This is a genomic window from Alteromonas sp. 1_MG-2023, from assembly GCF_030547075.1.
In the GTDB taxonomy this organism is placed as follows: Bacteria; Pseudomonadota; Gammaproteobacteria; order Enterobacterales; family Alteromonadaceae; genus Alteromonas.
Genome location: NZ_JAUOQH010000011.1, coordinates 1 through 115,343, shown reverse-complemented (window position 1 = coordinate 115,343; position 115,343 = coordinate 1). Strand labels below are relative to the sequence as shown.

The 115,343-nt window shown below is 42.0% G+C and carries 102 protein-coding genes (1 of these 102 running past the window's edge); 74 read left to right on the top strand and 28 right to left on the bottom strand.

Annotated features, from left to right (window positions below; translation table 11 throughout):
• The 4 genes from priA to hslU form a co-directional block, all read left to right on the top strand.
• A protein-coding gene (priA, locus tag Q4561_RS12990) for a primosomal protein N' (protein ID WP_303461008.1) crosses the window boundary here: on the top strand, positions 1-2,016 show its 3' portion. Its footprint begins 189 nt before the window's first position; only the last 2,016 of its 2,205 coding nucleotides appear in the window; its start codon lies off the left edge, out of view; it ends in the stop codon at positions 2,014-2,016.
• A gap of 145 nt (positions 2,017-2,161) precedes the next feature.
• The gene (locus tag Q4561_RS12985; RefSeq protein WP_303461006.1) at positions 2,162-2,731 is read left to right on the top strand and encodes an SPOR domain-containing protein; all 570 of its coding nucleotides are present in this window, start codon (positions 2,162-2,164) and stop codon (positions 2,729-2,731) included.
• A gap of 204 nt (positions 2,732-2,935) precedes the next feature.
• Positions 2,936-3,460: an ATP-dependent protease subunit HslV gene (gene hslV / locus Q4561_RS12980; protein WP_013786271.1), complete on the top strand. Its 525-nt coding sequence runs from the start codon at positions 2,936-2,938 to the stop codon at positions 3,458-3,460.
• A 79-nt stretch (positions 3,461-3,539) separates the two neighbouring features.
• Complete coding sequence (gene hslU, locus Q4561_RS12975; RefSeq protein WP_057795753.1) at positions 3,540-4,868, top strand: HslU--HslV peptidase ATPase subunit; 1,329 nt, start codon at positions 3,540-3,542, stop codon at positions 4,866-4,868.
• A gap of 90 nt (positions 4,869-4,958) precedes the next feature.
• On the opposite strand, the gene Q4561_RS12970 is transcribed toward hslU, so the two are convergent.
• The 6 genes from Q4561_RS12970 to Q4561_RS12945 all read right to left on the bottom strand — a co-directional run bounded on the left by Q4561_RS12970 (position 4,959) and on the right by Q4561_RS12945 (position 10,981).
• Positions 4,959-5,777 (bottom strand): CPBP family intramembrane glutamic endopeptidase, encoded by an 819-nt coding sequence (locus tag Q4561_RS12970; RefSeq protein ID WP_303461003.1) that lies wholly within the window; start codon positions 5,775-5,777, stop codon positions 4,959-4,961.
• A gap of 217 nt (positions 5,778-5,994) precedes the next feature.
• Positions 5,995-6,912 (bottom strand): RimK family alpha-L-glutamate ligase, encoded by a 918-nt coding sequence (locus tag Q4561_RS12965; RefSeq protein ID WP_303461001.1) that lies wholly within the window; start codon positions 6,910-6,912, stop codon positions 5,995-5,997.
• A 52-nt stretch (positions 6,913-6,964) separates the two neighbouring features.
• On the bottom strand, positions 6,965-7,168 hold the full coding sequence (locus Q4561_RS12960; RefSeq protein ID WP_303460999.1) for a hypothetical protein: 204 nt from the start codon (positions 7,166-7,168) through the stop codon (positions 6,965-6,967).
• A 47-nt stretch (positions 7,169-7,215) separates the two neighbouring features.
• Entirely contained in the window at positions 7,216-7,527 is a 312-nt protein-coding gene (locus Q4561_RS12955; RefSeq protein WP_303460997.1) for a helix-turn-helix transcriptional regulator, read from the bottom strand.
• Positions 7,524-9,728, bottom strand: a complete 2,205-nt coding sequence (locus Q4561_RS12950; RefSeq protein ID WP_303460995.1) for a peptidase domain-containing ABC transporter — start codon at positions 9,726-9,728, stop codon at positions 7,524-7,526. The genes Q4561_RS12955 and Q4561_RS12950 overlap by 4 nt, the downstream gene beginning before the upstream one ends.
• A gap of 2 nt (positions 9,729-9,730) precedes the next feature.
• Positions 9,731-10,981 (bottom strand): HlyD family secretion protein, encoded by a 1,251-nt coding sequence (locus tag Q4561_RS12945; RefSeq protein WP_303460993.1) that lies wholly within the window; start codon positions 10,979-10,981, stop codon positions 9,731-9,733.
• Positions 10,982-11,754: 773 nt separating this feature from the next.
• On the opposite strand from Q4561_RS12945, the gene Q4561_RS12940 reads away from it, so the two are divergent.
• A complete protein-coding gene (locus Q4561_RS12940; RefSeq protein ID WP_303461086.1) occupies positions 11,755-12,909 on the top strand; it encodes a hydroxymethylglutaryl-CoA reductase in 1,155 nt (384 codons plus the stop codon).
• 240 nt (positions 12,910-13,149) lie between these two features.
• On the opposite strand, the gene Q4561_RS12935 is transcribed toward Q4561_RS12940, so the two are convergent.
• Positions 13,150-16,485, bottom strand: coding sequence for an amidohydrolase family protein (locus Q4561_RS12935; RefSeq protein ID WP_303460992.1), 3,336 nt, complete (start codon positions 16,483-16,485; stop codon positions 13,150-13,152).
• A 272-nt stretch (positions 16,486-16,757) separates the two neighbouring features.
• Between Q4561_RS12935 and Q4561_RS12930 the strand changes: the two genes are divergently transcribed.
• Positions 16,758-18,992 (top strand): molybdopterin oxidoreductase family protein, encoded by a 2,235-nt coding sequence (locus Q4561_RS12930; protein ID WP_303460991.1) that lies wholly within the window; start codon positions 16,758-16,760, stop codon positions 18,990-18,992.
• 107 nt (positions 18,993-19,099) lie between these two features.
• Here the strand turns inward: Q4561_RS12930 and gorA are convergent, their stop codons facing one another.
• The 5 genes from gorA to Q4561_RS12905 form a co-directional block, all read right to left on the bottom strand.
• Entirely contained in the window at positions 19,100-20,449 is a 1,350-nt protein-coding gene (gene gorA / locus Q4561_RS12925; protein WP_303460989.1) for a glutathione-disulfide reductase, read from the bottom strand.
• 226 nt (positions 20,450-20,675) lie between these two features.
• Positions 20,676-21,989 carry an HD domain-containing phosphohydrolase gene (locus Q4561_RS12920; protein ID WP_303460988.1) on the bottom strand — a complete coding sequence of 438 codons (1,314 nt, stop codon included), beginning with the start codon at positions 21,987-21,989 and terminating at the stop codon, positions 20,676-20,678.
• Entirely contained in the window at positions 21,986-23,686 is a 1,701-nt protein-coding gene (locus Q4561_RS12915) for a sensor histidine kinase (protein ID WP_303460986.1), read from the bottom strand. The genes Q4561_RS12920 and Q4561_RS12915 overlap by 4 nt, the downstream gene beginning before the upstream one ends.
• Positions 23,683-24,522: a phosphate/phosphite/phosphonate ABC transporter substrate-binding protein gene (locus tag Q4561_RS12910; protein ID WP_303460984.1), complete on the bottom strand. Its 840-nt coding sequence runs from the start codon at positions 24,520-24,522 to the stop codon at positions 23,683-23,685. The genes Q4561_RS12915 and Q4561_RS12910 overlap by 4 nt, the downstream gene beginning before the upstream one ends.
• Before the next feature lie 89 nt (positions 24,523-24,611).
• On the bottom strand, positions 24,612-25,172 hold the full coding sequence (locus Q4561_RS12905) for a response regulator (protein ID WP_303460982.1): 561 nt from the start codon (positions 25,170-25,172) through the stop codon (positions 24,612-24,614).
• Positions 25,173-25,521: 349 nt separating this feature from the next.
• Here Q4561_RS12905 and prlC point away from each other — a divergent pair, with 349 nt between their 5' ends.
• The 7 genes from prlC (at position 25,522) to Q4561_RS12870 (ending at position 32,786) form a co-directional block, all read left to right on the top strand.
• On the top strand, positions 25,522-27,558 hold the full coding sequence (prlC, locus tag Q4561_RS12900; protein ID WP_303460981.1) for an oligopeptidase A: 2,037 nt from the start codon (positions 25,522-25,524) through the stop codon (positions 27,556-27,558).
• Between the two features lie 17 nt (positions 27,559-27,575).
• Positions 27,576-28,268, top strand: a complete 693-nt coding sequence (locus tag Q4561_RS12895; RefSeq protein ID WP_303460979.1) for a DNA-3-methyladenine glycosylase I — start codon at positions 27,576-27,578, stop codon at positions 28,266-28,268.
• A 74-nt stretch (positions 28,269-28,342) separates the two neighbouring features.
• Positions 28,343-29,128, top strand: a complete 786-nt coding sequence (gene ubiE / locus Q4561_RS12890; protein WP_303460977.1) for a bifunctional demethylmenaquinone methyltransferase/2-methoxy-6-polyprenyl-1,4-benzoquinol methylase UbiE — start codon at positions 28,343-28,345, stop codon at positions 29,126-29,128.
• On the top strand, positions 29,128-29,763 hold the full coding sequence (locus Q4561_RS12885; RefSeq protein WP_303460976.1) for an SCP2 domain-containing protein: 636 nt from the start codon (positions 29,128-29,130) through the stop codon (positions 29,761-29,763). The genes ubiE and Q4561_RS12885 overlap by 1 nt, the downstream gene beginning before the upstream one ends.
• Before the next feature lie 9 nt (positions 29,764-29,772).
• Positions 29,773-31,401, top strand: coding sequence for a ubiquinone biosynthesis regulatory protein kinase UbiB (gene ubiB / locus Q4561_RS12880; protein WP_303460974.1), 1,629 nt, complete (start codon positions 29,773-29,775; stop codon positions 31,399-31,401).
• A 281-nt stretch (positions 31,402-31,682) separates the two neighbouring features.
• Positions 31,683-31,892: a cold-shock protein gene (locus Q4561_RS12875; RefSeq protein ID WP_013786252.1), complete on the top strand. Its 210-nt coding sequence runs from the start codon at positions 31,683-31,685 to the stop codon at positions 31,890-31,892.
• A 135-nt stretch (positions 31,893-32,027) separates the two neighbouring features.
• Positions 32,028-32,786, top strand: a complete 759-nt coding sequence (locus Q4561_RS12870) for a hypothetical protein (protein WP_303460972.1) — start codon at positions 32,028-32,030, stop codon at positions 32,784-32,786.
• Positions 32,787-32,845: 59 nt separating this feature from the next.
• Here the strand turns inward: Q4561_RS12870 and cysK are convergent, their stop codons facing one another.
• On the bottom strand, positions 32,846-33,802 hold the full coding sequence (cysK, locus tag Q4561_RS12865) for a cysteine synthase A (RefSeq protein ID WP_303460970.1): 957 nt from the start codon (positions 33,800-33,802) through the stop codon (positions 32,846-32,848).
• A 120-nt stretch (positions 33,803-33,922) separates the two neighbouring features.
• Here cysK and Q4561_RS12860 point away from each other — a divergent pair, with 120 nt between their 5' ends.
• The gene (locus Q4561_RS12860) at positions 33,923-34,396 is read left to right on the top strand and encodes an Lrp/AsnC family transcriptional regulator (protein ID WP_303460969.1); all 474 of its coding nucleotides are present in this window, start codon (positions 33,923-33,925) and stop codon (positions 34,394-34,396) included.
• Between the two features lie 172 nt (positions 34,397-34,568).
• Complete coding sequence (locus Q4561_RS12855; RefSeq protein WP_303460967.1) at positions 34,569-36,164, top strand: methyl-accepting chemotaxis protein; 1,596 nt, start codon at positions 34,569-34,571, stop codon at positions 36,162-36,164.
• Positions 36,165-36,197: 33 nt separating this feature from the next.
• On the opposite strand, the gene Q4561_RS12850 is transcribed toward Q4561_RS12855, so the two are convergent.
• The 4 genes from Q4561_RS12850 to Q4561_RS12835 form a co-directional block, all read right to left on the bottom strand.
• Complete coding sequence (locus Q4561_RS12850; RefSeq protein ID WP_303460965.1) at positions 36,198-36,362, bottom strand: hypothetical protein; 165 nt, start codon at positions 36,360-36,362, stop codon at positions 36,198-36,200.
• Between the two features lie 259 nt (positions 36,363-36,621).
• Positions 36,622-37,632, bottom strand: coding sequence for a cytochrome d ubiquinol oxidase subunit II (locus tag Q4561_RS12845; RefSeq protein ID WP_303460964.1), 1,011 nt, complete (start codon positions 37,630-37,632; stop codon positions 36,622-36,624).
• Between the two features lie 9 nt (positions 37,633-37,641).
• Positions 37,642-39,003, bottom strand: a complete 1,362-nt coding sequence (locus tag Q4561_RS12840) for a cytochrome ubiquinol oxidase subunit I (protein ID WP_303460962.1) — start codon at positions 39,001-39,003, stop codon at positions 37,642-37,644.
• A gap of 11 nt (positions 39,004-39,014) precedes the next feature.
• Positions 39,015-39,572: a GbsR/MarR family transcriptional regulator gene (locus tag Q4561_RS12835; protein WP_303460961.1), complete on the bottom strand. Its 558-nt coding sequence runs from the start codon at positions 39,570-39,572 to the stop codon at positions 39,015-39,017.
• Between the two features lie 369 nt (positions 39,573-39,941).
• On the opposite strand from Q4561_RS12835, the gene Q4561_RS12830 reads away from it, so the two are divergent.
• On the top strand, positions 39,942-40,970 hold the full coding sequence (locus Q4561_RS12830; protein WP_303460959.1) for an energy transducer TonB: 1,029 nt from the start codon (positions 39,942-39,944) through the stop codon (positions 40,968-40,970).
• A 138-nt stretch (positions 40,971-41,108) separates the two neighbouring features.
• On the opposite strand, the gene Q4561_RS12825 is transcribed toward Q4561_RS12830, so the two are convergent.
• The 4 genes from Q4561_RS12825 to ubiD form a co-directional block, all read right to left on the bottom strand.
• Positions 41,109-42,092 (bottom strand): ABC transporter substrate-binding protein, encoded by a 984-nt coding sequence (locus Q4561_RS12825; protein WP_303460957.1) that lies wholly within the window; start codon positions 42,090-42,092, stop codon positions 41,109-41,111.
• A gap of 67 nt (positions 42,093-42,159) precedes the next feature.
• Positions 42,160-43,542 carry a M28 family metallopeptidase gene (locus tag Q4561_RS12820; RefSeq protein WP_303460956.1) on the bottom strand — a complete coding sequence of 461 codons (1,383 nt, stop codon included), beginning with the start codon at positions 43,540-43,542 and terminating at the stop codon, positions 42,160-42,162.
• Positions 43,543-43,742: 200 nt separating this feature from the next.
• The gene (gene fre, locus Q4561_RS12815) at positions 43,743-44,438 is read right to left on the bottom strand and encodes an NAD(P)H-flavin reductase (RefSeq protein ID WP_303460955.1); all 696 of its coding nucleotides are present in this window, start codon (positions 44,436-44,438) and stop codon (positions 43,743-43,745) included.
• Positions 44,439-44,461: 23 nt separating this feature from the next.
• Positions 44,462-45,949 carry a 4-hydroxy-3-polyprenylbenzoate decarboxylase gene (gene ubiD, locus Q4561_RS12810; protein ID WP_303460954.1) on the bottom strand — a complete coding sequence of 496 codons (1,488 nt, stop codon included), beginning with the start codon at positions 45,947-45,949 and terminating at the stop codon, positions 44,462-44,464.
• 247 nt (positions 45,950-46,196) lie between these two features.
• On the opposite strand from ubiD, the gene Q4561_RS12805 reads away from it, so the two are divergent.
• The 37 genes from Q4561_RS12805 to gmd all read left to right on the top strand — a co-directional run bounded on the left by Q4561_RS12805 (position 46,197) and on the right by gmd (position 82,960).
• Positions 46,197-46,448: a TIGR02647 family protein gene (locus Q4561_RS12805; protein WP_126871752.1), complete on the top strand. Its 252-nt coding sequence runs from the start codon at positions 46,197-46,199 to the stop codon at positions 46,446-46,448.
• A gap of 232 nt (positions 46,449-46,680) precedes the next feature.
• Positions 46,681-47,325, top strand: coding sequence for a tetratricopeptide repeat protein (locus tag Q4561_RS12800; protein WP_303460952.1), 645 nt, complete (start codon positions 46,681-46,683; stop codon positions 47,323-47,325).
• 322 nt (positions 47,326-47,647) lie between these two features.
• Positions 47,648-49,981 (top strand): TonB-dependent receptor, encoded by a 2,334-nt coding sequence (locus tag Q4561_RS12795; RefSeq protein WP_303460950.1) that lies wholly within the window; start codon positions 47,648-47,650, stop codon positions 49,979-49,981.
• 314 nt (positions 49,982-50,295) lie between these two features.
• Positions 50,296-52,608 carry a ribonuclease R gene (gene rnr, locus Q4561_RS12790; protein ID WP_303460949.1) on the top strand — a complete coding sequence of 771 codons (2,313 nt, stop codon included), beginning with the start codon at positions 50,296-50,298 and terminating at the stop codon, positions 52,606-52,608.
• On the top strand, positions 52,608-53,345 hold the full coding sequence (gene rlmB, locus Q4561_RS12785) for a 23S rRNA (guanosine(2251)-2'-O)-methyltransferase RlmB (RefSeq protein ID WP_303460948.1): 738 nt from the start codon (positions 52,608-52,610) through the stop codon (positions 53,343-53,345). The genes rnr and rlmB overlap by 1 nt, the downstream gene beginning before the upstream one ends.
• Positions 53,346-53,878: 533 nt before the next feature.
• On the top strand, positions 53,879-55,567 hold the full coding sequence (locus Q4561_RS12780) for a S8 family serine peptidase (protein WP_303461085.1): 1,689 nt from the start codon (positions 53,879-53,881) through the stop codon (positions 55,565-55,567).
• Between the two features lie 229 nt (positions 55,568-55,796).
• Complete coding sequence (locus Q4561_RS12775) at positions 55,797-57,173, top strand: DUF4397 domain-containing protein (RefSeq protein ID WP_303460946.1); 1,377 nt, start codon at positions 55,797-55,799, stop codon at positions 57,171-57,173.
• Positions 57,174-57,316: 143 nt separating this feature from the next.
• Positions 57,317-59,410: a GAF domain-containing hybrid sensor histidine kinase/response regulator gene (locus Q4561_RS12770; RefSeq protein WP_303460944.1), complete on the top strand. Its 2,094-nt coding sequence runs from the start codon at positions 57,317-57,319 to the stop codon at positions 59,408-59,410.
• A 381-nt stretch (positions 59,411-59,791) separates the two neighbouring features.
• Complete coding sequence (gene rplN / locus Q4561_RS12765; RefSeq protein WP_013786228.1) at positions 59,792-60,160, top strand: 50S ribosomal protein L14; 369 nt, start codon at positions 59,792-59,794, stop codon at positions 60,158-60,160.
• 12 nt (positions 60,161-60,172) lie between these two features.
• Positions 60,173-60,487 (top strand): 50S ribosomal protein L24, encoded by a 315-nt coding sequence (gene rplX / locus Q4561_RS12760; RefSeq protein ID WP_013786227.1) that lies wholly within the window; start codon positions 60,173-60,175, stop codon positions 60,485-60,487.
• A gap of 17 nt (positions 60,488-60,504) precedes the next feature.
• Positions 60,505-61,044: a 50S ribosomal protein L5 gene (gene rplE, locus Q4561_RS12755; protein WP_013786226.1), complete on the top strand. Its 540-nt coding sequence runs from the start codon at positions 60,505-60,507 to the stop codon at positions 61,042-61,044.
• A gap of 11 nt (positions 61,045-61,055) precedes the next feature.
• On the top strand, positions 61,056-61,361 hold the full coding sequence (gene rpsN / locus Q4561_RS12750; protein WP_013786225.1) for a 30S ribosomal protein S14: 306 nt from the start codon (positions 61,056-61,058) through the stop codon (positions 61,359-61,361).
• 13 nt (positions 61,362-61,374) lie between these two features.
• Entirely contained in the window at positions 61,375-61,767 is a 393-nt protein-coding gene (rpsH, locus tag Q4561_RS12745; RefSeq protein ID WP_303460941.1) for a 30S ribosomal protein S8, read from the top strand.
• A gap of 13 nt (positions 61,768-61,780) precedes the next feature.
• Positions 61,781-62,314: a 50S ribosomal protein L6 gene (gene rplF, locus Q4561_RS12740; protein WP_057795824.1), complete on the top strand. Its 534-nt coding sequence runs from the start codon at positions 61,781-61,783 to the stop codon at positions 62,312-62,314.
• Between the two features lie 12 nt (positions 62,315-62,326).
• Entirely contained in the window at positions 62,327-62,680 is a 354-nt protein-coding gene (rplR, locus tag Q4561_RS12735) for a 50S ribosomal protein L18 (RefSeq protein WP_041453128.1), read from the top strand.
• Between the two features lie 9 nt (positions 62,681-62,689).
• Complete coding sequence (gene rpsE, locus Q4561_RS12730) at positions 62,690-63,190, top strand: 30S ribosomal protein S5 (protein ID WP_063456745.1); 501 nt, start codon at positions 62,690-62,692, stop codon at positions 63,188-63,190.
• Between the two features lie 6 nt (positions 63,191-63,196).
• Entirely contained in the window at positions 63,197-63,376 is a 180-nt protein-coding gene (gene rpmD / locus Q4561_RS12725; RefSeq protein WP_013786220.1) for a 50S ribosomal protein L30, read from the top strand.
• 3 nt (positions 63,377-63,379) lie between these two features.
• On the top strand, positions 63,380-63,814 hold the full coding sequence (gene rplO, locus Q4561_RS12720) for a 50S ribosomal protein L15 (RefSeq protein ID WP_013786219.1): 435 nt from the start codon (positions 63,380-63,382) through the stop codon (positions 63,812-63,814).
• Positions 63,815-63,819: 5 nt separating this feature from the next.
• Positions 63,820-65,139 carry a preprotein translocase subunit SecY gene (gene secY, locus Q4561_RS12715; RefSeq protein ID WP_013786218.1) on the top strand — a complete coding sequence of 440 codons (1,320 nt, stop codon included), beginning with the start codon at positions 63,820-63,822 and terminating at the stop codon, positions 65,137-65,139.
• Between the two features lie 37 nt (positions 65,140-65,176).
• Positions 65,177-65,290 carry a 50S ribosomal protein L36 gene (gene rpmJ, locus Q4561_RS12710; RefSeq protein ID WP_013786217.1) on the top strand — a complete coding sequence of 38 codons (114 nt, stop codon included), beginning with the start codon at positions 65,177-65,179 and terminating at the stop codon, positions 65,288-65,290.
• A gap of 174 nt (positions 65,291-65,464) precedes the next feature.
• Positions 65,465-65,821 carry a 30S ribosomal protein S13 gene (rpsM, locus tag Q4561_RS12705; protein WP_013786216.1) on the top strand — a complete coding sequence of 119 codons (357 nt, stop codon included), beginning with the start codon at positions 65,465-65,467 and terminating at the stop codon, positions 65,819-65,821.
• A gap of 14 nt (positions 65,822-65,835) precedes the next feature.
• Positions 65,836-66,228 (top strand): 30S ribosomal protein S11, encoded by a 393-nt coding sequence (rpsK, locus tag Q4561_RS12700; RefSeq protein WP_013786215.1) that lies wholly within the window; start codon positions 65,836-65,838, stop codon positions 66,226-66,228.
• Between the two features lie 24 nt (positions 66,229-66,252).
• Positions 66,253-66,873 carry a 30S ribosomal protein S4 gene (gene rpsD, locus Q4561_RS12695; protein WP_013786214.1) on the top strand — a complete coding sequence of 207 codons (621 nt, stop codon included), beginning with the start codon at positions 66,253-66,255 and terminating at the stop codon, positions 66,871-66,873.
• A gap of 19 nt (positions 66,874-66,892) precedes the next feature.
• A complete protein-coding gene (gene rpoA, locus Q4561_RS12690; RefSeq protein WP_041452624.1) occupies positions 66,893-67,882 on the top strand; it encodes a DNA-directed RNA polymerase subunit alpha in 990 nt (329 codons plus the stop codon).
• Between the two features lie 41 nt (positions 67,883-67,923).
• Positions 67,924-68,325 carry a 50S ribosomal protein L17 gene (gene rplQ, locus Q4561_RS12685; RefSeq protein ID WP_013786212.1) on the top strand — a complete coding sequence of 134 codons (402 nt, stop codon included), beginning with the start codon at positions 67,924-67,926 and terminating at the stop codon, positions 68,323-68,325.
• A 210-nt stretch (positions 68,326-68,535) separates the two neighbouring features.
• Positions 68,536-69,942: a mannose-1-phosphate guanylyltransferase/mannose-6-phosphate isomerase gene (locus Q4561_RS12680; protein ID WP_303460934.1), complete on the top strand. Its 1,407-nt coding sequence runs from the start codon at positions 68,536-68,538 to the stop codon at positions 69,940-69,942.
• A gap of 314 nt (positions 69,943-70,256) precedes the next feature.
• Positions 70,257-73,328: a hypothetical protein gene (locus Q4561_RS12675; protein WP_303460933.1), complete on the top strand. Its 3,072-nt coding sequence runs from the start codon at positions 70,257-70,259 to the stop codon at positions 73,326-73,328.
• A 69-nt stretch (positions 73,329-73,397) separates the two neighbouring features.
• On the top strand, positions 73,398-74,633 hold the full coding sequence (locus Q4561_RS12670) for a hypothetical protein (RefSeq protein ID WP_303460932.1): 1,236 nt from the start codon (positions 73,398-73,400) through the stop codon (positions 74,631-74,633).
• Positions 74,630-75,574 carry a hypothetical protein gene (locus Q4561_RS12665; protein ID WP_303460930.1) on the top strand — a complete coding sequence of 315 codons (945 nt, stop codon included), beginning with the start codon at positions 74,630-74,632 and terminating at the stop codon, positions 75,572-75,574. Before Q4561_RS12670 ends, Q4561_RS12665 begins: the two co-directional genes overlap by 4 nt.
• Before the next feature lie 2 nt (positions 75,575-75,576).
• On the top strand, positions 75,577-76,407 hold the full coding sequence (locus Q4561_RS12660) for a hypothetical protein (RefSeq protein WP_303460928.1): 831 nt from the start codon (positions 75,577-75,579) through the stop codon (positions 76,405-76,407).
• A gap of 6 nt (positions 76,408-76,413) precedes the next feature.
• On the top strand, positions 76,414-77,367 hold the full coding sequence (locus tag Q4561_RS12655; protein WP_303460927.1) for a hypothetical protein: 954 nt from the start codon (positions 76,414-76,416) through the stop codon (positions 77,365-77,367).
• A 5-nt stretch (positions 77,368-77,372) separates the two neighbouring features.
• A complete protein-coding gene (locus tag Q4561_RS12650; RefSeq protein WP_303460926.1) occupies positions 77,373-78,398 on the top strand; it encodes a hypothetical protein in 1,026 nt (341 codons plus the stop codon).
• Between the two features lie 60 nt (positions 78,399-78,458).
• Positions 78,459-79,283, top strand: coding sequence for a hypothetical protein (locus Q4561_RS12645; protein WP_368411531.1), 825 nt, complete (start codon positions 78,459-78,461; stop codon positions 79,281-79,283).
• 9 nt (positions 79,284-79,292) lie between these two features.
• Positions 79,293-79,877, top strand: coding sequence for a DUF1796 family putative cysteine peptidase (locus Q4561_RS12640; protein ID WP_303460924.1), 585 nt, complete (start codon positions 79,293-79,295; stop codon positions 79,875-79,877).
• Positions 79,874-80,608: a sulfotransferase domain-containing protein gene (locus Q4561_RS12635; RefSeq protein ID WP_303460923.1), complete on the top strand. Its 735-nt coding sequence runs from the start codon at positions 79,874-79,876 to the stop codon at positions 80,606-80,608. Before Q4561_RS12640 ends, Q4561_RS12635 begins: the two co-directional genes overlap by 4 nt.
• A 5-nt stretch (positions 80,609-80,613) precedes the next feature.
• Positions 80,614-81,834, top strand: a complete 1,221-nt coding sequence (locus Q4561_RS12630; RefSeq protein ID WP_303460921.1) for a DUF563 domain-containing protein — start codon at positions 80,614-80,616, stop codon at positions 81,832-81,834.
• 10 nt (positions 81,835-81,844) lie between these two features.
• Positions 81,845-82,960 carry a GDP-mannose 4,6-dehydratase gene (gene gmd / locus Q4561_RS12625; RefSeq protein ID WP_303460920.1) on the top strand — a complete coding sequence of 372 codons (1,116 nt, stop codon included), beginning with the start codon at positions 81,845-81,847 and terminating at the stop codon, positions 82,958-82,960.
• A gap of 138 nt (positions 82,961-83,098) precedes the next feature.
• On the opposite strand, the gene Q4561_RS12620 is transcribed toward gmd, so the two are convergent.
• Genes Q4561_RS12620 through Q4561_RS12605 form a run of 4 tightly spaced genes read right to left on the bottom strand, consistent with a single transcriptional unit; the run spans position 83,099 to position 87,781 of the window.
• A complete protein-coding gene (locus Q4561_RS12620) occupies positions 83,099-83,857 on the bottom strand; it encodes a putative nucleotide-diphospho-sugar transferase (RefSeq protein WP_303460919.1) in 759 nt (252 codons plus the stop codon).
• Positions 83,854-85,791 (bottom strand): TylF/MycF/NovP-related O-methyltransferase, encoded by a 1,938-nt coding sequence (locus tag Q4561_RS12615; RefSeq protein ID WP_303460918.1) that lies wholly within the window; start codon positions 85,789-85,791, stop codon positions 83,854-83,856. Before Q4561_RS12615 ends, Q4561_RS12620 begins: the two co-directional genes overlap by 4 nt.
• The gene (locus Q4561_RS12610) at positions 85,791-87,152 is read right to left on the bottom strand and encodes a sulfatase (protein WP_303460916.1); all 1,362 of its coding nucleotides are present in this window, start codon (positions 87,150-87,152) and stop codon (positions 85,791-85,793) included. The genes Q4561_RS12615 and Q4561_RS12610 overlap by 1 nt, the downstream gene beginning before the upstream one ends.
• Before the next feature lie 20 nt (positions 87,153-87,172).
• Positions 87,173-87,781, bottom strand: a complete 609-nt coding sequence (locus Q4561_RS12605) for a sulfotransferase family 2 domain-containing protein (RefSeq protein WP_303460914.1) — start codon at positions 87,779-87,781, stop codon at positions 87,173-87,175.
• 482 nt (positions 87,782-88,263) lie between these two features.
• On the opposite strand from Q4561_RS12605, the gene Q4561_RS12600 reads away from it, so the two are divergent.
• The 18 genes from Q4561_RS12600 to Q4561_RS12515 all read left to right on the top strand — a co-directional run bounded on the left by Q4561_RS12600 (position 88,264) and on the right by Q4561_RS12515 (position 108,058).
• Positions 88,264-89,223, top strand: a complete 960-nt coding sequence (locus Q4561_RS12600; protein WP_303460913.1) for a GDP-L-fucose synthase — start codon at positions 88,264-88,266, stop codon at positions 89,221-89,223.
• Positions 89,224-89,281: 58 nt separating this feature from the next.
• Positions 89,282-89,734: a GDP-mannose mannosyl hydrolase gene (locus Q4561_RS12595; protein WP_303460911.1), complete on the top strand. Its 453-nt coding sequence runs from the start codon at positions 89,282-89,284 to the stop codon at positions 89,732-89,734.
• Between the two features lie 91 nt (positions 89,735-89,825).
• A complete protein-coding gene (locus tag Q4561_RS12590) occupies positions 89,826-90,296 on the top strand; it encodes a hypothetical protein (protein WP_303460909.1) in 471 nt (156 codons plus the stop codon).
• Positions 90,296-92,182 (top strand): glycosyltransferase, encoded by a 1,887-nt coding sequence (locus tag Q4561_RS12585; RefSeq protein ID WP_303460907.1) that lies wholly within the window; start codon positions 90,296-90,298, stop codon positions 92,180-92,182. Before Q4561_RS12590 ends, Q4561_RS12585 begins: the two co-directional genes overlap by 1 nt.
• Positions 92,175-93,341: a hypothetical protein gene (locus tag Q4561_RS12580; protein ID WP_303460905.1), complete on the top strand. Its 1,167-nt coding sequence runs from the start codon at positions 92,175-92,177 to the stop codon at positions 93,339-93,341. Before Q4561_RS12585 ends, Q4561_RS12580 begins: the two co-directional genes overlap by 8 nt.
• Entirely contained in the window at positions 93,338-94,441 is a 1,104-nt protein-coding gene (locus tag Q4561_RS12575) for a glycosyltransferase (protein WP_303460903.1), read from the top strand. Before Q4561_RS12580 ends, Q4561_RS12575 begins: the two co-directional genes overlap by 4 nt.
• A gap of 4 nt (positions 94,442-94,445) precedes the next feature.
• Positions 94,446-95,384: a sulfotransferase gene (locus Q4561_RS12570; RefSeq protein WP_303460901.1), complete on the top strand. Its 939-nt coding sequence runs from the start codon at positions 94,446-94,448 to the stop codon at positions 95,382-95,384.
• Positions 95,329-97,056, top strand: a complete 1,728-nt coding sequence (locus Q4561_RS12565; protein ID WP_303460899.1) for a hypothetical protein — start codon at positions 95,329-95,331, stop codon at positions 97,054-97,056. The genes Q4561_RS12570 and Q4561_RS12565 overlap by 56 nt, the downstream gene beginning before the upstream one ends.
• Positions 97,046-98,056, top strand: a complete 1,011-nt coding sequence (locus Q4561_RS12560; protein ID WP_303460897.1) for a polysaccharide pyruvyl transferase family protein — start codon at positions 97,046-97,048, stop codon at positions 98,054-98,056. Before Q4561_RS12565 ends, Q4561_RS12560 begins: the two co-directional genes overlap by 11 nt.
• A 63-nt stretch (positions 98,057-98,119) precedes the next feature.
• The gene (locus tag Q4561_RS12555) at positions 98,120-99,220 is read left to right on the top strand and encodes a hypothetical protein (RefSeq protein WP_303460895.1); all 1,101 of its coding nucleotides are present in this window, start codon (positions 98,120-98,122) and stop codon (positions 99,218-99,220) included.
• Between the two features lie 173 nt (positions 99,221-99,393).
• Positions 99,394-100,113 (top strand): CatB-related O-acetyltransferase, encoded by a 720-nt coding sequence (locus Q4561_RS12550; RefSeq protein WP_303460893.1) that lies wholly within the window; start codon positions 99,394-99,396, stop codon positions 100,111-100,113.
• A 91-nt stretch (positions 100,114-100,204) separates the two neighbouring features.
• Positions 100,205-101,581 carry a glycosyltransferase gene (locus tag Q4561_RS12545; RefSeq protein WP_303460891.1) on the top strand — a complete coding sequence of 459 codons (1,377 nt, stop codon included), beginning with the start codon at positions 100,205-100,207 and terminating at the stop codon, positions 101,579-101,581.
• Positions 101,566-102,447, top strand: a complete 882-nt coding sequence (rfbA, locus tag Q4561_RS12540; protein ID WP_303460889.1) for a glucose-1-phosphate thymidylyltransferase RfbA — start codon at positions 101,566-101,568, stop codon at positions 102,445-102,447. The genes Q4561_RS12545 and rfbA overlap by 16 nt, the downstream gene beginning before the upstream one ends.
• A 43-nt stretch (positions 102,448-102,490) precedes the next feature.
• Positions 102,491-103,036 carry a dTDP-4-dehydrorhamnose 3,5-epimerase gene (gene rfbC, locus Q4561_RS12535; RefSeq protein ID WP_303460888.1) on the top strand — a complete coding sequence of 182 codons (546 nt, stop codon included), beginning with the start codon at positions 102,491-102,493 and terminating at the stop codon, positions 103,034-103,036.
• A gap of 9 nt (positions 103,037-103,045) precedes the next feature.
• Positions 103,046-103,906, top strand: coding sequence for a dTDP-4-dehydrorhamnose reductase (gene rfbD / locus Q4561_RS12530; protein ID WP_303460886.1), 861 nt, complete (start codon positions 103,046-103,048; stop codon positions 103,904-103,906).
• A gap of 18 nt (positions 103,907-103,924) precedes the next feature.
• Complete coding sequence (gene rfbB, locus Q4561_RS12525) at positions 103,925-105,004, top strand: dTDP-glucose 4,6-dehydratase (RefSeq protein WP_303460884.1); 1,080 nt, start codon at positions 103,925-103,927, stop codon at positions 105,002-105,004.
• Between the two features lie 81 nt (positions 105,005-105,085).
• Entirely contained in the window at positions 105,086-106,828 is a 1,743-nt protein-coding gene (locus Q4561_RS12520; RefSeq protein WP_303460883.1) for a glycosyltransferase family 2 protein, read from the top strand.
• 42 nt (positions 106,829-106,870) lie between these two features.
• Positions 106,871-108,058: a nucleotide sugar dehydrogenase gene (locus Q4561_RS12515; RefSeq protein WP_303460882.1), complete on the top strand. Its 1,188-nt coding sequence runs from the start codon at positions 106,871-106,873 to the stop codon at positions 108,056-108,058.
• Between the two features lie 83 nt (positions 108,059-108,141).
• Here the strand turns inward: Q4561_RS12515 and Q4561_RS12510 are convergent, their stop codons facing one another.
• Positions 108,142-109,056, bottom strand: a complete 915-nt coding sequence (locus Q4561_RS12510; protein ID WP_303460880.1) for a LysR family transcriptional regulator — start codon at positions 109,054-109,056, stop codon at positions 108,142-108,144.
• Positions 109,057-109,165: 109 nt separating this feature from the next.
• Between Q4561_RS12510 and Q4561_RS12505 the strand changes: the two genes are divergently transcribed.
• The 3 genes from Q4561_RS12505 to Q4561_RS12495 are packed head-to-tail and all read left to right on the top strand — an operon-like array spanning position 109,166 to position 113,323.
• Positions 109,166-110,872 carry an ABC transporter ATP-binding protein gene (locus Q4561_RS12505; RefSeq protein WP_303460878.1) on the top strand — a complete coding sequence of 569 codons (1,707 nt, stop codon included), beginning with the start codon at positions 109,166-109,168 and terminating at the stop codon, positions 110,870-110,872.
• The gene (locus Q4561_RS12500; RefSeq protein WP_303460876.1) at positions 110,865-111,908 is read left to right on the top strand and encodes an efflux RND transporter periplasmic adaptor subunit; all 1,044 of its coding nucleotides are present in this window, start codon (positions 110,865-110,867) and stop codon (positions 111,906-111,908) included. The genes Q4561_RS12505 and Q4561_RS12500 overlap by 8 nt, the downstream gene beginning before the upstream one ends.
• Positions 111,909-111,916: 8 nt before the next feature.
• Positions 111,917-113,323 (top strand): TolC family protein, encoded by a 1,407-nt coding sequence (locus tag Q4561_RS12495; RefSeq protein ID WP_303460874.1) that lies wholly within the window; start codon positions 111,917-111,919, stop codon positions 113,321-113,323.
• A 21-nt stretch (positions 113,324-113,344) separates the two neighbouring features.
• On the opposite strand, the gene Q4561_RS12490 is transcribed toward Q4561_RS12495, so the two are convergent.
• Positions 113,345-114,205: a sulfotransferase gene (locus Q4561_RS12490; RefSeq protein ID WP_303460872.1), complete on the bottom strand. Its 861-nt coding sequence runs from the start codon at positions 114,203-114,205 to the stop codon at positions 113,345-113,347.
• A gap of 99 nt (positions 114,206-114,304) precedes the next feature.
• Positions 114,305-115,105, bottom strand: coding sequence for a hypothetical protein (locus tag Q4561_RS12485; protein WP_303460871.1), 801 nt, complete (start codon positions 115,103-115,105; stop codon positions 114,305-114,307).
• Between the last annotated feature and the right edge of the window lie 238 nt (positions 115,106-115,343).

The following is a 115,343-nucleotide window of genomic DNA, read 5'->3' as shown; positions in this document are numbered from 1 at the left end:
GATAGCACGCCGGTTATTGACGAATCGCTAAGGAAAATGGCGCATTGGTTATGGCAGTACTACCACCATGCGCCTGGGGAAGTGATACATGCCATGCTTCCTGTGCCTCTTCGAAAAGGTGAGTCTGCCACGCCATCGCCTGCGCAATATATTCAAGTCACACCAGAAGGTGCTGATACGGATATTAAGAGCTTAAGCCGAGCACCCAAGCAGATGGCCTGTTTGGAAGCAGTTCAAACCACATCACTAATGGCTAGCGAAGCGCGCAAAACCTTTTCACCTGCAGTAGTGAAAGCGCTATTAGATAAAGCGCTTATTGAGTTAGTGGAAATTACACCTGAACTCACCGCGCAAGCTTGGTTAGATACCTTCGACATTGGCGAAAAGCCCGTACCTGATAAAGAACAAGGGGTAGCGATAGCGGCGTTAAACCAGCAACATGGCACCTTTGCGATTAGCTTGCTTGAAGGGGTTACAGGTAGCGGTAAAACCGAAGTGTATCTTCAATCTATCGAACCTTTGCTTAAAGCCGGTAAACAAGTACTTATTTTAGTACCTGAAATAGGTTTAACGCCGCAAACCGTTTCACGGTTCGAAAAGCGTTTTAATATTCCTGTAGGGGTATTGCATTCTCAATTGACGGACGCGGCGCGATTATCAGTATGGCAGCGGGCAAGGGCAGGCGAACTAGGTATTATTATTGGTACTCGCTCAGCTATTTTTACGCCGCTGAAAAACCCCGGAATGATCATCGTAGATGAAGAGCATGATGAATCATTCAAACAACAGGATGGGCTTAGGTATCATGCGCGAGATTTAGCAGCCATGAGAGCTAAAGAGCATAGTATTCCTTTGTTACTTGGCAGTGCCACGCCAGCGCTTGAAACGCTAAATAATGCATTAAACGGTCGCTTTGCGCATTTACAGCTAACTCGCCGCGCCGCAGGGGCGCAAAGCACTAAGCAGTATTTATTAGATGCCCGAGACCAGCCTATTCATTACGGCATTTCAGAAGGCTTGCTGACAATCATGCGCCAGCATGTGAATGCTGGGAATCAGATTCTGGTTTTTGTAAATAGACGGGGTTATGCCCCAGCCCTTTTATGTCATCACTGCGGCACTACGGCAATGTGCAAACGTTGCGACAGACCTTATACCGTGCATAAAGGGCAAAACAGACTGCAATGCCACCACTGTGGTGCAACCCGGTCAATGCCTAAAGAGTGTGAAGCTTGCCACAGCCATGAAATGGTAACAGCGGGGACGGGCACCGAGCAGGTAGAGGAAGGTTTGATGAAGCTCTTCCCCGATGCCAAACACGTGCGAATAGATAGCGATACGGTAAGAGGAAAAGACAAGCTACATCAAACCTTAGACGCCATTAACCGCCAAGAACATCAAATACTGGTGGGCACACAAATTTTGTCAAAGGGGCATCATTTCCCCCACGTTACACTGGTGGTTGTTTTAGATTGTGATGGAGCGTTATTTAGTGCTGACTTTCGGGCCCCAGAAAAGTTAGCGCAGTTAGTTACGCAGCTTGCTGGGCGAGCAGGGCGTGCCAGTAAACCAGGAGAAATGTGGCTGCAAACCCATAATCCTCACCATCCTTTATTACAAGATTTAGTGAACAACGGCTATGCCCACTTTGCGCGCCATGCGTTGATGGAGCGAAAAGCGTCTGCCTTGCCTCCGTATATTAGCCAATTTGTGATTAGAGCCGAGGCAACCGAGAGTTCATCTGCCTATGCTTTCCTGCAACAGGCTAGAGGTGTGCTTTTAAACTCAAATACTGCAAACGCAAATTCTACGGGTTTAGTACCACAAATGAGTGGGCCTTTTCCCTGCTTAATCGAAAAGCGCCAAGGGCGTTTTCGCTTTATGCTGGTGTGCAGCCATGAAAAACGTGCGCCGTTACATAACGCGTTGCGCTTAGCATTGCCTTATTTACAAGGGCTGCCACAGGCCGCAAAGGTACGTTGGTCGGTAGATATCGACCCCACCGATTTCAGTTAGCACACAGGTGGGGAATACGGTAAAATCTTAACACTGATGTATACAAGTGTTTCAGGGTTGGGCACTATGTCTTCGATTTATTATGTCCTCCTTAGCTGGTACCACCCATTTAAAATAACAATAAGTAGTAGGAAAACTGCCTAATATGGCCCAACGCGATTATGTATCTCGTGGTAAAGCACCACAAAAAAAGAAGCCCGATAACAAAAAACGCGGTAAATCTCAGGTGAAGAATGCGCCCACGGCTTCATTCCCTATAGTCCGCTTGGTTATTGTGGTGATATTACTTATCGGTTTCGCACTTTTTTTATGGTCAATTAAAGATAACGCCAGTTCTGAAGTAGATACAGAAGTAGTACGCCCTGTGGCGCCTACACAAGAAGCCTTGCCTGAATTACCGAAAGAAGAGTGGGAATATATTCGTACTCTGCCTGGGTATGAAGTAGAAGTAGACGTGGCTGAGCAGGAAAAATCTGATAAGCGTTATCTTATGCAGTGCGCGTCGTTTAGAACCCGTGCTCAAGCAGAAGAGATGAAAGCCAAAATCGCTTTCCAAGGTTTAGAAGCCCTTATTCGCCAGAGTTCTGGCAGCAACGGCGAGTGGTTCCGCGTAATATTAGGCCCTTATGAAAGTAAGCGTGATGCGGAAAAGGCTAAACATAGCCTACGCAAAGTAAATATCGCTACCTGCCAAATTTGGTACTGGAATTTATAAGCCTTATAAGTACTCAAATCGAGAAATAGGATTTAGAAGCCTGCTATCTGATGGTAGGCTTCAATATCTTTCTGTTCCTCTTTTGCTGCTCCCCTTTTAACTGTTCCCCTTGAAATCTAAAACCCTTCCCCCATTTCATTACAAAGTCTTTTTTCAGTTATCGCCCGAGTCTGCGATAGCGCCCACCTTAAACGGGGATTAAACGTGACAACGATTGTATCTGTAAGACGTGGAAATCAAGTTGTGATGGCTGGCGATGGTCAGGTGTCACTCGGCAATACCGTAATGAAAGGTAATGCACGTAAAGTGCGCCGCTTGTACCACGATAAAGTATTAGCTGGCTTTGCAGGCGGCACCGCCGATGCCTTCACCCTTTTTGAACGCTTTGAAGCAAAACTTGAAGCCCACCAAGGTCATTTGACCAAGGCGGCGGTTGAACTTGCCAAAGATTGGCGAACCGATCGTATGCTGCGCAAGCTAGAAGCTCTATTAGCCGTAGCCGATGAAACGGCGTCTTTCATCATTACTGGTAACGGCGACGTAGTTCAGCCTGAAAATGACCTGATTGCTATTGGTTCAGGCGGCAACTATGCCCAAGCTTCTGCCATTGCTTTGCTGGAAAACACTGAACTAACTGCAAAAGAAATTGCGGAGAAAAGTTTGACCATAGCCGGTGATATCTGCGTATTCACTAACCATAGTCAAACGGTAGACGTACTCGATTACTAAGTGGCTGTTTAATTAAAAATAAACAGCGACTTGTGCCTGCTATCGATGCAGTAGCACCAAAACAGAAAAGGGTTTATGCATGTCTGAAATGACACCTAGAGAAATTGTTCATGAGCTAGACCGACACATTATCGGTCAGCAAGATGCTAAACGAGCGGTATCGATTGCACTTCGAAACCGCTGGCGCCGTATGCAGCTTGAACCAGAGTTGCGCCAAGAAGTAACGCCTAAAAATATTCTTATGATTGGCCCTACAGGTGTGGGTAAAACTGAAATTGCGCGCCGCTTGGCAAAATTAGCCCATGCGCCGTTCATTAAAGTTGAAGCGACAAAGTTCACCGAAGTGGGCTATGTGGGTAAAGAAGTAGAAACCATCATTCGCGACCTTGCCGATATTGCCGTGAAGATGACCAAAGAAACGGAAATGAAAAAAGTGAAATTCCGCGCTGAAGAAGCAGCGGAAGAACGCATTCTTGACGTACTTATTCCACCCCCTGAAGATGCATGGGGCAAAAAAGAAGACGTTGAAGATAGAGGTACACGACAAGCGTTTCGTAAAAAGCTTCGTCAAGGCGACTTAGACGACAAAGAAATTGAAATTGATGTGGCACTTCCACAAGTAGGCGTAGAAATTATGGCGCCTCCTGGAATGGAAGAAATGACCAATCAGCTTCAAGGTATGTTTCAAAACTTGTCGGGTTCGCAAAAGAAAAAGAAGAAGCTAAAAATTAAAGATGCACTGAAAATGCTGGTGGAAGAAGAAGCCGCACGTTTGGTGAATCAAGAAGACTTAAAAGAAAAAGCGATTGAGTCGGTTGAGCAACACGGCATTGTGTTCGTGGATGAAATTGACAAGATCTGTAAGCGTGAAGGCAATACGTCAGGCGATGTATCGCGTGAAGGCGTACAGCGTGACTTGCTACCTTTGGTAGAAGGTTCAACGGTATCGACTAAACACGGTATGGTAAAAACAGACCATATTTTGTTTATCGCCTCTGGTGCTTTCCAAATGAGTAAGCCGTCAGACCTTATTCCTGAGCTTCAAGGCCGTTTGCCAATTCGCGTTGAGTTGTCAGCATTAGAAGTGGGTGATTTCAAGCGTATTCTTACCGAGCCTAACGCATCGCTTACCGCTCAGTATAAAGCGCTAATGCTTACTGAGGGTGTGAACATCGATTTCGTGGAATCGGGCATTCAGCGTATTGCTGAAGCGGCGTGGCGCGTTAACGAACGTACTGAGAACATTGGTGCGCGCCGTTTACACACAGTGCTTGAGCGTTTAATGGAAGATATTTCATTTGATGCGTCTGAAAAAAGCGGTGAGTCTTTCGTGATTGACGAAGACTACGTAAACAGCCACTTAGAGTCGCTAGTAGAAAACGAAGATCTGTCTCGCTTCATTCTATAAAGCCCTAAGGCTAGTAACACACAAAAGAGCGCATTTATTTAAATGCGCTCTTTTTTTGTGCTAATTTTTTACTGCTCTTTGAAGCTGCTTTTACACGAAGAAAAACAGGTTTATGGTAGCGGCAATATTCATCTGCATGTGCAGCGCTATACAATACAACACATTGCCTGTTTTATAGCGTACGTACCCTAATAGAAACGCAAGTACACCTATAAAAACCAACACTAGAAATTCGTACTGCGTGTGTACAACGGTAAAAAACACGCTGGTAATAATGATTGCACCAGTTACGCCAAGACGGCTATTTTTAAACCTAGCATAGGCTAACCCTCTAAAAACAATTTCTTCCACTATCGGAGCAATAATGCAAACCCCGAGGATAAGCATTAAAACGTCGAGAGGGGAGTGAGTAAGTGATTTAACCGTTAATAATAGCGCTTGCGTTTCTATTGATAGTAAGGAATCGGCTAAATATTCAAACGCTAGAAACACAGCGCCGACCAGTAATACCTTCAAAAGAATAGGCATGCTAATTGGCTGAATCGCTAAAAATTTATAGGGGAATTCTGCCCCCCCAACATGACACGCTTTCTTTATGAGTGAAATAGAAAGTAGTGCTGCCACCAGTCCCGAAAGCCCCATGAAAATAGGCTGATAAAAAACGTTTTCTAGAGCATCGCCTTCTAAACCGTAAAGAACGAATGCAGTGTAGGCTATTACGCCAATTAACCCTTTAACGCCTAAAGCAAGAAAAGCCATCCACAATAACGTAGAGAGGATTGAGTAACTTTTATCATTATTGAGCTCTGTGTTTTTATTTTCAATGCTACTTTCAATATTACTTTCAAGGCTACTTTCTTCGGTACCCACTATTTCGATACTGCCAGCTTCCATGTTTTCACTTTTCATATATTCACCTTTCATGTTTTTACCTTTCATCTTCCCATCTTCCCTGTTTTTTGCCCGGCTGTTTTATTTTTGTTTTAAATGTTGTGTTCATTATTCTTAGCATTGATAAAGAGCAATTTACCCACGCTAACAACGTTAAAATTTAAATCTAAATAAAGTTATACCTGCTTGAAAAGCGTTAATGGCAGGCCGTTTCTCAATGGGCACGATGCCACTATTAAGTTGTGAGTAATTTCACCAAACGCCCAGTAATATCAACGCCAGTTTCACTTTCAACAAACAGAAAGAAAGGGCAAGGGTTTGCTTCCAAAAAGTAATATTCACCCTTTGTATTTTTACGCCAATCGATAGCGCACCAATGCATACCTAAACCTGTGCATATTTTTCGCGATAACTTCTGCATTGCTTTAGGCAATGACACCAATACAGGGCGGGCATCTTCATCTTCTCTGAAATCCACATTATGAGAGTCTATTTGAACGCTCACGACTTCTTTACCAATCACGAAGGTTCGAATGTTGGTGCCTTCAATATAGGCTTGAAAGGTGACAGGGCGCTCTTTCAATAAGTTATAGGCAAGGTCGATGGAGCTTTGGCCTTTTCTAAACAGCTTAGCCGTTTCGCCGCCCTTGACCGGCTTGTATACCAACTCTTGCATATTTGCACAAAACTGTAAGGCGATATCAGCGGCGTTACCTACATAGGTGTAAGGCACATTGGCACCTAGCCTTTTAGCCATCCGTAGTTGAATCGGTTTGCAGTGATGAGCGCGTATGGCTTCTATACCATTCACCCACTTGGTTCCATTGTATAAAAACCAACATAACAAGGTACTGGCATATTCTTGATCTAGCCACTGAGTCGAGGCAGTGTCAGAAGCATTCACCGTGGGTGGGATGTATTGGTGCCAATAGGCCGACTTTATGTCTGACAGTGGAACATGATACAAGCCATTAGAAGTAGGTTGATTAAAATGTAACAGGCCATCATTAAAATCTGGATCGTAGCTAAGTTGCCATCGCTCCCCAAAGTAGCTGGTATTGATAATATGAGGCTCATGATTACTTGCATGTAAGACGGCTGCTATATGTGATATTTGCGGGTCAGTCTCGCTCCCCACTAATGCAATTTGCATCGATTTATCCTCAGTTAAGGTGTGAAGGAGGACTGCTTAACCTCCTTGTTTATTAAGACAGTAAGTCGGGTAGTTGTCCGCCGTCTTCACCAATCGCTAAGGTGATATACATAGGTGGTTTTACCGCTCTAATCGGGCCCTCGCCTGCACCTATAGAGACCAAAGATTTGCCACCATTTACCTGCACAAGATCTACCGGGTTAATGTGCTGTAGGGTGTCGTTTTTTTGCATGTTGCTATGTGTGTTATGTTGCATTTTTCGCTCCTTATAAAAGCGTTTACGGTTGTAGAAAAGGCCAGCGGTTAAGCTAACCTTAGGGGGTGATAAATCGATCGGAAACAGCTAGCAATTAGTGCGGTGCGACTGCTAATTTTTAGCTTCCTGTAAATGTTGGCGCAGTGAAACTTAACGGTTCGCTCACTAATAAATAGTTCTGCTGCTATCGCTTTGTTCGATAGGCCTTCCATGATCTTTCGTGCAACTTGTAACTCGCGTTTAGACAGGGTATCGATGGGTAGGGCGGCGCTATTTAATTTATCTACATGCACACTGATTTGTTGACGCTCAATATCGGTGAGCAATGGTGTAGATTCTCTAACTTCGGACGTTATCATTGTGAATCTCCTTGTGGGGTATTATCGTTTTCTTCTACTACTTCAGAAGTTGGGATGAGTTGCAGCTTGCCGTCAACCAAATGGTAAACAGTGTCAGCAAGGGCAATAGTTTGAGGCCGGTGGGCCACCATAATTCGGGTTATATTTAGCGCTTTTAAATGGGTATTGATGAGGTGTTCATTTTGAATGTCTAAATGGCTACTCGCCTCATCGAGAAAGAGAATGTCGGGGGCACGGTATAGCGCTCGCGCCAGCAATAATCTCTGTTTTTGGCCTCCACTTAGGCTGCTTCCCATATCACCCACTAACGTGTGGTACTGCATGGGCATGGCACTAATTTCATCGTGAATACAGGCCAACTGTGCGGCTCGCATAACCTCTTCTTGGCGCGGGGCATCATCGAAACAACTTATGTTTTCTGCCATAGAGCCAGACAAACAGATATCTTCTTGTAACACTGCCGCTATAGTGGGGGGGCGATGGGCTGAAATCGCATTATGAGTAACATTGCCTTCCGATGGCGCGTATAGCCCCATCAGGCACTTGAGCAAGGTGCTTTTGCCGCTACCGCTAGCTCCCACGATGGCAATAATCTCTCCCGCTTTTACCGACAAATTAAGGTTTTCAAAAATAAAGCTACATCCCTCGCCATACCTGTAACCTAAGTTTTCTGCTTCTAGTTGAATAGCGGGTAACGCTGTACTTATGGGCAAAGAGTGGGCAGAGGAGGGGATTGGCGCATACGGCTGGGCTTGTCGAGTGATTAATGTAGTCTCTGCAGGCTTTGTTAAGACTATGTCGCTAAGACGAGAGAAATGTACCCCTAACATACGTAATTCAATAAATTTGGTCACCAAACTGTCTAGCGCCGCGGTAAATTTAGTTTTGTAAGCAATGAAGGCCAACATCATTCCTACCGTGAGCAAGTTGTCCATAACCAACGAGGCTGCAATAAATATAACTATGATGTTTTCAATGCCGAATAACGTTTGGTTTACTGCTTCGCTACCTATATTTAATTTTCCTAAGCTAATGTCTTTATTTAAGGTGGCAACTAACTTGTTTTGCCACTGACTGTGGCGCTGAGTTTCTTGCTGATAAACCCGTATAGGCTGCATGCCTCGAACGCTTTCCATAAAATGGCTCTGTTCATTAGCGGCTAGCGCAATTTTCTCTGTTGTGAGGCGTTTGGTCATTGGAATTAACGCAAAGCGAATTAGCAGGTAAACAGCCATAATAAGCACGACAAATAGGGTCAACTTTATTGAATAAATCGCCATCACGACGAGGGTGACAATAGCCATCACACCATCAAGCAATGCAGTGACTAGTCCCGTGGTTAGAAACTCACGAATATGGGCAAGTGAACCAAAACGAGATACCACATCGCCTACATGCCTTTTTGCAAAAAAGTCGAGAGGAAGCGATAGCAAATGATGAAAAACCGATGCAGACATTTGAAGTTGAAGTCGGCTAGAGACACTGAGAATAAGCAAGCGCCGTAAAACACTCGTGAAGGTTTCTATCATTAATAAAAATGAAAAACCGATAGCCAGGGCGATTAGCAGCGCTTGGTTACCTTGCAATAACACATCATCAACCACGGTTTGCATGTAATAAGGCGTGGCTAACGCAAACAATTGCAGTAGTGCCGATAGCGCCAGTAAAGTTGCTAAGTTGCGTTTAAAACCGATTGTACGAGTAAAAAAATCTCGTAATTTTAATAAGGGCTTGGCAGGGGGCGGCGCAAAATTGTCTTTTGGAGTTATCTCCAGCGCGATGCCAGTTAAGTGTTTGCTTGCATCATTAAAGCTAAGCGTACGCTTGCCTAGGCTGGGATCATGTATGGTTAGCGTGTTGCCTTTTACTTTGGTTAACACCACAAAATGGCGCATGTCCCAGTGCAAAATAGCTGGGCAAGTAAGCTTAGATAAATCTTGTGTCTCAACTTTAAGGGCGCGACTTCCAAAACCTAGTTGGTGAGCAATGCCCATAATGTCTTTAAGCGTAATACCCCGTAGCGATACCGGAATTTGTTGGCGTAAATGGGTTATGCCCTGCTTATCACCATAGTATTGCGCTACCATGCTGATACAGGCTAATCCGCATTCCGCTGCTTCAGATTGAAGCACCACAGGCACCTTGCTTTTGGAAGATAACGCACTTAATGCAGGTGAGATAAAACTATTAGAAAAGTGCATCCTCATAGCCTCTTGGTAATACTTAACAGGGGCTCTAGTAGCCACTCTAATAAGCTACGCTGACTGAGTGCTACATCAGCAGAGAACGTCATGCCGGCCTTAAGTGCTATGGGGTTACCGTAAGCCATAATGGCGTCGTTACTTACCTTAGCGGTAACTAAGTATGCGGGCTCATCAACCGAAAGTGGGCTGTTCGCCCATTCTCCAGGCAGTAAAATAGTGTCTGAAACGCTAACAATTTGACCTGCTTGTAAACCAAATTTTTGATAAGGAAATGCGTCGTAACGAATATCGAGCTGTTGACCATAAGAGATAAAGCCAGCTGCGTGGACCGGCACGAGCAACCGTGCTTCTATTGATGAATTCGCCGGAATTAAATTTAGTAGGGGTTTATTCTGATCTACCATCAAACCCGCTCTAACTTGCAAACTCGAAACTGTTCCTTTTGTTGAAGCATATAGAATTCGCTGACTATCCCGCGCTAACGTTAATAACTGCTGGTTAATATCAGTGAGTTGATTTTCGAGCGTAGTGCGCTCGTTAGCGTGTAATTCAGGAAGACTGTTAATGTCATGAGTGAGCCGGCTAATTTCAGCTTCACTTTGTACATGGTTTCGCTCTGCTTGTTTCCATTGCTGCTGGGCAATTAACAGCTCAAGCTCATATGTATCATAATCTGCCTTACTCACATGACCTGCACTGTGTAGCACGTTAAGTGAGTTAAATTGATTGAGCGCCAATTGCCATTGTTTATGTGAAATATCTAGAATGTGACGTAGTGAATCTGCATCAGCTTGGGCATGAATTCGTTGTCGTAAAAGTTGGGTTTTGTTTTGGTTTTGAATGCGTTCAGTGCGTGCCAAGGTGTCCACCACGCGCTGCTTTTTTAACGTTAGCTCTTGTTGCAGTTTTAATTCTACCGTTTCTCCTGTGGAATGCTGAACGCCATACTCTATAGCTAAAAGCGGCTCACCTTTTTCAACGTTTTGGCCTTCGCTCACGAACACTTTTGATATGCGCCCTTTGCGTGAGTCGGCGTACAGTCTTAGCACACCTTGAGATGGTTCCAACCAGCCTTCAACGGTTGCTTTTCGAGCATAACTTCCGTTAGTGAGGTATATTCCCAGCCCCACTATCCACAAAATAAGTACTGCGGTTATTACCATGTGAGAAAGCCGAGGCGTCATCAACAATTCACCTTGCAAAGGTGATGCTGGCTGCATAGCTTGATGACGAAATAGTCCTTTTCTCATAACAGTTCAACTCATTCAAAAGTGAAAAAATGGTATTCAGTTGCCATTTCCATATGGACATAGCGCTTAATCAGCAATCGATGCTTTTCAAACAGCGAATACCTGAATACCGAAAGTGGTCTTGGGTAGTGCCTTGACGCTTTTAACGTTAGAAGAAATGATTGAGGAATATCGAATAGACAGAAGTCATGCAGTCTAGGGCCCTTTATTCATAGGGGCTTGGCGCAGAATTTAATGAATTTTTGATGAAATGGCTCAAATTTAAATGTGCGTAAAAGTGGATGGAAATGCTAAAGGTTAGTGATACTGTACAAAGGATGTACTATAAAAAGTAGTGTACTTAATTCACGCAGTGGCTTTACCCAAACGGAATAGGAACTCACATGTTTGTACCAAGTATTTTGCTTAAACAGCTATATACCCATGGAAGCTTAACCAAAACCGATAATGGCGTTTCTTTCGCCCTTAAAAACCGTTTAAAAGATGCCACACTAAAAGAGCTTAAATGGATTTCATTTGATGGTGAGAAAGTCCCAAGCCATAAAATTTCTATTCAAAGCAGCAATGACAATGACATTAGTTTTGATGCGCTTAATGATACGGGTGGTATGCCGTTTTCATTACGGCAAGTCATCACGGTACACCTAGAACTCAATGAAGAAGTTAGTCCTGAAAAGCGCAAAATAGGCATTTGTTTTTCAGCGTCGCCTTTTGGAAAGCTTAAATTCGAAGTTGAAGATAACGTTACCTCTCCTACCAATCGCAAGCTTCACATTCCCCGTGACGATCACGACGATTACGGCGATGACATTATTAAAAAACGTCAGTCGTATTTTGAAAGTTTCACCAACGCCAAACTCGACCATGTAGGTAAGTACTCGGTAGACCCAGATAAATTGAAAGGTAACATTGAGCATTTCATTGGGGTAGCTCAAGTGCCCATTGGTATTGCAGGTCCATTAACTATTGACGGCGAACATGCAAAGGGCGAGTTTGTTGTGCCTATGGCCACAACAGAAGGTACCTTAGTGGCGTCGTACAATCGGGGTATGAAGCTGCTAAATATGAGTGGTGGAGTAAAGGCTACCGTTGTTGATGATGCTATGCAACGTGCGCCTGTTTTTATATTTAGTGATGCTCGCGGTGCAAGGGATTTTGTGACTTGGGTAAACCAAAACATCAGCAAAATTCGCGAAGAGGCAGAGTCGACCTCTAGCATTGCCAAACTCACTTATATCGACCACTTCTTATCAAACAAATTTGCCTTTTTACGTTTCAATTATTTAACCGGTGATGCGGCTGGGCAGAACATGGTAGGGCGGGCCACTTTCGCTGCGTGCGGGTGGATTTTAGATAACTATGAAGGTGTAGAGAACTTTTACTTAGAGTCTAACTTTGCCACCGATAAGAAAGCCTCACAAATAAATATAATGCGTACGCGGGGTAAACGAGTAACCGCAGAGGCGACGATTAAGCGTGAGCATTTACTGCAAATTATGCGTGTAGAGCCGAAGCAAATTGACTATCACGGCAGGGTAGCGGGTGTCGGGTCATTCCTATCTGGTGTGAACAATACGGGCTTGCATTCGCCAAATGGTATTACCGCCATGTTCATTGCCACCGGGCAAGATGTGGCAAACGTAGCGGAATCATCGGCTGCCATTATGTATTCTGAGCTTACCGATGAAGGCGATTTATATGTGTCTATTACTATTCCTTCGTTAATAGTAGCGACCTATGGTGGTGGCACAGGAATGGGTACTCAACGCGAGTGTTTAGAGCTCATCGATTGTTATGGCAAAAACAAAGTGTACAAATTTGCCGAAATTGTTGCTGCAGTAGCCTTAGCCGGTGAAATCTCATTAGCCTCAGCCATTAGCTCATCTGATTGGGTGTCGTCTCACGAACAATATGGACGCAACCGTTGAGGATGTTTTCCGCTCAAAGGGCAGAAAGCACCATGATAGACTCGCCGTAAACCCATCCATGGGGGCTCTGCCACCGCATCCATGCAGTGGAAGGTCTATCCTGGTGCTTCCACCCTTTAATCTAAATCTGCTGTTGGCTTGGGGGGAAGATGGGGAATATTGGACATAACGGGGATCTGTAGGCATAAAAAAGCCGGCAGTTTTCACCGGCTTGATAAGTACTAATAGCTTAATAGGTAATTAGTGTTTCCAATGGAAGTGATGGGCTTTAGCGTCAATGGCTTCAGCGGTGGTTCTTGGCATAAAGGTGGCGTTGTTTTCTTCGAAGAAGAAAGGAGAACGCTTGGTTTTACTGCCTACTTCATTCATGGTGGCGGCTTCATACACACGGCCGTTAAGTACGGTGTACTCTACATACTCACTGCGACTTAGGTCTGCTAATACGTCGCCGTCAATGACGACCAAGTCAGCCAGTTTACCTTTTTCAATACTGCCGATGTCTTTACCCATACCTAGGTGTTTTGCGCCATCGATAGTACCGCCTCGTAATGCTTCCCATGCGGTGAAACCGCCTTGTTGCATTATCCACAGCTCCCAGTGAGCAGCTAAGCCTTCACGTTGCCCGTGAGCGCCAATATGTACACTGACCCCATTATCTCGCAGCTCTTTGGCGTAGCTGGCTACGTTTTGGTGGTTGTACTGGTTGTCGGGCGCGGTTGGGCGTCTAATAGAGCGGCCATGTAACATGGTAGCTGGGGTGTAGCGAAGCAAGCGTGGGTTTTTCCATACTTCAGTACGGTCATACCAATACTCTTCGCCCATCATACCGCCGTAAGAAACCACAAATGTGGGTGTGTAACCGAACTCGGTGGCTTTCCATAGCTGGGTGACATCGCTATAACCGCGCTCAATAGGCAGGCTGTGTTCTAACCCTGTATGGCCATCTACTAACATGGTCAGGTTTTGTTGAAGCTTACCACCGCCTTCTGGCACTACCATCATGTCTTGATTTTTCGACGCCCATAACACTTGTTGGCGTTGGTCGCGACGTGGCTGGTTGTAACTTTTCACCGAAATCGCGCCACTTTCTTTCAAACGTTCTACGTGAAAGTACGCATCTTCGTAATTATTGATAATGGCTTTATAGCCTAGGCCTTCTGCGCCGTACAAAATAGTACCGGTAGAGTAAATACGCGGTGCAACTATGTCGCCTTTACGCTGAAGTTCAGAGGCGGCAAATATTTCCGTAGTATCATTCGATGGGTCGTGAATGGTGGTAACCCCAAAGGCGACATTTGAGTATTGGCTCCAGTTTTTATCTGGAATAATCTCGTTTCTGCCTTGTGCACCATGAGCATGGGTATCAACTAACCCTGGAATAATGGTTTTTCCACTGGCGTCTATTTGCATAGCACCTTCAGGAATAGCAATGTCACCGCGCTTACCTACAGCTTCAATGCGGTTATCTTTAATGATAATAACGCCATCTTCAATCACTTCTTGGGTGTTATCGGCATCACGCATAGTCACGACTTTCCCGCCAATTAACGCTTTGTAACCACTTGGTTTATCGGCTTCAGTAGTGAACGATAAATTAATACCGTCGGCCACAGGATCGGGCAGGGTTTCTGGCGAACCATCTACAAAAGCGAACGCTTCTTTTAATGAGCGACTATAGAAAGTTGGACCGTTAAACCAGCTCACGGTACTGTTATCCGGCGACCATGTTAGGTACTCACCGGCTTTTGACGAAAGCTGAGTAACCGGCAGTGATGTCATTTTAGGGCCAATGGTTACTTTCTTGCCATTTTCAACAAATGGGGTAACGAAGGTTTTGAATTGATAAACAAAAGCTACCCATTTTTTATCATGTGAAAGTTTGTACTCACTTACATCATCAGCGCCGTATAAATGGGTTCGCTTATCGTTTCCTTGCAAGTTAACACTAGAAAGTTGAGTTTCACGGTAAGGAGTTCCGCCTACAGACTCGGTGAAAAATACCCGTGAATTATCACCAGCAAAGTGTGGGTTGATGCCCCCATCAGATACTTTCTTTTCGGTTTTTCTATCAAGGTCTGCTACATAAATACCAGGGTCTACCGAGTATTTAGGGTCTAGTAAGTAGCCGCCGGTGAACTTACGAAACACAATTTTCTCACCATCACTTGAGAACGAAGGCTCAATGTAATGTCCAGGTTGCTTGGTGATAACTTTACCTTTACCGCCACGGGCAGAAACAAGGCGAACTGAACCTAGTTCATCGTCGTTCCATGTGGTGTAAACAATAGCTTTACCGTCATTAGAAAAACGGGGGTAGTATTCTGAATGTTCGTTTTGCTTAGTAAGGCGTTTCATCTTGCCAGTCTTTACGTCTTTTACATAAAGCTTGCCTAAAGCTTGAAACAAGAGTGTTTTGCCGTCAGGCGACATTTGCGACCAGCGAATCATGTTTACATCAAATTCATCCGGTGCCACATCCACATCAAAACGAAGCGCATCAGCATAGTGAAGGGTAGCTTCTACGCTAATGTTAATATCTGAAATGGTCTTGTCGTCAACATTGATGCTATGAAACTTCCCGCCTGTCCAATACACAATGGCTGATGAATCTGGCATCCAATCAAAATAAGCAAAGTAACCTTCAGAGCCGAAACCTTCTTGCATGTCACGTTCAAGTTCTGTGGTAAGCGGCGTTTCAACACCGGTTTTAATATCTTTAAGAAACAGCGCGGTTTTTTCTTTAACGCGGCGCACAAACGCGACGTATTTACCATCGGGTGAAGGGGTGGCTACAACCGCACCGCCAGTGCCGCTGATGTAACGGCTTTCATCACCGTTTTCACGGTCAAATCGGGTAATGGCAAAGATACCCTGCATAGGATCGCGGTTATAATCGAACCGGCTTCCAGGCACTGTGTTCTCTGTGAAGTAAATATATTTACCGTCGTGAGAAAAAACGGGGTCGGCTATATTTTGTTGATCTTTCTTACCATGATTACGGGCTTTAATTTGCAAGCCGTCACCGCCTGTTTTGTGGTACATCCAAATTTCACCTGCAGGAATACTGCGGCTAGACATAATACCTTTCGATACCAACAAGTATTCACCATCTGGGCTCCACTTAGGCGCATGAATAAGGTTGTTCTTTTCTTTGGTTACTTGGCGCAGGTTTTCGCCATTGCTATCCATTATCCAAAGATTATTAATGCCATCTCGGTCTGAAATAAACGCAATCTGTGAACCATCAGGTGAAATACTAGGATGTATATTCCACGCGAAATCTTGCGTGATAGGTGTGGCATCGCCGCCATCAATATTCATTTTATAAATATCACCAAGCATATCGAATACCATGTACTTGCCGTTAGGCGCGATATCTAAGCTAGACCACGTAGTTTCGGTGGTGTTGATAGTGACTTCATTAAGTGCAAAGGGTGGGTTAGTCACATCCCATTTTTCTTCATTGATGCTTGTTTCTTTTTTTATGTCGTCAGCTGCATACGCAGAGTACGCCGTACTTAAGCCTAGCGCGCTCACAAGTGTAACGGCTAATAAGCTTTTTGTTGTTTTTATCATATGTATTTCCAATTGCTTGAAATGCGTTTTCTGTCTATTGATGAGTATGCCCATGAGCGTCTCACCTAATTGTAAATTTATCGTTAACTTTAACCTGAAACGGTGGGGCGCCACCTTAATTATGAGATTCCACGTATAAATCTAACGACCAAACTACAGTTTTACCACCCACCCGCCTATTTATCCATCACTCACGATGATGCTTGTCTATTAGATGGATAAACGCTAATTTTGCAACAAGCTGTTAACAAAATTTGATGTAGGTGCTGCACATGGTTAATTCAGAGCAAAACGTGATTAATTCAGAGCGAAGCGGGGTCAGCCCAGAACAAAAACTCCATTACTCAACCTGTACGCTGTGCGAGGCCATGTGCGGCATTGAAGTGGCAACACAGGGCAATCGTATACTCTCCATCAAGGGAGACAAACATAACCCCTTTAGTGAAGGTCACATATGCCCCAAAGCCAGTGCATTGAAAGATTTGTATGACGACCCTGATAGATTAAAACGGCCGGTAAAAAAGGTGGGTGATGAATGGCAAGAAATACCGTGGAGTGAAGCCTTTGACTATGTTGCTGAAAAACTCCACCATATTCAATCCACACATGGCAAAGATGCCGTGGGCGTGTATTTAGGTAACCCGAATGCCCACAACATGGGAGCTATCTTGTTCGGCCCTTATTTTTATCGCGCCCTTGAGTCACACAATAGATATTCTGCCACTTCGGTGGATCAGCTCCCTCATCATATCGTGAGTCGCAGACTGTTCGGGCATATGTCGCAAATTCCTATTCCAGATATCGATCATACCCAACACTTTGTAATTATTGGTGGAAACCCGCTGGCTTCAAACGGCAGCATCATGACAATACCCAACGTTAAAAAGCGCTTAAAAGGGGTGCAGAAACGCGGTGGTAAAGTCGTGGTTATCGACCCTAAACGCACAGATACTGCTGATTTAAGCTGCGAGCACCACTTTATTCGCCCAGGTAGCGACGTATTGCTATTACTTGCTATGTTACATGTAGTATTTGAAAAGCAATTGCATAATGCAGAAGCGCTTTTACCTTACGCCGAAGATTTACTTGATGTTGAAGGTTATGTAAAAGACTTTTCGCCCGAAACCGTTAGCGAACTCACCGGTATTGAAGCTACGCAAATAACCCAATTGGTTACCGATTTTTGCGAAGCTGAATCCGCAGTCTGCTACGGGCGTATGGGCGCGAGTGTGCAAGCATTTGGCACACTCACTCAATATCTCATTATGTTGTTTAACATGTTGACTGGAAACTTAGACAGGCAAGGGGGGATGATGTTTACCCAACCTGCCGCCGATATTCTTCCCGTATCCAGCAGGGGCAGCATGGGAGGCTATAGTTCACGGGTAAGAGGATTACCGGCTTTTGCTGGTGAGTATCCCGTAGCGTGTTTAGCTGAAGAAATATTAACGCCCGGTGAAGGTCAAATTAAGGCCATGGTCATTGGTGCTGGAAATCCATTGGTTACTACACCTAATACAGAACAACTAGAGAGGGCTTTTTCCCAACTTGATTTTGTCGTGTCTGTGGACTTCTATATTACTGAAACCTCAAGGCATGCTGATATTATATTGCCTCCTGTTACTGCCTTAGAACGTGATCACTATGATGTGGTTTTTCACAATTTTGCAGTAAGAAATTTCGCTACTTACTCTGAAGCCGTGATGAAGGTGGATGATGATCAATTAACCGATTGGCAGATATATTTATCATTGGCAGAGCGTTTAGATAAATTGAATGGCAAGAGCACCGGGCACTATCAAACACTATGGCAAAAGCAGCCTAAAGGTGTGATAGATGATTTATTGAAAAGTGGCCAATACGGGGCTAGTGCAAGCGCTAACGGCACTAAAGACGCTAACGCTAGGGGCCAAACTAGCGGGAATGGCAATGCAGGTTACAACTTGTCCCTAGACAAGCTTAAAGCGCATCCTCATGGCATAGACCTTGGGCCGTTGCAAAGTGCATTACCTAACGCTATTTTCCACGAGAACAAAAAAATCGATTTAGATTTCGATTACTTTATGCCAGATATTGCCCGAGTAAAGACGCACTTCTTCGAACAGAAGCGTAACCAAAATCAAATAGTATTAATTGGCAGGCGTCATATTAAAACGAACAACTCTTGGTTACACAATAGCCCTAGAATGGTAAAGGGAAACAATCGCTGTACGTTGCAATTACACCCTGTAGATGCCGACAAATATGGTGTGGATGAAGGCGATATGGTCAAGGTCACCTCTAGAGTGGGTGAGTTACTTATAGAAGCTGAAATTACCGATTCGATTATGCCAGGCGTAGTCTCTATTCCGCATGGTTGGGGCCATAATAAAAAGGGGATAAAACTGGGTGTCGCTAGCCAATACCCTGGCGTTAATACCAATATTCTGACAGACGAAATGCAGGTGGATACTTTGTCAGGAAATGGTGTATTAAACGGTGTGCCCGTTTCGTTAAAGAGGATATAAAAGAAAGGCGATAATCAACAAATTGATTATCGCCTTGCATTTTATAAGTACACCAGAGTTTTACTAATCTTAGCTAATATTTCCTAATTTTAGCTATGTAAAACCACCTAGGTCATCGTAACGTATTCTTCAGCACTAGTAGGGTGAATGGCCACACAGGCATCAAAATCGGCTTTAGTCGCACCCATCTTAATGGCTACAGCAAAGCCTTGTAAAATTTCATCCATTCCATGGCCTATACCGTGAAGACCAACCACTTTTTCATCATCACCTGCACACACCAGTTTCATTTTAGTCATTTGACGATGACGGGTAACTGCGGTGTACATAGACGCGAAACTCGATGAGTACACTTTAACTTTGTCCTCACCATATTCTGCAATGGCTTCTGGTTCAGTTAAGCCCATGGTGCCAATAGGTGGATGGCTAAATACCACGGTAGGTATCATAGAGTAATCCATATGGGCGTCTTTTTGCCCATTGAATAAACGTTCGCTAAGCAAGCGCCCCGCTTTTACTGCCACAGGCGTCAATTCGGCTTCACCGGTAATATCACCCACAGCATAAATATTCTTTGCCGTGGTGTTTTGATATTTGTCCACCTTCACCGTGCCATTTTCAGAAAGCTCAACATCGGTGTTTTCAATCGCTATTACATCGGTAGACGGTTCACGGCCAATAGCCCAAATTAAGCAGTCTGCTTCAAGTACTTCACCATTGGTAAGATGAATTGAAAGGTTCTTACCTTCACCTTGTTCTACTTTTTCAACACTGGTGTGATTGTGCAATGTGCAACCTTCAGCATGAATCATATCAACCAAGGTTTCGTGAATAATAGGGTCGAAGTTACGTAACGGGGCATGTTTACGCACCACTAAGTGGGTTTCTGTACCCAAGCTATGCAATACGCCAGCAAGTTCAACGCCGATGTAACCAGCACCTACAACAACCGCTTTTTTAGGTTGTTCTTTTAGTGCAAAGAAGCCATCAGAGTTAATACCGTGCTGTGCTCCTGGAATATCAGGAATGACAGGGCGGCCACCAGTGGCAATGGTAATATGATCAGCGGTATAAGTTTCACCATTAACTTCAACAGTGTTGTTATCAATAAACTTAGCAAAACCACGAATAAGGGTTACGTCGTTAGCCGTAAGTGCACGATCATACGATGCATGAATACGTTCGATATAAGCTTGGCGGCTAGCAATTAGGCTATCCCAACTGAATTTATTTACGGTTATATCAAAGCCGTATTCTGGTGCGTAGCGATGAATAGCTTCAGCAACTTGTGCTCCGTACCACATGGCTTTTTTAGGCACGCAGCCTACGTTAACGCATGTGCCACCAATATCTTTTGCTTCAATAATGGCTGCTTTTTTACCATGCTTGGCGGCGCGGTTTGCAGACGCAATGCCGCCACTACCGCCGCCTATGCAGATATAATCAAAATGTTTCATGTTAACCGCCTTATTATCCGTTAAGCCTAAAATTGTCATTTATTGTGACACGAAATGGTAGGAATACACACTGTACACGCGTTTAAGAGACCGCGGCACAAGGTAGAAGATTTCACTATAGTTGGTGTCATTCATAAAAAAGGCAAGTAAGCACTAATTGCCTTAGTGCTTCTTTGTTCAAGTTTTATGGGTACTACAGATACACTTAAGATCACGGCTATAGAGACTAAGCATCTTCTTCGCTCTCATCTAGCGGTGTCTCTGGTTCAATTAAAATGCTGAATTCACGACGACGTTCTTGTTCGAACTGCGATAGCTTTTGAATAGTGGTATCGGTAAAAACATGCCCTTCTGGCAGTATCAGAATGTGACTGTCGTTGTATAAATTCTTAGCTAGCACCATGCCCGCCTTTAACTGGGAGGCTGTCATCGTGTTGTATATATATTTGGATGTACTCACATCGTCATCTTCAAGTAAAAACGACAATATTTCTCCGTCGTAACGGGTGTTAGTGTGTTTCTTCATTTCAGCTTTCGCATCACGAGGTGTCATTTCGTCACCGCTCATGCGACCGGTAACCAAACGCCAGTAGTCTCTTGCTATCGATACTATGCGAGCACCAATAGGAATCTCTTTTGCCACAATATTGCGGGGGCCAGCACCGTTGTAATGCTCAAATTGAAATTCAATCATGTCTGATACTGGCTGTAACTCTGTTGCAGGTGCCAGCATGAGGGCTGCTTGTTTGGTTTGCTCTAAGTAACTCTGTTGCTGCTGATAATTTAATTTTGAAAAGGGTGCTAGAAAATCATCTGTGCTTAACCCTAATAAGCCGAGCTCACAAATAAGCCCAGCATAACGAACTCGCTTTACTTCTTCGGGGTTAAGTTGAAGGTGTTTTGCTAGTTTAGTCGCAAGCTCACTAACTTCAATGGCAAACTTACCGTCGATATCAGGGTTAATACTAATAACATTGAACAGTACTTGTTCCATCGCGAGGTTATGTTTTTCAATTTTGTTCAGCGCCGCTTTTATCTGACGAGTACGCTTTTGTACCATTTGTTCAAGTGACGTATTCACTTCTTTTAACTTGCGATTTTGTAGTCGGGTTAATTTCTGCAGGCGGGCATTTTCGTTTTTTAACTTTACTCGTTCTAGCCCATCTTCAATGGCCGTTATCAGTTCTTTGTTATCCCAAGGCTTTTGCAAATAGCGATGTATTTTACCTTGGTTGACCGCTTTAATAGTGGAATCTATATCGGCATAACCTGTAAGAACTAGTCGATAACTATCAGGGTATAGTTCTGCAACTTGTTGTAGTAATTCAGCACCAGACATTTGGGGCATCTTCATATCAGAAATAATGATATGAACTTCATGCTCCTTCATAATTTCTAATGCTTGTGCACCACATTCAGCAAGCAGTAAGTTTACATTTAATGAAAAAAGCGCCCGTTTAATGGCGCGAAGAATATTAGGTTCATCGTCGACAAATAAAACGGTGTACACGTCTGCGGGTTGTTCAGTCGAATTATTCATAATATATCTTCCTGAAAGGCATCTTCGGCGTTGGTATCTAGTGGGTTATTTATAGGTAGGCTTAAGGTAAAGCAGCTTCCTTCCCCCTCCTTGCTTGAAGCATGAAGAGTGCCGCCGTGCTCTTGAGCAATACCGAAAGAGATAGAAAGCCCAAGCCCAGTGCCCTGACCTTCCGGTTTTGTAGTGAAAAAAGGGTTAAATAACTTATCTAAATGACTGGTTTGAATGCCACACCCAGTGTCTTTGATTTGTAGTTCAATATTGCCATCTATTACGCATGTTGTAATAGTAATGGTGCCGTGTTTACCGGTGCTTTCGATAGCTTGGCCAGCGTTAATCAGAAGATTAGTTATCACCTGAGATATTTTTCCCATATTCATTAAGGTATGCGGTATTGAGCCTAAATGGGTTTCTACACTGCATATATATTTCAGCTGATTGTTCACCATGGCTAGGGTAGTTCGAACGCAATCGTTCAAGTTGTAAGATTGCATTTCGTCACTGTCTACACGAGAAAATAACTTTAGGCCTTTTACTATTTCAGCAACCCGCATTAATCCTTCTTTAGATTCAGTAATAAGCTCGGTAATATCAGTATTAACAAACTCTATATCCTGCTGCTGCATAAGGTCACGCAGTTGTTTGATTGCGTTATCTTGATTAGCGCCGGTGTCATTTGAAAGCATATCGTTAAGCTGCGAAAATATTATCTGGTAGGTTAAAATATATTCGTTGAGCGTATGCATATTGCTATTAACGAACCCGATAGGGTTGTTTATTTCGTGAGCCACACCCGCCGCCAATTGACCAACCGAGGCCATTTTTTCTGCTTGTAGCAACTGAACTTGGGCTTCTTTCAAGTCTCTATTCGCCTTTTCTAGCTGCGAATTTTTCTGATTCAATAACGAGGTACGTTCTTCTACCTTCACTTCCAGCAAGCTATTCAACTCTTTGAGTTCATTTTCAACTCGACCGCGTTGAACGTTCTCGTCTTTTAATAGCTCTACCAGTTGATTGAATGCTTCGGCTAATTCACTGAGTTCATCTTTCCCCCGAACCCTTACCGAAATGTTACGGTAATTTTTGTCTTTTACCGCCACGCCTAAATGTCTAGCTCCCGCTCTAAGTTGCTTTAATTGAGACATTAAATACGTACCAAGCAAAAAGGAGCACAAAGCAATTAGGGCTAACTCAATGGCGGCAAGGGTTAATGTCCATGTACGAACTCGAGTTACTGATTGATTTATCGAATCCACATCAAGACCAATCTCTACATGGCCAAATAGCGTGTCACCTACGGTAATGTCGGCTGCGGTATCGTAAATGCCATCCACGGCGCTCATGACATTTCTGTCTTGTTTAAAGGGACGGTTTAATACGTCGGGCGCTCCTCTTTCGACATACACATTTTTATTGTTATCGAGAACACGCACATAGCTGATATTAGGGTTTGAAAGCATCTCTGTTGCGTCTGCTTCCAGTGAGGCAAGGTCGTAACTTAAAAATGCATTTTTTGCTGTAGATACAAATAGACTTGTGGTGGTTTGAGCTGACCTTTCAACACTTGTGTTTACTAAGTCGTTTAATAACTTAAATACAGTAGTGATAAGTATTAAAAAAAGAATGGCAGCAATAAGCGCCACACCAATAATGGTCTTGGTTCTAAGGGATAGCCTTAATAAGGTGTCCTTTTTCACAATTGCGGCCTAGCCAGCGAGGTAATGCCTAGCGCTCGTACGTCATCCCAGTCTTCATTCTTAGACGGAATGAGCCCCTTAAATCCGATATTTTTAAGTAGCTGACTACTCTCTTTATCATCTGATAGTTTGAGTAGTGCATGTAAAAGGGCGTCTCTTTGTGTATCTGTTACTCGCGGGTGAGTTGCTATCGCGTGAGGAGTATAACCCTCACTTTCCCATAAAATACGAAGGGCGCTTCGTGTGTTTTCATCAACACTATTTAAGGTTCTAATTATGCCCCCACCCGCAGTGAAAAAACCTCGTTGTACGTTTAGGTACACCGAATCGTGAGAGTGCACATACCGAGGCGTAAAACTGATTTCTTGCTGCTTTAAAAAGGCGCTAGGTATTATTGTGGCCGCGAATGCCGCAGGAGAAGGGAAGGCTATATCTTTTTCATTAAGATCGTTAATAGACATGATGTCACTGGTGGCATTCACCACGATAATGCCTTTTATGCGCTTATCTTTCTGACGAGCCAGTGCGCGGTAGCCAACAGAGTCGTGAAAAACGACAAAGTGGTAAGGGTTCATATAAGCGATATCGTATTCGCCTTTAGCCAACCTTTGCTCGAATGTGGGAATATCTTTTGCGGTTTTAAACACCACGTTAAGATCGGAATGCAAAGAAATATAGTTAATAAGCGGTTGCCAGGTTTCAGCAAGTTTTTTGGCAGACTGCTGAGGTACGATACCTAATGTTAACGTATCGCATATACCGTTAGCGGAGAACAGCGTGAGGGATAAACAAACAACAATACGGCGTACTGTTTGAAATATTGACTTCTTCACCATGATGCACCTCAAATTTATCCACTCAAACCAATTTATTAACGCTATTTGCTACTCACTATCTACTATGCTGTACCCATAGACCTCGACACCTAATCCAGCATGAACTGCTTGATGGTTTCAAGCAGTTCATCATTTGAAAACGGTTTCGATAGCGCAGCGTTTGCGCCAATTTTTATCGCGCGTTCAAGACTAATATCGTCAAGCGCAGAAATGACTAAGATCTTTAGGTTCTTATATTTTGGTTGTTCTCGAACGAATTGAATAACGCTATAACCATCCATCCCAGGCATACTTAAATCCAGCGTCATAAGTTTAGAGTTGTGTTGGCTTAGCATAACCCCAGCTTGAAATCCTCCTGTTGCGATATGACTTTCAAATCCGCCCCGGCGAGCGACACGCTGAATAGACTTAGCCATCGGCATCATATCGTCGACAATGAGAATGGAAGGTGTAATTTCACTTTTAAGATCGTCAGGAATAGGGATGTTGTGTTGTTCCAAAAATGAAACAAATTCTTCAATCAAAACACGGTTGTTGCCACGACCGGGCAATTTGAAACCCTTTAGCTTGCCGCTTTCTATCCAGCGAATAACCGTGCGAAGATTAACATCGCAATATGCCGCTATTTCGCCTGATGTGAGTGTCTTCATGGTTGAATTCCTAATGCTAACTGTTAAGAGTTATAGCACTGTAATCCACTGTTCACAATTTAGACAAAAGTAGCGTGTGTGACATTTGTGACACCCTGTAAGCCTAGTTTTAGCTGTTAAAATAAGGGGTTAAAAGAGTTGGTTTACATAACTTCAAAGAAAGAATTTATTAAAAATTGATCTTTGGTCGTAGAGATAGGAATAAACCAAGTGTAAACGTAAAACAATCTAGACCTAGGAAAAGTATAGACGTAACAAAGCAATAGTTGATTGCATTATTCAATGCTTGTTTTTATTGCAACCAACCCCCACATAACTTGCTATACGAATTGAAAAGAGTAGACGAATTATGACGACCCCAGCAATTGAAATGGTAGATGGCTTGCCTTTATTTTCATCTATTAAGCCCGCAGAAATAAAACCTGCTATCGAAAAAGCGATAGCCAAGTGCAAGCTTGAAATTGATGAAATGGTCGATTCTAAAGATTACTCTTACGCCAACTTGGTGCTTCGCTTAGAAGAAGTTGACGACAACTTAAGCAAAATGTGGTCGCCAGTCTCTCATATGAATTCAGTCGTTAGCAGCGATGAGCTACGAGAGGCCCATGATGCCTGCCTACCTTTACTATCAGAGTACGGCACGTGGGTGGGCCAACATGAAGGTTTATACAACGCCTATGTGGCGATAAAAGATTCCAATGAATATGCCGACCTAGACGAGCAGCGTCAAAAAGTGATTGATAACGCCATTCGCGATTTCACCTTAAGTGGCGTAGCACTGCCTAGCGAGGAAAAGAAACGCTATGCAGATATACAAGCAAAATTAAGCGAACTGTCATCTACCTTTTCTAATAATGTGATGGACGCCACCATGGGGTGGACCAAACACGTTACCGATGAATCTATGCTAGCGGGCATGCCAGAGTCTGCAAAAGATGCGGCTGCACAAGCTGCCCATCAAAAAGATTTACAAGGCTGGTTGTTCACATTAGATATTCCTTCTTACTTACCCGTGATGCTTTATGCCAATAGTGGTGAGTTGAGAGAAGAAATGTACCGTGCTTTTGCCACCAAAGCGTCAGATCAAGGCCCGAATGCAGGTAAGTGGGATAACACCGAAATCATTCAGCAAACACTGGCTCTTCGTAGTGAAATTGCGCAACTGCTTGGCTTTAGCAGTTATTCTGAGCGCTCGCTTGCCACCAAAATGGCAGAATCCACAGATCAAGTTACCGGCTTTTTACGTGACTTAGCGGCTAAATCTAAGCCTCAGGCTGAAAAAGAATTAAACGAAGTGCGCGTCTATGCAAAAAACACTCACGGCGTCACCGATTTGAACGCATGGGACTTACCTTATTACAGCGAGAAGTTGAAGCAAGAAAAGTACACCATTTCAGATGAGATGCTGCGTCCGTACTTCCCAGAAGACAAAGTATTGTCGGGCTTGTTCGAAGTAGTGCATAGATTGTATGGTCTTAAAATAATTGAGCAGCCTGGTATTGATACATGGCATAAAGATGTTCGTTATTTCACTATCACAGACAGTGCCGATGCCTTGCGCGGTAGCTTTTATTTAGACTTGTATGCGCGTGCCAAAAAACGTGGTGGTGCATGGATGGACGAGTGCCGTGTTCGCCGCGAAAAGTCCGACGGCGAGTTACAATTACCGGTGGCCTATTTAACCTGTAATTTCAATGCCCCAATAGGGGATAAGCCTGCATTATTTACTCACGATGAAGTTGTAACCTTGTTCCATGAATTTGGTCACGGTATACACCATATGCTAACCAAAATGTCGGTAGCGGGTGTTTCTGGTATAAACGGTGTGCCATGGGATGCAGTCGAACTTCCTAGTCAGTTTTTAGAGAACTGGTGTTGGGAAGAAGATGCCCTTAACTTTATTTCAGGTCACTTTGAAACCGGTGAACCCTTGCCGGCAGATTTACTCGATAGAATGCTAGCCGCCAGAGACTACCAAGCAGCGATGCAAATGGTACGTCAGCTAGAATTTAGTTTGTTTGATTTCTTATTGCACAGTGAGTCTGGCGATAAGGTTGATGTACAGGCCATTCTTAATAGCGTGCGCGCTGAAGTGGCGGTAATTACCCCGCCAGCGTTTAACCGTTTCCAGCATAGCTTCGGACACATCTTTGCTGGTGGTTATGCTGCAGGATATTACAGCTATAAATGGGCAGAGGTACTATCTGCCGACGCTTATAGTAAGTTTGAAGAAGACGGTATTTTTAACCGAGATACGGGTAAAGCGTTTTTAGAAAACATACTTGAGATGGGCGGAAGCCGTGCACCTATGGATTTGTTTGTTGCCTTTAGAGGTCGTGAACCAAACGTAGACGCCTTACTTCGCCATAGTGGAATCCGCGGCTAGTTGGTAGTTAGGTAATTATGAAAATAGAATCGTTTTCCACCATATACCAGCGAGCCTGTAAGCGAAAAGGTGGTGAACAGGCGCTTGAAAGTATGCTTTCAGCGCCGCTAGCTTCTGAGCAAGTTGCCAAAATACCTGACGATCGTTTTTTGGCAGCCATGACCAAGCAAGTGTTCCAGTCTGGCTTTGTGTGGCGGGTTATTGAAAAAAAATGGCCTGAATTCGAAACCGTGTTTTTTGAATTTAAAATTGAAAAAGTGCTGCTCATGCCAGATGAAATGCTAGAGCAAAAAGCCTCGGATAAACGTATTGTGCGTAATTACAAAAAAGTAATGACCGTTCGCGACAATGCTATGTTTATCAAAGATATTGCACGGGAACACGGCAGCTTTGGTCAGTTTGTGGCTAAATTCGATGCCAGTAACATCACTGATTTATGGACTACCATGAAGAAACGAGGCGCTCGCCTTGGTGGTAACACAGGCCCGTATATGCTGCGCGCACTGGGTATTGATACCTTCTTATTCTCACAAGATGTTGAAGACTACCTGAGAAAGCACGATATCATCGACGGTGGCCTTACAAGTAAGAAAACTTTAACTGCTGCTAATGCGGCGTTTGCCCAGTGGCATCAGGAAAGTGGACGTTCGTTACAAGAAATAAGCGTTGTTATTGCGCTTAGTTGGGGCACAAATCAGTATATTGCATAAGGTAAATACTGTTGCTGGGCGCCACAATCCGATACACTTCAGCCTTTACTATGAATCACTAATGCAGGAATGCCATGAGCGACAATCATAACAACACATCGCCCACTGAGGCATCGGTCGCATCTACTACTCACTTCGGCTTTAAGCAGGTTGAGAAAAACCAAAAAGCGTCGTTAGTAGCCAATGTTTTCGATTCTGTTGCCGCTAAATACGACGTAATGAACGATTTGATGTCGATGGGTGTGCACCGTTTATGGAAACGCTTTGCTATTGATTGTTCTGGTGTGCGTGCTGGGCAAAAAGTACTGGATATCGCGGGTGGTACTGGCGATTTAACCGCAAAGTTCTCTCGCCTAGTTGGCCCCACGGGCAACGTAACCTTGGCCGACATTAACTTGTCGATGCTAAAAGTTGGCCGCGATAAATTACGAGATCGCGGTTTAGTGAGCAACATCGATTACGTTCAAGCTGATGCTGAAGCGTTACCTTTCCCCGATAATCACTTCGACGTAGTTACCATGGCGTTCGGTTTACGTAATGTAACTGAAAAGCAAAACGCGCTTAATTCAATTTACCGTGTGTTAAAACCAGGCGGTCGCTTATTAGTGTTGGAGTTTTCTAAACCAACGTCAGAGCAATTAAGCAAACTATACGATACCTATTCATTCCACATATTGCCAAAAATGGGGCAATTAGTGGCAAACGATGCCGAAAGCTATCAGTACTTGGCAGAAAGTATTCGTATGCACCCTGATCAAGAAACCTTAAAAGGCATGTTCGAAACCGCCGGTTTTGATCAGTGTGATTATCAAAATTTAACGGGTGGTATCGTTGCGCTGCATCGAGGCTATAAGTTTTAATGCCATCGTCAGCGTTACTAAGTGCCGTTATCGAAACGGCTGCCAATAAGGTATTAGCGTTAGACCCAGATAGCAGCGCTAGAATGGCGGCGCTGAAAGGGGCGCGCCTTATTGCTTATGTAGAACCTTTACCCTTTGCAGTAGTACTGGTGTTTTCTGAGCAAGTAGATGTACTCACTTTGCATGAGTCGTTTCAAGACACAGTAGCGACGCTCAACCACAAAGACTGCTGTATTAAAACATCGTTAGATACGCTTCCTGAACTAAAACACACTAATCAGCTTACGCGGCTAATTCAACAGAATAAGCTACAGGTTGAAGGCGAACTTGCTGTAGCGCAGCAGGTGAGTGGTTTGTTTCAGCAATTAGATATTGATGCAGAGGAATTGCTCGCGGCTAAAACTAACGATGTGGTTGCTCACCAGACCATGAAATGGCTAAGTGCTTTCAGACAAAAAGCCGTAGGCGCCCTGACTGAATTTAACAGAGTGGCTAGCAATGCTTTAATAGAAGAAAAGCAAATAGCAGCGCCTAAATTAGCGGTACTACATTTTAGCGATGAAGTGAACGCACTACGTGACGATGTGGCGCGATTGGATGCCCGTTTACTTCAGCTAGAACAAAAATCAATTTAAGAGACACGCATGCGCATTGTTAGGTTGTACAAGATAAATAAGGTGTTGTTAGAGCATGGGTTAGACGACCTTATCCCTGCGAAATGGCTACCATGGTACGCACGCCTTATGCGCCGCAGCATCTTTTGGATTCGAAACAAGCATAAAGATAAATTGCCTGGTGAGCGTATTACCCTTGCTCTGCAAAGCTTAGGGCCAGTGTTTATCAAATTTGGTCAAATGCTGTCTACCCGCCGAGACCTATTACCGCCAGCTATTGCTAACGAATTAGCGCGACTGCAAGATAAAGTGCCACCGTTTTCTTCTGAGGCGGCACAGCAAATTATTAAAACTTCCCTTGGCCTAACCCATCTATCTGAGTTATTTAGTGAGTTCGATGAAGCGCCATTGGCATCCGCCTCTATTGCGCAAGTGCATGCTGCAAAATTAAATGCGAATAATGAAGATGTGGTGGTTAAGGTTTTACGTCCCGATATTCGTGAAACGATTGTGGCTGACATGGAGCTGTTGTTCAGCTTAGCGTCGGTATTGCAAAAATGGTTGCCGGATGGAAAGCGCCTTCGCCCCGTTGAAGTGGTGGTGGAGTATCGTAAAACCATAGTGGATGAACTTGATTTATTACGTGAATCGGCAAGCGGCATTCAACTAGGGCGCAATTTTGAAGGCTCTGATGCCTTATACATCCCCAAGATTTATAGCGATTATTGCCATAGTAACGTAATGGTGATGGAGCGAATATACGGGCTACCTATTTCAAATGTCGATGCATTGCTTGCCCAAAACACCAATATGAAAAAGCTGGCAGAACGTGGGGTAGAAGTATTTTTTACCCAAGTGTTCCGCGACAGTTTTTTTCATGCTGATATGCACCCAGGCAATATCTTTGTGTCTACTGAGCACCCAGAAAATCCTAAATACATTGCTATCGACTTTGGCATTGTGGGCACGCTAAATCGTGAAGATAAACGTTATTTAGCCGAGAACTTTATTGCGTTTTTCAATCGTGACTACCGCAAAGTAGCACAGCTTCATGCCGACTCGGGGTGGGTGCCCAACGATACTAATATTGACGAATTTGAAATGGCAATTCGCACTGTATGCGAACCTATTTTTCAAAAGCCACTGGCTGAAATATCGTTTGGTAATGTGCTACTGCAATTATTTAACACCGCCCGTCGGTTTAATATGGTGGTGCAACCTCAGTTAGTGTTGTTACAAAAAACCTTACTTTATGTCGAAGGGTTAGGCCGCCAACTGTACCCGCAATTAGATTTATGGAAAACGGCAAAACCGTTTTTAGAAAACTGGATGCGTGAGCAAATCGGTGTTGGCGCGATGCTTAAAAAAGTAAAAGACAACTTACCGTTTTGGTCTGAAAAATTACCAGAAATGCCAGACTTGCTTTACGACAGCCTACAGCAGGTAAAGCGACTTCCTCTCCAGCAGCAACGGGCTCAATTGGTGCTTTTAGAGCAGCAAAAGAAAGGGGCACAAGCCATGCAATGGGGCGTAGTAGGCGCTACCTTTATATTGCTGTCAGCCATATTGCCACTATATCAGTTGAATTGGTGGGCTCCAGTAGTGTCAGGCGTTGCAGGTTTAGGCAGTTGGATCATGGCGTGGCGTAAGAATCGCTAGTCGAAGTAAGGTGCTAGTGAATTTTTTATGAAATACGTAATTTAGTGAATAAATTGTATATTAATCAGTTCGAAGAGTGTTATAGTTGCTTTGGCTTTAAGCCAAATGTCTTTGAATAGACGCGATACGAAATTATTTGCTATATGTAAAACCGCTCAAGTTACCTTGTGATTTGTTGTAAGTTGTTTGCCCATTCGTAAGTAAGACCAATCCGCCTATTAAAGACACTCGCTATACGCGCTCATTGCGCAATTTAATATGATATTTGAGGTCTATACGACATGTCTAAAGTTACAGGCACCGTTAAGTGGTTTAACGCTGATAAAGGTTATGGTTTTCTAACTCAAGATAACGGCGGTAAGGACGTATTCGTTCATTTCCGTGCTATCGTTTCTGACGGTTACAAAACTCTTCCAGAAGGTCAGCGCGTGGAATTTGAAGTAGAAGAAGGTCAAAAAGGTCTTCAAGCTGCTAACGTGCACGCCATCTAAGAAATTCAAAACGGCGGTCTGAAAAGACCGCCGTTTTTCTTTCTTTAATACACACTAGATTCATTAATATAGTTGGTTTTCCACTTATTAAGTGCTTTACTGTTCCAGTAATTAACTTAATGAAAGGATTTGCTAATGTTAAGGATGAATAGTGTTTTCTCCGCTTTTCTTCTACTTTCCACCCTTATATCTGCATCATCATTTGCGCAATCGGCCAGCAAATTAATTAATGCTGTTGATGCTAGCCTTTATACTAACGCTCAAGCTAATACTCAGGCCAATACCCAACCTAACAATCAAGATCAAGCTGTTGCAATGTTATTCGGTAAACCCATTACATTGACAGACATCAACCCGGATAAAGACGTTATTTCAGATCTTCGCAGACAAGCTCCAGATAATTATAAGCTGCTTATCACTCAACTGCGTGCTATTGAACTTACTAATCAAATTATTGAAGCTGTATTAGATGATTACGCAACAGCAAATAACATCCAAATTGACTCGTCGCTAGTGGAAAGGTTTAAACAAAATTTTGGGGCCGAATACGAAGAGAAAAGTCAGGCTGCTAGTAGTGCGGAAGAAAAGGTCAGCTCGACAACTGAGAAAGCCGAGCCTAAAAGCATTGATGATGTTGCTTCAACCCAAGTAAAGCGCTGGCAAATAGAAAAGCATTTATACAGTAAGTATGGGGGAGCGGTAGTGTTTGAGCAATCAAATCCATCAATGCCAGTGGCTGCTTATTTAGCCGTAATGAAAGAGTACGATAGTAAAGGCAAGTTTAAAATATTAAACGCTACTTTCGCGCCTCGCTTTTGGGAAGCCTTTGAGCCTCCCTACGATTTTCCTATTCCTGCAGAAAGTGTTGATTTCAGCCAGCCATGGTGGCTTTAACTTTTAGCATTTAAAATAGGGTGGCCGGTATGCCTATACACCTGCATCGTTGTTCGTCATTAATCAGCGAATAACGGTGTAGAAAAGTAGCGCTCAGCACCATCGGCAAGAATAACCACAATGTTCTTATTTTGATTTTGTGGTTGTTGCGCCAATTGGCTTGCCGCATAAAGTGCTGCACCTGAGGATATACCCACCGCCAAGCCTTCTATCCTAGCGATACGCTGAGCATACAAAATAGCCTCATCGTCTTCTACGGTTATAATCTGATCTATTTGGTCGACATCCAGCACATCAGGAACATGGCCTGAACTCAACCCTTGAATATTGTGCACCCCGCCGTGCCCTTTACTTAATACTGGGCAACTTGCAGGCTCTACTGCAACTACCTCTAAGTGAGGTATGTGCGCGCGCATACTGGAAGCTAAACCGGTTAATGTGCCGCCTGTGCCTACACCCGCCACAATAATATCTACATTGCTATTAGTATCGCGCAAAATTTCTTGAGCAGTAGATTGTGCGTGTGCATTGGGGTTAGCTTGATTTGAAAACTGCGATAACCCTACTGCATTTGGGTTTTGCTCGATAAGTGCAGCGGCACGTTCAATTGCGCCTTTTGTGCCAAGGTGCTTTTCAGTGGTTACCACGTGTGCGCCATAGTGGCGAATAAGCTTTTGGCGCTCAATAGACATATGCTCTGGTATGCACACTGTTAGCTTTATACCGTAAATAGCACAAAGCCAAGCACAAGCCACACCATTGTTACCCGATGAGGCTTCAATAATTTCAGTATGTTCATTAAATGTAGGGCTATCCATTAATGCTTTAAGCATCGCTAACGCCGGTCTGTCTTTGATTGAGCCCGCTGGATTGAAAAACTCTACCTTCGCTAAAAGGGTGGCATTCAAATTATTGCTTGCAGCAAATTTGCTAAGCCGTATTAGTGGGGTATTACCTATCGTTTGGGTTATATCTTCAAAAATACCGGGCATAGTGTTTATCGGGTTATCAAGCATGATAGCGGTCTCTACAATTTAGTCTTATACAATAGTGACATGCACAAAAAGAGAAATTTACTCATTGAAACCCTTTTGATAACCTAAAGTTGAAAAATAATTTTAATATTGATCTAAAAAATGAAAAATATAACTCTTGATGGTGTTGATAAGGCTATATTGTTGCTGCTTCAGCACGATGCCGACATGTCTGTGGCTGATATTGCAGAGAAGGTAGGCTTAACCGCTACCCCTTGTTGGCGTAGAATTCAGCGACTGGAAACTCAGGGCTTTATTTCCAAGCGGGTAGCATTGTTACATGCCATTAAATTGGGCTTAGCGATGACAGTCTTCGTGCAAATTAAAGCGGCGCGTCACGATGGAAAATGGCTGGCTGATTTCGCACAACATGCTTCTTCTTTCGAAGAAGTTGTGGAGTTTTACCGAATGTCTGGAGAGTATGACTACCTGCTGAAAGTTCTGGTGACTGATATGGCGGCTTTCGATCATTTTTATAAACGATTGGTAAATGGCATCGATCTTAACGATGTAACCTCTAGCTTTGCCATGGAGCAGCTTAAATACACTACAGCATTGCCGCTAAATCACCTTTAATATTAAGCTAAAGCGGAGTTTATTCTTAATTCGCGAAAGTTAATGTGGTCAATTCGGGTCTACCTAATTTATGCCCTACTAAAGATGCTTTTAACAAGAAACCGTTGGTTTATTCTTCAAAGTGTCTACAGTAATACTATAAGTTAATTTTTCTCCCGATAGGCAGTATGTAATGTTAAACACTATTGAAGTTCGTATTTTAACTGGCTACGCGGGAATTTTACTCGTTACTTTAATTGCTGCAGTGGTATTAACCCTCAACAACAAACAGGTGACCAATCAAGTAAATGCCTTTGTTAGCGAGACCTTACCTGCCCTAAGTACCCTAGATAGCATTCAAAGTGATAGTAAGCAGCTAATACTCATCGGTTATTCACTTTACGGAACGACATTGTCTGCCAGCGCATTTGAAGAGCAAAAGCATGCGTTAGAATTAAACGTAGAGTCTGGATTTAATGCGCTTGGCTATATGGCAGATGACACACTCAAGTCTCAATTCTCATCGTTACTTATTAATATGAATTCCCTGCATAAAACGATGTCAGCGTCTCGGGTAGACTGGGACAACGCACGAGACGATTTGCAATTACTGAACCAAGCGGCAGCAGTTTTCAATGAGGCGTTAATTGAAGTGCGCAATCAAGTGGCCAGCAAAGCAGGTGACCGTTCACAAGCGATTGGAAGCCAATTGCAAACTAGCCAATTCACTATATACCTGCTTATCATTATTCTTGCTGGTGTCGCTATTCTAGGTTTTGTGAGCGCTAAAAAACAGATTGCACAGCCTATTGAAGGCATGGCAGAGCAGCTTGATAGTTTAGCGAAAAACCGTGATTTAGTGGCACGGCTACCGCAACAAAGTACAGATGAGCTATGCCGAATGACAAACAGTATTCATGGGTTAGTTTCTGTCTTTCATACGGGAATGAAGGACGTAAAAGCTGCGGTGTCGGGAATAGAGGGTGCAGTTAGCACCTTATCCAATTCTACTGGGCAATCGAGTGACACCGTTGAAACCTTACTTGCCGATATAGCCAGACTCGCCAATGTAATGGATTTATTAGAGGCTGACATGGTGGAAAGCCTGCAGCGTTCACAGACGGCGGCAAATGCAGCTCAAGACAGCGCGAAGCAAGTAGACGCAGGTCGAATACAAGTAAAAGAAACGGCGGTAGCAATTTCCGATTTAGCAAATGATATTGAACAAACAGCCAGTATGTTAGAAACCCTGCAGGTGGAAGGTAATAACGTGTCTAGCGTGGTTAAGACTATTGCTGAAATTGCCGATCAAACAAATTTACTCGCCTTAAATGCTGCAATTGAAGCGGCAAGGGCAGGGGATTCAGGAAGAGGTTTTGCTGTTGTGGCCGACGAAGTAAGAACCTTGGCAGTAAGAACACATCAGTCCACGGTTGAAATTAATACTATGCTAGAAAAAATAGTGGTATCTATCACTTCTGCGGTTTCTACTATGAGTTCGAATCAGAATAAAGCGCATGACTCGGTAGGGCTCGCGAATGATTTAGTGACTACCTTAGAGGAAGGAACAAAAAGTATTTTAGCGTTGGTTAATGTTAGTGAAGAGGCTGCGTTACTGGCAAAGCATTCTCAAGCACAAACTATAGAGGCGAAAGACGGTGTTACTCAGTTTAAAGTTCTGGGGGGTATCATGTCGCAGAATAACCAACAAGTTAGCGATGCTGCAGAAGTTTTATCTTCGCTGGCGAATGACCTTAGCGCCAATGTAAATCAATTTAAATTGAGCTAATGCAAGAAGGGCCCTGTTAGGGGCCCTTCGTTACTAATGCTTTTGTTCTTCAGTTTGCTTGCTAGCAAAAATCTTGGATTTCTTTTGGATCTTACATCCTAAAATATTTTGAGCATTTTTCCGACCTATATAGTAAGCGACTGTATAGGGGTGAGCACGCCTGAAGAACCTTGAAAATGATTTAACTACATTATTCATGATGGAACTCCTTTTAATTCTGCCCAAAATAAGCATACGTATATTTAATAATTATGTCAACACCGTCATAAAAGAAATTAAGGGGTATTTTTATTTATATTGGTGTAAATTTTTATTTACGTTAAGGTTTGGTTTTTTATTCTTTGAAGGTGATCTATATTTAACGGGTATGAAAAAGCCCCTGAACCAGAAGGTTAGAGGCCTTTTGTAATGTGGTAATGATTACTTGCAACGGCTGGATAAGTCTTTCATTAAAAGCTTAGTAGTAACTAAGTTTCTCAGATTTTCCGGAAAATATTTTATAAACCATTGCGGTGTAAGCAAGAATGCAGGGCACTACAATGACCACACCCACTAATAAAAAGCGAAGTGAATTAGCATCGCTTAGCGCATCTTGCACGGTAAGGTGCCCGGGTATTACGAATGGATAGTAACTTACCCCAAAAGCGGTGAAGCAAAGCACAAACACCGTTAGCGCAATAGCAAAAGGCATCCATTCACCTTTACCGCCCGCATCAGGCAGCTTTTTCAACAACACCCCACACAAGCTAAGTAATAGAAAGCAGGCAACAGGAATAGCCATTAGTACATAGCCAATCGAGGATGATAACCATAAGTCACGCACATCATCATGCAAGGTTAAGTTTGCGAGGCTTACCGCGACTATTCCTATTGAAAGGGCAAATAGTCCTCTGCGCGCCCAGTAATAAGCTTTGGCTTGTAATTTATTTTCGGCTTTAAGAATTAGCCAGCACGAGCCAATAAAAGCATACGCTGCAGTTACTCCAACCGCCGACAGTAAGGCAAAGCCTTGTGCCCATAAATCGGTGCGCAAACCCGTGACGTAAATACCCAACATATACCCTTGCGCCAGCGTAGTAAGTAATGAACCGTACTTAAACGTAAGATCCCACTTGCGTTTATGTACTTGAACAACTTTCGCGCGAAAGTCGAACGATACGCCTCGTAAAATAAGCCCCAGCAACATTATCGTAGCGGGTATATAAAGGCTTTGAAGCACTTCGCTGTGTGCTTCTGGGAAGGCAATGAGTAATAACCCCACTGCCAAGACCAGCCAAGTTTCGTTGGCATCCCAATAGGGCCCAATAGACGCAATCATATCGTCACGGAACTTCTCTTCACGAGGCGGTATTAATACACCTACCCCTAAGTCGTAACCATCTAATATGGCGTAGAGCAATACCGCTAGCCCAAGTAGGCCAACATAGATATTCCCTAATGCTTCAGTAGATACATTTTCGAATAACATAGCTGCTCCTTAAGTGTTGGCCGGTGACATTTTGCTGGCCTTAGCCATTTCACGTTCTTCTGTCGAAATTTCTTCAATTTCAACGGCTCGGCGGCACATCAACATCAGCGTGCCCATGTAGGCAAACAGCAAAATTGTATAAATAGTGGCGTACATGGTGAACGAGAAAGCGATATTCGCTGGAGGAAGTGTTGTTACCGCTTCTTGCGTACGTAATACACCGCTGACTAAGTAAGGCTGTCTACCGATTTCAGTGACATACCAACCCGCTAACGTCGCTATCCACCCACTAAATGCCATGCCAGCAAATACGCGTTTTAGCCAGATAGGGAGAGATTTCCCTCGAAGTAGGTAGCTACTGCCAAGCCATGATACGGCCAACATTAAAAAGCCCATACCTACCATCACTCTAAAGCCGAAAAACACAGGTGCTACAGGCGGATGCTCGCCTTTAAAGTCGTTAAGTCCTTGAATTTCACCATCCATTTTGTGAGTTAAAATGAGGCTGGCACCATAGGGAACTGGTATTTCAAAGTGGTTCTCTCTGCTTTCTTCATCAGGGATGGCAAACAACAGTAACGGAGCCCCTTCCGTGGTATCCCACAAGCCTTCCATCGCAGCAACTTTCTGAGGCTGATTCTCTAAGGTGTTCAACCCATGCATATCACCGGCAAATATTTGCAAAGGGATTAGCACCGCGGCGGTATAGGTGGCGGTTTTAAGGGCAAGCTTTGGCGCAAGTTTGTCATCGCCTTTTAGCATGCGGTAGGCCGATAGACCGGCTATTAAAAAGCTGGCCGTCAAGCCTGAGGCTAACATCATGTGTACAAAGCGATAAGGGAACGAAGGATTAAAAATAATTTCGCTCCAATTTACCGCATACACAACACCATCGATAACTTCGTGCCCTTGAGGTGTTTGCATCCAACTGTTTAACGCCAAAATCCAAAAGGCAGACATGGTAGTACCCACAGCCACAATCAGCGTTGAAAGGGTATGCAACCAATTAGGCACTCTGCGAATTCCAAATAACATAATGCCAAGGAACGTGGCTTCTAAGAAAAATGCAGTAAGAACTTCGTAACCTAGTAGTGGGCCCGCCACATTACCTACCCGCTCCATGAAGCCTGGCCAGTTAGTACCAAATTGGAAAGACATGGTTACGCCACTTACTACACCAAGTGCAAAGCTTAGTGCGAATACGCGCACCCAAAAGCGGTACATGCGCATCCATACTGGGTGGCCCGTGACATTAGAGCGAAATTTAAAGTAGAAAAGAAACCACCCCATAGCCATGGTGATGGTAGGAAACAGAATATGAAAACTGATATTTAATGCAAATTGTAAACGAGACAGCAAAAACGCATCCACAGATAGTCCCCTTAGTTAACGGAATTTTTTCCCGGAAGAAGTTTGTCTTTCAGTTCTAACATACGGCCTACACCCGAACCGAGTTTCATCAAGGTATTAAGTTTATCTGGGCCTAAGTTCTGAAGCTCTTGTGACCACGCCGTAACTGATTCTAATAGGTCGTGAATTTCATTCAGCTTATCTTGGGCATTCGCTTCAGTTTTATTGGCGGGAGTGTCTAGTAATAAATCCCGCAATAAGCTCATGGTAGGGTCTATTTCGCGCTTGCGTCGCTCTTCGAATACGCGGTTTGCAAGAGTCCAAATGTCACCGCCTGCAATAAAGAACTCTCTTCGTTCACCGGGAACAAGATGTTGCTTTACTAAGCGCCACGACTGTAACTCCTTCAACCCCATGCTGGTGTTACCGCGAGATATATTGAGTGCGTCGGCAATTTCCTGTGCTGAGATGGGCTCGTCAGCAAGTACAATAAGCGCCAAAATTTGGCCCACAGTGCGATTAAAGCCCCAACGACTGCCCATTTCGCCAAAATGCATAACCGCAGAAGTAATAAGTGGTGTCATTTTCATGTCTATACCTGCTGAACTTTCAGAAATTACTGAAAGTTTATGCCGAAGTTTGATTGAGATCAACAAGTATCAGATGAAAATTATGTTAGGAGGTGCACGAAAACACTTAAATGAGCAGTTGAATCTTATTTACGCAATATGAAGCTCATTGGGTTTTATCGGGTTAATTACTTACGGTGAAAGGTGCGACACAAGCTCACTGGCAACACTATCCTAGTAATCGTAAAATTCAGAGGGAATTAAGTCTCAACTTTACCTTTTGATATGTTGTTAAGTGTAAAAAATAGATGCTATAAACAACCTAGAATTAAATAGGAAACGCGATGTTGAGGATTATTGCTCTTAACCCGCTAAAATTAAGGATGAGTTTTGAAAATATTTTCTGCTTTATTATGCGTGTCATTATTAATGTTAAGCAGTTTATCTTTTGGTAGTAGCAAAGAAGTTAAAGCCGCTAAATTAATAAAAAATGCCAACAAAATAGAAGATGCTTTTACCTCGCGCGGTGGTATGGAAGGTTGGACACGAGTTTCATTTATTATAGATAAAGACGGAACAACAAAAGATATCGTTGTTTTTGATTATTCAGGTAAAGACAGGTATCTGAAAAAAACCACTAAATTAGTAGAAAACCTACAATATTCCTCCGCATTAATTGATGATAAACCAGTAACCAGTGCTCGAATCTTATTTGTTAAACACACATACTCAGAGGCTGGCCATAGCGAAGGTAGCGTGACCCCTGCCTTCGCAGAAGAATACCAAGCTATAATAGACGCACTTACTAGCCCTTCCCCGAATATGGCTAGCATAAAAGCATCTATAGACGAATTGGTAGAAGATCATACTAAAAATTTAAACGAACATGCTTTAGCTGCATGGTTAAAATCTATCTATTATCATAAAAATGAAGATTTTTTAGAATATATGCGCCAATCGCAAATTGCGGTAGATTTATACGAATACCTACCTATAGCAATATTGGCTAAGTCTACGGTGAATCTTTTTCAGTCACAGCTTTACTACGGTAATTTCAATGGTGCATCTGAAACCCTTGCGCGTATGGGAAGCGTTGATGGTCTCAATTTATCTCAACAAACACATCAACAATTTGCCGACGCGCTTAAGGCTTCAAAGGCGACTGAATCATCAAATGTTACTAAAGGTCAGCTCAGTAGTTTAGGCGCGTGGTCTCAATTTTATGAGTTCTCAAAATTTAAAATTGACGTGTCTGAAGGTAATGTTGATTCAGTGGAACTTAGATGTAACGACTATCAGCAAAAATATGTGGAAGGTTGGAAAGACAAAATAGATGTTCCGACGCAAACGTCTAATTGCATTTTGGTGATCCGAGGTGAAGCTGACTCAACATTTGATATTCTTGAAATTACGAGTTGAAAAATCACGCAAGTGAGCACTAAAGCGCAACTTCATTGACTACAAGGCCGCTCTTCCAAAGTGCGAGTACAAGGCGCTGTTAGAGAGAGCGGCTAAAGAGATAGGTGGAAGAGAGATACTAATGAGGCAGTTAAGTAACTACCAACGTCTAATCATGGTTTTATAAACATCCGGGTCGAGTAGACTTTCTCGCTCGCCTTTAACGCCATTAAGCATAGCCATAGCCTCAGCTTTAGTCTCTACGATAACACCATCAATAACGTAAACACTGCTATCACCAGGTAATGCTTTATCTAATGGGTAGGCAACAAGTGTATCTGTTGGTACAAGGCTTACGCTAGTTTCACCAATATAGTCGGCGACACCATCGTTATTAATATCTTTAGTAAGCCAAGGTAGTCCTAGAATTTTGTTGTAACTGCCATCCTGTTGCATAACTTGAATCGTTTGTTCAAACGCTTCAATAGTGGCCTTAGCGTTTGGCGTATTGTTGCCAAGAGCCAAGGAAAAACCTGCGTTCATCAATACTGCTGAAGACATGTGTAAAAGTTCTTCGCCGTCTTTTTCAAGCAGCAAGTTAAATTCTTCAATAAGTAAACGAGTAGTAATTAGGTAAGGGGCTCTGTCATCGGCGAGCTGCTTAAAGGCATCATACGTACTGGGGTTACGCGACCATTTCACTTCTTTTAGCATGCGGAACTTTGGTGTATTAGCAAAACGGTTTTCTATCGCTACGCGACTGTCTTTTAAATGCGGAATTAGCTTTATTTCTTCAACATCGTATTTTTTGCCGGTGGCATATAAATAGATGGGCAAGTAGGGGGCTGATAGAGTAATCGCGTCTTTTCTTTCGCCTAAATCTATATAGGCAAATTCACCATCTACCTTGCCAGAGCGCACCGCGCTGCCTAAAAAAGCTTCTCGCATAACCTGAAGCTCTAAGCTAGTTTGCATGCGAGAAAACGCGGTTTCAACAATGGACGTTAGTCTAGAAGGTTCGCCCTCATCACTGACATAAGTTTCAAAAGGTGACGCAGCAAGCGTGACACTGTTTGCCTTAATTGGCGCTATTACTGTGATAAAACTTAATAAAGCGATGACTCTCACCGACACGGGCGACATCTCCTAAACAACATTATTATTATCAATGGGCGCCACTACCTATTAGTACCTATTAGCATTGTAGTCGTTACTGGCCAAAACTGCCTGCAGCACCTGGGTATACAACTGGGCTTTCAATACCATCGTTATTTACGCTGGCTACCCCAAAAAAGTAGTTATCAATCACTACGTTTTCCAATGTGGCTTCGCTCACCTTACCAACAAACTTACTAAATTCCCATTGTGGTGCATCGGTGTGGCGCCAGTAAATCTTGTAGCCCGACAGTTGCGGGTTTTGTGCTGCATCTGCCGCTTCCCACATTAGTGTGGTGGATGGCTGAACGGCACCTTTAATCGTAACGTTAGCCGGCGGGTTGGGCGCCCAGGCCATAGCTGCCAGTGATACGGCATTTAGGCCAGTAAGCTTGGCTGCATAATCAAAATTAACGCCATCTAAAGTATCGCCATACTTAATACCGTCTTCTTCTCGAAGGTCTTGGTGCTGGCGAGTGTAGTTTTCATTGGTTTCCATGATACGAATACCGGGGAAACCTAAATCGTTGAAAGGGCGATGGTGACCACCACGACCAAAGCGGTCTAATCGATAAATCACCATGGTGTCTAAATTTTCAATGTATTGGTCGGCAATGTTATCGATGTATCTTGCTAAGTTTCTGCTTGGTGAATCTACTTCACCACCGGTGAAACGGCGGGTACGCGCTTCATCCGAAGTTTCGGTCACGCGGGTGCCTTCAGCAAATATACGCGCGGTGGTGTTATTAATTACGCCATTAACACCTTCAATATTGCCAATCATGTCGTTGTTCAATACGGCCTTTAACCGCCAACCATCTTTCTGCGCTTGCTTCGCCATAATACGGCCGCCAAACAAACCTTGTTCTTCACCAGCAAGTGCGGCGTACACAATGCTGCCGTTAAATGTATATTTCGATAATATGCGTGCGGCTTCCAGTGTGCCAGCTACCCCAGACGCATTGTCGTTTGCGCCAGGCGAGTCCGATGTAAAGTCCATCACGTCAGATACCCGAGAATCTATATCACCAGACATCATCACGTAACGACCAGGATCGGTACTGCCGCGTTGAATAGCAATAACGCTCACAACGTCGACAGGGTCAGGAATGCGTTTTTCACCGCTAATAGTTTCAGACTGAAAGTACACTTCTAAGCAACCCCCACACTCAGCTGATATTTTTTCAAACTCAGCTTTAATCCAGCGCCTTGCTGCGCCAATGCCGCGAGTATCTGACTCGGTTTCAGACAGGGTATGACGCGTACCAAAATTCACAAGTGTGGTGATATCGCTTTCAATGCGCTTAGGGGAAATATCTTCGGCTATTTTATACAAGGATTGCTGCTGTTCACTTTGCGCCTGCGCGGTTAATGCAAAGGCAAAGGATAGTGCTGGTAATGCTGAAAGTTTTACGAATGTCGGAATGCTTTTTATCATTGTTTTCTCCATCTCTTTTTTTATAACCATACTGGATACGAGAGAAAGCAACAAATGGGGTTAACGTGTGGAGAAGTTAATGGTCGATAACAGCCTAAAATAGAAAGGGCATGCTTGATAGCGTGCCCTCCTTGTATGCACCGAGTGTATCAACAGCTAGGCGCTATTTATGCTAACTATGAAGCAAGCACGTAACCGATTTAAATAAACGCGAAGGCATCGCCAAATAGGTTTTCTACTTTCAGTCCGCGTACTGAAAAGTCTTCACGCACAGTCTTGGCCATTTCAAATCGCCCAGCGACATACACTTGCATGTGTTCGAAATCCGTATGATCGGCTAATACAGCATGGTGAACCCATCCTGTTCTACCTTTCCAGTCGTCTTCGGCAAATTCAACCACAGGAACAAACGTAAAATGCTCGTGCTCTGCGGCTAGTGCATTTAGCGCTTCTGATAAATATAAATCACCGGCATGACGGCCACCCCAATAAAGCGTAATAGGTGTTTTATCGCCACTGTTCAGGTGCTGCTGTAATATAGAGTAGGTGTAAGAAAAGCCTGTGCCGCCAGCGATTAATACCATAGGCAAGCCATTTGATTGCAAAAAGGCTTCACCGTTGTTCACGCTAAGGCTAATTTCGCCTTCTTCTTTCATACGACTCAATACTTCACCGGCAAAGGTGTTGCCAGGCTCTGCACCAATGTGAAGTTCAATGCGTGAACTATCAAAAGCGGCATTGGCGATAGAAAAGGGGCGCTTGTCTTTTTCGCCCATATCAATAAGCGCATACTGACCTGCTTGGAAGGTAACTGGCGCGGGAGGCGTTAATTCAATTTTGTATACTACGTCGGTTAACGGCGTGATGCTGGCAACCTTACATTTAATCTGTGACATGTAATCTCTTCTTACGTTTGCTGTTAGCGTTTCGCCGTTGGTAAATCCATGATACCAAGTTCATCCCAGATATCATCCACCCGTTTTTTCACGTATTCGTCCATGACAATCGGCTCGCCCCATTCACGGTCGGTTTCGCCGGGCATTTTATTGGTGGCATCCATCCCCATCTTCGACCCAAGGCCAGATACTGGCGAAGCAAAATCTAAATAGTCGATAGGGGTATTTTCAATCATAACCGTATCGCGGGCTGGATCCATACGTGTGGTAATAGCCCAAATCACGTCGTTCCAGTCGCGGGCGTTTACGTCGTCATCGCACACTATCACAAACTTGGTGTACATGAACTGTCGTAAAAACGACCACACACCCATCATTACGCGCTTGGCATGACCTGGATATTGCTTTTTCATTGTAACCACAGCCATGCGGTAAGAACACCCTTCTGGCGGTAGGTAAAAGTCTACAATTTCTGGAAACTGTTTTTGTAAAATAGGCACAAAAACTTCGTTTAATGCTACCCCTAAAATAGCCGGTTCGTCAGGCGGGCGACCAGTATAAGTAGAATGGTAAATGGGGTCTTTACGGTGAGTAATATGGGTTACCGTGAACACGGGGAAGTCATCTACTTCGTTGTAATAGCCAGTATGATCGCCGTATGGCCCTTCAGGCGCCACTTCGTCTTGTGCAATATAGCCTTCCAGTACAATTTCAGCACTCGCGGGCACTTGTAGGTCGTTGCTTATCGATTTAACCACTTCGGTTTTATCGCCTCGTAGCAAGCCAGCAAAGGCATATTCAGAAAGGGTGTCAGGCACAGGCGTAACGGCACCTAAAATGGTTGCCGGGTCGGCGCCTAATGCAACGCTGACTGGATACGGTTTACCTGGGTGAGTTTGGCACCACTCACGAAAATCGAGAGCTCCACCACGGTGAGATAACCAGCGCATAATAAGCTTGTTCTTACCGATAACCTGTTGGCGATAAATGCCTAGGTTCTGGCGGTTTTTATGCGGCCCCTTAGTAACGCTTAATCCCCACGTAATAAGTGGCGCGGCATCACCTGGCCAACAACGCTGAATAGGCAGTTTACCTAAATCGACATCATCACCGGTTAGCACGACTTCTTGGCAAGGTGCTTTTTTAACCACCTTGGCAGGCATATTGAGTACCTGTTTAAAAACAGGCAATTTTTGCCATAAATCTTTTAGCCCTTTTGGTGGCTCTGGCTCTTTTAAATAGGCCAGCAATTCCCCCACTTCACGAAGTGCAGCAACCGACTCTTGCCCCATTCCCATTGCCACACGTTCTGGTGTGCCAAATAAGTTGGCCAATACAGGCATGCTATGGTTTTTAGGGTTTTCAAATAATAGCGCAGGGCCACCGGCACGAAGTGTACGGTCGGCTATTTCTGTCATTTCTAAATCGGTATCGATTGGCTGGCTTATGCGAACCAATTCACCTTTGGCTTCCAACTGGTGAATAAAGTCACGTAAATCTTTGTACTTCATTTGAACAGGGGGTATCCGCAGACTAAAGTTAGGAACAAGAATATACTATTTCGACACAAAGTCCGATCAGTTCAGTGGGCTAAAAGGGTGGCTTATCAGGTTTTAGCGGCGTATGTTGATAAAATAATCTGGACACCCTACGTAAATGGTAGTCTGATAGCGTTAGTGCGGTTGAACTTCAAGTAGTTGAACTGTCTATACAAAAGAGTGAAAAACAATAATATCCTTTTTTGCCTAAGGTGAGTGTATGACAATATTTGATCAGGACATGCTCGACGAACTTAACTTATTAGTTAAGTTTCCAACGGACAGTTTGTTACAAGGCCTAAAGATACATCACGATGCTAGCCAATCTATGGTGAACGCCGCATCAAGACTTTATACAAAGGGCCTGATTACTCAGCCCGATGGAGGTTACCTTACCGATTTAGGAATAGATTTAGCCGATCATTCCCGCCACCTACAATCAGCCTTGTGTAACCGCAAAAGTAGCCATTAATTTGGATAGATTCATACTTTAGAAAAGTTGGCGAGGCCTAAAATTCAGGCCTCGTTAAATACCCGTTAAGTTATTAGTTGTCTGGTCGATAAGTAGTCATAGCCATAAAGCTTGAAGTGTCATCGCTATTTTAAGCGCATTATTTAAATAGCCTTTTATTAGCGGCTTTGTACAAGCAGCTTTATATAAAAGCTATGACTTCAACAAATGAATTTTAAAAGACATCATTGATATGAAACTGCAATCACTGCCCACAATCTGCTTTTTACTTTCTTCGCTTTGTAGCGCAGCTGTTTTTGCTGAAGGTGAAACCATTGAAGAAATTCGTGCGGTGCAGTTGTACGATCAAGATGCGCTTATCGATATGATTAATGCCAATACCCATTTGGACAAAGTAGTCGCTGATAGATGTCAGCTTGTACAGGACATTGAAGCCCGTGCCGATATACTTAAAGTGCCTGCCTACCAGTTTTTATGGGGTGATATGTTAGCCTGGGGCGTATGCGTAGATGCTGAGCCAGCAAGGGGGATGACTCATATTGAAGATGCTGCAAACCAAGGTTTTCCAGCCGCGTTAGAACAACTAGGCCGTTATTATGCTAACGGGACATTGGTACAACAAAATAAAGAAAGAGCCGTGGTGTATTTACGAGAAGCCGCAGCCTTACAAAACCTTAAAGCACAATTGCAGTTAGTTGAATTGTTTTTAGACGGCTATGGTAGCCCCTACGATTACCAAGATGCTTATCATTGGTTACACAACTCAGTCACTAACGACAAAGCGCAACACCAAAAGATAGCGAGTAGCTTATCGAAACTTGAAAAGCTGATGCACCCAAAAGCTGTACGCGCTGCTAAGCGACCTATAGACAGTTGATACCGCCTCGTTTACTGCTTTTCTTGCTTCTTTTCCCTTTTCTATACCTTTCTTTTTACCTTTAGCTCCTCGTCCTTTTTGTTTACTTCATTCCCAATACAGTAGTCATGTATTCGTATACATACATGATATTTCTTTGGTTTATGTAACACCTTGTCATAAAACTGCCTTGTATCTGTCACCCCCGCTTCATCGTTTCGTCTTATTGCAGGATTAGATTCATCTGCTTTGCAGTGATCTGACCACTACTGCAATAACACATGAAAAACACACAACTAAGCACACAACACACTAACGAAACGGAAATTTAAGGGACAGACACATGTTTTCAAAAACCCTATTAGCCAGCGCTATTTTTAGTGCATTGGCCGCTCCAACGTTTGCTAACACAGACTCACCTGCAGATGAAAAAGATTACATTGAAGAAATCACAGTGACTGCGCAAATGCGTGAGCAATCCATAATGGATGTTCCTGTCACTATGGATGTTATCTCCGGCGATTTTCTAGAGCGCACTAATATTATGGAGCTTGATGAGTTGTCTCGCGTTTTGCCAAACGTTCAAATTCAAGAACAAGCGGTAAGCCTGCCTTCGTTTAATATTCGTGGCGTGACAGACGACGGTTCTTCCGTTTCGGCTACCCCGCGTATTTCTGTGTATCAAGATGGCTTCGATATTAGTAAGAAAACCGTATCAAGTGTGGCGCTTTACGATATAGCTCGCGTTGAAGTATTAAAAGGCCCGCAGCCCACACTATTTGGTGTTGCCGCGGCAAATGGCGCTATCAGTATCCACTCTCAGTTGCCTACCAATGAAAAAGAGGCAAGGGTTCAGTTAGGTTACGACACTGAGTCGGGCAAAGAAGCTGAGTTCATGTTCAACTCACCTATTAATGACAATCATAGCGTGCGTATTGCCGGCTTATATCGTCAGATGGACGGTATTGTAGAAAACAACGCCTGTTCAGAAGACAGCTACTATGGCAACGCCGACATGATTGATCATTTAGGTAACGCAGTGCCCTGTAATAGCGAAGACTTACAAGGTATTTCAGTGCAAGCCCTGCGTGGTACATGGAAAGCCAGCTACGACAACTTCGAAGTAGTAGCCCGCGCTTCGATGGAATACAACGACCAACCAGGTATCGCCTTTAAATCGGGCTCGATTGCCCCTAATGGCGGCGACACTAGCCCGTTTACGGCTGCTGAGTTCAGTATGGGTAGCGAGCTGGGAATTGAACGTACATTGCAAGCCTACGATATTTCTTTAGATTACGATATCAGCAACAGCCTAATGTTCCACGGTGATGCTTATTATAAAGACGTTGAAGTAAGTGAAGGGTTTGACGCCGATGGTACTGCCCTTAGAATTCAAGATGCGTACTTCGATAACGATGCGACCTTAAGCGGTGGCTCGATGCGCCTGGTTTATGATTCAGGTGAAAAGCTGGTTGCCTTTGTAGGTGCCTCAGTTAGCCAAGATGATTCCATATTACCGTATTACGTAATGGTAGACCCGTTTATACGTGGTACGTTCGATGCGGTAAAAGAGCAATTAGAAGCCTCTTCCAATATTCCCTTAAATCAAAATATTGCTACCGATGCCTCTTTAGAAGAAATTGAAGCACTGCGGGCTATGTTAGTGTCTTCATTGTTCAACGCCGACGGCACACCCATTTCTAATGCGGACTTTCCTTCGTCGTTAATTCAAGGGCCGTATATTTTTGAAGCTGAATTAGACATTACTTCTTACGTGGCAGAAGTTTCTTACTTTGTGACTGACAAAGTGAATGTGACCGCCGGTGTGCGCTACATTGATGAAACTCGCTATACCAAAAATACCTACACTTTAGATTCAGGTACCTTTGAATTTGAAGCAGAGGGTGACTTTGACGATACGCTACCTCGTTTTGCCGTTAGCTACGACATGAACGATAGTTGGAATTTTTACGCCAACTACGCGCGGGGGCGTCGCTCACCTGTGGTTAATGCTGATTTCTCTGGTGTATCCACCACCAAAGCGGAAATTGTCGATAGCTACGATTTAGGCGTTAAATATCAAAGCAACAACTTCACCTTCTCGGGTGCGGTATTTACTTATGAATATAGCGATTACCAACAGTCTTATACTGACCCTGAAACACTGCAATCTATTACCGTAACGGTTGGCGATTCAACCATGTCGGGTATTGAAGGCATGGGTACTTATCACTACAGCGATACCTTATCAATTACCGGTAGTATTGGTTTCTTAGACGCAGAATTTGCTGAGGAAACAGCCGATGGAAGCCCATTTCAATATGCTGGCAATAAATTCCGCTTAGCCCCAGAAGTGAGCGGTGCGATAAACATCAACAAGGAGTTTGAAGTTCAGAATTGGTTAGTAAATGTAAACTGGCTAACTAGCTTCCAGTCTGAAGTATTCTTTGAAAGCAGTAATTACCCTGGTTTATCGCAAGATACTCATTCATTAACAGATATCTCTGTACAGTTCTCGCAAGAAGCGAGTAGTTTTGCGTATGAAGTGTATTTAGAAAATGCTTTTGATAAAGAATATGTGATTGATGCAGGTAATACTGGTGGTGGTTTAGGTATTCCTACCTATGTTCGCGGTATGCCACGCATTGCAGGCGTTAGATTCTATTATAGCTACTAATATTAGTAGCTTTTAGTGTGAAAAAATCCCGTTTCGCTTTTGGGCGATAACGGGATTTTTTGTTATTACTGAACTTAATTTAATAAAAGAACGTCTGTCCATAAAGCATGTCCGTAAAAGATATTTTTTTGGTGATTAAGAACTAAAGATATATCGAAAGTGTATGACAGTGGCATGGCAGTTTTATAACGTAATGTTTTGTGTAGATTGCTGTTATACTGTGCGTAAATCGAACGCTTTAAAATTGCCATGCGTAGAACATGGGCAACAGCGTTTGAAAAATGAATAAACTAACGAGGCGACAGAACAACTCTATGAGTGATGATCCGCATTATCAGCGCGAGAAAGAAAAGTACGAAAACCCGGTAGCAAGCCGGGAGTTTTTGATGAGTCTATTGAAAGAAGAAGACAAGCCACTGTCTTTTCTTGAAATATGTACGGCAGTAAATGCACAAGAAGAAGATGCCCGCATAGGCATTCAGCGCCGCCTTCGCGCCATGGAGCGAGAAGGGCAAGTGCAGTTCACCCGTCAAAAGAAGTACATTCTTCAAGATCAAGATGAGTTGTTCCGCGGTAAAGTCATTGGCCACCGAGATGGCTTCGGTTTTTTACGCCCCGAAGATAAAAGCGGTGACCTTTTCATTAGCGCAGGCCAAATGAAGCTGTTTTTGCATGACGATATTGTAGAAGCGCGAGTAAGCGGTACCGACCGCCGTGGTCGGAAAGAAGCCTTTATTACGCAGGTGGTAGAACCTCGTTCAGAGCCAATTGTTGGGCGCTACTTTGTAGAGCAAGGATTTGGCATGGTTGTGCCAGACGATAGCCGCCTACAGTATGAAATTGTTATTCCGCCTGAACACGTGCACGGCGCCCGCATGGGGCAAATAGTAGTGGTTGAGCTTACGCAGCGCCCACGCCGTAAAATGAGCCCAGTGGGTAAAATTGTCGAAGTACTAGGTGAACATATGGCACCTGGTATGGAAATAGAAATGGCGCTTCGCACCTTTGATATTCCACATCAGTGGCCTAAAGGCGTTACTAAGCAAGTTAAAAGCCTTACCGAACAAGTACCTGATGAAGCAAAAGAAGGGCGAATCGATTTACGTCAGCTTCCTCTTGTTACCATTGATGGTGAAGATGCGCGGGATTTTGATGATGCCGTATATTGTGAACCGCTAGACGATGGCGGCTGGCAGCTTTGGGTAGCCATTGCCGATGTCAGTTACTACGTACGAAATGGCACAGCACTAGATGATGAAGCTCAGCAGCGAGGCAACTCGGTGTATTTCCCCGAGCAAGTTATTCCTATGCTACCTGAAGTGCTTTCTAACGGTTTGTGTTCATTGAACCCAGAAGTTGACCGCCTGTGTATGGTGTGCGAGATGACTATTACCGCGCAAGGTAAGTTAGATTCTTACCAATTCTATGAAGCCGTAATGAATTCACACGCTCGCCTAACGTACACCAAGGTATGGCAAATTTTGCAAGGCGACAAAGACTTGCATCAGCGTTATGAAGCACAAGTGCCGCATTTGCGTCATCTTCACGATTTGTATCGTTCGTTGAAAAAAGCCCGTCAGCACCGTGGTGCTATTGAGTTTGAAACCCAAGAAAGTAAGTTTGTATTTAACGCACAGCGTAAAATTGAAAACATCGTGCCACTTATTCGTAACGATGCCCACAAGCTTATTGAAGAGTGCATGATTTTAGCGAACGTGAGTGCTGCACTTACATTGTCGGAAAATGAAGCTCCTACGCTTTATCGAGTACACGATAAACCCGATGCCGATAGGCTGACGGCTTTCACCAGCTACTTAGCTGAAATAGGTGTGCCGCACAAGATTACCGATGAAGCCTTACCGGCAGATTTCACCGACGTAGTATTAAAAACCCGTGGTCGCCCTGACGAAGAGCTGATTCAAACCATGTTGCTTCGCTCAATGAAGCAGGCTATTTATGATGGTGACAACCTAGGCCACTTCGGCTTAGCGCTTGAGGCTTATGCGCACTTTACGTCGCCTATTCGTCGTTACCCTGATTTGGTAGTTCACCGCGCCCTAAAAGGGATTATTGCCAAGCAAAAGGGCAAAAATACGGTTTCAGGTGCAAAGAACTACACGGTTGAAGAAATTGAACAGCTAGGCGAACAATGCTCGATGACCGAACGTCGTGCCGACGATGCTACCCGTGATGTTGCTGACTGGCTTAAGTGTGAATTCATGCTTGACCACGTAGGTGACACTTTTGAAGGCGTAGTAAGTTCAGTGACAAACTTTGGTTTGTTTGTTCGCTTAACCGAATATCACATTGACGGCCTAGTGCACATTACGTCGCTCGATGACGATTTCTATCACTACGACCAAGTTAAACAAATACTGGCGGGTGAGTCGGGACATCGTCAATTCAGACTAGGCGATACTGTAGAAGTAAAAGTAGCTGCGGTTAACCTAGATGAAAGAAAGATTGATTTATTGCTGGATAAGTCTATGCTGCGCGGCCCCGGCGGCAAGAAGGTTAAAGTAGCCAGTGCGAAAAAGCCGCCTAGAAATGCCAAGCGAGGCCCTAAAAAAGCTGCGCCTAAAGGCAAGGGGGCACCATCGCGTTCGAAGAAAGGGGGTAAGCGTTAATGGCACAGCAAGAATGGTTATATGGTTTACATGCAATGCAGTCGGTTCTAGAACAAGAACCAGAGCGTGTAATGGAAGTGATGGTATTAAAAGGCCGTAACGACGAGCGTTTGACCAGTATCGTTAATCAAGCGCGTCGATTCGGTATATCAGTACAGTTTTGTCAGCGTAAAGCATTAGACGATAAAGTTAACGGCGAACAGCACCAAGGCGTAGTAGCCAGAGCGAAACCAGCCCGTGTAATGGATGAAGCTGACCTAGATAGAATTCTAGATAAAGAAAGTAAACCTTTATTACTTGTGCTCGACGGTATAACCGACCCGCATAACCTAGGTGCATGTTTGCGAACTGCTGATGGTGCTGGTGTACATGCGGTGGTAGTACCAAAAGATAAATCGGCAAGCCTTAACGGCACCGTGCGCAAAGTCGCGTGCGGCGCCGCGGAAGTTATTCCACTTATTCAAGTGACTAACTTGGCGCGTACCTTAAAGCACCTACAAGACAAAGGTTTATGGATTGTGGGTACGGCGGGTGAAACCGACAAAACCCTTTACGATATAAAACTAGATGGCCCAACTGCATTAGTAATGGGCGCTGAAGGTAAAGGCATGCGCAGGTTAACTAAAGAAACCTGTGATGAACTAGTGAAGTTACCTATGGCAGGAAGCGTAAGTAGCCTGAATGTATCGGTAGCCACTGGTGTTTGCTTGTACGAGATAGTACGACAACGTGGCTAACGAGCCTTGATTTAGTTGGTATACAACTCGTCGCTATACAAGTATTAGCTACAGACTTATTCGCAAAACACTGAAGCCGTTAACGTATTCGTTAGCGGCTTTTTTTGTTGCTGAAATACATTTATATACTTGTAAAATTAATCGCTCAATTTTTAAGGTTGGGTAATGGGTGAATTAACATTTGCTTACAAGTTAATGCTTTACACTCAAACTCCGCGCCCCGCCTAAATTTGCCAAAATTCCAGTGCTATTAAAGCACAACCTAGATCTACAAATTACGTATATGTTTTCAACGTAAGGAGCATATCGCAATACTTAACCCATTGATTCAATGCTTAATAGTTAAGTGGTGCGCAATTAGTGATTGACTGATTGCCACAACAAAAGGCAGGTGGGCCGTTTGCGAAGTCAAGCATGGAGTGCGTTCGTAGGAAGTAGCGTTAGCCCTGAATGTCTATCTAAAACAACGAAGTTTCAAAAACGCTATAAAGCGTTGAAACACGTCAAGACAGATAACAGGATTAAAAGTGAATATAAAACACACAAGTATATCAGCCATTGCTCTTGCAGTTTCTGTAGGATTGGTAAGCCACGCAGCAACAGCAGCAATAACAAAAAAAACGACAGCTATAAATACAACCAATGCGCCAGTAAAAGTGGAAGAGGAAAATACATCGTTTCAATCTTTACTCGGTAAACGACTTGCCCTCAAAGGCGAGTCTGCACAAGAAGAACAACGCTATATAATTAAATTCAAAGAAACATTAACTACAGATGTTATTAGCAATACCAGTAGCAGTAAGTCTGACTCGTCAGAGCTAGTTCAAGCTACTAAATCTCGTGTAAAACGACCTTTTGAAGTGCAATCTGCACGAAGTGAAATACAGAAGGTGGGAGGAGATGTTCGTAAAGAGCTTGGAAAACATCGCATGATGGCGGCCTCTTTGAGCCGCAGTGCCCTTAATAAACTTCGTAACAATACCAACATAGAAAGCATAGAAGTAGACGTAAAGCGCAAACCTATGGCGCAAACCACACCCTATGGTTACACAATGGTACAAGCTAATCAGCTTTCGCAAGCAGATACTACCGCTCGACGTGTATGTGTTATCGACACAGGGTACAACCTAGGGCATCCAGATTTACCCGGTACCAACGATGGTGTTACTGGCGAAGGCAATAATAGTGCTGTCGGAAATTGGTACAACGATGGTAATGGTCATGGTACCCATGTGGCTGGCACTATTGCCGCCTACGACAATAGCGAAGGGGTAGTAGGTGTTTACCCTGGTGTGAATCTGCATATCGTTAAAATATTTAATGATAATGGCGATTGGACTTATGCATCTGATCTCATTGACGCAATTTCACAGTGCCAAGATGCTGGGGCTAACGTAGTCAATATGAGCTTAGGGGGTGGTAGCGCGTCAACTACCGAACAAAACGCAATGCAAAGCTTTAATGACGACGGCTTATTACTCGTTGCTGCAGCAGGTAATGCAGGTACGAGTGCGAAGTCATATCCTGCCTCCTATGACGCAGTAATGTCGGTTGCCGCTGTAGATTCAAATGAAAATAGAGCAAGTTACAGTCAATACAATGACCAAGTTGAAATAGCAGCCCCTGGCAGTGCTGTTTATTCAACCTATCCTACTGATACATATGCCTCATTAAGTGGGACTTCAATGGCTACCCCACACGTAGCAGGTGGCGCGGCCTTGGTGTGGAGTTACTTCCCTCAGTGCTCAAACACGCAAATACGTAGTGCGTTAACATCCGCGGCAGAAGACAAAGGCACTAATGGACGGGATAATTTATATGGTTATGGGCTCATGCAGTTGGAAGACGCTTACAGCTATTTAAATACTAACGGCTGCGGTGGAAATGGTGGTTCAGATCCCGGCACCGACCCCACTGTTGAGCCAGTGTCAGGGGAACTAACAGGACTGTCGGCATCAAGAAGTAATTGGAACCGTTATACTTGGACTATTCCAGAAGGTGTGACAACGATGACAGTGCAAATCTCAGGGGGCTCAGGTGATGCAGACTTATACATGAAGTTTGGATCGCAGCCAGAAACCAATGATTTCGACTGCCGCCCTTATGCAAATGGTAATGACGAGGTGTGTACTTTTCAAGCACCAGCAACAGGTACTTGGCATATTGGTATTCGTGCCTATACTACGTATAGCGGATTAACGTTATCTTATTCATATGAATAAATAGAATGAGATAAAATGCTCCCCTCACACCGATTTAACAAGTGTTGGGGGGCTTTTTCGCTTTTTTTAAATAAAACCCTTTTGTCGTTAAGTGTCAGTTTTGTAAAGGGATCGTAAAGATCGGAACTAAAGCAAGCTTTATAGGGCCATAGGGCAGTATAGTTCACGCCTTTCTGGGCAGTGTAACTCCCTTCAAAACAATCACGAATTTAGTAAGGACGTTCAGTATATGCAATTTCAAATTCCGGCTTGGTTACGAAACGTAGCTATCGGTCTGGTGGCAGTTTCAGGTTTAGCCGCGTGCGGCGGCTCTGACAGCAACTCCGATTACTCGTATGCTTATATACAATTCTACAATGCGTCACCAAATGGTGCGAATGTAGAAATGCGAGAAGTCGATGAAGATAGCTTTGGCTCTGCGCAATTCGGTGATACTACTGCTATGTATTCGGTGGATAACGGTGAGATTGAACTAGAATTCATTCGCACGGATTCAGACGATCAAGAAGTACTTATAGATACATACACCGTTAAATTGAAAAATGGCGATAAGCATCTTATCGTGATGAGCGGTGATTTCTCTTCTCCAATTATCAGCGATTACAGCTATACCCGCGAAACGTTGGATGACCATTTCCGATTATTCGCACTTTCAGTAACAATCGATGAGGGTTCTTACGACTTCTACCTAGCTGAATCTGGCGACCCGTTTGAAGCCGCTAACTTCTTAGGTACAGTAACTGCTTCTGAAATGATTGAGTTTGATTACTGGGATCCAGATGATGACAGCGATTACTTTGACGAAGATGAGTATACGATTTATCTTACGGAGCCAGGTAGCACAGACGTGATTTTTGAGTCACAGACAATAGATTTCGCTTACGAGACTGAATATTTACTGACTATGCGTGATGTAAGTGGTGCTATTCAATCAGGCATAGTAGTAGATACTATCTTAAACTCTTCTACTGTTACTGAGTTGACCGACGTTGAAGCTGATGCTCAGTACCGTATTTATAACTCAACGAACATTTCTACTGCACTAGATGTCACGTTTGGTGGAAACACTGACGAAGAAGATGTTGCGTTTTCTCTAGAAGCGGACGAGTTATCTGACTTTACTGAAATTGGTTATGGCGATTATCGCGTAACAGTAACCGATTCATCTGGTGAAGCTACTACGTTAAGCAACAAGCTTATCACCCTAAACCAAGGTGAAAGTAAAGCTATCCTAATTTATGAAAAAGCCGGTGCACTTGGTGCGGTTACGTTCGTAGAAAGTGGACTTCCACAGGCTTACGACAAGACAGTTAACTTCATCAACCTAGTTGAAGACTTTGATGACGTAGATTTTTATCTAGTGCGTAACGATGAAACTATCGATACCGCAGAATACGATCTTCAAAACCTTGAATTCGGTGAAACTGACAGTGAAGTATTACCATCTGACTACTACGAAGTTATCGCAGTTTACGAAGATGATAACGAAGAGCAGATTCTGTTAGACCGCACATCATTGTTCGGATTTACTGAAGAAGAGAACTATATTGTAACTGTAGAGCCAGCAGACACTGCAACTGGCTATGAAATTAACATTTTGTATTAATCACTTATGTGAAACTTATACTAATTGATAATACTGGTAAGCTTTAAATACCGCCGGTTTCAGTTACCTTTAAAAAGACCATTACTTTCCTGTAATGGTCTTTTTTGCCTTTAGGGCGTTAATAATGGAGGGCTGAAATCCTCATGAGTGTAATCAAAAAGCTTCACCAAGTTACCACAGACGGCGCCTTAAGCTTCAGTGAGAAAGTTAACCGATTGCTAGAGATTGGCACTGAGGTTTTAGGCCTTGAAACAGGTATTGTTAGCTATGTGCATAACGATACCTACACAGTGGTACAAGCAATATCTCCGTTAAACGAGATTGCTAGCGGGGCTACGTTTCCGCTGGCTGATACCTATTGTGCTGATACCGTTAATGCTAATGGCATAATGGCTTATAACGACATCGATGTATTGCCAGGGGCTTCCCACCCTTGTTACGCACTTTACACATTGAAAAGCTATTTAGCCACGCCGATACAAGTGGACGGTAATTTGTATGGCACGTTGAACTTTTCGTCCACAATGGCAAAGAAGGAACCTTTTAGTGCCTTGGATTTTGATTATTTACTCTTACTTGCCGATTGGATTGGCGCTGAGGTGGCCAGGGATGAAGCATTAAGCGAAATCTTATCTCAGAAAACGGCATTAGAAGAACAAAACGCCCAGTTAAATCAGATTACTGAGTTGGCGGGGGTAGGCACTTGGGAACTTGATGTCGAAACAAAATCGCTAATATGGTCTGCAGCGTTAAAGCGAATGCTGAAATTAAACGAAAAACAAGACATGACGCCTGCTGGTGCGCTCAGGTTTATGGCAAATGATAAAGTCGAAAGCCTATATCGAAGCAAAATGCGAGAAATTGCCGAAACTGGTGAGGATTGGACTTACGAGTTCGAAGTGATTACCGATGCCGGAGAAAAGCGCAGATTAAAAAATAGCGCGCACCCTATCATGAAAGATGGGCGATGCTTGAAAATTATCGGCGCTACACGAGATATCACAGATCGATTTAATACGACACAAGCATTAAAGCAAAAAACCGCTATCGCTGAGCAGGCATTGAAAGCGCGTAGTGAATTTCTCGCTAACATGAGCCATGAGATAAGAACACCGATTCATGGAGTGCAAGGCATGCTTGAAACCCTTAATAGTTCGGTATTGACTGATCAGCAGAAAGAATATGCAAGCGTGGCTATGCGAAGCTCTGAGTCATTACTTAACATCGTAAATGATATATTAGATTTTTCTAAAATTGATGCAGGTCATATGAGCTATGATGTTGAACCGGTTAATTTTAAAGAACTAATAGAACATCAAATACCTATGTTTAGCCGCTTAGCCCAGAAAAAGGGAATTGAGTTAATCACTGAAACGGCAAATGTATCCAATACTCTGTTTTTGGCTGATTCACTGAGGTTAAGCCAAATTCTTATCAACCTTCTAAATAATGCAGTGAAATTTACCGACGAAGGCTCGATAAAAATAAGTGCACGAAGCACTAAATATGGTGTAGGCCGTTTTAGAGTGAAGCTTATTGTTACCGACACCGGTATAGGCATTAGTGAAGAACAGCAAAAAGTGATTTTCTCTCCCTTCCTTCAAGCTGAAGAATCTACCCAACGACGCTTCGGAGGCACAGGGCTAGGGCTTGCAATCGTGAGTAATATCGTAGAGCACTATGACGGCAAAATTGAAGTGTCGAGCGCGATTGGTGAGGGCGCACGCTTTGTTGTCTCTATGACGCTCGATTGCGCAAACGCTGGTAGTATAAGAGATAAAAGCCCAGCTATTGCTATCAATAGAACCACGCCCATCAGCAAAGCGGTTTTGTCTGAGTCTCGGGTGTTAGTGGTTGAAGATAACGAGATAAATCAAATCGTCATTAAAGAACAACTTAAGGAAATTGGTGTTTCGGTAGAGATAGCCAGTAATGGCGCATTAGGGTTAGAAAAGGTAAAAAGCGCAATTGCTAGAAGGAAGCCCTTCGACCTTATATTGATGGATTGCCATATGCCCATTATGGATGGGCTTACCGCAACAAAAGAAATCAGAGAGCTAGGGGAAACTATCCCTATTATCGCACTTACTGCTAACGCGTTAAGTGGTGAAAAAGAGAAATGCTTACGGGCGGGAATGGATGACTTTATATCTAAACCAGTGGGCGTGTCACGGTTAGGAGACTGTATTAACTATCACTTGTGGCATAAACAAGAGATGTTCAAAGATCCTGCTTGATAACCACCTTGGTTATCGGCCCCAGTATATGCTGGGGCTTTTTTATTTCTAACGTAAACTATTCGCTAATTTAATAAGCAAACTTGCTGCTTTATCAGTTTCGATAAAACGACGAGACAAACCGTAAATTCTTGGGTATAATGCGCCCAAGTTTCTGACACTTCCTTTGCGCTTTTTCGAATTCCTCGCGCATTTCAGAACTAAATCCAAATAAATCCCCATCGATTAAAAATAATCCAATTTAACGCTATCTCTAGCCCAAAATTTCTGTTATAGTTTCGCGCCCTTTTTATGGGGGTATGTATATAAATTCAACAATGTTTGTTGGGTTTAGCAGCAATAACGACTCGGCAGAGTCTCATAATAGAGCGGAGCACTAACATGATCCAAATGCAAACTAACCTGGACGTTGCAGACAACAGCGGCGCTCGCAGGGTTCAGTGTATTAAGGTTCTTGGTGGCTCGCATCGCCGTTATGCAGGTATCGGTGACATCATCAAAGTTACTGTGAAGGAAGCAATTCCTCGCGGTAAAGTTAAAAAAGGTGACGTACTGAATGCAGTGGTGGTGCGTACTAGAAAAGGCGTTCGTCGTGCAGATGGTTCATCCATTCGTTTTGACGGCAACGCAGCTGTTTTGCTTAACGCAAACAAGCAACCAATTGGTACGCGTATCTTTGGACCGGTAACCCGTGAGTTGAGAAGTGAAAACTTCATGAAAATCATCTCATTGGCCCCAGAGGTACTATAAGGAGTCACGATAATGGCTAATAAAATTCGTCGTGATGATGAAGTAGTCGTATTAGCGGGTAAAGACAAAGGCAAGCAAGGCAAAGTCCTTAAAGTGCTTATTGCTGATAACCGTGTAATTATAGAAGGTGTTAATCTTATCAAGAAGCACACTAAGCCAAACCCACAATTGGGTGTAGCTGGTGGGATTGTTGAGAAAGAAGCTTCTATTCACGTTTCTAATGTTGCGATTGTTAACCCGGCAACGGGCAAAGCAGATCGCGTTGGTTTCCGTTTCGAAGATGAGAAGAAAGTTCGTTTCTTCAAATCTAACGGCGAACTTGTTTAATTATATTGGAGAGTACGATGGCGAAACTGCATGATTTCTATAAAGAAACAGTAGTAGCTGAACTTGCTAAGCAGTTCGGGTACAAAAGCGTCATGCAAGTCCCTCGGATTGAAAAAATCACTCTAAACATGGGTTTAGGTGAAGCAATTGCTGACAAGAAGGTGCTTGAAAATGCTCAAGCTGACATGGCGGCTATCGCCGGTCAGAAGCCGATTGTTACAGTTGCTAGAAGATCAGTAGCGGGCTTTAAAATCCGTGAAGGTTATCCGATTGGCTGTAAAGTAACCTTACGCGGCGAGCGTATGTGGGAATTCCTTGAGCGTTTGATTTCAATCGCTATCCCACGTGTTCGTGACTTCCGTGGTTTGAACCCTAAGTCATTCGACGGTCGTGGTAACTACAGCATGGGCGTGCGTGAGCAAATCATTTTCCCTGAAATCGATTTCGATAAAGTGGATAAAGTTCGTGGTATGGATATTACTATCACTACCAGTGCGGACTCAAATGAAGAAGCACGTGCTCTGCTGGACGCGTTCAACTTCCCATTTAAAAAGTAGGGTGTAGGGTTATGGCAAAAGAATCAATGAAGGCCCGTGAAGTAAAGCGCGCTAAGCTAGTAGCTAAGTACGCCGAAAAACGTGCCGCACTTAAAGCGACTATCAGCGATGTTAACGTATCTGAAGAAGAGCGTTGGGACGCTGTTCTTAAGCTACAACAACTGCCACGTGACTCTAGTTCTTCACGTCAGCGTAACCGCTGCCGCGTAACTGGTCGTCCACATGGTTACCTTCGCAAATTCGGTCTTAGCCGTATCAAACTGCGTGAAGCAGCGATGCGCGGCGAAGTCCCTGGCCTTAAAAAAGCCAGCTGGTAAGGAGTAGCTGATAATGAGCATGCAAGATCCTATCGCGGATATGTTTACCCGCATCCGTAACGGCCAAATGGCAGAGAAAGTTTCGGTAGTAATGCCTTCTTCTAAAGTTCGCGTAGCAATATGCGAAGTATTAAAGTCTGAAGGTTATATTACTGACTTCGCTACATCTGGTGACGTTAAGCCTGTTTTAGAAGTTACGCTTAAGTACTTCGAAGGCAAGCAAGTAATTGACACTATTGAGCGTGTAAGCCGCCCAGGTCTGCGAATCTATAAGAAAAAAGATGAGCTACCTAAAGTAATGGGTGGATTGGGTGTCGCGATCGTGTCGACTTCTAAAGGTGTGATGACTGACCGTGCAGCGCGTAACGCTGGCATGGGCGGTGAGATCATCGGTTATGTAGCATAACGGAGGAGTTGAAATGTCACGAGTAGCAAAAGCCCCAGTAGACTTGGTTTCAGGTGTAGATATTTCTATCGCTGGCCAAGAAATTACCGCAAAAGGTAGTAAAGGCACTTTGACCCGCGTTTTTAACGACGCTGTAGAAGTTGTACAAGAAGAAAACCAACTGAAAGCACTTCCTCGTGAAGGTTTCGCTGACAGCTGGGCGCAAGCAGGTACTGCTCGCTCTCTTCTTAATGCAATGGTTCAAGGTGTTTCACAAGGTTTTGAGAAAAAGCTTCAGTTAAATGGTGTTGGTTACCGTGCACAAGCACAAGGTAGCAAACTAAACCTGACGCTTGGTTTCTCTCACCCAGTAGTATACGAGATGCCTGAAGGCATTACCGTTGAAACGCCTACGCAAACTGAAATCGTCGTGAAAGGCGCCGATAAGCAGGTTGTAGGACAGGTTGCGGCGAACATTCGCGCTTACCGTCCACCAGAGCCTTACAAAGGTAAAGGTGTACGTTACGCTGACGAACATGTACGTCGTAAAGAAGCTAAGAAAAAGTAGGTGGGTGATACGATGGATAAGAAAACAGCTCGCATTCGTCGCGCTACACGCGCACGAGCAAAAATTCGTGAACTGGCCGCGCATCGCTTGGTAATTAACCGTACACCTCGCCACATCTATGCTCAGTTAATCGCTCCTAGCGGTTCTGAAGTATTAGCAGCGGCTTCTACTGTAGATAAAGAACTTGCAAAAGATCTTAAGTCAACAGGTAACGCTGAAGCAGCGGCGATAGTCGGTAAAGCAATTGCAGAACGCGCTAAAGAGAAAGGCATTGAAAAAGTGGCTTTCGATCGTAGTGGTTTTAAATACCACGGTCGCGTTAAGGCATTAGCTGATGCAGCTCGCGAAGCTGGCCTTCAGTTCTAGGAGTTTATAATGGCTAAACAAGAAGTTCAGAACGGTGAACTATTAGAGAAATTGATTGCCGTAAACCGCGTATCTAAAGTGGTTAAAGGTGGTCGTATCTTTAGTTTCACTGCATTGACAGTAGTGGGTGACGGTAACGGTCGCGTAGGTTTTGGTTACGGTAAAGCACGTGAAGTGCCTGCTGCAATCCAGAAAGCTATGGAAAAGGCACGTCGCAACATGGTTGACGTTGACCTTAACGGCCATACGTTACAGCACCCTATTAAAGGTCGTCACTCTGGCTCTAAAGTCTACATGCAGCCTGCATCAGAAGGTACCGGTATTATTGCCGGCGGTGCAATGCGTGCAGTACTTGAAGTAGCTGGTGTACAGAACGTACTTTCAAAATGTTACGGTTCTACGAACCCAATCAACGTTGTTCGTGCAACAATCAACGCGCTGACAGAGATGAATTCTCCAGCGAAAGTTGCTGCGAAGCGTGGATTGTCTGTAACAGAAATTTTGGGGTAATCAGACATGGCAACGATTAAAGTAAAGCAAACTAAAAGTGCGATTGGCCGTTTGCCAAAGCACAGAGCTACGCTTAAAGGTTTAGGCCTTCGTAAAATCAACCATGTTCGTGAACTGGAAGATACGCCAAGTGTACGCGGCATGATTCACCGTGTTAATTACATGGTCGAAATAGTCGAGGAGTAAGTTATGCGTTTAAATACTATTGCTCCTGCTCCAGGAGCTAAACATTCTGGTAAGCGTACTGGTCGTGGTATCGGTTCAGGTCTAGGTAAAACAGGTGGCGCAGGTCACAAAGGTCAAAAAAGCCGTTCAGGTGGCCGTGTTAAGCCAGGATTTGAAGGTGGTCAGATGCCACTTCAGCGTCGTCTTCCTAAATTCGGTTTCACTTCACGCAAGAGCTTCGTTACTGATGAAGTAACGCTTGCAGAAATCGCAAAGGTTGATGGTGATACAGCATCTCTAGAAACTTTAAAAGCAGCTGGTCTTGTGAAAAAAGAGATTCAGTTCGTTAAAGTTATCAAGAGCGGTGAAGTATCACGCGCTGTTACAGTAAGCGGTTTAAAGGTTACTAAAGGCGCTAAAGAAGCGATTGAAGCTGCTGGCGGTAAAGTAGAGGAATAAGCTAGATGGCTAAACCAGGATTGGATTCAGGCGCAAAAAGCGGCTTGAGTGAGCTTAAAGCAAGATTGTTGTTCGTACTTGGTGCGATTGTTGTTTTCAGATTAGGTTCATACGTTCCTATCCCAGGCATCGATCCAGCTGTACTTGCAGACTTGTTCGAGCAACAGAAAGGTACCATTGTAGAAATGTTTAACATGTTCTCCGGTGGTGCGCTTGAGCGTGCATCCGTTCTGGCTTTGGGCATCATGCCATACATTACTGCATCAATTATTATGCAGTTGCTCTCGGTGGTTCATCCACCGATGATAGAGCTTAAAAAAGAAGGCGAAGCAGGTCGTCGTAAAATTAGTCAATACACGCGTTATTTAACGTTGGTGTTGGCTATCTTCCAATCAATTGGAATATCGACGGGTCTGCCTAACCTAATTAATGGACTGGTATTGAACCCTGGCTTCGGATTCTACTTTACGGCAGTAGTGAGCTTAGTCACAGGAACTATGTTCCTAATGTGGTTAGGTGAGCAAATTACTGAACGAGGTATCGGTAACGGTATTTCTATATTGATATTTGCTGGTATTGTTGCCGGTCTACCAACAGCGATAGGTCAGACGGCAGAACAAGCAAGACAAGGTGACATTAATTTGTTGTTCTTGTTGTTGATGGCTGTGATTGTTATTGCGCTTACATACCTTGTGGTATTTGTAGAGCGCGGACAGCGCAGAATTGTGGTAAACTACGCAAAGCGTCAGCAAGGCCGTCAGGTTTTTGCCGCGCAAAGCACGCATTTACCACTGAAAGTCAACATGGCTGGTGTTATTCCACCCATCTTTGCTTCCAGCATCATTTTGTTTCCGGGTACTATCGCAGGATGGTTCGGACAGAATGAATCTACAGCGTGGTTGCAGGACGTAGCACTTATGCTATCTCCAGGTCAGCCTCTGTATGTGATGTTATATGCAACAGCGATAATCTTCTTCTGCTTCTTCTACACGGCGTTGGTTTTCAACCCGCGTGAAACAGCGGATAACTTGAAGAAGTCTGGTGCGTTTGTACCAGGTATTCGTCCTGGTGAGCAAACATCACGTTATATCGATAAGGTAATGACTCGTCTGACTCTGGCAGGCGCACTGTACATAACCTTTATTTGTTTGGTGCCTGAATTCATGCTGATTGCCTGGAATGTTCCGTTCTACTTCGGTGGTACGTCGCTTCTAATTATCGTGGTGGTTATCATGGACTTTATGGCACAGGTGCAGACGCATTTGATGAGTAGTCAATATGAGTCTGTTCTGAAGAAAGCTAATCTTAAAGGCTACGGCCGTTAAGTTAGCCCCTTAATTTATAAGATAGGGGAGTGATGTAATGAAAGTTCGTGCATCAGTTAAAAAGATTTGCCGTAACTGTAAAGTTATCAAACGCAACGGTGTTGTGCGCGTAATTTGTACAGAGCCGAAGCATAAGCAAAGGCAAGGTTAATCTACGCGGTACTGAATACTCGCAAAGCTAATAAGCAGGGCCTGACTTATACTTATCAGGTTCTGCTGGTTTTGTTTAAAGTATTTAGAACCTAAATATTTGCAATTTAGTTGACGGGTAAGTATCCTATCGGGCTTTTTAGGTCGTCAACAATAAATTAGAGGAGTGCTGTTAATGGCCCGTATCGCTGGCATTAACATTCCTGAGCACAAGCATGCTGTAATCGCTATCCAAGCGATCTATGGCGTTGGTCCTACACGTGCTAAAAGCATTTGTGTAGGTGCTGGTGTTGCAGAAGATACAAAGATCAAAGAGCTAGACGAAGCGACTATTGATAAGCTTCGTGACGAAGTGGCTAAATTTACCGTTGAAGGTGATTTACGCCGTGAAGTCTCTATGAGCATCAAACGTTTGATGGACCTGGGTTGCTTCCGTGGTATTCGCCACCGTCGTAGCTTGCCTCTACGTGGTCAGCGCACTAAAACTAATGCGCGTACCCGTAAAGGTCCTCGTAAGCCAATTAAGAAGTAAACGGGGAATAAGTTATGGCTAAAGCACCAGCTCGTAGTACGCGTAAGCGCGCTAAACGTCAGGTTGCAGACGGTATGGCTCATATCCATGCGTCTTTCAACAACACAATTGTGACTATTACAGACCGTCAAGGCAATGCATTAGCATGGGCGACATCTGGTGGTTCAGGTTTCCGTGGTTCACGTAAATCTACCCCATTTGCTGCACAGGTTGCTGCAGAGCGTGCAGGTGTTGCTGCACAAGAATACGGTCTTAAAAACCTAGAAGTGTTTGTAAAAGGTCCAGGTCCAGGCCGTGAGTCTGCGATCCGTGCTCTTAACGCTACTGGTTATAAGATCACAAATATTACCGATGTGACACCAATTCCTCACAACGGTTGTCGTCCACCGAAAAAACGTCGCGTTTAATCGACGGACAGTTGGAGAAAGATCATGGCAAGATATTTGGGTCCAAAACTCAAACTTAGCCGTCGCGAAGGAACTGATTTGTTCCTTAAAAGCGGCGTTCGCGCAATCGATTCTAAATGTAAAATCGATACAGCGCCTGGTCAGCATGGAGCCCGTCGTGGCCGTTTGTCTGACTACGGTGTTCAGCTGCGTGAAAAACAAAAAGTTCGTCGTATGTATGGCGTTCTTGAAAAGCAATTCCGTAACTACTATAAAGAAGCTGCACGTCTAAAAGGGAACACAGGTGAAAACTTGTTACAACTTTTAGAAAAGCGTCTTGATAACGTAGTTTATCGTATGGGATTTGCTAGCACACGTGCTGAAGCACGTCAGCTAGTTAGCCACAAGGCGATCATGGTAAATGGTCAAGTTGTGAACATTCCATCATTCAACGTTTCTGCCGAAGACGTGGTTTCTGTTCGTGAAAAAGCTAAAAAGCAAGCTCGTATCGTAGCTGCTTTGGAACTGGCTGACCAACGCGAGAAGCCAACTTGGATTGAAGTAGACAGCACGAAAATGGAAGGTACTTTTAAGCGCCTACCAGAAAGAACTGATTTGTCTGCGGAAATTAACGAACAGTTGATCGTTGAACTTTACTCTAAGTAAAGCTAACTAAAGAGGAAGCATTGTGGGTTCTGTGACTGAATTCCTTAAACCGAGATTAGTTGAGATCGAAAACGTTTCTCCTACTCGTGCCAAAGTAACTTTGGAACCACTAGAGCGCGGCTTTGGCCACACTCTAGGTAACGCCCTACGTCGTATCTTGTTGTCATCCATGCCAGGATGCGCAGTTACTGAAGTAGAAATTGATGGCGTTCTTCACGAGTACAGCACCAAAGAAGGTGTGCAAGAGGACGTAATTGAAATCTTGCTAAATCTTAAAGGTTTAGCGGTTCGCCTTGAAGGTAAAACTGAGGCAACCCTAACTCTAGTGAAATCTGGCGCTGGCCCTGTTGTTGCTGGTGACATTCAGCATGATGGCGACGTAGAAATTGTTAACCCTGACCACTTAGTTTGTACTTTAACTGGCGAAGCTGAAATCAGCATGCGTATTAAAGTGGAAATGGGTCGCGGTTATGTACCAGCTTCTACCCGTCGCTCCTCTGAAGAAGATGATCGTCCAATTGGTCGTTTGTTAGTTGATGCTTCATACAGCCCAGTAGAGCGTATAGCTTATAGTGTAGAGTCTGCTCGTGTTGAACAACGTACAGACCTAGACAAATTGATTATCGATATGGAAACGAACGGTACTTTAGATCCTGAAGAAGCGATCCGCCGTTCTGCGACTATCCTAGCCGAACAGCTTGATGCATTCGTAGATTTACGTGATGTGTCTGAGCCAGAAGCGAAAGAAGAGAAGCCGGAATTTGATCCGATTCTACTTCGCCCAGTTGATGACCTAGAGCTAACTGTACGTTCTGCTAACTGTTTAAAAGCAGAAGCTATCCAGTACATTGGTGACCTGGTTCAGCGTACTGAGGTTGAGCTACTTAAAACGCCTAACCTTGGTAAAAAATCGCTAACTGAAATCAAAGATGTTCTAGCATCTCGTGGACTTTCTCTAGGTATGCGCCTAGAAAACTGGCCGCCTGAGAGCATCGCTGAAAAAGATTAATCAGGTTTTTAATAAACTGATTTGTAGAGAAGGATAAAACTATGCGCCATCGTAAGAGTGGTCGTCAGTTGAATCGCAACAGCAGCCATCGTCAAGCTATGTTCAAGAACATGGCCGGCTCTTTGGTCAAGCACGAAGTGATCAAAACGACGTTACCAAAAGCGAAAGAATTACGTCGCGTTATTGAGCCTCTTATCACTATGGCTAAGCAGGACAGCGTTGCAAACCGCCGTTTAGCTTTCGCCCGTACTGGTGATAAAGAAGTTGTTGGTAAACTATTCAACGAGCTTGGTCCTCGTTACGAAGCTCGCCCAGGCGGATACACTCGCATTCTTAAATGCGGACTCCGTGCTGGCGACAATGCCCCTATGGCATACGTTGAACTAGTAGACCGTCCAGTTGTTGAAGCTGAAGAAGAAGCAGTAGAAGCAACTGAAGAGTAATAAATACTCTTAATTCTGAGTTATCAGAATTATTAAAAAACCCGGCTTAGGCCGGGTTTTTTGTTTTTTGAATTTAATATTTGGATTAACTAAGAATTAATCCCGTTAATTGCAGGAAGCGCCGTTTCATACCTATACAAATCTTTGTATACTTGACTGATAATTAAGTATCAGGACGTGAGACTCTACTCACCCATTAAGGAAGTTTAAATGAAACCAGTAGTACTTGCAGGCGGCACCGGAAGTCGTTTATGGCCAAAATCACGGGCAGCATTGCCAAAGCAATTTCTTTCGCTCACCTCAGATAACACCATGTTGCAAGACACTATCGTTCGCTTGAATGGTACTAAAGCACAAAGCCCTATTTTTATATGTAATGATGCACATCGTTTTTTAGTTGCAGAGCAACTACGCCAAAAAGACATTCACCATGGCGGTATTTTACTTGAACCTGTAGGGCGCAATACTGCCCCAGCTATCGCGCTAGCTGCATTGCATGCAACCATGAACGGTGAAGACCCTGTTTTACTAGTATTAGCTGCAGATCACTTAATTAAAGACGAACCTGCATTTCATGCGTCTATTGAAAAAGCAGAAAAGTTGGCAGAGCAAGGTAAGTTAGTAACATTTGGTATAGTGCCTGACCAGCCTCATACTGGTTATGGTTATATCAAAGCTGGTAGTGAACTAGGTGATGGATTTGAAGTTGCTGAGTTTGTCGAAAAACCAGCACTTGAAACAGCGAAAGGGTACGTCGACTCTGGTGACTATTATTGGAATAGTGGCATGTTTATGTTTAAAGCTAGTAGATACTTAGAAGAGCTTGAGAAATATAGCCCTGAAATGCTAGATGTCTGTAAACGTGCTATCGACACTGAAACCCCAGACCTAGATTTTATACGAGTAGATCATGACATCTTTGCTACCTGCCCAGATGACTCTATCGATTATGCCGTAATGGAAAAAACAGACAGTGCTGCTATGGTTCCACTTGATGCCGAGTGGAGTGACGTAGGGAGCTGGACTTCGTTGTGGGAGACTGCAGAAAAAGACAAAGACGGAAATGTCTCAGTTGGAGATACTATTTTAGAAAATACCAAAAATAGCTATGTAAACGCTGAACAGCGTTTAGTATCTGTTATTGGTTTAGAAGACGTTATCGTAGTCGAAACAAAAGACGCAGTTATGGTTGCTCACAAAGACGATGCACAGAGTATCAAGAACGTAGTAAACAAACTCAAAGCCGAAAAACGTCCAGAATTTCAATTCCATCGTGAAGTATTTCGCCCTTGGGGCAGTTACGATTCAATTGATAATGGCGCTCGCTTCCAAGTTAAACGAATCACCGTTAAACCTGGCGAAAAACTATCTGTACAAATGCACCATCACCGTGCCGAGCATTGGATTGTGGTATCGGGAAGTGCCAATGTAACTATCGACGAAGAAACTCAATTAGTTACCGAAAACGAGTCGGTCTATATACCGATCGGTTCGGTACATGCCTTAGAAAATCCAGGTAAGATCCCATTGGAACTTATTGAAGTTCAGTCAGGCGCCTATTTAGGTGAAGACGACATAGTACGCTTTTCTGACAGATATGGGCGTGTAGCCAAGTAATATAAAGACCAACCAACCAACATTAAAATTTAAAACCGGCTTGTTAAATAAGCCGGTTTTTTTATGTAAGATCACTCTTTGTTATTTAGCTTTCCAATCTTGCAAAGATAGCAATTCAGCAAGGCATTTGCTGTAAAAAAATACTGTTTCTAGCGGTGTATAAAAAGCTATTTATTTTATACAGCACAGTATTTTTTTATTCCCACATACCGACCTCTTTTGTTGTTTTTTTTACAGTTTTAATCAGTCACTAAACTAGTTACACTACATCATCAAAAGGACATTATAGTTCACGGTAGTTTTCAGGAGATACCATGCCACGTGCTGTTATTATTGCTGTAGGAGATCTTTCCCTTAATCCTATCGAAGCGCTAGCAGAAAAGCACAATATTCGTTGCACAAGTATACAAGCGTTAGACGTAAACAATATTACTAGCATTGATAACTTGGTAGGAGATACAGAAGAAGTAAAAGGGGCTAGTGCAATCACTGACTGCTTACTTGTTCAAACGCAACAAGGTGCATTTAAACAAGCCACTGCTTTTAAAGACATTGAAACACTACTTGTATATAGCTTACCCGAAACATACTTATCGCAACACTTGGCAGCGAAGCATACTGAAAAATCAGTTCATGCGTTATTACAAACTTGGCAAGAAGACATGCAAGGTGCACTTCATACCGCTGAGCAAAGCACAAATATAAAACTGTGTTCATTAAACGATATTCTTGATAACCCTCGAGCGTTTTTCTCAGACGTTTTCAATGAAAACATTGATTGTAGCAGTATTCCTCTTGATTCTGACATAGTACAAAAGGCCGAAGTGTTAAGCGCATCGGCTTGGCTGGTTGATAAAGATGAACTTTATGAGTTATACGACGATGCTCTGTCTATAGGCACCTTGTATGGTGAGTTTGTTGTTCATCTAAGCCCTGAGGCAGATACCTTTAAGTCCGGTGCTAAAACGCTCTGTGAACTAACGCTAAAAATGCGAGCTACGTTAACTAAAGTTGCAAAATTAGAAAAGCAAATTACTGGATGTAATAGCACTTTAGCAGCAAAAAGCGCCGAGCAAGAAACAATTAAAATAACGTTGGGCGAGCTTACACAGCAGTTAAACGAAGAAAAAGAACGTTATAGAGAAACATCAAATCAAATCGAAAAGTTAAAGCTACAAAATGTTGATGTCGAGAAGGCAAATACACAATTACATACCGAGTTAGTGACAGAGCGTGAAAAGCTGTCAGCTATTGAGTTACGGAGCGCTGAGCTAAACGAAAAGCTCAGCACAGCAGTAAAAAAAGCGAATAGGCTGCAACAAGTAGAGAGCGCATTAAAGTCGTCTTTAGAACAAGTTACAGCGCTTGAAAAGCAACTGATAAATGCAAGCGACGATGACCAGCTTACTAAAGCACAAATTGTACAGCTTCAAGAAGAATTAGAATTTACCGCAGATAAAGCAAACAAACTAGAACAAGCGGAAGCGAATGCCAAGGCGTTTTCTATTAAAAATACCGAATTAGAAAAACAGCTTGCAACGGCGAACGATGATGCTCAACTATTTCAACTTCAAATTACACAATTGCAAGAAGAGTTAGAGGGCACGTTTAAACAACTTCAGGCTGTGAAAAACAATGAGAGTAATTATCAAAAGAATACTGAAGCGTTAGCGCATCTGAATAAATCCGCAATTGAAATGACCGACGTAAACGCGATACTTACTACGCAATTATCGCAGCTTCAAAACGAGGTAGAACAAACAGATGCTGAAAAAGCGAAATTGCGTACTGAACTTGACTCAGTCCTCACTCAACAAGGCAAGCAACAACAAGCCATGTTAGAAAGTGAAAAAAAATCGCAAAATGCTGACGTAGAGCTTGAACTGGCATCGCTTCAAATTACCCAGCTACAAGAAGAATTAGAACACTACTATTTAGCATTACAAGAGAGTGAGCGTTCGTTGAAAAAAGGGTTAACACACAGCACTATGAACACTAATAAAATTCAAACTAAGGTTTTTGACAAGGTAACAGCGCAAGGCATATCCGTTACCGGCCAGTATTCTGAAGGTGATTATAAAGATATTCACTTGTGCCTTCATAATGTAATGCTACCAACGGGCAATATGATAGAAAGCATTCATGCAAAGCTAATAATAGTCTCAGGTCATGTTGGTATAGAATTTAGGGCTGAAGACAACGAGCGCTTGTTTAGAGAACACGAAGATGCGGCCGATGCATATGGCCCTTATTTACGTTACTTTCTAACTGCTCCTGAAGGTGCACAAACGCAACAGCAAAAAACTGTAGAGCGCATGAATGCGTCAGAGCGCTTACTTATTATGGGCTGCATTAACGCTATAGCCTTGCAACTACAAAATAACAACATAGAAACCGCCGTTAATGTAATGCCTGATAGTTGGCGGGAGTGGCGTAAAGCTTCATTAGCATTCGTACAACATGTAGACAATCTGCCAAATTGGCTAAGCTTTGATAGCGTGCACTTGCGTGAAGAATATGTTACTGACGGGTACGAGCACTTGTGGTTAGTATTTAGCGGTGTGTTATTAGGAAATGTATGGCGTAATAGCCTAGAGCTAAAACTCTCAGCTAATGCGATAGGTTCAGCTAATAATGGCGAATTTAGCGAGGCTTTAAATTTAGAATTTAGAGAGTTAGACGACGGCAGTGCACCTCTGATGGCATGGCCGCCAGAGAATGTTGATGATTATGGCCCTAAGTTAAGTGTAGCAGTCGATAACCTAGCAATGTTAAGTAAGCTTGCGGACCAAGATGTAAATCTGATAGAGCATTTAGTAAACAACTTTCCTAGTATTTTAGAAAAGCTAGAACTGGAAGGTCACGAATTGGCACATAGCAAGGATGCATGGGGAAGTGCGATTACTGCGTTGTTGTCAGTTACTGCAAAATCAACAATACATCCTGAGGAAATAGACACTGTAAGCCAAAACGAAATCACTGAAAATATGCCTGATATTACGCTTGTGACATGCGAAGAGGTCATAAGTGTAGGAAACTATCAACATTTAGTATTTACGCAGAAAGGTAACAATACAAAAATAAAACTGCGAGCAGAAGATGTAAATCCCGACACATTTGACGCAGAAATGTATGTTGAACTGAGGGATGGTACCAGTGACGTTATTTACAGAGATTCAGAATTTTTTGGTGAAGACGGTTATGGACCACGTGTTTTAATACCATTAGAACATATAATTAGTCAGCAAAAATTAAATGAAGGTAATGAGTTCGTTTGGGCGACTCAAGCATTTGCTGCAATTGCCTGTTATTTAAATGAGTCTAATGAACTAGATGATATTGTTAATAGACTGTGGCTAAATTTAATAGCGAGAAAGCAAAAGTAATGAGCCTATAAAAATTTAGGTGCTTTTGCTATCAGAAAGATGATTTACTGAATAAGGTCTAGTTGTGCTATGGAATTTGACTTGTCCAAGCTTTTACCCTCTAACTATGAACAGTTGGGGACGATTGTACACATAGGTGCCGGAACTGGTGCGTATGTAAACGCACTAGTAGAAACTAGCCCCAAAAAAATTGTTTTAGTGGAAGCATCAGAGACCTTATTCTCTCAATTAAAAAGAAAGGTTAAAAAGTTACCTTATGCGAGTATTAAATGTGCATGGATACTACCAATAGGTCAAGAAAACCATGAAGTATATTGCTTTTCTAATCCTCGCTATAACTCATTGTCAAAACCAAAAGATGATAAGTCTGCATTTAGTAGTCGATTCTCAGTAGAGAAACGAAATATTAAAGGTGTTCCTATAGATGTATTTTTATACTCATTAGAACTAAGCAAATCTCAAAAAAATGTATTTTTTCTGTCAATCCTTGGTGGTGAAAAACTATTGCTTTTAAAAGAGCTAAAAGGATTATCAGAGCTTTTCGATTATGTCATCATTGAAGCCCCTTACGAGAATCGATTCGAAGAAAAATGGACGCACGATGATGAAATTGAAAGTTTCATACACCTATCAACCACTTCTTATGGCGTACACGAAAGCACATTTTTTGTCTATAAGCTCAATAAACAGTTAGTCACATTAAGTAATGAATATTTGGCTCTAAACGGCGAAAATTCGCAACATCTTGCTAATATTGAAAGCCTTAAAGACTTACTTCAAGAAACAACACAAGATTACATAGAAAGAATAGATAGTTTGGAACAGAAGTTAATATTGCAGCAAAGAAATATTACTGATTGCCAAGAATCCGAACGACAATTGTCTCGGCAACTTACCAATAAAAGAGCTGAGGCTGAAAAATCTTATGAGTTGCATAGACAATGCAACCAATGGGCTAAAAAATTAGAAGAACAAAACAAAGAGCTTGAAAGCAGTCATGCAAATTTGAATGGCGAGTTAATGAAGTGTAACAACATCTTAGAATCGTTGAGAAAAGAAAAGGCAGAGTTAGATGAGCGAATATCTCTCCGAGAGAAGTCTTTGCAGCTATCGCTAAAATCTTATCTTCGTATGGAAGAAGAAAATAGTTCACTGCGCCATAGTTTGAAAGAGAAGATTATAAGCGAAGAAAAGTTAATGGTATTAATCGAAAATTTAGTGACTTTTTCTAAAAGTGCCTCGACTTATTTAATGAGTGTTCAAACGCAATTAAATGATGAAGTTGATAAGGGAACAAACAATTGAAACTTGACGTTGACGAGTTACGAGCTCTTTTGGAAAAGAGCGAGGAATTATTTAATGATCCTGCAGTTCAGGAATTCGACTCAAGTAGTTTGAAGTTTAAGAAAAGTACGGCAGATACACAACCCGTAGAGCATATAAAGACAAGTACTCTAACAAAAAAATTCGAAATACGATCAATCCACCATTTTGCATGTAGTGGAGGTTCGCTTATTTCAAAATGTCTTGATGCTATGCCAAGAGTTCGTCTTTTAAGTGAATTGCATCCTCTTGCTCGGAAACACCTTCAAACTCAAAGTCACAAATTTACACCATCAGACCTTATTTCTTGCGCATATTACGCTGAAGTCTCAGACTTAGATGAACTCGCTGTGAAAATAATGGATAGCTCTATAAAACTGTCGGTACAACATGCTTTCTATAATAGTGAGATACTCGTATTTAGAGAGCATAGCCATACTGATTATTGTTGCGGTGACAAGCCACTCGACCTCCGATTATTTAAAAGGATAGCTAACGAAAACTATCCTAATCTCGCGATAGCAACAGTTAGAAATCCAATCGATAGTTTTTTATCTTTGCAAAAGAATAATTGGGTTCACTTTTCCCCATCGACTTTTGATGAATATTGTAAGAGGCTAAATTTATTTTTATCTTATTACGAGGACGAAGATATTTTCTACTACGAAAAGTTTCTCGATAACCCCAAGCAAGTTATGCAAGAAATGTGTTGTAAGCTAGACGTTCCGTTCAGTGAAAGTTTTTTAGAAACCTATAGCACTAGAAAGATCACTGGGGATAGTGGTAGAGGCGCTCAAAATATTACGCGGCTAAAGCGCCGTGAGGTAACACCTGAACTCAATATAGATATAAATAACTCGCTAGAGTATAAAAAATTTGTTCAAAGATTTGAATACTACAAGAGAAAGTCGGAGATACTTTAGTTATGAATTTTTATCACATTATCAACCCGTATAAGGTTGATGATAGTTCAGATGCATATCAAGAACAAAAAATGACTCTTGAATCGCTATTTGAGGCAATTAACTATGTTGATGACAGTACAACCGTCAATATTGTAATGAAAGTTTCACAAGAGGATTTTGATTACTTCGCAAGCTCCTATGGCGATGATAAAAGAGTTAAGCTTCTTAAGTTAAAAACAGATAGTAGCGAATTGCAGCCACCCTTTAACGTGGTGAGAAAGTTACCGCTTCTAAATGACCTTCTCGACTTAACAGAATTAAGCGATACAATTCATGATGAAGATTTAATTGTCGCAACTAACATGGATATTTGTGTTCAACCTTTCTTTTATACGGAATTAAAAAGACTCAATAATACTGGTCGTGATATTTTCGTAGTCAATAGGCGAACAATACCTAAAGAATTGATAAAAAAAGATCTTATTGATGCATACATATCGGAAGGAGATCAACATATCGGGCATGATTGCTTTGTATTTCCGTACGAAGCACTTAAAAAATTTGATTTAAGAGAGCATATTTTAGGAATAGGATTCGTTTTTCGCCCGTTTCTCTTGAACTGCATACTTCACGCAAAAAGGTTTGATGAATTAGATAATGCTTATCTTACTTTCCATTATGGAGATGATATGTTGTGGAAAAATGAGAAATTTAGTGATTATCTTGAACACAATAAGCAGAAACTAATAGAGGTCTATAAAGCCAACTTTGATCTAATAGAACAAGCTAGAAAGAATTCAGATAAGAAGCTCTGGATTGAAAAGTTTTTTAATTTTGCATTCTTAGAGTAAATTATAGTGCTAAATTTAGGAAAAGAACTAGAACAAGAATATGGTACACACAGAGCCGGATGGGCATATGCGGTCAGCTGTTTAGGCGACTATCATGATGAACACGGGCCAGATTTTATCAGCTTTTTAGAGAAAAAGTTCGTATTCGGCTCTGATGTTGGGGATTTCAGCAATCAGTTTTCGCAACCAGATAGACCTTGGGTTGGGGTTGTTCATTGTCCAGTTCAGGTTCCTATATGGTTTAACCGCCATTATTCACCAGAAGTTTATTTTAAAACGGAAGCATTTGTGAAGGCTCAGGAGCTTTGCGCGGGACTTATTTCATTGTCTACACCATTAACCGCATGGCTTCATGAAAATGTTGATGTTCCCATAACCACATTACTTCACCCTACTGAAGCATGTGAAAAGCAATTCGATGAAGCAATGCTTCTTGAAGATAAGCCTTTAAAAGTAGTACAACTTGGATTTTGGTTAAGAAAACTTCATGCCATTCATCAATTAAAACTAAGTTCAACTGACTTTAAAAAGTTTACAGTCGGATCGTCTCGCCCCCATCAATCACGAGTTATCAATATCGAGAAAAATATTTTTAATGTTAAACCTGAGACCGTTCGTGACGTGAAGCAGGTAGGTTTTCTTGATAACACTGAATACGATAATTTATTGGCAGAGTCGGTAGTATTCGTCGACTTCTACGATACTAGTGCTAATAATGCGATTATAGAATGTGTAGTAAGAGGGACTCCTGTAATTTGCCCGCCTCTTAAAGCAATAGTTGACTACCTTGGGCCACAATATCCACTATATTTCAGAGATAAAGATGAGGCCGAGGAGATTCTAAAGGATAGAGATAGGCTAATAAAAGGAAGCCGATATCTGAAATATAGCGGCATAGCGAGTAAATTGTCTTTAGAACAATTTAAGAGTGACTTTGCAAACATAAATTATAAGGGTTGATAACAGTGAATTTGGTGGAAAGTTTAGTTTCAAATAAACGATATATTGGAGCGCTATCGTTTTTACTCAAGCCTGATTATTATTCTACTTGTAACGATACCATTAGCTATGGTTATAGTTTGATGAAAATAATCTCTGAAGATGTAGCGTTATCTGCCTCACTGAAGCATAGAGTTACTAGCCAATTGACACAAAAGCTAAATGAGTTTATCGCTACTTTAAGCTTAACTGATTATGTTGCTTTTACACATCGATTAATAGAAAGCAACCTTATAGAAGAGGCAGCTAACTATTTAGCAATATATACCCCTAATTCTAATACACAAGATTTGAAGTTACCTTATGATAACGTATTGGTATCGTTGTTATCTGACCAACAAATTAACGAAGAAGTCTTAGCTGAGCTATCTGTAGCAGAACTTCGGGCCTTAGGTGGCCTAGCAGAAAGGTTATCAAAATTTGAAAGCGCTGCAATTTTAGGTGACAGAACTTGTTCGATAGCGCGTGATCCCTTTTGGGATTATCACTTTACGGGCTTGCAATATAGTAGAATTTCGAAAATTAATGATGCATTTAATTTTTATAGTAAGTTTTTAGACACAGCATTAAATAGGAATGATCGCAATGCTATAAAGACTGGCTATTTGCGTTATTTAGAATGCCGCCAACAACTAAACTTAGAAGAGTTAGTTGTCTCTGATTTTGACAGCAAGATCCCAAAAGATGTAATGAATTCAGCGGAAGTTTTGTCTGCACTAAGTGAACTCGCTGATATAAATAATTTCAGAGAGAGTATTGACCTTCGTTCGAATCAGAAGCTTGATGTTGGGTATAAAGCACTTCTAACAACTGAAAACGTATACAGTTACATTGAGGACTTAGAGCGCGATGTTGGTATGAAACCTAATTTTCATGCGTTCTATGAACTTTACAAGTGTTACGCAATTGTAGGTAATCCGATAAAAGCCAAAAAGTATTTAAAATTGGCAACCGACTTTAACTACTTTCTTTTTCAAAAGTACGAGTGTTAAAAATTGGCTAACTTTAAAAGTATATTAGTCACTGGTTTTTTTCGTACGGGGAGTACTTTGTTGTTTTCTGCATTGCGGCAGTGTCCCGATCTTCAAGTATTTTACGAGCCCTATCATCCTGAAATACTTAAGTACGTCGAAGCGTGTCAAAAAGGCATTCCAAATGCTGACCGCGAAAGGCTGGGACATACTGTAGAAGGGGACTATTTCGAAGAATATCGATATGTTGATACTAAAGAAATGGGCGAAGTTTATAATCTCAAATCTAGAACTCTAGACCATCCTTTGCTAGAAGCAACTTCAGAGAAAAGTGACTTATATAATTACGTCGCCTTCCTTTTTGAGCATGCTAACGGCAATGGGAAAACTCCTGTACTGCAGGCGAATAGACTGAACTTTTGTTTTAACTGGTTTAACTCTAATTTTCCAGGTAGTTACAATATATTGGTAACTAGAAATTCAAGAGATATTTTTTTATCTTTGCAAAAATTAGCTAAGAAAGATGGTATTAACTTAGATGCCGATACAATAGGGCTTGACTATTGGAATGTCCTATCTATTTTCAACTCTTTGCAAGCTAGATACCCTAAAATCAAAGAACTCAAACAATGTTATTATTACAAGCTTTGTTTTGTTGTTGAATGGATAAATCGAGTTGAAAGTAAAAAAGCTGATTTGATATTACCTTATGAGTCATTAGGCAATCCTTCTACTCAGAATGCATTAGCGCAGGCGCTGAAAGTGTTCAGTAAGGAAGCTCTACCTGTGTGTAAGTATATTGAAGGACGCTACATCGAAGCGTCTCCATTAGCTAAAAGTGAAGACTTAAATAAAATTGAGCGATTGGTAGAGGAACAACTATCTTCTCTAGATTACATTTATTAAGGGTGAAATATGAAGTGGATATCACTTGGCTCTAGCTGCCAACCTGCCTATTGGATAAGAAACTATATAAAGCAACCAGAGGCATATTTTTTTGATTGGTTAATTACTCCTCCAAAGGCGTTAGTTAAAGTATTAGAAGAGGGTATAGATAGCCTACTCCTTTCTAGTAATATCTCTATCCACCATAGAGGTATTAGAGTGGTGGATGATTTTTACGCCTTGGAGTTTCAACATGACTTCCCTGAGGATAGTAAAGGCATTATTCTACCTGGTTACGAGAGTAAATTAGAAAGTGTTCGTGAAAAATATGCGAGGCGATATCAGAGAATGATGGACGTTATTAATGCGGAGAATAATACGTTTCTTCGTTATGGCGACCAATTACAAGCCATTGAAAAGCTAATTCCAACACTAAATGGTTTGCTAGGAGTAAATAATGTTTATGTTTTTATAAGTCACCACATCACTGAGTTTGAAGAGCGAGGTAATGTTTATCTTTTTCCATGTGGATTAGTAGATGATTGGCGCGGAGACAATGAGGCTTGGTTATTACTCTTAGACACCATGCAGAAAAAATTAGGGAATGATGAATGAAAAATTCTGTTGTAATAGCAAGTCCCCACAAAGTTGGGAGTACATGGTTGTTCAACTTGATAGCTGGCCTTGGTTACAAAAGGCAGCAAGCACCAAATGAATTGAGAAAAAACCCTAATTTAGGACTTTTAGACCTTTCTTTAGATAATTGTGAAAATTTCTTAGCTAGCGCAACTGTAAAATCTGTATTCAAAAGCCACTCATTTCCGCCAAGCTATGAGATTTCAGATAATGTTGCATTAGTCTCTATAATCAGAGACCCAAGAGACTTGCTTGTCTCTAAAGCATTTCACTCCGCAAATTTAGCTGAAGAAAATGGAGGGCAGCCATTTTTAAAAGAATTAAGTGATCAAGACAAAATTTCATTTTTTCTTGACTCAAATACCGAAGACTTAGATCTTTTATTTGCATGGATGCGGTTCGACAATGCTCTCACTATAAAGTATGAAGAACTTCTTACTAACAAAATTGAAATTTTATCTAGTATTGCGTCTTATCTTGAAGTTGATAAAACAGAAGAAGCTTTGGCTAAAATTATCGACTCTTTCAGTATCGAGCAGATGCGAGAACATGCTCCCGAAACAAGGAAATCATTTTTTAGAAAAGGTGTGAGTGGCGATTGGAAAAACTACTTTGACGAAGCATTGAAGGATAAGTTGAAGCTGGCTCGTTCCGGTAAATGGAATGATTTTTTAATCGAAGCCGGATACGAGAAAGATAAAAATTGGTGAAAATTATGAAAAATTATAGGGATATAGCAAGCTTATTTGCAAAGCAGTTAGTTGAAATTGTCCCTAAAAAAAAGAACTTTAATGATTCAATAGCTTCACAAGGTAAAGTTCTTGCTGATGACATTATCTCGAGGGTAAAGGGTGTCCCGAGTGTTTTTGACTTCAGTGATGAATCGTGGAGGGGGATGACTGGTTTTTTAAGGGATTATGAAAATGAACTCTTTCGTTTCTCTGATAAATATCATTCATCAATAACTTTGAGTGAAAGGGTTACTAATGATTTAGCCGGGAAAATGGAATTTCCTTCAGGAATTATTCCTGCTGCTTTTAATCCTACAAGAAAAACGATTCCAAAATTAAATATCCATACGTTGCACAACGTATCTATTGTATTTTCAGGTAGGCACTTTGCTATTTTGGATACTAAGAGTAAAAAATTCTTTTCAGGTTCTACTCTTTTACCCAGTGAATCTAATATCAAATATAAAAAACCTGTTGAAGTTAAAGAGTTAACTTTCTGTGGTGACTTTAGAGGTCAAAATAATATATGCCATTTCGCTTATGACTCTTTTCCAAGAGCATTAATTTCAAGAGATGTAATAGGCGACCTACCAGTTTTGTTTAATCCCCCAAATACTTTTGGTAAATACCAGAAAATGCTTTGTGACAAAGCAGGTATTCGAGTCTTAAATTTTGATCAGACTTGTATTGTAAACGTTAAAAAAATGCATTTCTTTGATAATTTAATTCCACAAAAAATGTGCCATCCCGCTCTTCTTTGTCATCCAATTTATATTAAAAATCTATCTTCGGTAAAACCTTTTTCAAATGGAAATAGGATCAAGCTATATATATCTAGGCGAGATGCAAAGTCTAGGCAAATACTTAATGAAATAGAGCTTGAGAAGGCTCTTACCCTTTTAGGTTTTAAGATAGTTATTCCGACAGAGCATTCCCCCGAAGAACAATTACAACTGTTTGCTGATGCAGACATTGTAATTGGTTCTCACGGGGCTGGATTGACAGGTGTTTTTGCTTGCAAAAGCGGAAGCAAAGTTATAGAGATATTCAATCCGAGTAAAGGAACTGCTGCTTATGCAAATATGAGCCAAGCAATGGGTCTAAATTATACAGCTGTGTTCGGTAGTCCAGTTAAAGACGCTAAAAATAATTTCACTGTAGATGTAAGTGAAATCACAAAGTTGGTCGAATTAGATTTTGAATAGAGATAATTTAATGAAAAAAGCACTAATTACCGGTGTAACCGGCCAAGACGGCTCATATTTAGCCGAGTTTTTATTGGAAAAAGGATATGAAGTACACGGTATTAAGCGTCGCGCTTCTTTGTTCAATACACAACGTGTTGACCATATTTATGAAGATCCACATGTAGAAAATGCACACTTTAAATTGCACTATGGCGACTTAACAGATTCATCAAATCTAATACGTATCATGCAAGAAGTGCAGCCCGACGAAGTGTATAACTTGGGAGCGCAGTCGCATGTTGCTGTGTCTTTCGAAGCGCCGGAGTATACGGCCGATGTAGATGCAATGGGTACGCTTCGTTTGCTTGAAGCTATTCGCTTTTTAGGGTTGGAAAAGAAAACCAAGTTTTACCAAGCGTCTACATCTGAGCTTTACGGTGAAGTGCAAGAGATTCCTCAAAAGGAAACCACGCCTTTTCACCCGCGTTCACCTTATGCGGTAGCCAAAATGTATGCATATTGGATAGCAGTTAACTATCGTGAGTCTTATGGAATATATGCTTGTAACGGTATTTTGTTTAATCATGAATCACCACGCCGTGGAGAAACGTTTGTAACAAGAAAAATTACTCGTGCCATTGCTAACATATCTCAAGGTCTAGAGTCTTGTTTGTACCTAGGGAATATGGATGCACTTCGTGACTGGGGTCATGCAAAAGACTATGTACGTATGCAGTGGATGATGCTTCAACAAGATACTCCCGAAGATTTTGTTATTGCTACAGGCAAGCAAATATCAGTACGAGAATTTGTCCGTATGTCGGCAGAGAATGCGGGTATTACTGTCGAGTTTACTGGCGAAGGAGTTAATGAAGTTGCTACAGTTACAAACGTAGATCCAGAGCTAGCGTCAGGTGTAAATGTTGGCGATGTAATCGTAAAAGTAGACCCGCGCTATTTCCGCCCCGCAGAAGTAGAAACACTGCTTGGCGACCCTACAAAAGCGAAAGAGAAATTAGGATGGGTACCTGAAATAACGGTTGAAGAAATGTGTGCTGAAATGGTGGCTTATGATTTAGAAAAAGCTAAACAACATGCATTACTTAAGCAACATGGTTATTCGGTTTCTGTTTCGAAAGAGTAATAGAGTAAGTTACTTTATTATAATTAATACAATTGGCGGCTTTAGCCGCCTTTTTACTAGTAAGAGCCCCAATTCACTAACTCTAACTTAGATGTAGTACTTATTGAAGATAAGCTAATCTAATCTTAAGAAGCTAACTTAAGACCACCAAATACCAAGTTCAGAGAGGCATTGTGCTTTTTCATCAAGTGTTTTCCCTGATAGGGGGTGGGCGATATAAACATCGTCGCTAATAGTTTCAACTAATCGAGGAAAAAGGTGATGTGGTAACACACATATGTTGAGGTCATCACTTTCGCTTTTAGCTATGCTTCTCATTACTTCTTTTGATGTTGTGAAGGTTGTTTCTCTAAAAGGTATCTGAAGCGGTTCTTTTATCTGCCAACCGTTTATTCTGCTTGCAACTTCTCTGTTTACCGATATTTGGTCATCATTATCATTTTCTACACGTTTTCTTACTTGCTTTAGAAAGTGCCTTGCTTCAGAGCTATTATTTAAGTAAAACAAGCCACAACATAATACAACACCATGAAGAGTATGCACATCATGTGGCCATACGGTACCTTGAGTAAAAGTAATATTGGAGTTAAGACTTGATATCATTGGCAACGGATTACGCAGCCAAACTGCGTCAGCATCTGAATGTATGATTTCATCATAAGACTGCAGAAGCTCATCAAGTATTTCGAGACGGTGTTGCCAAAGTCCGCTAAAGTTTTTCCCTTCTACAGCAATAGGTCTATGCAAAGTGTCGCAAAAGTCAATTGCATCATGAGTCTCGTTGTCTAGAGTAATGACTAAAGCATGTTGCTTTAGTCCTATTTTATCTAGTGCTAGTAACCAGTTTTTTAAAACTGGAACGTAGCTTTTGTTGCAGAAAGTTACTATTCTAATCATGAAATTTTCCACCCATAGCAGGCGTAATCTATTTTTTCGCCAATAAATGCGATGCCCTTCTGTGTAAAGTAATCATCTACGGCTTCCTTACAGCCTTGCCAATGACCATAATCATCAATTATTAGGTAGCCGTTTCGCTCAAGTAAGGGGTACAGCTCACGTAATGAAGCTATCGTGGGCTCATACAAGTTAGCATCAAGCTTTAAAATGGAAATTGATTTCGGTTTGATTTTCGTAACAGTCTCTTGAGCAAGTCCAGCGACTAAAAATAAGCAATCATCGGCCAATCCTGTTTCTAATACTTTCTCTTTTACACTTGCTTCTTGGCAAGGCGTGTCACAGTATTTTTCCAAGTTGTATTCTTTAATCGATTTACCGTTGAGGTCTTTTTCATTGGGAAGTTCTTTTTCAAATCCGGCAAATGTGTCGTACAAAAAGAATTTTCTCTTAGCATATTTTGAAGATGCTAATGTCGCTACAACGCTAGAATGGCCTGCGGCAACGCCAACCTCTACAAAGGCACCTTTTAGACCCGAACGCTCAACATCCCTGATTGCGTGAATCAGATAATTTGCTCTTGCGCTACCTGTCTGTTTTTCATTGGTATAAATAGAAGAATGATTTACATTTTCGTAAATAATATTGAGCTCTTTCAGAATCTCAGTAGTGGTTTCTTTTCCATCAAGACTAAATCGTGCTGCTTTATGTTGCCAACGATTATTGATCGCTGACATGCTGTTGATATGGGCAAATTCGTCCAATACTAATTCACCGAGTTCTTCACGACGTTCTACTTCTTTGTTAACACCAGAATTTTGCGTGTCGTCTATAAAAATTATGTGATCTCGAGCAACCAATGGTTTTAATAGCTCTAAGTCAGTATGGATTGTTTTATCTTTCCCACCATCTAAATGTATAAAATCAAATTGATTAACCGGAAGGGTGTCTAATACCTCTGTTGAATAGCCTTCGATGAAAAAAACGCGATTAGGAAACATTCTCTTTAGATATAAAGCACAGTGCCTTGCGTGTTCGAATTCAGCGGGATCAACGATAGTGACTTTACTCGTTGGATTAGCAAGCAAAAATAATAGTGCACTGTGTCCCGCGCAAAACCCTATTTCTAAAATATGTTGTGCATTATTCACCAGACTAAATAGGTTTTCTCTTTTTTGCAAAAGTGAATGTTCGGGCCTGCCAGCTAAAGCATTTTCTAGATTTACGTAAAAAAGATTACTTGTCATTCTTGCGCCATGCTTTAACACTAGCGTCGCAATGTCGTATAAATATGGTTTTGCAGCTTCTTCAAGCTTGCAAAGGGAATTATTGCGAGCTGGAGCATGGAAGATTTGAAGATTTTTGCGATGATTAATATTTCTCGTGTTGCTCTGGTTACGTGCTTTCAAAGTTAACTCAAGGTCAAACGTGCACCCCCGCTTTGTAAATTCTTCTCGCCATTCTAGTTCTGGTCTCTCTGCTATATGGCCATGGCCGCCCTGTCCGGGTCGCGCACCCGAGAATACGATCATTCGGTTTGCTCGGCTTACAAGAAAGTCGAATAGCGCCTCGTGTTGATCAAGCGGGATATGTTCTGCAACTTCAATAGATATAACTGTATCAAACAGTTTGTCCAAGACACTAGGCACTGAATTATCAAAGATATCGATATTCAAAAGGGATACATTTTTGCCGTATGACTCACTAGACTCTACGGCAGGCTCTATACAGTATGAAGCTTCTAAATCTACAGCTTGTGATATGTAGTTTGAAAGTGCGCCAAGTCCTGAGCCGAATTCGAGAAAATTTTGCGGCTTAATATTGTTGATTATAAAGTCGCCTAGGCCTGTATTTAAATTTTTACCGTATAGCTTCTCGTGTGCGTTTTTATCCCAGCCACCGCCTTCATAGCCTTGGTGTTGAATCGTTTTAGTCATTAGTAGTCACCTCGAGGCAAGCGCTCAGGCATCTGCCCAAAGCACATCATTCGCTGTATTAGTCTGTTCATCATTGTAGTTTTAATATCTTGGTACTGTGGTACATCAAACAGGTTTTCTTTTTCATTTGGATCTTGAAGTATGTTATACAATTCACCTTGGTCGTCGGCATATAAACATATTTTCCATTCTTCATTCCTCAGCATGGAGCCCGGTCCGTAAGGGGTTGGCGGCATTGCTCCTTTAATTCTAAAGTTAGCTACGGGCTCTTTAGGTTGTTGTAACATCATTCCCGCATCGGCATAAATATCTTTACGAGTGTTTTTACCGCTTACCTGAGAAATAGCATGTGAGCCTTGAGGTTGTTCCAAATTACATAAGTCAAGCACTGTCGCCATGCCATCCATTAATTCAACTAAGCTGGTATTTTTACCCTTGGGTAAGCGGCCTGTTGGGTCGTATATAATTAATGGTACTCTCATTAAACATTCGTAAAATGCAGGGATTTTGTGAGTAACACCGAAATCGCCAATAAACTCACCATGATCACTCCAAAAAACAATAATTGTATTATCGAGTAGCTCCAAGTTTTTAAGAGTATCCAGTATATTGCCGACTTGATCGTCTACGTATCGAATTTGACCACAATACATTGCCATAGCTTGCTTTAATTCTTCACTGGGCATATCGGTCTCACCGCTATGAATTCTCCAATGCGTTAACCTTCTAATTTCTTTTTCTATTGGCGCGTTTCTATAGTTTGCGGGTAAATTGAATTGAGATGAGTCGAATAAAGAGCAATAAGGTTCAGGGCAAGTAAAAAATGGGTGTGGATCTTGATAGTTCAGTGTAAGAAAAAATGGCTGGTCGCTATTAGCATTTTGCTTTATAAAATCTATACCGGAATCAGTTAAGCGTTTAGTTAAATTCCATTGAGAGTCTTTTTCTAGCTCTGCTGAATCCCAAGCGTTAACATAATTCGGGTTTTGACCCATAATCCCAATACAGATATCTTCCCCTTCATCGTATAAACTACCAATAACATTGCCTTTAAAACAGTGATCTTTACCCCAAATGGCCCGCTTATAACCCGCGTCACCTAGTATCTTCAACGCGCTAGGTTTTGATTGGTCGTACTGTCCACCATATTGTCGAACGCCATGTTCGATAGGGTATTGTCCAGTCAAAAAGCTTACTCGACTTGGACCACACATTGGCGCGGAAGCAAAGGTGTGTTCAAATAACGTCCCCATTTTGGCCAGTCGGTCAATGTTTTTTGTTTCGATAAATTTATGGCCGTAACATGATAAGTAATCCCATCTAAGTTGGTCAGGATTGATGATAACAATGTTGGGTTTCAATTTTATTCTCCGCTTAATAATCAGAATGTGTATTGAAAATGATCTATTTCGTCCCGAAAAATATTCGAAACTAGGTCGATTGTTTCCTGACTCTTATAGTATTGCTGGTAGCCCTGACGATTTGACTTATTAATATGGGGTAATTGTAAACTATCGATTTGTAGTTTTTCACATAGCGCTTTAAAGTCCTCTGAAATTTGTTCAAAGCGTATGTAAAAATCAATATTGTCAAAATAATTTGAAGTAAAAGTTGAAGTTTTCAAGAAGTGGGCATGGGGCTTTATCGTGGATTTTATAAATTCTGCAAATGCAACTTCCGACCAATCAACAGGGCCGCGGTGAGGTGAGAAAAAAAATGAAACACAGCGATCCCAAGGATTACGCACACATGTTATCTTCAGTAACTCTTCAAAAGTTTGCTTGTCTAACTGCGAACGATAGTCTTCAAGTGATGAGTGCTTATGTATATTGATAGACTGGGAGCGGATTTCAAATCTGTCTATGCCATCATGCATGTCGTTCGTGAACACCACCTGATCATCACTGAAGGGTAACAATGATTTCTGAATAGCATTGCCACCTGTTTTCGGGATATGTATAAATAGAAACTTATGTTTTGTTGACAGCAATGATAGTCCCCTCAGTAATACTTATTCAAATAGCTTAAAGTAACGTAATAACTAACTTTTTGCATCAATATTTAAATGTGAAAATCTTTATTCAGAGCTTCTGACGAAGCTTGAAAAATTTTTTGATAACTTAAAGACTGTCGCATAATTAATATCAAGTGTTTCAGCAATCTATCATGACTAGTTTTTGTAATTAGGAATGATGTAATTGAAGGGAAACGCGTACGTTACTACTCTAACTATAGTAATAGATAATTATTCATAAATTGTTGGGTCTCTCGATTATACCGAGCAAAACCTGCATAATAAAAATAGGTTGCCCAGTATGTAAGGCTCAGGCAGATTGTCTTGATAAAAGTTTAGTGTGAATACGTAATAGCCTTAAAGCAATAGACGTAAAAAACTGTAAGTGGGTATAGATTAACTCCACTGCGTTTGTATAGGTCTATTGATAAATATAGTTTTATAAAAGTGAATTGGATATGAAAAACGTATTTGTAGCAGGTCACCGTGGAATGGTTGGCGCAGCGATTGTTAAACAGCTAGAAAGTCGTGATAACGTTAAGATTATTACGCGTACCCGTACCGAATTAGATCTAACAAGTCAGCAAGCAGTAAGCGCATTTTTTGCGGACAACATCATTGATGAAGTATATTTGGCAGCCGCAAAAGTGGGTGGTATTTATGCTAACAATACTTACCCCGCTGAATTTATCTATGAAAACTTAATGATTGAAGCAAACATTATTCACGCTGCCCATATGAATAATGTACAGAAGCTTCTGTTTTTAGGGTCTAGCTGTATTTACCCTAAGCTAGCTGAACAACCCATGACCGAAAGTGCATTGCTAACTGGCACGTTAGAAGAAACTAATGAACCGTACGCTATTGCCAAAATTGCCGGTATTAAATTGTGTGAAAGCTATAACCGCCAATTTGGTCGCGACTATCGCTCAGTCATGCCGACTAACTTGTATGGTCCTAACGATAACTTCCACCCTGAGAATTCACATGTTATTCCAGCATTGCTGCGCCGTTTCCATGAAGCTGCTCAGCGTGGCGACAATGAAGTAGTCGCGTGGGGAAGTGGTACGCCAATGCGTGAATTTCTGCACGTTGATGACATGGCTGCCGCTAGTGTGCATGTTATGGATCTAGATAATGATACCTATCAAGCGAACACTCAGTCTATGCTTAGCCATATCAATGTTGGTACAGGAGAAGATTGTACTATTCGTGAATTGGTTGAAACTGTTGCGAAAGTAACTGGGTTCAGCGGCGACATCAGGTGGGACACATCTAAACCCGATGGCGCGCCACGTAAACTTATGAAAGTATCGAGATTACATGCTTTAGGTTGGAAACATACCTATAACTTGGAGCAAGGGCTCCAACATGCGTATGATTGGTTTTTAGCTAATCAGGATAACTTCAGAGGTTAGTTGGTAGTAATTATTTCAAAACACCGGGCTTGCCCGGTGTTTTTTATTAAGGGATAAAATGGCATTTTTAGAAAAGAATGTGTTTACCACAGTAATTAATAGTACACCCTTAGTATCTATCGATTTATTGATAGAAAACCCCCAAGGTCAAGTTTTATTGGGCTATAGGAATAATCGCCCAGCCGAAGGCTACTGGTTTGTGCCTGGCGGCCGCATTTTAAAAGATGAAAGCATGAATAAGGCGTTTAAACGTCTAACGTTGGCTGAGTTAGGTTTGGTCTTTGAACGCAAAGATGCCGAGTTTTTAGGGCCTTACGAGCATTTTTATAACGACTATGTTTTTGGCGAAGGCGTAACTACGCATTATGTGGTACTTGGCTATAAATTAGTCTGTGATTTGGATATTTCCTCTTTGCCCAGCGCGCAGCACAACAAGTTTAAATGGTTTGAAAAATGCGACATGTTAGCTAGCGACAACGTTCACGAACACTCTAAATGGTACGTAGAGTAGGCAATTGCATAACGCAACGTGCACTTACATAATGATGCGCGTTTTTATTTAGGGTAACATTGTAGAATATACGGATTAAATGTAAGAACAGATGAAGCGCAAACTTATAAACTTAATTAAACGCCTGCTAGGTAGAAGCGAGCTCAATTATCATATTGATACGGTAACAAGCGATGTGGTATCTGGCTGGGCGGTCAACTCGGCAAATCCTTCTTCTCCCTGTGATATTCAGCTGAAAAGCGGCGATAAAGTTTTGGCCAAGACTAAAGCTGCTACGTTGCGCGAAGATCTCGTGGCAGCGGGTATTGGTAATGGCTGTCATGGTTTTACTTTGCAGTTAGATATGCTGCCATTTTCTGCCGAGGCGCGCGAAGCGCATCTATACATTAACGGTAAACGTGTTACAGGAGAGCCTATTTCATTGAAAAGTAGCTTTACCGAAGTATTGGGCGAATTTTCGATAGAAGTAGAGCGAAGAATGGATGCATTACTCGCCATTCAAAATGAGCGCATGCAGCGCGAGTTCGATTACGTAAAGCAGCAGCTAGAATCAGGGAAGTAATGACTAACGCGCCATCTCAGGTAGTGGTATTTTGCCCATTGCCGCCTAAGCCGAACGGCATTGCAGATTATTTTGCTGAACAAATTCCCTATTTTTCAAGAACCACACAGGTTGTTGTTGTTGTTGAAAATGAGCACCCTGAACCTACAGGTATTGCTGCGAATATCACGGTATTGCGATTAGAAGAATATATGTGGCGACAAGCGGATTTTGCTTGCGTACCTCATATTTATCACGTTGGTAATAATCCCGATACGCAATATATGTTGCCAGTTTTGCTCTCTAAACCTGGTGTTGTAGTTGTGCATGATCTTAACCTACATTACTTGGTCGACCTTACTAATTTATCTAAGGGCGATAAAAAGGGTTATGAATTAGCGTTGACCAACAATTATGGTGAAGTTGGCAAAATAATTGGGCAGCAGTTGAACAGCTTTGGTTGGAAGGGGCAGTTTATGCCTCATGAACTGATGATGAATGCGAGCATCATTACTGCGGCAGAGCGTATTCTTGTTCACTCGAAATACTCAGCAGATAAAATAGCTGCACTTGGCCACAACCAAGTGAAGATTGTACCTCACCATTTTTCACCGGCTGCTAGGCAATATCAGCCTAAGCTCAAAATGCATTATCGTGGGCAATTAGGATTACCTGGTAATAAACCTGTTATTACATCTATGGGATTTATAGCCAAAGCAAAGCAAATTAAATCTGTTCTGACTGCACTGGCAGCGCTAAAACAAGAAGGCTTAGACTTCACTTACGTATTAGCTGGGCAATGTAAGCCCCACGAATACGATGTTCATCAGGATATTGCTGACAGCGGGCTGGTCGACAATGTAATAGTGACAGGCTTTCTTGATGAAGACGCCTTTTTTAAGTACATGTTGGCGTCGGACCTTATTGTAAATTTACGCTACCCGACCGGTGGTGAATCTTCAGGTACACTAACCCGCGCAATGGGAATGGGACTATGTTGTGTAGTGGTAAATATTGGTCCGTTTGGAGAGTTACCCAATGACTGTGCAGTTAAACTAAATTGGGACGAACGCTTCAGCGATAATCTGCAAAATCAATTGAAAAGGCTTATTGAAGATAAACAGTATCGCGTGACATTTGGTAAAAATGCACAGAAATGGGTTGAGCGAACACACAATATTGCAGTTACTACAAAAGCGTATTTAAATGAAGCGGCGCAAATTGTGGATGCTACAAATTTTACAACTAAGGCGCTGAATAATTCTTCTCGTAAGTATTTAACTGAGCAGCAAGTTCTAGACTGGCGACTTTCAAGCAGTATGTCTGCCAACAGTAACAATCTATGGTGGCAAGCGAATACGGTTCCAATAGAGCAATCTTCGGTGCTGAGTATTTCGCATGATTCATTGCATCAAACTACCGTGCTTTCATCGTTGTTTGGTTATGGGGAAGAGCAAATTACCCAGCTAACACCAGAATGTTTATCACAGCATTCAATTATCGATACTTTCCCCTTAGTAGTATGTGATGCATCGTTAAACGATATCGCACATGCACCGGTGAATTGGTTTGCCAATTTGAATAAAGTGGCAGGTATGGGCGGGAAGCTGATTATTTCATTACAGAACCCTAATAACCTTTTTAGCGAATATATTTTAGATAGAGCCAGTGTAAAACGGCTTATAGAAGCGGCAGGTTTCTCTATAGATAAAATTGTAGCTGGCCCTTTAGATGTTTCGATGTTGAACGACCACACGCCTACAAAAGAATACTGGGTTTTCGTCGCTACTAAGCGTTCATGGATGATAAACATCAACCCCGAAGTTTATCAAAACGGAAGCAGTGAACTGAAGTGGTTATATAAAAGTAATAAAGGCGTAGACGTGAAGGAAACGCAAAATGACTAATGCGGAGAACGAAATAACCTCACCACTAGAGCTTGCCGCAAAACGTCATAACATTAATATTGATATACTGGTAACCTCAGCTTTCCTTCGTAGTTTGTCACAATTAGGTGAAGTAGTGCTAACCACTATGCCACAAAGTATTGTTTCAAATTTGGCAAGAGCTGCTGGAGCCAAAGTAACTTACCTTATAAATAGAGAGCTTTGCGAACAACATGGCCTTTCTTTTTTTGAAGCAAGCAAACATGCAGGTGTGGATGCTGTGTGCTTCGATACTAAACCTATAATGGTTGAGCTTGCACCGAAAGTACAAGCTGGCTTGAAAGGGTTGGGCACGTCTCCGGAGAGTATTTCAGTAACAACGCCGGATAATTACTTAAGCAGCCGGGTACGTGTAAGTTGGATAGCACTAAACGACCTGTCAACTTCTCTCCTAGCAGTTGCTAAGTACACAGTGCAGCGCCATAGGCCTCTACTGAGTGGTGATGTAGCCTCGGGAAGCATTAGTGACATTGTAGCATGGTGTGAATGTAACAATTACTACGCGGTAACTAACACTTTAAAGCCTCTTAATTCTGCTAATATGGATACTCATTGTTGGCTCATTCCAGACATCGCTATTTTACAGTCAGTGGAATCGTTGGTGGGTAATCATGAGAGCCCAATTAATTCAGACTTGCCAATATCTATGGTGGCACAACAAGCTTGGCCAGCATTAACAGAAGCTAATGATAGACTCGCCCATCAGACCCTTGATTATCTATTAAATAGAAGGCGTTGGTATTACTTAGATAAACTATTAAATATTGGTTTGTTCCCTATGGAAACTGATGGGGAAAACTTCTGGCGCTGGGTAGGGAATGATGGCGTACGACTTTTTCTTCCTTTGCGGGCAAGCGGGCACTATACCCTATCTTTTGATGTGTTTTCGCTAGCCGAAGGACTGGAAAATACAACCCTGCGTTGCTTTGTTAACGGGCGATTGAAAACCACGATTAGCGTCATAGCAGGAACAACGGTTAAGATTCCGTATTACAGCGAAAGTGATGGCAGTATAGCTGAAATGCTGATCGTTTCAGAACTAAGCGTACCGATAGATGATAAATCGCTAAGTATTTCGATATCTGAATTGTCTGTGTATTGGGAGGAAATTCCCCTATGAGTAAACACGTACTTATTGTTTCGCCGATCCCTTCCCATCCACAGTTCCAAGGGAACAGCGCCCGTATATTTCGATTAAACAGAATGTTTCAGCTTAGCGGTTACCAAGTTCATTTTCTGTACTTTGGCATGGAAGGGTTAGACGAAGAACAACAAAGAGAAATGGAGCAGCAATGGGATTATTTTCATTTTATTCGGCCAGAAGGGCCTGCAGCTGAGCCTTCTTTCGGTGAGTTTTTTGATATAGATGATTGGTATGATGACAGAGTGTCCGATTACGTAGATGGACTTTGTCAGAAATGGAGCTTTGATGTCTGTGTTGCAAATTACGTTTGGTTTTCCAAAGTGCTGGATGTATTGCCAAACACTACCCAGAAAGTTATTGATACTCATGATGTTTTCGGGGATAGGCACATCGTGGCAAAACAAGCAGGACTAGAGCCTGTTTGGTTTTATACCACACAAGAGCTGGAAGCATATGCTCTTGACCGAGCGGACCTCGTATTAGCCATACAAGACGAAGAGAAAGCCTATTTTGAAACCATTACGGAGACTCGCGTAGAAGTAATGGGTTATGTAGTGCCATTTCAGCCTTTGGTAACCGCTAAACATGATAAAGTGGTAGTTGGCTATATTGGTTCAGGCAATCCATTTAATGTGGAAAGCTTGCGTGTGTTTCAACAAGAGATAATGGCAAAGCCAGAGCTTATGCAGAAATTCACCTTTTTACTAGGTGGTACAGTTTGTAAAGTGTTTGCTGAGATGAACGAGATTTTCGATATCATAGGGCTAGTTGATGATTTAGATGATTTTTATCGTCGAATTGATATCGCCATAAACCCAATGTTGGGTGGGACTGGGCTGAAAATTAAGTCGCTAGAAGCATTGTCCTATGGGAAAGCGCTATTGGCTACCAAAGATGCGATGGTGGGAATTTCAACCACTGACCCTCACCAGCAAGCTAATTCGATTCTAGACATGGTAGCAAGTTTAAGTGAGCTTGATGACGCTCGTCACAAACTTTTGCTTACAAATTCCTCAGATGTTTTCCATCAGTACAATGGTGAACACATCAGTAACTTCAAAAATTTATTCGGTTGAATTAATGGATTTTCAGTTATATAAAAAAATGTTGGGAGATTGGGCTAGGGCGCAGCAGCCAGTGTTCATAATGGGACCTGAAAGAAGCGGTACTAGCTTATTGTTTCAACAGGTTTCGAACCATCCTGATTTTTGTGATTTTTCACACGCAACAGTAGAAACATTTTGCTTTATCAAGCCTTGGTTGTTACTCGAGCCTTCTGGGCCTGAAAATTATGAAATGCGTGTATATTTGGGTCAAAAGAACTTAAAAGCTTTTCAAGATAGTATTTCGCCATTAGTTGAAAGAAATAAAATGCTTTCATCTCAGGGGATGTCTCGCCAATATTTGAATCACCCTAATAGAAAAGAAATTTGGTATGAGAGGCGATATAAACATGTTAATCGTGCATTTTTCTATAACTCTTGGAAACATTTAGGGGAGAAACGATTAGTCGAAAAAACACCAGCTCATATCCGATGTGCGAAGGAAATTTTAGCCACGTTCCCAAATGCTAAATTATTAGTGTGCACAAGAGAGCCTGGTGAGATCATTGCATCCCATAAGAAACGTTTCAAAAAAGAAATAGAATTGGGAAAGTCTGCTGATGACCCTTCAATCGCGTGGCTTTCGCATTCCACTGAAAATTATATGAAGTATTTTTCTAACATTGATAAAACGGTGACTAACTTACTCAATGATATAGGAGAAAGTGTAAAAGTGGTTCCTTATGGTGACTTAACCTCTTCACCAAATGACACTCTACAATCTGTGTATGATTTTATTGGAGTTGACTACATTGATCCAAACAACATCTCTCGCCCCAGAAACGCGCAGGCTTGGGATCCCTTGTTAAATAAAGCACCGCAGAAGAATGACGTAGACCTTTCCCTAGAGCTTAGTCAAAATGAAATCAGTTTTATCAATAGTAAAAAAGAAACTCTCTCGAATTTTTGGAGATAAAGGAATGGATCTCACAGTTTTAGAAAAACGAGTTATTGAAGAGCCATCACTTGTTGTAGAAGAACTTCAAAACTCTGAAAAGCTGGATATAAAAGTAGAGAGATTATTTGCTAGGGCGTGCGTGAGGGCTGGTAAAAACAAAGCACTGATCCTTCGGTTGAAAGGAAAACAATCACATCACTCTGACCCAATCCTTCTAAATTTTTACGTTAGAGCATTGCAAGCGGAAAATGACTGGGAAGAAATAGCTCAAATAAATTCAAGCTTAATGGTAGTTAATAAAAATAATGCACTTACCTTGATGAAAGCTTGTTTGAAAACTGGCCGATATGACGGTATTTCGGAAGTATCACAAGAGTTCGAATTTGAAGGCGATGATAAAGTTCGAGCAGCTTTTATTCTCTTTCAAGCATTAGTTAAGCAACAAATGCACAATGAAGCGATGTCAATCATTCCTCAGTTCGAAAATACAGAAAATGAAAATATTTTTAAATGGCACCAGCTTACGGTTAAGGAGCTAAAAGAATTAAGACCCGCTGATAATGATTGGGTTGCCTTTTCGCTTGCTAGGTTGTGGTTTAAGAAGCGGCAATATATAAGTGTCATCTCAGTGTTGAAGCCATTCATTGGAAAGCAATTTTCATCATCGTTGATAAAAAATTATATCTTTAGATATTACGGAGAGTCTTTGTGCAATGTTTTAAGTAGACCGGCGCTTATAAGTGAATTGACAGTAACTGTCGATGCGGCGAAACAGCATGATGATTTGAATAGCTTTGTTTCTTTATATACGGGTCAGCTAAATCACTTAAATGGGCACTTCAGAGAGGCGGTTTCATATTTCAATAAAAGTAATGAGTCAGACTATAGTTTGCCAAGTGACAAAGGAGCAATTACGGTTCGATCTCCTGAACATATTGAAAAAATGCTAATTGCAAAGAAAGAGAAAGTGATATTTGATGAGGCAAACGTAATTGCCGATTGCCCAATGACTACCGTTGTGGCGAGTGATAGTAAATATTTTCTGCTTTTTTTCGACATTTATCAAAAATCATTTAAGGCTAGAAATAGTGGGTATCAATTACATTTCCATATTGTAAACCCTTCTGAAGCAGTAAAAGTAGAAATAGATAAGTACCGAAAAACGGCTGGCGATATAAACTTTTCGTACAGTACAGCTGAGAACAGCACGAATATAAAAGCACTTTACGCTTCTATTCGTTTCCTGATTGTCGGGGAGTTACTCCAATATTATAACTCTCCTATTTTGATAACAGATATAGACGTTGGCTTTTCTGGAAACCTAGCCGATCTTAAATTTGAAGAAGACAGTGCAGACATCGCACTTAAGATAAGAGATGAAAGCAACTTGTTCCCTTGGCGGGTAATACCTGCTAATACTACGGTCTTTAACAACACCGAAGGGGCTATGCAATTTATCCAATATTTTTCAAATTACTTCTACTCTATATATGGTGATGGAGAGGGGAGTAATATTTGGTGGATAGATCAGTCAGCTTTGTATTCGTTATACAGTTATTTTAAAGAAAAGAAAGGCTCGGTGGTGTTTAGCAATTTATATGAGTCATATGACATAGACTCGTTATTACTCTTCCATCAACCTTTTGAGACGAAACAAGAATTTATAAATAGAGTTTTTAATGAGAAATAATATGAAACTAGGGATATTGGGATACTTTGGATTTGGAAACTATGGTGATGAACTCTTTCACCAAGTGTGGAATAACGAGTTTTCGGATGCAGAAATAATTACGTTTGAGCAAGTCACTGGAATCCCTAAGTGTATGCACTCAGAACCATCTGACAGAGAAAACTTTGTTGATAATATTGATGCCCTTTTGATAGGCGGTGGCGACTTAATTCGCCCGCAAGGCAAAATAAATTATTGGTATAAAGAACTTCTTTCAAAACCAGTATTCCTGTATGGGATTGGAGTTGCTACGTGGCTAGGCCACGAAAAGAAAGTGATTGAAGAAATTGTCACATTTTTAAAAGACGATGCTGTTAAGTATATCGGTGTAAGAGATATAGAAAGCTACAATTGGATCGCTAAACAAGCTCCTTCAGTAGTTCAGAAACTTTATGTGACTCCAGATATTGCTTTCTCTATGGAGAGGGTAGGTGTAGAGAAAACTGATAGTAAAAGAGTTGGTATAATCACGCGTCATCAGAAGAACTATGGGACCGATAGAATTCAACAAATGCGCAAGATTGTCGACATCTATACAGAGTGCGGATACGAGGTGGTTGAAATTCTGGCTTCAACTGGTCCAGAAAAAGAATGGGATATAGAGGGAAGTAAGTCTTGGGATTTGGGAGTACCAGTTTTAACGTTCGATAATGATGAAGATGTTACAAAGGCCATAGCCGAGTGCACATTGCTTTATAGTATGAAATTTCATGGCTGTGTCGTGGGCCTAGCTCATCATGTTCCAACTATTTCGCTATTAAAAACCGATAAGTTTGTTAACTTATATAAATATTTACGATTAGACTCTTGGCTAATTGGTGGTGATAAAACAAAAATAAAGTATGAGAACCCCCAAAACAAAAGACCTCAGCTATGGAGTAATATTGATACGTTAATAGGCTTTTCTAGAAGTTCACTTCTGAGCCTGAAATTACAAATTGAAGCGGAAGTTAATAAGTAAATTTGTAGAGTATATTGAATGCCTAAGCTGCTCAAAGAGCAGCTTTTTTGTTGAGTTTGAAAATTGACAATACTTATACATATTGGTCCTCCAAAATCAGGGACTTCGGCGATTCAGAAGTGGCTATTAAGTCATGTTGAAATGCTTAGAAAATTTGGAATTTATTATCCAGAACATCCAATTGACCCAAATGGTGTCAGTTCGGGAAATGTGCTATCTATTTTTACTCGTTCAAATGAAGGAAAGTTAGAGTATTCTGAAACGAAGAAAGAAAAGCTTTTGTTAGACTTTCATAAGTCAGGCTGCTCGACATTGCTACTTTCTTCAGAATTCTTTTTCTTACATCCGGAGATATTAGCGGATGCCTTTCCTTCTGCCAAGTTTATAGCATACCTACGCTACCCCGTAGAAGTCATAGAATCGTCTTACAATCAGGGGGTAAAGCGACATGGAGAAGTGAAAAAATTAGGGGTTCCGGTAAAGCCTAAATCCTTCCAATTGAAAACACTTGAAAGAAAAATTAAGAAAATTGGAAAAGAGCGTTTTATTCTTAGGCCATACAATGATGCTTGTTATACCAATGGCACTTTACTAGGTGATTTCAGCGATATTCTTAAGTTACCAGTTTCAGAATTTCCGATTGATTCCCATCACGTTAGGGTGAATACTTCATATTCTATAGATGCTCTAGAGTTCAAACGGTGGTTTAATCAGTTTCCACTTGGAGAACTTCAAGGAGCACTAGATCGTTTTTTACAATCTTATTCTGCGGGAAAAGAGGCGTACTCTTTAATACCAGTGAAAGTATTCGAACTTTATAAAGAAGAATATTTAAATACGTTAAAAGACTTTTGTCAAAAATATGATGTTTACAACAGTGATTTATTCATAGAAAAATGTAATCACTTGGAACAGAAAAAGTTTAGAAAGCAGCAGTTATCTGATAACGACTTTAAGAGCTTACTCAATGATTTTTTGCAGTCGGCCGATTCTTTCCAAATTTTGATATACTATAAAATGGTTAATGAGTGGTCGTCTAATGGGCAGCTCAAAGCTCCTGAACGCATTAAAATATTAAAAAGAAGTATTCCTATTAAAATAAAGCTAAAGCAATGGTTAAAGAAAAATATTACTAACGGTAAACGTACTTTGGGGCTCAATTAATTTAATGTGCAAAAAAGCAAATTTAGAGTGATTTCATGCTTTATAAATATGATTTAGCTAAAAATTAAAAAGGTAAATTTTCAAGTGCAGTGTTTTAGGTTTGTCATAGTTTAATTTGATAGTAGGTGAAGATAAATTTTGGAAGTTGAAAATAATAGAGCATGGTTGCAAGTATGAAATTAAATAAAAAAGATATTTTGACTACCCTTAGTGAATTTTCTATCTCAATTAATACTAATGGAGATGCCAAAAATCCAAGCCTAGTTGTTATTGAAGATGAAGCAAGGCTAGAGCCCCATTCTCGTTTTTCTGGAAATCACTTATATACAATGGGAGCCTACTCTTATTCCCGCAGCAATTTTGTCTCATTAAAGGTTGGACGATTTTGTTCTATTGGACGAGGAGTAAAGATTTTAGGACCCGAGCATCCAGTTAAATGGCTTTCTACATCCCCAGTGTTTTACTCTCCTTCTATTGTTAGAAAGTACCTTAACGATGACTATAGTGAGTTGACTCAACGTTACTCGCAAAGCCCGTTGCCGGTGACAATTGGAAATGATGTTTGGATTGGGAATGACTGTATTTTAAAGCCAGGAATTACTATCGGGGATGGGGCAGTGATAGCAGGACATTCAGTCGTTACCAAAGATGTACCACCTTACACAATATTTGGAGGCTCTCCAGCCACCTTTCTAAAAAATCGATTTAATCTCAAACTATCTGAAAAACTATTAAATATAAAATGGTGGGATTATGCACTAGATGACTTACTCTCATTAAATGTGAAATTTGACGACGTAGAAAGGTTCTGTGATGTATTGCAGGTGAAGGATTTAGATAAGATTAGTTACCCCGTTATAGAACTTAATAAGGTGAGCGAGTTCAAACTATGATTATCATTGAAAGGTGTTTCTCTGTGATCCTCAGAAATATTAGGAAGCTAAAAACGCTATCTCACTAGTGAACATTAAAGTTAAGAAAGTAATGGATTTATTTAATCATTTCATACCATGGACAAAGAAAAGAGTCAGCAGTTTAACTCCTAAGATATGGGAGCAGTTGTTTGCACCTAGCCAAAATATAAAGCAAGACCAGTCAATAATAGTCACAAATCTAATTGTTTTACTGTATCAAAAAATAAACGGAAATATCGACGTATCAACTTACAAAAACCGAGCCAAAATCGTAGGTTGGTTTGAACAATATGGACGCAGTATATTCAATGTCGATGAGCTTGAACTGAGCTATTCAAATATACTTAAAGATCCAGAAAAGCTAATTCCCGGTGGGGTCAACCTAGTAGGGTATAGTAGAGGGCGACTAGGCTTAGGGGAAGACATTCGCTGCTACGCAAGCCTGCTTGATGATATGGGGGTTGATTACTCGATTTTGCATATTGGCCATCCATCAGATGACCCACAAGCTTACACGCACCCGAATGAAGGGCGATTAAGGTTTGATAAGTCAGTTATATTCCTAAATCCGATTGAAATTCCGAAGCTCCTCAATATTTATGATGATTTTAATGGAAGCTTTGGTAGCGCAGTTGCTGTCCCACCTTGGGAGTTAGAGAACGTTCCAGATGAATGGACTTCTACACTTGCTCCTTTTGATGAGGTTTGGGGAATATCAGAGTTTACAACTACAGCACTTCGAAAAGTACATGGTAATGTTCATTATGCCGCCCCAGTGGTTATGCCATTAAATGAGAGTGGTGTGAAAGATAAAAGAGCCAGTTCGTCATTTCGTTTCTTATTCATCTTCGATGCTGGATCGTTTATTGAAAGGAAAAACCCTCTTGCTATTGTTCAAGCATTTCAGCAAGCATTTTCCACATCAGAAGATGTAGAACTTATTTTAAAAGTTGCAAATGAAACAGATAGCGCTCATTGGGAAACCGTGAAACGCAAGGCGAGTTCAGATCATAGAATTAAAATAGTGAGTCGATTAATGACTCAGAGTGAATTAGAGCTGTTATGGCGCACTGCCGATTGTTATGTATCGCTGCACAGAAGCGAAGGGTTTGGGCGTACTTTAGCGGAAGCAATTTTAAGAAAAATACCCGTTATAACCACGAAATATTCTGGAAGTACAGATCTCTTTCCAAATGATTACCCTTGGTTTGTAGACTATAAGTTAATGTTGGTAGAAGACAGTGCATATCCTCTTGCGTGTAATTCGCGGTGGGCGAATGTGTCAATTCAAGATTCAGTTGAAAAAATGCGTGCTGTTAGAGCAACAAAGAACGACATCAGCCTTCAATATGTTACCGACAATGCGGTAGATTTCTTAACGAAAAAATTCAACTTCAAAAATGACAGTCGACCAATAACAAGGTGGTTAGAATGCGAAAAGGAATAATTCTAGCTGGCGGATCTGGCACACGTTTACACCCACTAACTAAAGTAGTCAGTAAGCAGTTAATGCCGGTTTATGATAAACCCATGATTTTTTACCCGCTTACTACATTAATGATGTCGGGTATAAAAGACATTCTTATCATTACCACCCCTCAAGAACAGCAGCGTTTTATTGAGCTTATTGGCGATGGCAGCGCATTAGGGATTAATGTTCAATACGCAGTTCAACCATCACCGGATGGTCTTGCTCAAGCATTCTTAATTGGTGAAGACTTTCTAGCCGGTGAAAGCTGTACATTAGTGCTAGGCGATAACATTTATTATGGTCATGATTTAAAACTATCTCTTCAGAATGCTTTCAGGCAAGAATATGGTGCTACCGTATTTGGTTACCACGTAAACGACCCTGAGCGTTATGGTGTAGTGGAATTTGACGACAGTTGGAACGCGCTTTCAATTGAAGAAAAGCCTGCTGTTGCTAAATCTAACTATGCGGTTACTGGCTTATATTATTACGATAATCGTGTGGTAGATTTTGCTAAAGAAGTGAAGCCCTCACATCGTGGCGAACTTGAAATTACCGATCTTAATAATCTTTACCTGCAAGATGGCAGCTTAAAGGTTGAGTTAATGGGCCGAGGTTCTGCTTGGCTTGATACAGGTACGCTTGATTCATTGTTAGATGCAGCGAACTTTGTTGCAGCTATTGAGAAACGCCAAGGCTTAAAGGTATGTTGCCCGGAAGAAGTCGCTTATCGCATGGGCTATATCGATGCTGCGCAATTAGAGCAATTAGCGGCGCCGCTTAAAAAGAGTGGTTATGGCGATTATTTAATGAAAGTCATTAACGATCGCGTTAAAGCTTAGTTTCACCTCTGATACCGCCAACAAATTGGAATAGTGCACAGCAATGCAAATTATAGCCACAGACATCCCAGACGTTAAAATTATTGAGCCAAAAGTATTTGGCGACGAGCGCGGTTTCTTTCTAGAAACCTTCCGCACCGACTGGTTCAAAAAAGAATGTGCAGATGTTGAATTTGTGCAAGACAACCATTCAAAATCCAGCCAAGGTATTCTTCGTGGGCTGCATTACCAGTTAGAACAAACTCAAGGTAAATTGGTTCGCGTAGTCAGCGGCGAAGTATATGATGTTGCCGTAGATATGCGTAAAAGCTCACTTACTTATGGAAAGTGGGTAGGGGTTTTACTGTCGGCTGAAAATAAGCGTCAACTATGGGTACCCGCAGGTTTTGCTCACGGTTTTTATGTAACCAGTGAATCTGCTGAGTTCGTGTATAAATGCACAGACTACTATCACCCAGAATCAGAAGTGTCGGTTAAATTTGACGACTCTACTTTAAACATCGATTGGCCATTAGTTAATGGCGAAAAGCCGTCTTTATCTGGAAAAGATGAAAATGGCGTCGCGTTCGTTGATGCCCCTACGTTTTAAGGATTAAACATGAGTATTGTAGTTATTGGCAATGCTGGCCAATTGTCGTTTGAATTGGTTCGTATTCTAGGCGAAGACACTATTTGTTTAGGCCCTGAAGATACTGACATTACCAACGAATCTGTACTATCTGAAACGCTAAGCAAACTAGCGCCAAGCGTTATTATTAACGCAGCAGCTTATACTGCGGTAGATAAAGCAGAAGATGATTTTGATTTATGCCACGCAATAAACGCGACTGCCGTTGAAAACCTAGCAAAGTACTGTAAGCAATCAGGTGTATTTTTAGTACATGTGTCTACCGATTACGTGTTTAACGGCCATAAAGGTTCACCTTATCTCACTGACGATACTATCGAGCCTCAAGGGGTTTACGGTAAAACCAAAGCTGATGGCGAAAAAGCCTTGCTTGATTTACTGCCTAACTCAAGTTGCTTAATTCGTACCGCGTGGGTGTATTCATCTCATGGGAATAACTTCGTTAAAACCATGCTTCGTTTAATGGCAGATAAACCGCAGTTGTCGGTGATTGACGATCAAATTGGCACCCCTACGTGGGCCAAAGGGTTGGCAGAAGTGTGCGTAAGTGCGGCGCAGAATAAAACCCAAGGTGTATATCACTGGACGGATGAAGGCGTAGCCAGTTGGTACGATTTCGCGCTAGCCATTCAAGAACTGGGCATTGAAAAAGGTTTGTTATCTTCGGCTATTCCAGTATTGCCTATTCCTTCTTCTCAGTACCCCACGCCAGCTTCACGACCGCACTATAGCGTGCTAGATAAAACCAGCACACGAGATACTTTTTCATCACTTAATCTTACACATTGGCGTACGCAATTGTCTGCCATGATGGATGAGTTGAAAGCATAATTATTGAGTAATACACGTATGAAAACGATTTTAGTAACAGGTGGCGCAGGGTTTATTGGCTCGGCAGTTGTTCGCCATCTTATTAATGATACAGACCATAAAGTCGTAAACTTAGATAAGCTTACCTATGCGGGTAACTTAGAATCGCTTTTATCTGTATCAGATAACGAGCGGTATGCGTTTGAACAAGTCGATATTTGTGATGCCGACGGCGTAAAAGCCGTTCTTAATGCCCACCAACCCGACATCATTATGCACTTGGCGGCTGAATCTCATGTAGACCGTTCAATTGATGGCCCAGGCGAGTTCATTCAAACCAATGTAGTAGGTACTTATACCTTGCTTGAGCAAGCTCGTGCTTTTTGGTCAACGCTTGATGATGGGAAAAAGAAAGGCTTTAAATTCCACCATATTTCAACTGATGAAGTATATGGCGACCTTCCACATCCAGATGAAGTAGAAGAAGGTACAGAATTACCTCTATTCACTGAAACTACCCCTTATGCACCAAGCTCGCCTTATTCTGCAAGTAAAGCGTCTTCAGATCAGTTGGTGCGTTCATGGCTTCGTACCTACAAACTACCTACATTGGTAACCAACTGTTCGAACAATTATGGCCCGTATCATTTTCCAGAAAAGCTAATTCCTTTAGTTATTTTGAATGCCTTAGCTGGCAAGCCATTGCCTGTTTACGGTAAAGGTAATCAAATTCGCGATTGGTTGTATGTGGAAGATCATGCCCGTGCATTAGTGCTAGTTGCCCTTGAAGGAAAAATTGGGGAAACCTATAACATTGGCGGCCATAACGAAAAGCAAAATATTGAAGTAGTGAATACTATTTGCGAAATTCTGGATGACGTTCAGCCTAAAGACAGTAAGTATGCAGAGCAAATTACTTATGTGGCAGACCGCCCTGGTCACGATATGCGTTACGCTATCGATGCGTCTAAAATTGAACGTGAGTTAGGCTGGTCACCCCAAGAAACATTTGAAAGCGGTATTCGTAAAACTGTTGAATGGTATTTGAGTAACGAAGGCTGGTGGAAAGCTGTTTTGGATGGTAGTTACCAAGGTGAGCGCCTAGGTACTAGCAGTTAGTTTTTAGCTTTTAAATCATGTTAAACTTGAAGGCCGCTATTTTAGCGGCCTTTTTCTTTTTATCCGAGGGATCTACGTAGTATGAAGAAGTTTGCAATGCTTACCGTGAAAGGTGCGGTAGGATTACTGCCTTTATCGTTCAAACAGAAGCTAAAGCAAAATGCTCAGTTAACTGAGTTGTACAGCCGTTCTCTTCAGCGCTCCGGACTCTTCTATGGTTTTCCTAGTAAAAAGAAGCGCATGGCAATGTATAAGCATTACTTAAAACTTCAGGGGAAGTTGCTAGGCGATAAATACGCCAGCCATATTGAAAGTGATAAAGAAAAAGTTAACGTGGTAGTAGTAGGAACTGACTTTCTCGCTACCACACTGCAAAACGTGCAACGGTATTCAGGCCAAATTAAAAATGTATTTGTAGTTGGTAAAATAACAGCTTCTCAATACGATAATGTTGAAAGTGTACTATCTATTGCTCAAGCCTTAGATGCATGTGATGCGAATCATTCCACTTTATTGATTAAATCCGGCGATAGCCTTTCAGAGTTTGCATTGAATGAGTTTATTGCTGTTGGGAATAAAACCGATATTGCGTATTGCGATACTGATGAAAAGAATCAGAAAGGGGTACTAACAAGCCCTAAGTTTCTACCTGATTGGAATCCAGACCTACAACTCTCTACTGCTTATATCAATACGGGCGTGCTGGTTTCGCCAAGGGTATTGGACGTACTTGCCACTCACAGCGCTAGTAGTATTGCCCAATTAGTTACCACGGCTTGGCAAAAGCAATCAGCTGTTACCATCTCTCATATTCCTTTTACTTTGGTGCATTCAGAAAACTCGGTTAAACGTGAGCAAAGTGAATTGCTTTCAATCTCTGATGACTTAAATGCGCAGGGTAGTGCAGTGTCTAGCTTTGCAAAACATCAAAAAATTAACTGCGTGTTGTGGAAAACACCTAACGAGCCATTAGTATCTTTAATTATTCCCACTAAAAACGGCAAAGAGTTAGTAAAGGCGTGCATAGATTCCATCCGCGAAAAAACCATCTACAAAAATTACGAAATTCTTCTCATTGATAATGGTTCTGATGAAGTTGAAAGCATTCGTTATTTCGAAACGCTGGCAGAGTTGCCAGAAGTTCGCGTTTTAAACTACCCAGGACCATTTAATTACTCAGCAATAAACAACTTTGGCGTAAATCATGCTAAAGGAGAGGTAGTAGGGTTAATTAATAACGATATTGAAGTGATCAGCCCTGAGTGGCTTACGTATATGGTAGGTCACGTTATGCGTGAAGATATTGGATGCGTAGGTGCTAAACTTCTTTATTCAGATGGCCGTATACAGCATGCTGGCGTGGTACTTGGTTATGGAGGCGGTGCCGGGCACGCACATAAATATTTTCCTCGATATCACCCTGGGTATTTAAAACGACTTGCCGCCACACAAAACTATAGTGCGGTTACTGCGGCATGTCTGTTAGTAAAGCGTAGCCATTTTGGTGCAGTGGGTGGCCTAGATGAAGAAAACCTCGCGGTGGCCTTCAACGATGTCGATTTCTGTTTACGGGTTAGAGAATTGGGTGTTAGAAACTTGTATTGTGCCGAGGCTGAGCTATATCATCATGAGTCGGTCAGTCGAGGGCTAGATATTTCACCTGAAAAAGCCGCAAGGTTTAATCGTGAACTTGAATATCTAAAAACAAAGTGGTCTCATGTTATTAAGCACGACCCTGCATATAACCCTAATTTAACGCTGAAACGCGAAAACTTTGCGCTTAAGACAAAAGAAGAGCAGAGTGTTTTATTAGCTTCATATTGATAATTTATAGTCATTGCTTCTAGTTACGGAGAAAACGAAATTATGGAAAGCACACCACAAAGCATGAAAATAGCCGTCGCAGGCACAGGCTATGTAGGTTTATCGAACGCAGTTTTATTGGCACAGCACAATGAAGTTATTGCGGTAGATGTAGTACCAGCGAAAGTGGATCTTTTAAACGACAAAAAGTCTCCTATTGAAGATAAAGAAATTACAGAATACTTAACGAACAAGCAGCTAAATCTTAAAGCAACGCTAGATACTGAACTTGCTTATAAAGATGCCGAGTTTGTTATTATCGCAACGCCTACCGATTACGATGCGCAAACCAACTATTTCAATACCAGTTCGGTAGATGCCGTAATTAAAGAAGTGATGCGAGTAAATCCTAATGCGGTGATGGTGGTTAAGTCTACCGTACCAGTAGGTTTTACCGTTGAAGCTAAAGAGCGTCATGGCACTGAAAATATCATCTTCTCGCCAGAGTTCTTACGTGAAGGTAAAGCCCTTTACGATAACTTGTACCCAAGCCGTATTATTGTTGGTGAGCAAAGTGAGCGTGCGAAGGTGTTTGCTGGTTTGCTAGAACAAGGTGCTATTAAAGAAGATATCAATATTCTTTTCACCCACAGCACTGAAGCTGAAGCGATAAAGCTTTTCGCTAATACTTACTTAGCTATGCGTGTAGCCTACTTTAATGAGTTAGATAGCTATGCAGAGCGTAGTGGCTTAAATTCTAAACAAATCATTGAAGGTGTTGGATTAGATCCGCGTATTGGCGATCACTACAACAACCCAAGCTTTGGTTATGGCGGCTACTGCTTGCCGAAAGATACCAAACAGTTGCTAGCTAACTACAGTGAAGTGCCTAACAACATGATTCAGGCTATCGTAGATGCTAACCGCACGCGTAAAGACTTTATTGCCGATTCTATTGTTAGTCGTCAGCCTAAGGTTGTGGGTATCTTCCGCTTAATTATGAAGTCGGGGTCTGACAACTTCAGAGCGAGTGCAATTCAAGGCATCATGAAGCGTATTAAAGCGAAAGGTATCGAGGTTGTTGTTTACGAGCCGGTTATTACCGAAGATGACTTCTTTCATTCGCGCGTAATCAAAGATTTAGAAGAATTTAAATCTATTTCTGATGTAATCGTGGCAAACCGCGTTACCGAAGACATCGAAGACGTACTAGAGAAAGTGTACAGCCGCGATTTATTTGGCGCTGACTAATACTTTTACAAAAAACTGATAGCTCACAAAAACCAGCATTAATGCTGGTTTTTTTGTTTTCAAAACCTCAGAGTTCACTTCAACTAAGCATCTATAGGCTTTTGTGAGTAACCTAAGTTGATGCGCGCCGCCCTAATAATAGATTCAGTAATAGTAAAATCTACGCGACTTTTCCCCGTAATAGCATAGTACCTTTCATTCAATGAATGGGCCTGTCCAATACAGTAAACACCATATTGCGCTTCAACATGACTTGATATGGCCGACGGCGCGCAAAATACCCCGAAGTTCTCGCTACCAAATAGTTTTAGCAGTGCAGTGTCATCAAACTCTGCTACTATCTTTGGATAGAGTTGTTCCGTTTCTAGCCAGCTCGTTAACGCGTGGTGTATACCGGACGTATTCCCCTGAATCAGCAATGGCATATGATTTAAGCATTCGGGAAAGGTCTGGTTATCGGAAAGGGGGTCTTTAGCAAAAAAGCTAAGCGCACTTTCTCCAAGAAAGTGGCTGTTAGCACTAACTTGTGAACCCGGCGCAACACCCCTATCGGCCAAAATGAAATCAATCGCGTAAATTGCTAGTTCTTTAAGTAAGCCATCGAAGCTATCTTCTTTAATCACATATTTAACGTTAGCGAAATTGCGCATCGTGTCATGAACGAAGTCATAAAAAAGTACTTTAGGTATGCCATTAGTAATACCAATCACAAATTCCTTAGTATTTATTTCATCACCGGCGTTTAGTATTTCTGCTAGTTGATGGCCTTTATGAAATATCTCACTGGCATACTGGAAGCTTACTTTCCCTTTATCATTCAAATATAGGCGCTTATTAACTCTATCGAAAAGAGGATAGCCAATCTGATTTTCAAAGGTACTTAGTTGCCCACTGACAGTTTGAGGAGTAACGTGAAGTAACTTAGCGGCTTGCGCAATACTGCCTTCGCGAGCCACTAAGTAGAAGTAGTAAAGATGATGATAGTTGAGGTGATGCATAAGTAAGGTTTTTACGATGAACTAATAAGAATATAACAGGTTTAGTATTGTTTTATTTGAATTACACTAGATAGAATGCGAAGTATCACTCGGCGCTATTGAAGGAATTATGGGAAAAGTCATCAATTTACACGCAACTAGGAAAACCTTGTTTGCCATTTTAAAACCGGAGTCAGGTTTTTTCTGGGTTGCTATTGCTTACGGTGTTGCCATCAGTTTAATGACCTTGGCTGTACCTATTGCTGTGCAAACCCTGATTAACAGCATTGCTAATATTGGTTCTACACGGTCGGTTATCATTCTTGCCATTGTATTGTTTTCGACGCTTTTCGTGTCGGGCATCTTTAGTGCGCTTCGAATGCGCGTTATGGAGTATTACGAACGAAAAATTTATGCACGCCTTACCGCTATGATCAGTTTAAAAACCATTATGGCGGAGCATCGTTTTTTTGAAGGCAGGCAAAATACCAATATTACCCAACGTTATTTCGACATTATGACCTTTCAGAAGAATGTGCCTTCACTTATGGTCGATGGTTTTGCCCTTGTGCTGCAAATGCTAGTGGGCTTCACCTTGGTATCTTTTTACCATCCCACACTATTTGCGTTTAACTTGGTGCTTGTGTTGGTGATGTATGCCATATGGAAAATTTGGGGAACGGGAGCCAAACGTTCAGCTATTGAACTGTCACATGCCAAATACGATTCCGCGAAGTGGTTAAACGACATAGCTGCGGCTCATGAGTTTTTCAAATCTGCCGACCATGTGGAATATGCGGGAAGAAGTACCGACAACTTCATCAATAATTATCTTAAAAAGCACGAAGGTCATTTTCATTACACTTTTTCTCAAGTGGTGATGTTCTTGCTGCTTTATGCGTTTGCCAGTGCTGCATTGTTAGGTATTGGTGGTGTATTGGTGGTGCAAGGTCAACTATCTATAGGCCAATTAGTTGCGGCTGAATTAATAATGTCTGCCGTGTTTTTTGGCTTGTCACGATTTACACAGTACTTAAAGCTCTATTATGAATTGTATGGTGCGGCTGAAAAGATAGGATCTGCACTGGTTATTCCGCAAGAAGACGTTAATGAGAAAGCCGACCGCGTGCCTACTTCTTCACAGTTAATATTTAATAAGTTACACCTTACCCATGGTAGCGATACTTGTTTAATTGATTTGCAAATTGAAGCGGGTGGTAAGTACTTTATTACTACCAATAAAAGCTGGGTTCAAAAACAGCTTATTGGTTTGATGAAGCGTTATGAAAAACCACAAAAGGGTGAATTGCTTCTAGGTGACTTAAGTTTATACGACTTCGATACTTATGAATTACGCCAAGCAATTAACACGTTAGATCGCTCTTTGATTGTTGAGTGTACTATTGAAGAGTATTTACGGTTAGCTAATCCAAGGGCTAGCTTTGCCGAAATTAGAGCGGCTTTAGCTGTTGTTGAACTAGATACCGTCGTTGACGCACTTCCTAACGGAGTAGACTCAAAAGTGTCTGTATTGGGAGCACCTCTTCAGCCTCTTGAGTTCCTATTGTTAAAACTGGCGGCGGTTATTATTGAAGAGCCAAAGGTGCTTATTATTAACCAGCACTTCGATGCTATACCTCTCGCGCTACGATTGCGTTTATTGAACCGTTTATCTGAACTCACCTGTACGGTACTGTATTTTACTAATACGCCAGAGGCCCATTGTTTGGACGGTGTCATTTATCTAAAGGATAGTGCAAAGGTCGTCGCTACCGAACCAGCTAATGAAATCATTTCTAAACCGCAAGCGCAGCAGAAAGGAGCGGATGATGAATAGTGCAGAAAAGCGATTTTTGGATAATGTCAGTTCTTTATCGTCACTGCATATCCCTAAGCTGCACAAAGTTGTGTGTGGATTGGTGATAGCGATGGTGGTGTGTGCCTCGCTGATCTTGTGGTTTACCCCTTGGATGCAAACTGCTTATGGCACGGGCATGGTCGACTCGTTAGATCCTGTAGACAGGACTCAGGCCATTAGTGCTCTAGTCGATGGGCAAATTAAAAAGTGGCATGTGCGGGAAGGTATGGAGGTTAAAGCCGGTGATCCAATCGTTACATTAATTGATACTGATGCCGGTCGATTAGATAAATTACAGTCTCAACTTACTGCGGCAAAAGCAGGGCATCAAGCCAACGAAACCGCCGTGGCGAATGCTGAAAATAATTTAGCCCGTCAAATTGGGCTGCAAGAGCAGGGCTTAGTGTCTCGCAAGGATGTAGAAGCTGCGCAAATAAAGGTGCAGGAACTTAAGGCAAAGGCGGCAAGTTCTTTGTCAGCAATCGACGATGTAAGTATGAGCTTGTCTCGCCAGTCTACACAAACCAAAGTTGCACCGGTCGATGGCACTATAATTAGGCTCTACTCCGGTGGCGTATCTACATTTGTAAAAGCGGGGGCGGTGTTAGGGCAGTTCATTCCATTAAACGCCAAACGCAGCGTTCGTATTACGGTAACAGGGCTAGATGCACCGCTAGTTAAAAAAGGCGCGAAGGCACGCTTGCAGTTTGAAGGTTGGCCGGTATTTCAATTTAGCGGGTGGCCTGGTAGTTCAATTGGCACTTTTGGCGGCGAAGTTATTTATGTAGAACCTGTAGCTAGTGCTGCAGGTACGTTTCAAATATGGATAGTGCCTGATGAGGATGATGTGCCTTGGCCTAAAGAAAGCGCTACCCGATTAGGGAGCCGAGTTAAAGCATGGGTATTGTTAGAGGAAGTGAAGTTAGGTTATGAGCTTTGGCGACAATTAAATAACTTTCCTCCGCAGCAAACTGCTGAGCCGGAATCATCTCAAACCAAAAACTCGAGTTGGTAAGGGATAAAATGAGAAAACTAGCTGTCTTTTCTTTAGCTTTAGTATTTAGCTTTCCATGGGTAAGCCCTGCTAAAGCAGCTTCTTTGCCGTCGGTAGCCGAGCTTATCGAATCAATGCAGTATCATCACCCTTATACACAAGCTATTGCTGAGGGAGAAATTCAAAGTGGTGCCGATATTGATATCGCGCTAAGTGAATTCGACCCGTATATCGAACAGCAAACATCTAGCAGAATAAGTGGTTACTACGATGGCTTAGCATTGCAGCAACGTGCGATAAAACCGTTGGAGTCGTTGAACGCTTCCGTTTATACCGAATACCGTGTGTCTGATGGCGACTTCCCTGTCTACGAGCAAGAATACGAGACACTATCAGGCGGGGAAGCCAGTGTAGGAATAGCTCTGTCTTTGTTGAAAAACCGCGAGGTGGATAAACGAAGAATAGGGGTAAGAAATGCAAGGTTAGCTGCACAGCAATGGGAGGCTGAAGCGCAAGACCTACTAAATAGCTTCTTACATAAAGGGTTAACCGAGTATTTATTATGGTATGAAAGCGCATTGCAGGTGGTGTCGGTAGAGTCACTACTAAGCCGAGCCTCTGAACGAGAGCGAGCATTGTCTACCCGAGTGGAAAAAGGCGACCTCGCGCGGGCTACGCTAACTGAATTTAAGGCGAATGTACTAGAGCAGCGTTTATTAGTGGCTAAGTTAAAACAGAAACGTAACGGTCATGCACGAACCTTGTCGTACTACTGGCGTGATAAACAAGGTGAGATGATACCGGTAAGGGAAACCAAGTTATCACCGAATATTCAATGGCCTTTTAGCGTAAACGATACCCAGGTAGCTCAACTACGTCAGCAAATAAGCCAGCACCCTCAACTCGCTTTATTGCGAATGAATAAAACTGTGGTTCAAAACAAACAAGCGTTAGCCAAAAATGCGCTATTGCCAAAGCTTGATTTAAAAGCATCTTTAGCGCGAGATATAGGAAGCGGGCCTAACTCCCTTGATGGCACGGAAAGCAAAGTAGGCTTAGCCTTTTCCTATCCATTAGGGAATAGAAAAGCAAAAGCAGAACAAGTTAAATTGGTGTCGAAGGAGAGAGAACTCGACAATAAATATGTGTCTAGCAAGCAGTCTATTGAGCAGGCATTTGAAAAAGCATATGAATACTGGTTACAAGCGAAAGAGATTGCTAGCTTACAACAGCAAAATGCTGAACTAGCAAAACAGCTTTCCAATATGGAGTTGCAGCGGTTTGATGCTGGCGATAGCGATATGTTTACTTTGAATGCAAGAGCATCGAATGAGATCAAAGCGCAAATGAAAGCAATAGAAACGAACGTAGACCTACTGAACGCAGAACTGATGCTTTATCGTGTGGTTGCTATGCTTCATACAGTGAATAACTAGGGTTCTTTCTTATACTGCCTATTAAAGTTTGGCATACACACGAGCTTGATTGTATTGCATTAGTGTCGGCATCAGAGCTGCGGGCAACATATATTTAGTTTCACTAAACCACCTATCATCATAACGAATCTCAGACTTGCGCTTATCGCAATTTCTCATAGGGTTGCCGAATAACACATGATGAGTAGATTGCTTCATATTCTCATGACTTGGCACTTTTGGTAGTGCGAGAAACTCATAAACGTTATCGAGGGTTTGGCTAGGGTTAAAGCAAAAGGGTTCATATCCGATTGTTCTAAACGGTAAAGCAAGTTCCTTTAATAGGGACTCTCGCTTTTTATTGTCAGTAAGCCATCTCAACATCTGATACCAATAGTGACCCTTCACCTTTTTTAGTCCCTTACGAGGTTGTGAACGGGCTAACCGAGCTTGTGAACTTGCATATGAGCGCACATCCCTAATTAGAAACAATGCTTTTGCATCAATAGTGTCAGAACCTGCCAATAGTTTTAAATGCTTAATCCCTTTTGAAGTATCTATAGGTTGGTATTCACTGCTATACAATTTAGCAAACTGACCAAGTAAGGCGGAGTAGGCGTCTGGGTAATAGCTAGGTTTGGTTGGCTCGATAATATCCAAGCTTCGCATTTTCGTTAATACAGGCTGCCAGAATTCACACTGATGCGCGGGTGCGCCGCAACTACATAGATGCTCTTGCCTATTTAACCAATAGGTAGGTCCCATACGGAGTACTTGGTAAACTTCTCCCAACGATATTAGGTTTTCGTGGCAGGCTAAGGCCATTGAAAATACTGTTGACCCAGAACGCGAAAGGCTAGTTAAGCATATAATTGGTTGTTTCGAATGGGAGAGGTCAGTCATCATTGATCAAAGTAAGCAAAGGTTACTTACTCCGACCAACAATGCTTAAAAATGTTTCGGTCTTTACGTTATCTTTACGGTTAATTTAGTAAAGCTAAATTAATTGTTGATGGCTGAAGCAAATTCGTCCTCAGTTAAACCCGCTGCGAGTGAATACTCTCTTAATTTATCGTCTTGTACCCCCGCGTGTTGAGCCGTAGCGAGTATACGAATAATTTGTTCACGTTGTTGTGACGATTCTCTAACTGCAGTCTCTACTACCGTTTTAGCATCATTTGGGAACACAGCTAATAGTGCATCTACAACATATTCACCTACGAAAGGTACTGCATTAAGTGCACTTGTCATTATATCGACAATCTTGTTCGGATGTTCTTGTGATAAAATTTGAACAATACTGTCTGCTGCATCTGGTTGCGTAAGCACGGCTACGCGAACTATCTCATTTAAGTCTTCGGGAGTAGCAACAGCAGCAGCCTGAACAATAAAATCTACATAGGTAGGTTCGGCCATTATCGCTAACTGAACGATACTAGGGCACGAGCTTACGTCTTTCTCTATAGCTAACTGAACAATTTCTTCTGTAGAAGATGGTTGAGAAGATATAGCAGCAAAGATGATTTCTCGATACTGGTCGGGATAGGTGTCTAATGCGATATCTACAATTGAAACCACATCTTGAGGATAATGCCCTGCTATAGAACTAATAGCGCGGCCAACAGACATATTCTGATCAACCTGACGTTTTAAAAACGAGGTTTGGAAACTATTAGACTGGCTGTGTGTTGTGCTAGCTTCTTCCGGTGAAACTGTTCCATCATTTGCGGTCATACTTATCGCTGGTGTACTTACAGCTAGTACCAGCACTGCCGATGAAAGCAATGAAATAATACGAAACATATATCCACCTTATATTTATTGCGTAGTCTATACCACTTAAGGACTACTACTTTATAGGAATTAGTCCCCCATCCTATTAGTAATTAGTCCATATTGTCTACTTATTATGTCATCTGAGTGAAAAATAACCAGTTGGTTCATTTTATTACACTTTTTTTAATACAGAGGTTGACGCAGGCTCAGAAATCTCTAGAATGCGCATCCGCTTCGACAGGAAAGTGAAATAACTTACACTGAC

Bases quoted from the DNA above. Each gene is read 5' to 3' on its own strand.
- Q4561_RS12585 (WP_303460907.1), top strand. From the start codon at position 90,296: ATGACTAACGCGCCATCTCAGGTAGTGGTATTTTGCCCATTGCCGCCT.
- Q4561_RS12845 (WP_303460964.1), bottom strand. From the start codon at position 37,632: ATGTTATTCGAAAATGTATCTACTGAAGCATTAGGGAATATCTATGTT.
- rplO (WP_013786219.1), top strand. From the start codon at position 63,380: ATGCGTTTAAATACTATTGCTCCTGCTCCAGGAGCTAAACATTCTGGT.
- Q4561_RS12835 (WP_303460961.1), bottom strand. From the start codon at position 39,572: ATGAAAATGACACCACTTATTACTTCTGCGGTTATGCATTTTGGCGAA.
- Q4561_RS12510 (WP_303460880.1), bottom strand. From the start codon at position 109,056: ATGCATCACCTCAACTATCATCATCTTTACTACTTCTACTTAGTGGCT.
- Q4561_RS12670 (WP_303460932.1), top strand. From the start codon at position 73,398: ATGGAATTTGACTTGTCCAAGCTTTTACCCTCTAACTATGAACAGTTG.
- rplF (WP_057795824.1), top strand. From the start codon at position 61,781: ATGTCACGAGTAGCAAAAGCCCCAGTAGACTTGGTTTCAGGTGTAGAT.
- rfbB (WP_303460884.1), top strand. From the start codon at position 103,925: ATGAAAACGATTTTAGTAACAGGTGGCGCAGGGTTTATTGGCTCGGCA.
- rplR (WP_041453128.1), top strand. From the start codon at position 62,327: ATGGATAAGAAAACAGCTCGCATTCGTCGCGCTACACGCGCACGAGCA.
- Q4561_RS12820 (WP_303460956.1), bottom strand. From the start codon at position 43,542: ATGATAAAAAGCATTCCGACATTCGTAAAACTTTCAGCATTACCAGCA.
- Q4561_RS12675 (WP_303460933.1), top strand. From the start codon at position 70,257: ATGCCACGTGCTGTTATTATTGCTGTAGGAGATCTTTCCCTTAATCCT.
- rpmD (WP_013786220.1), top strand. From the start codon at position 63,197: ATGGCAACGATTAAAGTAAAGCAAACTAAAAGTGCGATTGGCCGTTTG.
- Q4561_RS12485 (WP_303460871.1), bottom strand. From the start codon at position 115,105: ATGTTTCGTATTATTTCATTGCTTTCATCGGCAGTGCTGGTACTAGCT.
- rpsN (WP_013786225.1), top strand. From the start codon at position 61,056: ATGGCAAAAGAATCAATGAAGGCCCGTGAAGTAAAGCGCGCTAAGCTA.
- Q4561_RS12860 (WP_303460969.1), top strand. From the start codon at position 33,923: ATGAAAAATATAACTCTTGATGGTGTTGATAAGGCTATATTGTTGCTG.
- Q4561_RS12630 (WP_303460921.1), top strand. From the start codon at position 80,614: ATGAAAAATTATAGGGATATAGCAAGCTTATTTGCAAAGCAGTTAGTT.
- rpsM (WP_013786216.1), top strand. From the start codon at position 65,465: ATGGCCCGTATCGCTGGCATTAACATTCCTGAGCACAAGCATGCTGTA.
- Q4561_RS12490 (WP_303460872.1), bottom strand. From the start codon at position 114,205: ATGACTGACCTCTCCCATTCGAAACAACCAATTATATGCTTAACTAGC.
- Q4561_RS12590 (WP_303460909.1), top strand. From the start codon at position 89,826: ATGAAGCGCAAACTTATAAACTTAATTAAACGCCTGCTAGGTAGAAGC.
- Q4561_RS12565 (WP_303460899.1), top strand. From the start codon at position 95,329: ATGAAATCAGTTTTATCAATAGTAAAAAAGAAACTCTCTCGAATTTTT.
- Q4561_RS12875 (WP_013786252.1), top strand. From the start codon at position 31,683: ATGTCTAAAGTTACAGGCACCGTTAAGTGGTTTAACGCTGATAAAGGT.
- rpsH (WP_303460941.1), top strand. From the start codon at position 61,375: ATGAGCATGCAAGATCCTATCGCGGATATGTTTACCCGCATCCGTAAC.
- rfbD (WP_303460886.1), top strand. From the start codon at position 103,046: ATGAGTATTGTAGTTATTGGCAATGCTGGCCAATTGTCGTTTGAATTG.
- Q4561_RS12855 (WP_303460967.1), top strand. From the start codon at position 34,569: ATGTTAAACACTATTGAAGTTCGTATTTTAACTGGCTACGCGGGAATT.
- gorA (WP_303460989.1), bottom strand. From the start codon at position 20,449: ATGAAACATTTTGATTATATCTGCATAGGCGGCGGTAGTGGCGGCATT.
- Q4561_RS12550 (WP_303460893.1), top strand. From the start codon at position 99,394: ATGAAATTAAATAAAAAAGATATTTTGACTACCCTTAGTGAATTTTCT.
- Q4561_RS12640 (WP_303460924.1), top strand. From the start codon at position 79,293: ATGAAGTGGATATCACTTGGCTCTAGCTGCCAACCTGCCTATTGGATA.
- Q4561_RS12545 (WP_303460891.1), top strand. From the start codon at position 100,205: ATGGATTTATTTAATCATTTCATACCATGGACAAAGAAAAGAGTCAGC.
- secY (WP_013786218.1), top strand. From the start codon at position 63,820: ATGGCTAAACCAGGATTGGATTCAGGCGCAAAAAGCGGCTTGAGTGAG.
- Q4561_RS12955 (WP_303460997.1), bottom strand. From the start codon at position 7,527: ATGATAACGTCCGAAGTTAGAGAATCTACACCATTGCTCACCGATATT.
- rfbC (WP_303460888.1), top strand. From the start codon at position 102,491: ATGCAAATTATAGCCACAGACATCCCAGACGTTAAAATTATTGAGCCA.
- Q4561_RS12870 (WP_303460972.1), top strand. From the start codon at position 32,028: ATGTTAAGGATGAATAGTGTTTTCTCCGCTTTTCTTCTACTTTCCACC.
- rplE (WP_013786226.1), top strand. From the start codon at position 60,505: ATGGCGAAACTGCATGATTTCTATAAAGAAACAGTAGTAGCTGAACTT.
- rnr (WP_303460949.1), top strand. From the start codon at position 50,296: ATGAGTGATGATCCGCATTATCAGCGCGAGAAAGAAAAGTACGAAAAC.
- cysK (WP_303460970.1), bottom strand. From the start codon at position 33,802: ATGCTTGATAACCCGATAAACACTATGCCCGGTATTTTTGAAGATATA.
- Q4561_RS12515 (WP_303460882.1), top strand. From the start codon at position 106,871: ATGGAAAGCACACCACAAAGCATGAAAATAGCCGTCGCAGGCACAGGC.
- Q4561_RS12800 (WP_303460952.1), top strand. From the start codon at position 46,681: ATGAAACTGCAATCACTGCCCACAATCTGCTTTTTACTTTCTTCGCTT.
- ubiB (WP_303460974.1), top strand. From the start codon at position 29,773: ATGCGCATTGTTAGGTTGTACAAGATAAATAAGGTGTTGTTAGAGCAT.
- Q4561_RS12660 (WP_303460928.1), top strand. From the start codon at position 75,577: ATGAATTTTTATCACATTATCAACCCGTATAAGGTTGATGATAGTTCA.
- Q4561_RS12985 (WP_303461006.1), top strand. From the start codon at position 2,162: ATGGCCCAACGCGATTATGTATCTCGTGGTAAAGCACCACAAAAAAAG.
- Q4561_RS12920 (WP_303460988.1), bottom strand. From the start codon at position 21,989: ATGAATAATTCGACTGAACAACCCGCAGACGTGTACACCGTTTTATTT.
- Q4561_RS12495 (WP_303460874.1), top strand. From the start codon at position 111,917: ATGAGAAAACTAGCTGTCTTTTCTTTAGCTTTAGTATTTAGCTTTCCA.
- Q4561_RS12935 (WP_303460992.1), bottom strand. From the start codon at position 16,485: ATGATAAAAACAACAAAAAGCTTATTAGCCGTTACACTTGTGAGCGCG.
- Q4561_RS12970 (WP_303461003.1), bottom strand. From the start codon at position 5,777: ATGAAAAGTGAAAACATGGAAGCTGGCAGTATCGAAATAGTGGGTACC.
- Q4561_RS12910 (WP_303460984.1), bottom strand. From the start codon at position 24,522: ATGGTGAAGAAGTCAATATTTCAAACAGTACGCCGTATTGTTGTTTGT.
- Q4561_RS12560 (WP_303460897.1), top strand. From the start codon at position 97,046: ATGAGAAATAATATGAAACTAGGGATATTGGGATACTTTGGATTTGGA.
- Q4561_RS12600 (WP_303460913.1), top strand. From the start codon at position 88,264: ATGAAAAACGTATTTGTAGCAGGTCACCGTGGAATGGTTGGCGCAGCG.
- Q4561_RS12575 (WP_303460903.1), top strand. From the start codon at position 93,338: ATGAGTAAACACGTACTTATTGTTTCGCCGATCCCTTCCCATCCACAG.
- Q4561_RS12965 (WP_303461001.1), bottom strand. From the start codon at position 6,912: ATGCAAATTGCATTAGTGGGGAGCGAGACTGACCCGCAAATATCACAT.
- ubiE (WP_303460977.1), top strand. From the start codon at position 28,343: ATGAGCGACAATCATAACAACACATCGCCCACTGAGGCATCGGTCGCA.
- Q4561_RS12770 (WP_303460944.1), top strand. From the start codon at position 57,317: ATGAGTGTAATCAAAAAGCTTCACCAAGTTACCACAGACGGCGCCTTA.
- rplN (WP_013786228.1), top strand. From the start codon at position 59,792: ATGATCCAAATGCAAACTAACCTGGACGTTGCAGACAACAGCGGCGCT.
- Q4561_RS12825 (WP_303460957.1), bottom strand. From the start codon at position 42,092: ATGTCGCCCGTGTCGGTGAGAGTCATCGCTTTATTAAGTTTTATCACA.
- Q4561_RS12905 (WP_303460982.1), bottom strand. From the start codon at position 25,172: ATGAAGACACTCACATCAGGCGAAATAGCGGCATATTGCGATGTTAAT.
- Q4561_RS12960 (WP_303460999.1), bottom strand. From the start codon at position 7,168: ATGCAACATAACACACATAGCAACATGCAAAAAAACGACACCCTACAG.
- Q4561_RS12950 (WP_303460995.1), bottom strand. From the start codon at position 9,728: ATGCACTTTTCTAATAGTTTTATCTCACCTGCATTAAGTGCGTTATCT.
- fre (WP_303460955.1), bottom strand. From the start codon at position 44,438: ATGTCACAGATTAAATGTAAGGTTGCCAGCATCACGCCGTTAACCGAC.
- Q4561_RS12635 (WP_303460923.1), top strand. From the start codon at position 79,874: ATGAAAAATTCTGTTGTAATAGCAAGTCCCCACAAAGTTGGGAGTACA.
- hslU (WP_057795753.1), top strand. From the start codon at position 3,540: ATGTCTGAAATGACACCTAGAGAAATTGTTCATGAGCTAGACCGACAC.
- Q4561_RS12945 (WP_303460993.1), bottom strand. From the start codon at position 10,981: ATGAGAAAAGGACTATTTCGTCATCAAGCTATGCAGCCAGCATCACCT.
- Q4561_RS12620 (WP_303460919.1), bottom strand. From the start codon at position 83,857: ATGATTAGAATAGTAACTTTCTGCAACAAAAGCTACGTTCCAGTTTTA.
- rfbA (WP_303460889.1), top strand. From the start codon at position 101,566: ATGCGAAAAGGAATAATTCTAGCTGGCGGATCTGGCACACGTTTACAC.
- Q4561_RS12580 (WP_303460905.1), top strand. From the start codon at position 92,175: ATGACTAATGCGGAGAACGAAATAACCTCACCACTAGAGCTTGCCGCA.
- Q4561_RS12795 (WP_303460950.1), top strand. From the start codon at position 47,648: ATGTTTTCAAAAACCCTATTAGCCAGCGCTATTTTTAGTGCATTGGCC.
- rlmB (WP_303460948.1), top strand. From the start codon at position 52,608: ATGGCACAGCAAGAATGGTTATATGGTTTACATGCAATGCAGTCGGTT.
- Q4561_RS12930 (WP_303460991.1), top strand. From the start codon at position 16,758: ATGGTTAATTCAGAGCAAAACGTGATTAATTCAGAGCGAAGCGGGGTC.
- gmd (WP_303460920.1), top strand. From the start codon at position 81,845: ATGAAAAAAGCACTAATTACCGGTGTAACCGGCCAAGACGGCTCATAT.
- Q4561_RS12500 (WP_303460876.1), top strand. From the start codon at position 110,865: ATGAATAGTGCAGAAAAGCGATTTTTGGATAATGTCAGTTCTTTATCG.
- Q4561_RS12520 (WP_303460883.1), top strand. From the start codon at position 105,086: ATGAAGAAGTTTGCAATGCTTACCGTGAAAGGTGCGGTAGGATTACTG.
- Q4561_RS12775 (WP_303460946.1), top strand. From the start codon at position 55,797: ATGCAATTTCAAATTCCGGCTTGGTTACGAAACGTAGCTATCGGTCTG.
- Q4561_RS12595 (WP_303460911.1), top strand. From the start codon at position 89,282: ATGGCATTTTTAGAAAAGAATGTGTTTACCACAGTAATTAATAGTACA.
- Q4561_RS12895 (WP_303460979.1), top strand. From the start codon at position 27,576: ATGAAAATAGAATCGTTTTCCACCATATACCAGCGAGCCTGTAAGCGA.
- Q4561_RS12805 (WP_126871752.1), top strand. From the start codon at position 46,197: ATGACAATATTTGATCAGGACATGCTCGACGAACTTAACTTATTAGTT.
- Q4561_RS12505 (WP_303460878.1), top strand. From the start codon at position 109,166: ATGGGAAAAGTCATCAATTTACACGCAACTAGGAAAACCTTGTTTGCC.
- Q4561_RS12885 (WP_303460976.1), top strand. From the start codon at position 29,128: ATGCCATCGTCAGCGTTACTAAGTGCCGTTATCGAAACGGCTGCCAAT.
- rplQ (WP_013786212.1), top strand. From the start codon at position 67,924: ATGCGCCATCGTAAGAGTGGTCGTCAGTTGAATCGCAACAGCAGCCAT.
- Q4561_RS12680 (WP_303460934.1), top strand. From the start codon at position 68,536: ATGAAACCAGTAGTACTTGCAGGCGGCACCGGAAGTCGTTTATGGCCA.
- Q4561_RS12615 (WP_303460918.1), bottom strand. From the start codon at position 85,791: ATGACTAAAACGATTCAACACCAAGGCTATGAAGGCGGTGGCTGGGAT.
- rplX (WP_013786227.1), top strand. From the start codon at position 60,173: ATGGCTAATAAAATTCGTCGTGATGATGAAGTAGTCGTATTAGCGGGT.
- rpsD (WP_013786214.1), top strand. From the start codon at position 66,253: ATGGCAAGATATTTGGGTCCAAAACTCAAACTTAGCCGTCGCGAAGGA.
- rpmJ (WP_013786217.1), top strand. From the start codon at position 65,177: ATGAAAGTTCGTGCATCAGTTAAAAAGATTTGCCGTAACTGTAAAGTT.
- ubiD (WP_303460954.1), bottom strand. From the start codon at position 45,949: ATGAAGTACAAAGATTTACGTGACTTTATTCACCAGTTGGAAGCCAAA.
- Q4561_RS12850 (WP_303460965.1), bottom strand. From the start codon at position 36,362: ATGAATAATGTAGTTAAATCATTTTCAAGGTTCTTCAGGCGTGCTCAC.
- rpsE (WP_063456745.1), top strand. From the start codon at position 62,690: ATGGCTAAACAAGAAGTTCAGAACGGTGAACTATTAGAGAAATTGATT.
- rpsK (WP_013786215.1), top strand. From the start codon at position 65,836: ATGGCTAAAGCACCAGCTCGTAGTACGCGTAAGCGCGCTAAACGTCAG.
- Q4561_RS12570 (WP_303460901.1), top strand. From the start codon at position 94,446: ATGGATTTTCAGTTATATAAAAAAATGTTGGGAGATTGGGCTAGGGCG.
- prlC (WP_303460981.1), top strand. From the start codon at position 25,522: ATGACGACCCCAGCAATTGAAATGGTAGATGGCTTGCCTTTATTTTCA.